Here is a 115,343-nt window from a genome sequence, read left to right as displayed (position 1 = left end):
TAACCCCGCAACTGAATCTGTCTTTGCTGTTAACCCATTGACATTATTAGGAAAACACCTAAATAAATTTCTGACTAAATTAAACGCATATCCGGAAACATGGGACAAGCGCAGTGAACATACCCTCATCCAAAACTCTAACGCCATCACTTTAGAAGTTTCTATTTCTGACCGCACCCAGCAAAATTTTCAGGAATATGTGGTTATTCTTCATGACATCACCCAACGCAAAAAAGCTGAAGAAATATTGCGGCAGTCAGAAGCACAATTACGGCAAGAAGCCGAGGAATTGGCTGCTCAATTAGTGCAAATTGAAAAAATGTCAAGTTTGGGACAATTAGTAGCAGGTATAGCTCATGAAATCAACAATCCAGTTAGCTTTATTTATGGCAATATTCATCCAGCTAATCAATATATTCAAGATTTAATCCGACTCATACAACTTTACCAGCAGCACTATCCTCAACCAGTTACAGAAATTCAGAATGAAATAGAAACCATTGACTTGAATTTTGTCCTCACAGACTTGCCTAAGTTATTAAATTCGATGGAAGTTGGTTCCAGACGCATTAAAGAAATAGTCTTATCTTTGCGAAACTTTTCTCGGCTAGATGAGGCAGAAATGAAAGCTGTCAACATCCATGAGGGTATTGATAATACACTGATGATTTTACAAAATCGCTTCAAGGCTACATCTGATCGTCCAGCAATTGAGGTAATTAAAGAATACGGTAAATTACCACTCGTAGAATGTTATGCTGGACAACTCAATCAGGTATTTATGAATATTCTGGCTAATGGCATTGATGCGTTAGAAGAATCAATTGCTAAGGGCAAAGAAATTGAGGAACCACAAATTCAAATTCATACTCAAATTACCATCAATGAACAAGTAATTATTTCCATCAAAGATAATGCTTCTGGTATTCCTGAACATATACAAAAACATTTATTTGAACCCTTTTTTACCACCAAACCTGTAGGTAAAGGTACAGGTTTAGGCTTATCGATTAGTTATCAAATTATTACAGAAAAACATGGGGGCAATTTAAAATGTGTTTCTTATCCTGAAATGGGGACAGAATTTGTGATTGCTATACCATTAAAACAGCAAAATTTGCCCCCTCAATAATTAATATAATCCTATTTTAGATTTATGATTTTAGATTTTAGATGGTGAAAAAAAAGTGGATAAGATTTTCGGCAATTTATCCTATATGTCACCATCATTTTTCAAATTGGGTTAACGTTGCACCGTATTCTCTGACTGGTTAAATAATAAATCCCCTGATTTTTCAATGTCTAGGGCTTGATTTTTAAATGCCTCTGCTTCTTGATAAGTAGGTAGGCTTTGAAAATTGTCGTTGTGGCAAGGCAAAAGGCAAGAGGGGAAAGACTTTTAGCGATTTTACATTTTGTTACATACCTTGGTTTTTTCCTACAAACTTACTTATATCCTATATTTTACATTACGAAACAGTTTTCAAACATCTTCTTAAGGACGTTTCATGGAACGCCTCTACATTTCCCTATTTTTATTCTTGCTCACAAGCCTAATTTATCTAGACTTCTTTCTGTTGCGGATACAAAAATGCTAACAATTGCTCACATTTTTGTATCGGCATAACTATACAGGAATATACTGTGCTAGAGTTTTAGTTAAAGTAGTTTTTGGGACTGCACCTACCACTGTATCAACTTGCCGACCCCCCTTAAATACCATCAACGTGGGAATGCTGCGAATACCATAATGACTGGCAACTGTGGGATTCTGATCTGTGTTCAGTTTGACAACTTTCACCTGTCCTTCATATTCAGCAGCAACTTCATCGACAACGGGAGACAGCATTCGACAAGGGCCACACCAAGGGGCCCAAAAATCTACTAAGACGGGAGTTTCACTCTCCAAAACTTCTTGTTTGAATGTGGCTTCTGTGACATTGGTAATAGTCATAGTTGTCCTCCTGATTGGATTCAGTAATTCGATATGATGGAATCACCCTGAAAGCCAGAAATTTTTTTATGCTCAAGCTAACTAATCTCCATACTGTCATCTGAGCGCAGATTCAGATTAATGCTTGTGAGCTAGAGTGAGCAATAATCAACAGCTTAAATATTTAGTTATTTAGCGATTTTACCCCAGAAACCGGTTGTTTCTAGATTGGAATAGTTTAAATCATTATTACAATACTTGCGTATCTAGATAAAGTCTTATTACCTAAGAGTTAAAATAAAACAGAAAAATCATGAGAGGGATTTATGATGAGCGATCGCGACTATACACTAATTATCGATAAAAGCGGCAGTATGTCCACTCCTGACCAAGCAGGTGGTAGAAGTAGATGGGATATAGCCCAAGAATCAACCTTAGCTTTGGCTAGAAAAGCAGAACAGTTTGACCCAGATGGCATCACAGTTTATGTATTTTCTGGGCGATTTAAACGTTACGAAAATGTAACCTCCGCCAAAGTCGCCCAGATATTCCAAGAAAATGACCCTGCTGGTACAACAAACTTAGCAGGTGTACTCAACAATGCACTTGATAATTATTTTCAGCGTAAAGCTTCAGGTCAAACTAAGCCCAACGGAGAAACAATTTTAGTTGTGACTGATGGTGAACCTGATGATCGCAAAGCCGTATTTGAAGTCATCATTAACGCCACTCGGCAAATGGATCGAGATGAAGAGTTAGGAATTTCTATCATTCAAGTAGGTTCAGATGCTCAAGCCGCAAAATTTCTCAAAGCTTTAGATGAGCAGTTGCAAGGTGTCGGTGCTAAATTTGATATTTGCGACACCATAACTTTAGATGATTTAGAAGAAATGAGCCTTTCAGATGTATTGATGAATGCCATCACTGACTAATCCGTGAAACTCCTAGCTTCTGATTCCTGAATTCTGATTGAACATCGAAAATACCAAATTAAATCAAATTGAATAAATCATCACTGGAGAATTATAAATGTTAGAAAATCGGGATTACACACTCATCATCGACAACAGCGCCAGTATGGCTAAACTATCTGCAAAAGGTGACAAAAGTAAATGGTCAGCCTTGCAGGAATGTACTTTTGCGTTAGCTCGTAAATGTGAAGAGTTTGACCACGATGGTATAACTGTTTATCTGTTTTCCCGAAAATTTCAACGTTTTGATCATGTTACATCCGCGAAAGTAGCCCAGATTTTTGCAGAAAATTTGCCTGCGGATACTACAAATTTGGTAGGTGTACTTCAAGACGCAATTAATAACTACTTTGCCCGCAAAGCTGTTGGTAAAACCAAGCCTAATGGGGAAATATTTTTAGTTATTACTGATGGTATACCGGATGATCGACAAGCTGTATATGAGATCATAATCAATGCTACTCACAAAATGGAACATGAAAAAGAATTGGGAATTTCCATTATTCAAGTTGGTTCAGATTCTCAAGCCACAAAATTTCTTAAAGCTGTGGATAATGAATTGCAAAGTATAGGTGCTAAATTTGATATTTGCGATACCATTACCTTAGAAGATTTAGAAGAAATGAGTCTTACAGATGTGTTGATGAATGCGATAAATGACTAATGTGTTACTAATTCATAGATAGAAAGTCACAAATGGAGAACTCAGCGATGTTAGAAAATCGTGATTACACTTTAATTATTGACAAAAGCGGTAGCATGGCTACCCCAGATCAAAAAGGTGGAAGAACTAGATGGGTGACAGCACAAGAATCTACCTTTGCTTTAGCTAGTAAATGTGAACAATTTGACCCAGATGGGATAACTGTTTATTTATTTTCTGGGAGATTTAAACGTTATGAAAATGTCACATCTAGCAAAGTAGCGCAAATTTTTCGGGAAAATGATCCATCAGGTACAACTGATTTAGCAGGTGTATTAAAACACGCAACTGATGATTATTTTCAACGCAAATCGAGTAATCAAATTAAGCCAAATGGAGAAATAATTTTAGTTGTGACTGATGGTGAACCAGATGATCGTAAAGCAGTCATGAAGGTAATTATAGAAGCGTCCCGTCAGCTTGATAGGGATGAAGAATTAGCTATTTCCTTTGTTCAAGTTGGTGCTGATCCCCAAGCTACGCGCTTTCTGAAAGTCTTAGATGATGAACTGCAAACTGCTGGAGCAAAATTTGATATCTGTGACACAGTTACAATGGATGATATGGAAGATATGAGTTTATCGGAAGTGCTACTAAATGCGATTAATGACTAGCGATACGCATAATTAGGACTGACTATCATGGATACCATTGATAACCTATTAGCTGAAATTCAGGCTGAGTACACAGAAACAAAACACCAACCCCAGCAACAACAGCCAACAGTGGCTACAGCTGAATCTTTTATTGCTTCTCCTTGTAAGTCAGATGCTTTAATAAATAACTTGTTAGCAGAAGTTAAAGCGGATTTTTTGGAAAGAGAAGCTGCTGAAGAATTGAAAAAACAGCAAGAATTAGAACAAGAAAAAATTCGTCAAGCACAACTCAAAGCCCAACAAATAGAAACTTTGAAAAAACAAGCTCAAGCATGGTTATCTAAATTAGATCCCTTCTCACCTGAAGGACTTTGGTTTGAAAGGTTTGCTGAAGCATACCCATCAAAATTAGATGCTGCCATTGAGTATTTACAAAACAATTAGTAGTATAGCAGAAGGCAAGAGGCAATCTTGCTCTCATGCAAGAGTAAAACCCTTGTTATGCTTTGGTTTCAAGGACTAATCATGTCCTAATTATCCTGGCTACAGCTATAATACCCTGATCCCCGACTTCTTAGAGTAGTCCGGGATCTTATTTATTTTCCATGGTTTTTTACCAATTATGAATTTTAATGATGATTAACGTGAGATAAATGCTGAATCGCCCATTCGTGCATTGCATAGAGAATTGGCTTGAGACTTTCTCCCAAAGGTGTGAGGGAATATTCTACCTTGGGAGGGATTTGTGCATAGATTTCTCTGTGTACAATGCCATCTTCTTCGAGTTCTCTAAGTTGCTGAGTGAGCATCTTTTGGGTAATACCGTGTAAGGCACGTTGTAACTCACCAAATCTTTTGGCTCCTGAAATTAATTCTCTAATAATTAATACCTTCCAACGTCCACCGATAATCTTGATGGTGCTTTCCACCTCACAAGTAAGCCTACTTGTGCTGTAGTTTTCTGCTTCTGCTTTCATAGTTACTTTTTGGTAAGTATAGTACTTTTAAGTGCCTACTATTCATAGTAATTGTACATAAGTTAAAGTCAATAGGGAAAACAAATCAGTTTAGTCTATTGGGTTAAATAAATAAACACTTAGACTTAAAACTGCACACTAATTTCAGAGGACAACACTATGAGCCAACCTGTAATTGCTGATAAAAAACCTGCGGTTTTAGAACTCGAAGCAGGTACTTATTACTGGTGTACCTGTGGAGAATCTAACAATCAACCTTTCTGTGATGGTGGTCATAAAGGTAGTGAATTTACACCCCAGGCATTTGAATTAACTGAAAAGAAAACAGTTGCATTGTGCCAATGTAAGTTTAGCAATAATCCTCCTTTTTGTGATGGCGTTCATATTAAACTTTAACCTGTAATCAGCATCACAAAAGACATCAGGAAGAAAAAGGAAAATATTTTTCTTCCTGGATAACACTGACGCATCAAAAATACTTGTGCAGACAGGAAGTAGGTGCAAGTAAATAGTGAAAAGCGATAACTGATAACTGACCCACACCCTCACCTGTTCACTTCACAAATCACAGGTTATCTTTAAAGTAAAAGTAATTCCAACGTGGGTGAGGTGAGTTGATGTTAATGCTACTTTTCCAAATTAATAATCAACGCTACGCCATAGCTAGTCAACAAATCGTAGAAGTTATACCCCTTGTTAACCTCACTAAGCTTCCCCATACACCTGAGTATTTTGCTGGTGTTTTTAACTACCGGGGGCGGATTATTCCCGTAATTGATCTTTGTCAGTTGATGGGTAATCAAAGTTGCGTAGAACACTTGAGTACTCGGATTATTTTAATAAATCATTGGGATAGGGATGCGACAGAGGAGTCTACACCCCATATTATGGGTTTGATGGCGCAAAGAGTTATAGAAACATTGCAAAAATCGGATATCGATTTAGTTGAGGTGGATATTCAGATAGATAAACCACCTTACTTGGGTAAAATGATTGTAGATGAGCAAGGCATGATTCAGTGTCTTCACGTAGAATACTTGTTGTCAGAGGTGCAACAAGCTTATCTTGTAGCAGAAGTTCATAGCGAATATAAATAATAATTAATGTGCCGTTTTAAAAATGATATATTCTGATGGCGAAGCTTTACTGAGAAAAAAAATTGGGTTAGATCCTAACTCAATTGGTTCTGATGCGATCGCCAGAGCCATAGAACAACGAATGTTAGAATGTAGAATCACCAATATTAATAGTTATTTAGAAATAATTCAGACTTATCCGCAAGAATGGGATGCACTAATTGACAATTTAATTATTCCAGAAACATGGTTTTTTCGGGAACGAGAATCTTTTAAATATTTGCAGCAATATGTAGTATCAGAATGGTTAACAAATCACAAAAATAGTATATTGCGGGTTTTGAGTGTACCTTGTTCCACAGGTGAAGAACCTTATTCTATAGCGATCGCTTTATTAGAAGCAGGGTTAAATCCAGCTAATTTTCACATTGATGCAATTGATATTAGCCAAAAATGTCTGCTAACTGCTCAAAGAGCAATCTACAATCAATACTCATTTCGTGGTAATCCCCTCTCCTTTCAGGAACGCTATTTTCAACGCCATGAAATAGGATACCATCTGCATGAACCAATAAAATCTAAGGTGCATTTTATGCACGGTAATCTAGCAGACCCGGATTTTTTGATAGGAATGCCAACTTATGATATTGTATTTTGCCGTAACCTGTTAATCTACTTTGATATCACAACGAAAGAACGCACCATTAGAATTTTAGAACGGGTATTAACTTCAGAAGGTTTATTATTTGTCGGACACGCAGAAGCAGGCCTATTGCTGCAATCTCGCTTTGTATCAATACGTCATTCTTTAGCGTTTGCCTATCGGAAATCTGCTATTTTTCATAGTTTACTCAAACCTAAAGAACACAAAAATAGTCATAAAAATTATCGTCTAACTCACTCAATACGACCGATAATAGACAAGAATTTAACACAAAATCCTGTCAATTTAAATGTAAATAACTCACCCCAACATACTAAAGCCAATTTACTAGGAACTGCCAAATTATTAGCAGATCAAGGCCACTTACCAGAAGCGATTCAACTATGTAACGACTATATTAAACAAAATAAGGTTAGCGTAGAAGGTTATGTTCTGCTAGGGCAACTACAGCAAGCAATGGGAAATAATCAAGAGTCTTTACAGTCCTTCCAAAAAGCAATTTATCTGCAACCTACTCACCGAGAAGCCTTAACTCACTTAGCTTTACTGAAGGAAAATCAGGGAGATGTAGTGAGTGCTAATATTCTTTGGCAGCGCATCCAACGGCTTCAGAATTGATATTAATTAATATCAATTTTATATAGCAATTCTAAATGAAACGTGAACAAACTCAATACCCAGCCTTCATAAATAAGTATGGCTACATCACGCAAGCTATCAGAACTCAAATAGGACGGCTATAGTTTGAATATGGTAATACTCATGTTAGGCTATTTCATTAAGTTGAAACAATGAGTATGGGGTTTTTGTATATACGGCAGGGAACAGAGAATAGGTAATAGGGAATAAGGTTGAAAGTCTATATTTCTGAAAAATGGTGAAAACCTACTAAAAATATGCAACAAGGACTGAAAATTAATCAATTTGTACTCGGTGGTTGTGGAGTAATAGTTGTATTAACCTTTGTTACCAGCTTGGTTGCCCAATCAACGAATGAAAAAATCAGAGCCGCTAACAATCTGGTAAATAATACCTATGAAACTAAGGCGGACTTAAAAGGGCTAGAAAAAATTTTACTTGATGCTGAAACTGGGAAACGTGGATTTGTAATTACAAAAAAAGATGAATATTTAGAGCCTTTTGAAGAAGCTAAATTAAAACTAAATCCTGCATTTAATGAATTAAAAGAACAAATATCCTTAGATCGAGATAAAATCAGAAGAATTGAAATTATTCAAAACTTGTCTACCAATAAAATTCAAGAATTGGAAGAAGCAATCGCTTTAAAGAGAAACGGTAAAGAAAAAGAATTATTAGAGTTAGTTCTTACTAATAGAGGTAAAAAAATAATGGATGAAATCAGGCTTAATATTGATTATTTATTACAAGTAGAAGACAAAAAAATAGAAGAACAAAAAAAGCAACTTTTAGAAATTCAACAATTTTCTAAATTAGTCACTTGGGGAAATTTTTTCTGTATTGTGATCACAGTTATAATAGTTTCACTAGCTACTATTTTAATTCCGGGTCGTGCTTTGAGTCGTTCCTTGCAAAATGCTTTCACTTTAGCAGATAAAGTTTCGGCTGGTGATTTGACAGTCAATGTAGACAGTAACTCCACAGATATAATCGGCAAGTTAATGACTACGCTCACAAATATGGCACAAAATTTAAGTAAACTGATACAACAAGTACAACAATCAGGCATACAAGTAACCTCATCAGCTACCCAAATAGCAGCATCAGGAAAACAACTAGAAACAAGTATTACAGAACAAGTAGCCTCAACAAATCAAGTCACAGTAGCAGCTAAAGAAATATCAGCCACCTCCAAAGAATTAGTCAAAACAGTAGAAGAAGTAGCCGCCCTATCCCAAGCCACAACAGTAGCAGCAAGTGATAGTCAAAAAGACTTATTACAAATGGAAACAACCATGAGACAACTGGTAGAAGCAACAAATTCTATCGCAGCCAGATTGGGAGTAATAAGTGAAAAAGCCAATAATATTAATAATATAGTTGTCACAATTACGAAGGTGGCAGATCAAACGAATTTACTGTCATTAAATGCAGCCATAGAAGCCGAAAAAGCAGGGGAATATGGTTTAGGTTTTGCAGTGGTAGCCAGAGAAATTAGGCGGTTAGCAGATCAAACAGCAGTAGCAACAATAGATATTGAACAAATGGTCAAACAAATGCAATCATCCGTTTCTACAGGTGTGATGGAAATGGATAAATTTGCAGCAGAAGTAGGAAAAAGTGTGGAAGATGTAGCTAGTATTAGTAGTCAAATTGGGCAAATTATTGAGCAAGTACAAGAGTTAACACCCAGATATGAAACAGTAAGTCAAGGTATGGAAGCACAGTCTCAAGGAGCAATACAAATTAGTGATGCTATGTCACAGTTGAGTAGTAATTCTGTGCAAACTGCTGCTTCTTTACGAGAAATTAATCAGGCTATTACTAAACTTAATCAAGTTGCTCAAGGTTTACGTCAAGAGATGAGCCGCTTTAAAGTTCATGATAATAGGTGAAGATATTTATCTGATTTTTGAGAAACATAGATTACTAAAATACCATAAATTTAGGAAATAATTTAGATGTTCACTAACTGGAAAATCAAAGATTTAACATTATTAGGCTTCTCTGTACCAACAGTTTTGATGGTTGTGTTTAGTTTAATGGTATATGCCAATTCTCATCAAACTAGGGAAACTTTGAAGCAAGTTAATATTGCTCAAATAGCAATTGATGGAGAAAATGAAATGGTAATTGCTGGACTGAATATGCATCGTCGTCTGCAAAGATATGTTATTGATCCACAATTATATCAAGATGCTATAGGAGAATATGCAAAACATCAACAAGAGTTTCAGACAGGATTGGAAAAAGCTAAAAGTGTAGTTAAAGATAGCAAGCAGCAAGCAAGAATAGATAGAATGCTGGAATTATATAATCAATATAATTCTTTAAAAGACGATACGGTAAGGAGGGCTAGTAGTGGTACAAACAAAAATGAACTGATTAAAGTTTTTAACGATACAAGGGATCTTGTTGATGAATTCACAAAAATAAGTGATGAATTTAATCAGTATGAAAAAGAGAATTTACAAAGAAGTATTACGGCAACACAATCTTCTATAGACTTGCTGACTTTAGCTGCCTTAACTGTCTCTATATTATCTTTATCTGTTGTAGTCATTGCTAATTTTTTGATTACTAAATTTTTAGGTAATAGAATTGCCAAAACGGTAGAAGCAGCAGAAAAAATCTCTTCGGGAGATTTAACTCAATCTGTGATTGAAGGTACATCAAATAGCAAAGATGAGATTGGACAACTGCTCAATGCTTTTCAAAACATGACCCATAATTTAAGTAGCCTGATACAACAAGTACAACAATCAGGCATACAAGTAACCTCATCAGCTACCCAAATAGCAGCCTCAGGGAAACAACTAGAAACAAGTATTACAGAACAAGTAGCCTCAACAAACCAAGTCACAGTAGCAGCTAAAGAAATATCAGCCACCTCCAAAGAATTAGTCAAAACAGTAGAAGAAGTAGCCGCCCTATCCCAAGCCACAACAGTAGCAGCAAGTGATAGTCAAAAAGACTTATTACAAATGGAAACAACCATGAGACAACTGGTAGAAGCAACAAATTCTATCGCAGCCAGATTGGGAGTAATAAGTGAAAAAGCCAATAATATTAATAATATAGTTGTCACAATTACGAAGGTGGCAGATCAAACGAATTTACTGTCATTAAATGCAGCCATAGAAGCCGAAAAAGCAGGGGAATATGGTTTAGGTTTTGCAGTGGTAGCCAGAGAAATTAGGCGGTTAGCAGATCAAACAGCAGTAGCAACAATAGATATTGAACAAATGGTCAAACAAATGCAATCATCCGTTTCTACAGGTGTGATGGAAATGGATAAATTTGCAGCAGAAGTAGGAAAAAGTGTGGAAGATGTGGCTGATATTAGTAGTCAAATTGGGCAAATTATTGAGCAAGTACAAGAGTTAACACCCAGATATGAAGCGGTAAGTCAAGGTATGGAAGCACAGTCTCAAGGAGCAATACAAATTAGTGATGCTATGTCACAGTTGAGTAGTAATTCTGTGCAAACTGCTGCTTCTTTACGAGAAATTAATCAGGCTATTACTAAACTTAATCAAGTTGCTCAAGGTTTACGTCAAGAGATGAGCCGTTTCAAAGTGAATAATGCTGGAGAGCAGTACGTCAGCAACAGTAATAAATTGATGGGAGAGAATTAATCATGAATTCCATAACTGAGCTATCAAATGTAGAAAGTTGCTGGAATGTGATTGGGATTGCAGGCGATGCCTTCGGCAAGCCTAGCTATCGCACCTGTCCAGAATTATCCCATTTTATCCACTGCCGTAATTGTCCCGTTTACTCTTCTGCTGGACGCAACTTACTAGATCGTTCCATCCCAGAAAACTATCAGAATGAATGGACTCAGTTTTTCTCAAAGACAAAAGTAGAGGGAAAAAATAAGCTAGTAAATTTCCAACCAGAATCTGAAACCTTAACCACAACACAAACCCTGACAGTAGCTATTTTCCGTTTACAAAAAGAATGGCTGGCACTGTCGGCGCAAGTCTTAAAAGAAACCATATCACCCACTTTAATTCACACCATACCCCATCGCAGCAACGAAATATTAAAAGGATTGGTGAATATCCGAGGAGAACTGCAATTGTGTATTTCTTTGAGCAACTTATTACATTTGGAAACTGTCCAAACCCTACCGGAAGCCTTAAGTCCTATAGTCTATTCACGCATGATAGTAATTGAAAAAGGGGGTAACACCTGGGTATTTCCTGTAGATGAATTTTATGGGTTATACCGATTTCATGACGATGAATTAAGAGATCCTCCAAACAGTGCGACATCAGCAATTAACACCTACACAAAAGGATTTTTTCACTGGGAATCACGCAGCCTGAGCTACATAGATGATGAATTATTATTCATGTCCTTAAGGAGAAAGTTACTGTCATGAGACAAGAGTCAGATTTCAGTCATCTTTCCTTATTGGACTTATTCAGCATGGAGGTAAAAGCCCAGGGTACAGTGTTGAATGACTCACTGTTAGCACTGGAAACCAAGCCCAACCCCATAGAAGAACTAGCAGCTTTAATGCGTGCAGCCCACTCAATCAAGGGAGCAGCGCGGATTGTGCAGATTGATCCAGCTGTCACCCTAGCCCATACAATGGAAGACTGCTTTGTAGCTGCTCAGTCAGGAACAATAACCTTAACTGCGGCTGATGTCGATGTCTTGCTACAAGCAGTAGATATGCTGTTACAGATGGCTGAAGCTTGTGTTAGCAACCCAGAACCCGAATTTAACGATGGTAGTATCCAAGATTTGGTGAGTGCGATCGCTAATATCATTAAATCCCCAGTAAGTGCAGGGGAGCAGGGTAGCAGGGGAGCAGAGGAGCAGAGGAGCAGAGGGGAAGTAGGGGGAGTAGGGGAGAAAGAAGAATTAATACCCTTAGCCTCTTATACAGTCCCCAATCCCCAATCCCCAATCCCCAATCCCCAATCCCCAATCCCCAATCCCCAATCCCCAGTCCCCAGTCCCCAATCCCCAGACATCTTACAACAACGAGTGGTGCGAGTGAGTGCAGATAACCTCAATCGTTTAATGGGTTTAGCAGGGGAATCCTTAGTTGAAGCCAAATGGTTAGAGACATTTGCTGACTCGTTGCTGAAGCTAAAAGCAAATCAAGTCCAGTTATCCAGCCTATTGGATGGATTACAGAAGTTATGGGGTAATGCTGAAGTTGAGCATCAGCGTCATGGAAACAGGCAAATAGAAGAGCAAATGAGCAATGCTCGGCAAACAGCCAATGAATGTCGCCAGCTATTGAGCGATCGCCATAACGAACTAGAATTATTTTGCCAGCGTTTCTCCCACCTGGGAGATCGTCTATATCGTCAAGTCATCGCTACTCACGCCACACCCTTTGCTGAGAGGGGACAAAGTTTTCCGCGCATGGTGCGAGACTTAGCCAGAGAATTAGGTAAACGGGTAAATCTAGAAATCATCGGCAAATCTACCCTTGTAGATCGGGACATCCTAGAACGGCTAGAGGCTCCTTTATTGCATATCTTGCGAAACGCCATAGATCATGGGATTGAAACACCACAAGAACGTCTTGCAGTCGGTAAACCCGAAGAGGGAACAATTCGGATTGAAGTCTTCCATCGAGCCGGAATGTTATTAATTACCGTCTCCGATGATGGAAGGGGAATAGATATCGAAGTTTTGCGTCAAGAGGTCATCAATAAAAACCATATTAATCCCGAAATTGCCACCCAACTCAACGAAACTGAGTTAATGGAATTCCTATTTTTACCAAGTTTTTCCACAGCCAAAACTGTCACCGAGATTTCTGGTAGGGGTGTGGGTTTGGATGTGGTACATAGCACCGTGCGAGAAGTTGGTGGAACTGTGCGGGCGGCTTCCCAATTGGGTAAAGGAATGACGTTATACTTGCAAATGCCCCTCACTTTGTCAGTTCTGCGTACCTTATTGGTAGAAATAGCTCACGAACCTTATGCTTTTGGACTAGCACGAATTGAACGGTTGATGATGTTGCCTAAATCAGAAATTATTGTTTCAGAAAATCAGCCGTTTTTTATGCTCAACGATCAACCAGTAGGCTTGATCTCGGCTCATCAAGTTCTAGAATTACCATCACACAATATCAACAAAGAATTCCTGTCAGTTGTTGTCATCAGCGATGGGGTAACACGCATCACTGGCAGTAATCGCCTCAACTATTATGGCTTGGTTGTAGATCGCTTTCTCGGTGAGTGTAGTTTAGTAGTCCGCCCCCTAGATTCCCGACTGGGGAAAGTACCTAACATGAGTGCTGGTGCTTTGATGGATGATGGTTCTCCAGTGTTAATTGTCGATGTCGAGGATCTTGTCCGTTCTATTACTAAAATTATCGCTAGTGGGCAACTTAGTCAGGTCAATCAGTCAACTCATCAAGCAGTGATCAAAACCTACAAACGGATTTTGGTTGTTGATGATTCCATTACTGTCCGAGAAATGGAACGCAAATTGTTAGAAAATAATGGTTATAAAGTAGATGTAGCTGTCAATGGCATGGATGGATGGAATGCAGTCCGCAGTGGTGATTATGACTTAGTGGTAACGGATATTGATATGCCCCGGATGAATGGTTTTGAACTCACCACCCAAATTAGAGCTAATGCCAAATTGAAAAATTTACCTGTGATTATTGTTTCTTATAAAGACAGAGAAGAAGACCGGATTCAAGGCTTAGAAGCAGGAGCAAACTATTATTTAACTAAAAGCAGTTTTCATGATAGTACCTTATTAAAAGCTGTGATTGATGTTATTGGTGAGGGGTAATAATTTTAGATTTTGGATTTTGAATTTTGTGATTACTCAATTATTTCCTCATATTGATTAGTATCTTCTGTTTCCAATTGTTTGATTTCTGCTAACACTTGTGTTAAAGTTTTTTCATCTAACCATTGATGACGTTCTTTAGTATAGTCTCCACTACCAGGACTGAAATATTGAATAAACCGAATAGTATCGGTAATTCCTAGAGAGTTAATTAAGGCATTAAAGCCTTGTTTGATAATTTCATTTTGGGTTTTCATCATTGCTTTCCTCTGTTTGTATTACTTCTGTCAACCATTGCACAGGGTTATTAATTTTGACGCTAATTAATGGAGAATTTGTTTGTGCTTTTTTCAAAAGTCTATCATCTGTAGTTAGAAATACATCAGCCTGACTTCTTTCTGCACTGGCAATATGAGTAGCATCATAACTAGAAAATCCTAATTTTTGGAGTTCGGCGGATCTGTTTTCAATAAAAGAGCTATTAATAACTTTTATTTTAGCAATGGAGAGTAATTTTTTCACATTTTGTAGTCTATCTATGTCAGGTGTTTGGTTTAATTCGGAAATTAAAGCACTACTATTAATTAGTTTCCACATTCCTGATTGACATTGATTTATAATAGTCATAATTGCTTGTGCTTCTAGGTAAATGCGGGATTGTGTTTGATCATCAAAGGGACGATTTAAACAACAAGCATCTAAATATATTCTATATTGTTTGCTCATGGTTGTGTTCATCTCTAATATTAAAATAGTGAAAAAGATTAGCAACGGTTAAATCTGATGCTAGTTGTAAATTAGAAGTAACTAATGTTCTATATCCAGAATTTGCAGCTTGTTGACTGACATAATTTTCATACTCCCGGCGTAATTCTGGCGCAAACATAAATAATAATTGATCACGTAAGGAATAAAAATGAGATTTTTTGGCTATATTTTCATAGCTGATTTGTTCTGGTGGTATTTCTGAATTAGTGATAGTTTGGGTAGTTTCAGAATTATTAAAATCAGCACTATTTAAAAGTTTTAATTCTGCTGGAGGTAGAGATTTTACCCAATCTACATGATTTTGCCATGATTCGATGATTACTAAATCATGATTATGAATGCGGGTAAGTTCAGGAAAGAGAAAATCAAGTTCGTCGTGGGATTCACATTGATTAATTACAGTATGGGCATCTTCACATATTTTATTTTGTAATTGTAATAGGCGATCGCTCACAGCAGAAACTTCATTTTGGACTTGATAAGTTGTAATAATTGCTTGTTCAATAGCCCAAGAGCATTCTAATCTGCGGAGTTGTCCAGCCGCACAAGTTTCTGCTAATAAATGCGGATTTGTGTAATCTGCTAAAGCCTCAAATAACATTCCTCTAGCAGCGTCAATTTCTGCATTTCTGCGGCTAATATCTTGTAATTGCATGGCTGAACGTAAACGGTTTATAGATTGCACAAATAAACCATAGGCTCTAATTAAAACTGTGCGATGTTGTTCAAATTTGATATCTTGGGCTACCTGTTCAATTAATTGTCTAATTTCTGCTCCTTGGTCTTTTAAGGCTTGTTTCAAGTCAATAAAGCCATTTTTGACCTCTAACCGCATTTGCTCAACTTCTTTCCGTAATTTCAGGGTTTGGTGTAGGTTCACTGCTGTTAATGCTACACCTGCAACTGTTCCTACACCGATGATGGCAGTTGTTGCTTGTAATACTCCCAAGCTGTTTTGGATAGTTTGTAAGCTACCCATGACTGCTGTAAAATTTTGCTGATTTTGATACATCTGTATACCAGTCATGAGAAAATTAGGAGCGGATACAAGTGGTGATAATGGATTGACAACACCAATAGCATGAGACACAAACTGACCTGTAACAGCATCTCTAGCAATGCTTAGGGGTACACCATTACTAAAGACGGGGATATATTTACCAGCTTCAATACCAGCTTGAATGAGAGATGGAAATTGATACATCATATCTTTGTAGAGCTTATTGAATCAATATGTACTTTTATAGCTTAACTGATAAATTTCAACACTAAGAACCGTGATTGTGCGGTAAATGGGTTAAATTTGATTAAATTAGGGAATAATAATTTTTACACACTCTATCCACTGGTGATTTTTATGGATACTTCACGAGTTACTTCTGAGACTGTTGATTTATTATCACGCATCACAGGACAAAAACTGAGCCAACGGGATATCACACCACAGGTATTATTTTTAGCTGCTTTAGTAACAGTGCTAATGGGAGTAATATTTGTAGATGGGACAGTTTCAGAAGAAGAAAAACAACATTTACAGAAAATTTTATCTCGATTTAGTCAATCAAATAGTGATGTACAGAAATTAACAAACTTGATGATTAAAGGAGTTAAAGAAAATCAAACTTATAAAAAAATTCAGGATTTGTTAAAGTTAACATTGCCACTTTCCGAATCAGAAAAAATATTATTAATTGGTTTTGGTTATGAAATGTCAGCCGCAGATGGTGAAATTGATTTACGGGAAAAGCAATATTTAGAAATAGTTGCTAAAAATCTGGGTGTTAAATCACAATATTTACCAATTTTTGAAATTGCATTTACTCAAGAAGGAAATATTGAAGCAAATGCTTTAAATGAAGTACATTTTTTACTAGATTCTTCTCGGTTTCAAGAACTTGATACAGTCTTTGTAAAAGCTGCAAGTGATATGTTGGCAATTTTACCTGCTAAACCAGAAATTAAAACTACTCAAAAGCATACAATTTTATCTTATGATGAGTTGAAAAAGTTCCAAATCTATCGTCAGGAATTAGATAATTATTGTAACTTAGTCTCCCAAATAATTCACGAATGTAAAGATCATAGTTTCTTACCTTCTACTTTGATAGATGATATTACAGAAGTATTTAATAAAATTAAAAATCAGCGATTTAGGTTAGCTGTTATTGGTGAATTTAGTCAAGGTAAATCAACGTTATTAAATGCTTTGTTAGGCGAAGAAATTCAGCCTGTGAGAGCAGTTCCTTGTAGTGGTGCAGTGACAGTTCTCAAATATGGAACTCAAAAACGGGTAATTTGTCACTATAAAGATGGAAGAGTGGAGGAAATTGCTTTTGACCAGTATAAAGCAAAAGCAAGTATTTCTAAAGAAGCCGCAGTAGATCACCGTAGTGATGAACTAGCACAATCTGAAATTGAAGAAATTATTTTTGAACATCCTGAATTAACTTTATGTAAAAGTGGTGTAGAAATAATTGATTCCCCCGGATTAAATGAACATCCTCAAAGAACAGCAATTACTCATAAAATACTCACAAATACAGATGCAGCTATTTTCTTAACTAATGCTACCCGTCTACTTCCTGAAAAAGAAAAAGAATTACTGCATGATGTAAGATATAAGCTTAATAATAGTTCTGATAAAGAACCTGCTGAGAATCTTTTTGTATTAGTAAACTTTATGGATAACCTTGATAATGAGGAAGATGTTCAAGATATAAAACAAAGACTTGAAAATTTTGTTAAAAAAGAAAATTTAATAGTTTTAAAAGAGATAAATCGAGTACATTACATTTCAGCTAAAGCAGCATTAAAATCAATTCAAAACGGAAATAATGATGAATATTTACAATCATTTAAAGATTTTACTTTGTCTCTTGAGAAATTTCTAACTTTTGAAAGTGGAAAAGTAAAAATTCACCAATCTGTTGAACAGATAAATAGAGTCATTCACAAATCTTTAAATAGTCTATCCCAATCAGAGCAAACTTTAGAAGGTAAAATTCAAATTTCCGAAGCGCAAAAACTAGAAATTTTAGAAAAAATAGGTGAAGTAAGTGGGAGAGATGTCAGAATTCGTGTATTAGTATCTAGCGTAATAGATGAAGTGTATGAAAAAGCTAGTGAATCTTATGATGAATGGCGTGCTGAATTAGGTGATAGAATGGCGGAAAAAAGCGTATATTGGCATTCTGAACACAACCCAGTTTTTAGTCAAGATAAACTTATTAAAGATTACACAAATCAATTTATTAGGGATCTATCAAAAGAAATAGATGAATGGGGTAATAAAATACTAAAAGATATTATTCTCAAAGAAGGTATAGAATATTTAGATGCTAATATTGCTTATGAATTAGACGCGATTCAAGGTGATTTTCAACGTCTAGACCAACAAATTCAAACTAACTTTAGTCAACAAATGAAGTTATCTATTGGAGGTATAAGTGATGATTTTATGGGTTTAGGCGGAATTGGTGGAGGAATTGGAGTAGGTGGTGCGTTAGCTGCTGGATTAATCGTATTTACAGGACTTGGATTCATTGCAGTTATTGTAGCTGCTGTTGCTGCTACAATTGCTAGTTCTTTTGGTTTTGGATTACTAGATTTTGATGGACTCAGTACCCAAATAAAGCAGAAAGTTTATGACATAGGCTTTCAGAAGTTTGAAGAATCAGTAGAGAAAGTTTCAGAAAAGCTAGACGAAATTATTAATACAGTTTTTAATAGCAGAATTGAAGGATCTAGTCGAGTAATTGCAGAAGCAATTTCATTGTATGAAAATTTGATAGAGCAACAAGAAAAAGCTCACCAAGAAACTCTAGAACAACGAGAAATAGAAAAATCATTTATTAACCAAAAACGCCAAGAACTTGAACAAGTACAGAAAGAATTACAAACTATAATTAAATACTAGATCCCCGACTTCTTTTTTTATCTTGTGAATAAATGATAAATTGATACAAGAAGTCGGGGATCTTAATCTCTCTACACCTCCAGATCCTCTAGTTCTGAGATTAATTTATCATTTACGAAAATTATTATCCCACCGCTAAACCGATAAATTATCACTTATATAGTTAGAGTATTTTGCATATTTTATCAGCGAGTTACATAGTTAATTGTACAATAGATTAGCTATTGTATCTATGTTTTCATTAATTCGTTTACAAATCAAATACGACTGTTTTATGAGAATTGCTATTGTTAATGATTTAATCATCGCTACGGAATCACTGCGACGCATTTTGGCAAAAATTCCTGAATATGATTTAGCTTGGATTGCTTATGATGGAGTAGAAGCCGTTGCTAAGTGTGCAGAAGATACTCCAGATTTGATATTAATGGATGTAGTCATGCCCAAGATGGACGGGGTGGAAGCTACAAAGCACATTATGAGTCAATCTCCCTGTGCTATTCTTATGGTGACAGCCAGTGTCAATCGCTATGCAGCTAAAGTGTTTGAAGCTATGGGTTATGGAGCTTTAGATGCTGTTAACACACCAGCGGTTGGTTATGGTCAACAAACAGAAGGTGGCACTAGGTTACTCAATAAAATTGCTACTATTGCTAGATTAATCGGTAAATCTTCCCGTCCGCGATCGCAATTTGACACACAACTCAAACCCAAAACTTCCCCAGAACTACACCCACCCCTCATAGTCATTGGTTCTTCCACTGGTGGTCCCCAAGCATTAGTAACAATTCTGTCCCAATTTTCTCAAAATTTAAATGCTTCTGTGGTCATTGTCCAGCATCTTGATGCCCAATTTGCTCAAGGTTTCGCTACTTGGTTAGATGGACAAATTTCTTTACCAGTTCATCTGGCTACATCCGGGTATTTACCACAACCAGGTAAAGTGTTAGTTGCAGGTACAAATCATCATTTAGTGATGCGTCCTGACCAAACTCTTGACTATCAGGAAGAACCTCTCAATAGTTTCTACCATCCTTCAGTTGATGTCTTTTTTCAAACTGTGGCTAAATATTGGCAGGGTAACGGTGTGGGAGTGTTGTTGACGGGTATGGGTCGGGATGGCGCTCAAGGTCTAAAATTACTCCGGGATATGGGTTGGCACACCATCGCCCAAGATAGCAAAACCTGTGTCGTTTATGGAATGCCCAAAGCCGCAGTGGAATTAGATGCAGTAGTACAAATTTTACCAGTTGAAGCGATCGCCCCAGCCTGTACAAAATCCTTAGCCAGATGGTGAGATAAAATACGAACTGTTGCCAGAAGTCAGGAAGCAGGAGTCAGAATAATATCTCAGATCGGCTCTAAAAGTCTTGATTATTCTGACATATCTGATACTTAAATCTAAAATTTCCAGTAAATTTACTTAAAATTTAATTTCTACTCTTTTTAATTTTTAAATAAATACCAAAAATTACGTAAATATTACTCCAAAATAAACTGGCTTTCTCCGGAAAGTTAACAGTATGAATTTGTTTACGAATTGCAAACTAAAGGCTTATTCATTATTAAGTTCGGTTATTCTTGGTTTAAGGATAAATAATCTATACTTTAAAGTTTTAATAAACCATAATTATGAGGAGCTATAAAAATGATATCCACATCTACAGCTTTCCCGCTCACGCCACCAACAGCCGAGACATTATCAACCTGCTGGTTGAATCAGGAAAATCAACCGCCATATCATCCATCTACAGTCCAGTTAAACACAGATTTAGTCACAGTTTTATTAATTGATGATCAGTTAATAATTGGTGAAGCAGTTTGCAGGTTACTCGCTAACGAGAAAGACATTTCTTTTCACTATATAGATGACCCCGCACAGGCAATTCAAAAAGCTATTTCTATAGCTCCCACCGTCATCCTCTTAGATATGATCATGCCTGAGATTGATGGTTTAATGCTACTGCGTTGGTTTCGCTCTCATCCGGCAACTCATGAAATTCCTATTGTCATGCTCTCTAGCAAAGAAGAAGCACAAATTAAAGCAGATGCTTTTGCTGCTGGTGCAAATGACTATTTGATTAAATTACCGGATGTAGTTGAGTTAATTGCCCGCATCCGTTATCATTCTAAAGCCTACAATAATTTAAAAGCTCTCTCAGCCGCCAATGCTACTTCTCGGCTACAAGCAAGACAACTAGAACAAACTCTAGAAGAACTAAAAACAACACAAGTCCAACTAATCCAAACCGAAAAAATGTCTAGTTTGGGTAAAATGGTGGCTGGTTTAGCTCACGAAATTAATAATCCTATCAATTTTATTCATGGTAACTTTATTCATCTTCATAATTATATTCAAGGTTTGTTACAGTTAATTAAAATTTATCAACAAGAATATCCATCAGAAAATTCTGTTATTGAAAATTACACAGATGAAGTTAATCTTAATTTTATCATCGAGGATTTACCCAAAATACTTGCTTCGATGAAAATGGGAACTGATCGGATTCGAGAAATTGTACTATCTTTACGCAACTTTTCTAGACTAGACCAAGCTGATAAAAAAGCTGTCAATATTCATGAAGGTATCGACAGTACACTACTTATTTTAAATCATCGTCTTAAACAGGAAATTGAAGTTATTAAGGAATATGGAGATTTACCCTTAATTGAATGTTATCCAGCCCAACTCAATCAAGTCTTTATGAATATCCTCAGTAATGCTATTGATGTCTTATTAGAACAAGAACAACAACAGCAAAAACAAATAGTAATTAAAACTGAAAAAAATGATTATGGGAAGATAAAAATTACCATCCGAGATAATGGACCTGGTATTAGTCCAGAGTTACAAAGAAAGATATTTGATCCCTTTTTTACAACTAAACCTGTCAACCAGGGAACTGGTATAGGACTAGCAATTAGCTATCAAATTATTGAAAAGCACCAAGGCAATATTTATGTCTGTTCTGACCCCAGTTATGGTACAGAATTTGTCATAGAAATCCCTACGGAACAGATTACTTAATTAGTAATTAGTCATTAGTCAGTGGTTAATTTATTCCCTGTTCCCTGTTCCCTGTTCCCTACAAGCAGCCTGTATAAATAATTTTCGGTGATATCTGGGTTGGAATATAGCAATTGAGGAAAGTATCATAAAACATGAATTATGAAGTTGGACTTGAAAAAATCCATAGGCTTCACAATTCAGGTTCTATTAGCTCTCAAACTGAAGTCAAGATCAAATAACTGATTTGAGCTTTGAGTTATGGTATCTTAACTCAAAACTCAAAACTTCAGAAATCAATCAGTAGAGCATTTAAGCCATTTGATTTTCAATCGCCCACCGTGCTAATTCTGTACGGTTGTGGAGATTGGTTTTACCCAACATATTGGAAACATGGCTTTCAACCGTGCGCTGGCTGACATTTAATTCTTCAGCGATTTCCCGGTTAGCTAAACCCCTAGCCACAAACTGAACTACTTTCAGTTCGGTTGGGGTCAACTGCACATCAAAGGGAACTTGGATACGGGAACCGTTTTCCCCTCCCTTGGTTTGATGTTCTTTCCAACGGATAGTTTGCTTAAGTGAGGATTCTACTTGTGCTACGAGTTCTTCTGGTTCAAAGGGCTTGACCATGTATACATCAGCACCTTTATTCAGACCTTTAACTCGGTCTGCACTTTGCCCCTTAGCTGACAGGAAGAGAACAGGTATCCAGCTGGTGCGTTCATTTTGCCGCACTTGTTCCACAAAAGTGTACCCGTCCATTTCCGGCATCATCACGTCACAGATGATCATGTCTGGAACATCATGTTCTAAAATATCCAGAGCTTCTCGTCCATTTTCGGCCGTGATGACTTCGTATCCCCGGAATTCTAAGTAATCCTTCACCAGCAAGATGAGGTTAGGGTCATCATCAATCAATAGAAGTCGTTTGTGATCTTTCATGCTGGACTCTTTCATAGCAGTGGCACTTGTCGCGCTTAGATCCATCAAAGGCTTGAATAGTTATCCTCTATGGTGGATTATGTGAGATGTTGTGCAAAACAAAACTTACACAAATTGTTCATGGTTGGGGCGTATCGGAATACACCCTAGAACATTTTGTTGTTTGCTTCCTGCTTCCACCAAGCCCGTTGCCGGGTTCTTGTCCACAGGCGTAAATTCCGCGCTGGCCGCACGTACTGGTTTTCCCACTTAACTTGCCTTTGTTGCTTGTTTTTGTGAAAGTGGTGGTCACTCTTAACATACTACTAGTAACTTAATGGCAAAAGTCTAGTAAGGATACGGAGAGCAATAGTATTTATAATGCGCTATTATATATTCCTTTGAAAGAAGCGGGCTAAAAAACCTGATTAAATCATAATCCGTCTGGTTGACAAGTTCAGTGTTTAGCTAAAGATGACCCTAACTGACAACTCACCCGCACTTTCATTTGTTTACTGTTGCTCTACTGTATCCTTTGGATGTTAAGCCTCTATCAGAGGTTCACAAGAAACCAAGGAAGTTTCTGGCAAAGGATGGGTTTAAAAGCCTTGTGCTTCAACCACCATGATGCCAATTAAGTGTTCTGGGATGATCCGCTCAATGACTTCCGGTTTTGTTTGGCTATACCAGACCCCATCTGGGTAAACTACCATTATCTGCCTAGAACAACAAATACGCAAGCAGTTGGTTTTATCTCTGAGGATACAAATCGGATAACTCTCATGCAGCTGGTCGAGATGTTGCTCCTTCAGTGACAGTTTCCAGCATTCCCAGGATTCATTCCAGACTAGGCTATTTTGAATCCAAATGAGTAACTGTCTGGTCAGAAAAAACAGAAACCTGTGCTGTGAAAATCTGCCAATCCTAGAGCGTCCACACAAATACTTAGGGCTTTAAGTTCCTTAGCTTTAGTAGTTTTGGGGATTGGAGGGCTGTTTTGACTCACTGTATTGTTACTCATCATTAAGCGGTTCCCTGATTACAGTTCTATAACAATTTCCCAGCTTTGGAAATAAAGTTGTCCATATAAAAATATTCACTACCTACGCAACAGAACCAGACAACTAAAACAATTAGGCATTTATACTTTGGGATTGGTGATTGGGGATTAGGGATTGGTGATTGGTGATTGGTGATTGGGTTATTTACCTCCCCTGCTCCCCTGCTCCCCTGCTCCCCATCTCCCATTCCCTAGTTCGGGAACCCGTACAGAAGAACTTGTTGCCATTTGTCACTGCTTTTCGGTAGATTAGCACTCAGGAGTTGAGAGTGCTAACAAGCGAGCAAAAATTAAAATTATGGCAGCTGTATCTCTAAGCGTATCTACAGTTAAACCTTTAGGCGATCGCGTTTTCGTGAAAGTGACCGCCGCTGAAGAAAAGACCGCAGGTGGTCTGTATTTGCCCGACACCGCTAAGGAAAAGCCCCAAGTAGGTGAAGTAGTAGCCCTTGGACCTGGCAAGCGGAATGATGACGGTAGCCGTCAAGAATTGGAAGTTAAGGTGGGCGACAAGGTGCTGTACTCCAAGTACGCTGGCACCGACGTTAAGCTCGGCACTGAAGAATATGTACTGCTTTCTGAGAAAGACATTCTAGCAGTCGTCAGTTAATTGAGTGGGGAGGGGTCAAACAAGTCAAAAGTCAAAAGTCAAAAGTCAAAATTTTGAGTTGGCAAGCCACACCCCAGCAAATAACTGAAAAACTGACAACAAACTAATAACCAATTCAACAATTACACAGATTATGGCAAAGCGCATTATTTACAACGAAAACGCCCGTCGCGCCCTTGAGCGTGGTATTGATATTCTGGCTGAAGCTGTTGCTGTCACCCTTGGACCAAAAGGTCGTAACGTAGTTCTAGAGAAGAAATTTGGCGCACCACAAATCGTTAATGATGGTGTAACTATTGCTAAAGAAATCGAATTAGAAGACCATATTGAAAACACTGGCGTGGCTCTGATTCGCCAAGCTGCTTCTAAAACTAACGACGCTGCTGGTGATGGTACAACCACCGCTACAGTTTTGGCTCACGCCATTGTTAAAGAAGGCTTGCGGAACGTGGCTGCTGGCGCTAATGCAATTCTGTTGAAGCGCGGTATTGATAAAGCTACTGCTTTCTTGGTAGAAAAAATTGCTGAACACGCTCGTCCTGTAGAAGATTCTAAGGCGATCGCTCAAGTTGCGGCCATCTCTGCTGGTAACGACGAAGAAGTCGGTAGCATGATTGCTCAAGCTATGGACAAGGTGGGCAAGGAAGGCGTAATTTCCCTAGAAGAAGGGAAGTCTATGACCACCGAACTCGAAATCACCGAAGGGATGCGCTTTGATAAAGGCTATATCTCTCCTTACTTCGCTACTGATGCAGAGCGGATGGAAACGGTGTTTGATGAGCCTTACATCCTGTTGACTGATAAGAAAATTGCTTTAGTACAAGATTTAGTACCTGTTCTCGAACAAGTAGCTCGTTCCGGCCGTCCTTTAGTGATTATCGCTGAAGACATCGAAAAAGAAGCTTTGGCTACTTTGGTGGTTAACCGTTTACGCGGTGTGCTGAACGTGGCTGCTGTTAAGGCTCCTGGTTTTGGCGATCGCCGTAAGGCTATGCTAGAAGATATCGCTGTCTTAACTGGTGGTCTACTAATCACTGAAGATGCTGGTTTAAAGCTAGATACTACCAAGCTGGATAGCCTGGGTAAAGCTCGCCGCATCACCATCACTAAGGACAGCACCACCATTGTTGCTGAAGGTAACGATGTTGCTGTTAAGGCTCGTTGCGAACAAATCCGTCGTCAAATGGATGAAACCGAATCTTCCTATGACAAGGAAAAACTGCAAGAGCGTTTGGCTAAATTGTCCGGTGGTGTAGCTGTCGTTAAAGTTGGTGCAGCTACCGAAACCGAAATGAAGGACAAGAAACTGCGCTTGGAAGATGCTATTAACGCTACCAAGGCTGCTGTAGAAGAAGGTATTGTTCCCGGTGGTGGTACAACCTTGGCTCACCTCGCTCCTCAGTTGGAAACTTGGGCTAACAGCAACCTCAAAAATGAAGAGTTGACTGGTGCTTTAATCGTTGCTCGTGCTTTACCTGCTCCTCTGAAGAGAATTGCCGAAAACGCTGGTCAAAACGGCGCTGTAATTGCAGAAAGAGTGAAAGAGAAGGATTTCAACATTGGTTTCAATGCTTCTACCAACGAATTCGTAGATATGTTGGAAGCTGGTATTGTTGACCCTGCTAAGGTAACTCGTTCTGCTCTGCAAAACGCTGCTTCTATTGCGGGAATGGTGTTGACAACCGAATGTATCGTTGTTGACAAGCCTGAACCTAAAGATGGCGCTCCTGCTGCTGGCGCTGGTATGGGTGGCGGAGATTTCGACTACTAAAATCTTTTCTTAGTGTGAATAATGGCCGCTTCCGTTAGGGGGCGGCTGTTTTTTTAGTGTTAATGGTTAATTTTAGTGAAAAAGTCTCAGCTTAATAATATACTGAACAGGATATAGCAGATTTTGAAGAGTTTGAAAAGTTTGCTTCTTTTTTAACTGAAATCGGTATTATTCAATTGCGCGAGAAAGATCAACGCTATAAATTTGCGGATATCTATGTATATGGATTTGAAATGATTCGTCAAGGTGCAGTATAGAAATATTCTGAATACTAACATCGGTTGGGCTATCCTGAAATTATTGTTTCCAATGTTTTTGAGAAAAAACAACAAAAATTACCAAAAAACCAGAAAGAAAAAGCTATCAACTATATGAATAATTTTATTAAACGTAATCAAGAATGAGCATAGTATGAAGAAAATTGAACAACATCAACTCTTGATAGAATAATGATGCAAGACCCCGATTTTCAAGCTAAATTTGCAGCAGGATATCAGGAATTTTTACTATCTGAGTTGTTAATCTCTATTATGGAAAATGATCATATATCCATTGCTCAATTAGCCGAAGAAGTTAATATTTCTCCTGCTGTTATTCAAGATATTTGTTCTGGTCAGCAAAAAGATATGAACATTAGTAATTTTTTACAGATAGTTCAAGGTTGTGGTTATCGTCTTATTCTCGAAAAAGGAGAAGAGCGTATTTCTTTAGTTGCGTAAATTTTAACTTCTCTATTAGAGTATGAGTTGGGTAAAACGGAATCAATATCATCGCTTCTTTAATGATATTTGTCACCATTTTACCCAATCTATAAATATATATAAGGTGATTTAAGTCACTTACAATCATTTATGTAATTGAATATTATTAAATTAACAAATAAATAGTTATTAATTTCAATTATGGCTTTAATTCTTCCAGAGTCAATTTCATCAAATTCTAGTCAAGGTGAAAGAAATTTATTTAGAATACTTAGTAATCAGCTACCAGATAATTTTTCTGTTTGGTATAAACACATTATTGACGGTAAAAAAATTGATTTTATTATTCTTGCTCCTAATTTCGGTCTACTGATTATTCAAGTTATTAATTACCATCCAAATCAAATTCTTGATGTAAATATAGATAATAAAACTATATATTTTTATAAAGAAAATCAAGAATACCATAATATCCAGCCATCTTTTTATTTAGATATTCCTGGAAGAAAAACTCGTAAACGCTCGCAACAAGTTAAGAAGATAGCTGAAATTAATCAATATTCTTGGTGGGAAAATCAAGAATTTTTACAATCCTTGATTACTAAACTGCAACATTATCCAATTCTCAACATAAAAGATATTCATAATAACAATAAATTAGCCATACCTGTGGCACATAGTGTAGTTTTCTCTAACATTACTGAAGAACAAGGACTAAATAAAAATCTTCACAATATACTACCGAAATCTCAAGTAATATACAGAGATGAATTACTATTATTAAATAGCAATAGTATCAACACGGTTAGTAGATTAAAACAAATATTTACCGACACCAATCAATTTGATTTTCCTGATATCACTACTGAACAAATTGATACTATCAAAGCTATTTTATTTCCAGAAATTGCTATAAAACTTGTACCAGCATCTTCCAAAAGTGTTCCTGATGGTTTTCCCATACCAGATAGAAGTTATGTGTTTAGAACCTTAGACCATCGTCAAGAAAGTATAGTCAGAAGTATAGGTCAAGGACATAGAATCATTTATGGTGTCGCAGGTTCAGGTAAAACTTTAATACTTCTATCTCACGCTAAATTATTACTCAAAATTAACCCTCAGCAAAAGATTTTAATTCTTTGTTTCAATAGAAGTCTTTCCGCTTACTTAAATTCCTTGCTTGCTCAAGATATAGATCAGCAAATATTGGGTATAAATATCAGAGTATTAACATTTTATGCTTTGGTAAATTCTGAAGTCAGAAAAATACCTTCTCAGGGGGGATTTTCTACCGATTATTATGATGCTATTTTAGGAGAACTTCTGCTCCAAAAATTTTCTCAAATTCGCAATTATTATAAGTATGATGCTATTTTAATTGACGAGGCACAAACATTTCATCCCAGTTGGTTTAAATGTTGTGTTGCTGCTTTGAAAGATCCGAATAATGGCAATTTAATGATTGTTGCAGATGGGGGACAATCTATTTATAAACGCCAAAATTTTACTTGGAAATCAGTAGGGGTTAAAGCTGTTGGTAGAACAATGAGTAAAAAATTTAATCTTGATAAAAACTATCGTAATACCCAAGAAATTTTAACTGCTGCTTGGAGTTTATTTCACAATACCCAGAATATTGATGTTCAGCAAATTCATGAGCAAATTTCTGATGATGAAACTTTAGTATTTGATGTTGTTAAACCTGAAAATGCTATGCGTCATGGGTTATCTCCTGTTCTACATATTGAAAAATCAGAAAATCATGAATTAGAATCTGTGATTAGTTTAATTCAAGAACTACAACAGGTAAATGGGTTATCTTTAAACGATATTGCTGTAATATATAGGATGGCAGATGATGGTAAAACCCAATTATTAACTGCACTAATTCAAAGATTAACTAATTTAGGAATTGAAACTTATTGGATATCCAAAACTAGAGAATCTGAGAAAAACTATAGTATCAACCAGTCAGGAATCAAAATATTAAATTCTTTGAGTGCGCTTGGTTTAGAATTTAAAGCTGTGTTAATTCTTTGGGTTCAAGACTGGGAATTTAATATCCCTGCAATTTCAGAAAATGATATTTTAGTCGGTAAAAGACTTTATGTAGCTATGACTCGCGCTCAAGATATATTACACATTTTTGGTTCTGGTAATTCGGCAGTAATTCAACAATTGCAAAACAGTGGAAATTTTATAGTTAAAAATTAGGAATAGAAAAATTATAACATCATAAATATTTAGTACAAAGAGAAGAAAGTAGACATTCTTCGCTATCGTTAATAAGTTCAATAAATATCAATTCTTCAGGTTCAGCATAAATAATAGCCATGATAGCATAAGTGTCAATCACCATTATTCAGGAATCCCAAACTCGTTATAACCAATAATTTCATCAGGAGTTCTGCTTTTCTGAATCAGGATGTCCAGAATTTCAAGATTTACAGGATGTTTAATTTATTAACTACTACAAAATTCTTCGAGTCTGTTTTAAAAGATTTTTGCTATTTAAACTGGGAATTAATTCCCAGTCTTACTAATTATTCATTACAAGACTGTTCCCAAGTCAGCTTTTTCTCAACAGTTTGTTCTTCCCCTGGTGGAACAGTACGCTCATCCATAAAGTAAATATTGAATTTCTCTAATTTTTCACTACCTTGATGTTGAGTATTCCAAGCGTAACAGAGATATTTTCCATAAAAAGGATAAAGCTTTTTACCGATCGCTCGATTAAGATTAATAAAATAAGTGCGCCATTGCATATTGCGATAAATAGCACTTCTGACACCTAAACTTGGTTTATCCCAATTAACAGCATTTCCACCCTGGAAAATATCAACTTGACTGCCATTTTCCAAACTACCAGGAATAACGTGCCATCCATCATCTCTAGGGGGTGCAGGTGCGAAAATACTCCATGATTGATCAAGTCTTGTTATTCGTCCCATAACTTCAGTTCTGTGCCATATTTTGCGCTTGAATAAATCAGGAGCGTAACTTTGAATATTCCAAATAAAAGCGTAAATTAACAACACCACAGCCAAAATATTCAAAACGCGGGATTTACGAACTTCCAAAGGACGGAATTTAAAAGGTTTGGTGAAATTACCAGCAAATTTTCTATTATTAGCTACTGCTTCATAAAACTTTGTCCCCCCTGCCATTATTGGTTTCCAATTTAGTAACGGCACTAAAAACCTAAATACAGGAGACAAACTCACCACATAAACAATACCTTTAAACTTAAAATATCGCTTTCCTTGATAATCTTCAATTACCCAAGAATTATGAGTCTGCATATCAGCATACGCATTTGGATAGTCCTGCGCCATTAATAACGGTGTTCCTGGCAAAATCAACAGAGTTCGTAAGATATGCACTACCTTTTTGCAGAAACCACAATCAGCATCAAAATAAATTATTAATCCCTGACGTGCTGGAGTTTGCAACCGTTTTTCTAACCCATTCCAAAACTCACTAGGGAGAAAAGCTAACCAACTAAAAATACTTAAAAATGGGAAAATACCGATATTTAAAGTCAAGCCAAAACCCGCATGAAGTCCGATAAAAGTTATAACTGCACCTAACCGAAACAAACTATTCCGAAAAGGAACGAATATTGCTAATGGGCCTATCCATTCCAGCACCAAAGTAATTTTAGTAAAGACATTTAAAATCGGCTGGAAATTGAGAAGAAAATAACCAAAAGGAGTAACATATTGGTCATAACTCAGAGCATAATAAACCGCAGTCCCATCAGTCCAAATCGGGCTTTTAGTTTTAATCGCAGCGGAGAAAATATAGATAAAGCACTGCTGACACATCAGCGCAAAAGTAGCACCAGAAACCACTGTTGTCGGTAACTTGCGTTGAGAAGTATTCAGCGCACTATCAAGGGAATAACAAGCGCCCCAAGGTAGAAACATTGCCCAAAACATGAGAGCGCGTAAAACATCATCCGCTGCAAAAATCAAGGCTGGATTTCGATTGTGCATGGATATTAATAATATCCAAGAAGCAATTGTAGCAACTCTAGTCCGATAACCCACCAACATCAAAACTGCAAAAAAAGCGGCAATGATAAATAATAAAACCTGAAAAATCGGTTCACCGCTGATAGTATGTAAGGACCAATGTCCAGTTTTAGCGATTTCCTTTAGTAAAGCACGGGGAAGTACACCGACATCTGTATAATGGGCGGTTAAGTCACCAAAACGAGTAAATAAATCTACGAGAATGATGGTAGAAATACCGATACGAAATGCAGCGAGCGATCGCAAATCTAGTCCTATAACTGTTTCTAGATTTTTTCTCCAGGAAGTTTTTGATGTCTCTTGTTGAGTAACCATAAAATTTTTTAATAAACCACGAAGGCACGAAGTACACGAAGGAAGAAGGAAGAAGGAAGAAGGAAAGAATATAGGTATTTTTTTATTAGGAAGATATTAAAATTTTATTCTTTGCGTGAGCATTTATCTTCTCAGCAGCTTTTTAATTCCTCCAAATATCCATCTTTTAGCTACCTGAAGTTGATGTTTCAGTGTTGGTAAACGTTGAATATAAACTCCTCTGCGAATAATGCCAGCTAGATTACCATCTAATGTGATGCCAAAGCTAAAAACTACAGCATTCTTAATACCTAAAGTTAACATTTCTCCTAAATATAAGTAGCTAAATGATTTTAAGCGACGACCTGTAATTTTTGCCCATATATTACGCGCTGCACAGGGTGCTTGTTGAAATGCTGCTTGCGCTGTAGCGGGAGATTTGTTACCTTTAATATCTCTAATTTCTGCCAAGTCTCCTAATACAAATACGTTGGGATATTCTGCTAGTTGTAAAGTGGGAGTTGCTATTAATTGTCCTTGTTGATTATGTTGACAATTTAACTCTTTTACCCATTGAATTGATTGATTTCCTCCTGTCCATAAAACTAAATCTGTCTGTAATTGCTGAGTTTTACCTTGATGATTAGTAATAATTGCATCAGCTTGAATTGCTTCAATATTAGTATTTAAATCTATCTGTACACCCCGTTTTACTAAAGCCCTGTATGATGCAGTTTGACAACCTTTAGGGAAAGTTTTAAGAATTTCATCTCCTCGATCAATTAAGCGAATTTCCCCCCGGTTTTTGAGTCTATCTGCTAATTTACAAGCTATTTCCACGCCATTTGGACCAGCACCAGCTATAGCTATTTTAATTACAGGAATATCAGATGCTTCCAAAACCCGTAACCGTTCCTTTAAAGATTCAGCATCTTCTAAACTTCTAAAAGTTTGAGCGTGTGCTGCTGCTCCTGGGACTATATCTAACCGCGTTTCTTTACCAACAGCCAACACTAAAAAATCGTACTTTAGCAGAGTTCCATTTTCCAAAGTTACCAAATTTTGCTCTAAGTCAACACCCTGAATTTCTGCCTGATAAAACTTAACATTACTACCTGACAACAACTTTTTATAAGTTGGTGCAACCTCCCAGTTAAGTAACTCTCCCGTCACCACTTCATAGAGTAAAGGAGTAAATAAAAAATGATCCCTTTTTTCAATTAAAATAATCTCATATTTAGGTTGACAGATTAGAGGAATTTTTATTAATTCCAAAGCCGTATACAACCCACCAAAACCACCACCCAAAATACAAATCCGCACCGGATAATTAGTGATATTCTGGTTTTTTACATTTACGTTTTTAATAAACTTATTGCTGATATGAGACATAATTTATAATTCATGATTTATACTTTGTGCGAAATCAAAATAAAGATATAATTGTAAGTATTCATCTGTAGAACTCGTTCATACCCAGATCCCCGACTTCTTTTGTTTATTGTGTCCACAAATTATCAATTGATGTCAGAAGTCGGGGATCTTATCGCCCTACCTGAATTCTGACATATCATTTAATATTTGCTGCTTTAAACTGCTCAACCAGTTCACTCGTGCGAGTACGACGGCCATCAGGATTAAGATGATAATGGGTATCAGCAAACAAACTAGAATCAGTCTTCACATTTAAAGTTTCTTTGTCATAAAGTACCGGGGCAATTTTGCCCAACTCTGTTGCTGTTTTCCGAATATTACTGATGGTTTTAGTATCAGTGCTACCATAAATCCAAGAAAGTCCTAATACCAAAGTTGCTCCCTTAGCTTCAACTTCCTGCTTAAATTGCTCAATTCGTCGCAAGGAATGGGGAGAAACACTATCTTTAATTGTCAATGACCACCATTCGCTTTTAGTGCGTTTTTTCATGACTGTCGGATCACCGTTAGCTGTTACGGGGTCAGAATAATAACCGGTTAAACGGCCTTTCTGCACCACATCCAAAGATGATTTAGTTGCAGATTTTAGGGTGGGTATACCTAATAACATCAAGTCTTGAGCGAGTTGTTTGGGGGGTACATTTCCTAAACCGGGTTTACCAATAGCTGCACCAAACTGACCAGAGCGATCGCCAAAACCGTCATCATCGAGTAATAATAAATATTCGGGAATAAGTAGGACGATATCGCCTTTTTTGATCACATCAACAACACTAGGCAAAATCACATCTAAACCGATAGGTCCATCTGTGGCTATGTTAATAGTAGGGATGCCTAATTTCTCTTGCATCAGTTTGGCATCGACGGTGTAATGAGCGCCAGAACCACCGACAATGAGAATACGCTGGGGTGCTTGTACTTCTTTAGCTATCGCTATTTTCTCTTCATACATCATCCGCAACCAGCTAAGTTCACCACCATAACGGGCATTGTAAAAATAACCAACACCCCACGTTAAACCAGCGATCGCAAACCAACTAGAAAGTTTGAAAAACTTGTTCATAATTAGGTGACAGGTGACAGTAAGAAGGGAATAGGGAGAAATTAACTAATGACTAATGACCAATGACTCTAAAATTCAAAGTAAATAAATGGAGAGGGAGTATTCGCGGCAAACAAAATAGTTAGCACTAACAAAACCCGTGACATCCAAGGAGAAACTAACAAATCATAGTCCGTTTCTCCTTGTCGCCAAACTCCAATTTGTTCCATCAATAATAGTCCTATTGACAAAAACAAAGTGAATACTAAAGCCGCTGCTCCATTCTCATTAAAGAATGTCAATGCTTCACCCAAATTAGATAAAGAATAATTCCAAGGAGTTATTAAAACTAAAAGCTTTTGCATCAAGCGTCCTGTGTTTGTTTCCATAAAAAACAAACATCCCAAAATTACAGATCCAAAAGTTAAAGCCCAGGAAATAAACTGCGGCATTAAAAACTTTTGCTGTCCCAAAAATTTATAAAATGGTCGTCCAGCATAGCGCAATACTAGAAGCAATAAACCGTGATAAGCTCCCCACAGAATAAAATTCCATGCGGCTCCGTGCCAAAAACCAGATAGGGTAAAAGTAATAAAAAGATAAAATGGGGCATACTTCATATTTTTGCCCATTAAAGGCAGAAAAACATAATCTCTAAACCACGTACTAAGGGTAACGTGCCATCTACGCCAAAACTCGTTAATGCTCTGGGAAGTATAGGGAGCGAGAAAGTTAAGGGTTAATTTAACACCTACAAATTTTCCTAACCCTACGGCAATAAAACTATATCCACCAAAATCAAAATAAATTTGTAATGTAAACAAAAAAGCAAAAAACCAAACTAACCAAGGATTATCAACTTGATCTAATTTGATATAAGGTGAAATATTATCTGCCAGGACAAACTTCATAAATAGTCCTAGAGATAACCAACGAAAACCAGATTCAAAGTTATCAAATGTCAACTTAAATCTAAAGTTTTCAATCTGCGGAAACAAGTCTGCTCTCCGTTCAATTGGCCCTGCTACCACTTGGGGAAAAAAGGAAACAAAGTTGACGTAATCTAAAGCCGCAATGGGTTGTTTTTTTCTGCTGGTATAGGAATCAACTACAAACCCCACCATCTGAAACGTATAAAAAGACAATCCTGGTGGAATTGAACCCATCCCAGGAATAGACTTTGATTGCCAAGTTTCTGCTAATCCTGGAACTACTAAACCTAAAACATCTTCGACAAAGAAGTTGAGATATTTGAAATATGCCAGAATTGCAATATCAATTACCACTACAACTGTAGCAATTAACTTAGCTTGCCATTTTTCTTGTCTCAACATCAACCACACCATGATGTAGTTGAAGATGATTTCACACATAAAGATGGCAAAACTAGATTTTGATGCGTTGACAAATAAGAACAACGACATCACCGCCAAGCCAACTGCGTCAAAAACACCTCTCCACAGGTTCAAAGACTTGGCAACATAGCGGACTGTAAAATAAGGGATGGCAAATAATAGCAGCACCCACCAAAACGAAAACTCCGAAAAATTCAATTCACCATGCCTCCCACCTGTGAAAATACTGGGGATTGGGGATTGGGGACTGGGGACTGGGAACTGGGGACTGGGGAAGATAAGATATTGCTTTTTTCCTCCTGCCTCCTGCCTCCTGCCTCCTGCCTCCTATCACCATATCAACTACCACTAATCTTGTTCCAAAGACCGCCCCAACCTTTACCTTGGGTAGCTTCTTCTTTAGGTTTACTAGTAACAGCAACGGGTTCAGCAGTAGCAGTTTCCGCAGGGGAAACACCCGCTTCATCAACTAAGTATTTAGCAGCTTTTTCAATAGTTGGATAGTCCCAAAGTAAGGTGGAAGGAAGTTCTGCACCTAACCAATCTTCCATATCACCAACTATGGTTACAGAGTCAATAGAATCTAAACCATAGCGGGTTAAAGGTTCAGTTACTTTGATGGTTTCAGCTTTGATTCCTAGTTGTTTAGCAATCTGGTTAACTAACCATCCTTGAATAGTATCAATAGAGTTCATAGTATCAGGTTTGGAGTTGGAGTTTTGGAGTTGCATCTGTGGTAGTTTCCTGTAGTTGAGATTTTGCTAGTTGGAAGGGAACGATGGAAAACATCCGGTCTTCGTTATACAAACGAATCATTTCTTGGACTACACAACTGTCGTCGATTCTTCCAGGTAATGATGTAGCTGGCCGTAAGTTTGACATTAGCCTACGCAAGCTAAGAGCTAACCATTCTCCATTAGCAAAGAATTCTCCCAGGTGATTACGGTTGTAAATCCATGTATACACACAAGCAGCCGCAGCGTGTAATATACAGTATTGTTTGGCCATATCAAACAATTCTGGATCTTGTTCATGTCCAAACTGGAAGGTTGACTCTGTAATTTTTACATCCAGATTGTTTAATTCTTCTCGTACTATATCCGTTAAAGTAATGATTTGGTAGAGAGTATCTGGATTCAGATTAGAGTCTGTTTTTAGCTTCTCCAAAGATGCCAAAGCCAAATCTAGTCCTTGTAGTACATCATCTCCACCCCGGTTAACCAACTCCAGTTTTTTGCCATTAAATGCGGGTAAATTCTGGGTTAAGTCAAAAGTTGTAGCCAGCCGCGCTTCTAATGCTTCTAGATTCTTTCCAGCATTTCTGGCACGAGATTTGGTTAACTGCCGTAGTTGCAGTAATAGGGCATGAAGATTAACAACGCTGCTGCCATCAAACATACTGATGATGGAGTTATCCCGCAGCACTTTCTGGAAAATACCCCAGTCATGTGCTTCCCGCATATAGAAGCGTGAACCTAAAACAACGGATACATTGTTTACTACTGTTTCCAAGGTGGTGGTAACAAAATATTTCACCACTGCTGACCAGACGCTAATTTGTTCTGGCATGGTACTAAAACCACGACCCACACCAAAGGTAGAACAGTCGCAAATCAAGATATCTAAAAACGCATCTGTAAGTGTGCGTCGGGGTTGGGGCATATCAAATACTGTCTTACCGTATAGTTTGCGTTCGATCGCAAATTTTAAGGTAGTACGCAAAGCTGTATCAGCCGCACCTTGGGAAAAAGCTGCACATAAGGCTCTAGTGATTTGGAATCCCTTCAGGGCTAGTTCTAGTCCCATCCCTTCGGCCCCTAACCGCATAGATTCGGGAATAAAGCAGTTATCAAAGCAGATACCACTCATATCTGACCCACGAATCCCATGAGTGAGAATTTTGGGCAGATTACTAAAGTTATCTGGGTTAATTTTGCTCTTTTCCACCATGAACAGAGAAAGGCTACGGGGTCCCCCATCTGGGTCTGTTCTAGCTAGGACAAAGGCGACTCCAGAGCGTGTAGCGCGGTTAATTGGCCATTTTTCTCCGTTGAGGATATAACCGCCATCAACTTTTGTGGCTTGCATATCCCCACCCAACAAATCGCTACCATGTGCTTTTTCGGAATAAGCTAGGCACATAGTCCCGTTGGCATCTTTCATAAAGCTAGACAGGATTTGCTTCTGCTCGTCTGTTCCTGCCATCCATACTAGGTATGACCAAAACATAGTCGTAAAAGCGATTCCTGCGGTTTGATCGCGCCGTGAAAGCACGCGCACAAAGGATATGAACTCGTCAAATCTGGTAAATTCACCACCGCATTCTGTGGGAATGTAGTAATGTTGCAGTTTCCAGTTATATAACCAGTCAATTATTTCCTGGGGAAATTCTTCCTTTTCATCCAGGTCTATTACCTGTTTGAAGGACATCATACTCTCTGGATTACCAGGATCGCCTAAATCCTTTTCTAGTGCTTCGGCGACCCAAAATTGTTTGAGTGGCTGCATAATGTTCTCCTTAATGGGTAACTTGCACTTGATCTAGTAAGTTATCAACTTCTTTGGATAATTTGCGGTAGTTGGCGCTGTATTTAGGGTTTTCACTCCAGTCTGATAACACTTCCAATTCTCCTGATAGGAAACTGGCTTTACAAGCGCGACGTTGAATTTTCCCGCTGGAAGTTTTGAGGATATTACCTGGTTTAGCTAAGACTACAGCATAAACTTGCAGTTCATGAATTTCAGCGATCGCCTGACGAATATTACTGATGACTTCCTCAGCTTGATACTCTTCGGCATTGCGTTTTACTTCCTGCACCACTATCAATCTTTCCACACCTTCGGCCTCTATAGAGAAGGCTGCACCATAGTCAGGACGTAAGCAAGGATGAATTTGCTGTACTGTCCACTCCAGGTCTTGAGGGTAGTGGTTAGTACCTCGGATAATAATCAAATCTTTGATCCGTCCGGTGATGAACAACTCACCACCTTTCATAAAACCTAAATCACCAGTTCTGAGGAATGGACCCTCTTTAGTATCCGCAGTATAGGCACGGAAGGTACTCTCACTTTCCTCTGGACGCTGCCAATAACCACCTGCCACACTCGGATCAGATACCCAAACCTCACCCACTTCGTCAGGTTTGCAACGAATCAAAGTATCAGGGTCAACTATGGCTACTTTGGTATCACATACCAGTTGTCCACATCCTGGAATAGCCCGGACACCATCACCCCAAGCATCAGCTTCGACAATTTTGTTTTTCTCAATTTCTGATGTTTTCACCAGACATAGTACCGGTGGAGTTTGTTTAGGACTGGTTGATACTAGCAGGGTATCTTCTGCTAAACCATAGGCAGGTGCAAAGGTTTCCCACTGAAAACCAGCAGGTGCAAATTTTTCATAAAATTCTTCTAATACTCTGGGATTAATTGGTTCTGCTGCATTTCCCGCAGCTTGCCAACTACTTAAATCTAAACTTGCCACTTGTTCATCAGTAATACGACTCACACACAGTTCATAAGCAAAGTTAGGGGCTTGACTGTGAGTACCCCTATAACGCTCAATAGCTTGCAGCCAACGCAGTGGACGTTTAATGAAGGCTAGGGGAGAGATGACATAGCAGGGATGTCCGTTATAAAGTGGTTCGGTCATGCCTTCCACTAATCCATAATCATGGAAATAAGGCATCCAGGTTATGGAAACACTATCAGCATCGTAGCCACAGGCTTTTTGTAGATAACCGCAGTGGTGAATAATATTGTGATGGCTGATCATCACCCCTTTGGGTGTGGAGGTAGAACCAGAAGTATATTGCAAATATGCCAAACTATCTGGACTAATTTGGGGATCTTGCCACTGATCTGCTAGTTGCAAATCAACGTCTTCAGTGGCTATCCAAGTCATTTCTTTGAATTCTGGAAAGTCTGATTCTGCTTCTTTCAGAATGCCTAGAAAGCTTTGATTGGTAAGGGCAAAGGTAGCATTGGCATCTTTGACTATTGCCCGTAACCGAGGTAATGCCCGTTTCAGTCTGCCCGCATCAGGGGGTGGTACTGGTATAGCTATTACCCCGGCATAGAGACTACCCAAGAAAGCCGCTATGACTTCCAATCCCTGGGGGTAAAGTAACAATGCTCTTTGTCCTTTGCCATTGTGTTGCTGTAACAAAGCGCCAATAGCACGGGCTTGACGGTCAAGGTCTTGATATGTAAACTTTAAACCCTCTGTTTTCCCATCTATCAGGAATGTATAGGCGAGTTTATCTGGTTCCTGGACGGCACGCCAGCGCAGTAGTTCGATCAGGGTAGAGAAGTTGCTCATGGGCTGATTTTGGGTAGCTAGGCTTTGAGTCATCTGACGACTACGACAAGATTAGTGTATCTGAAATTAATATATAGCACTGTATATTTCTGGGCTGTACGGAGTACAACTCTATGGCTATGTGCTTGATATTTTTTTTGTTTTATAGCAATTTATTGTGACATATAAAACCGATTTCTTGTACAGCCTCTTCGGTATTTTCACCAAACTTATAAATTGAATGTTGAATATCAAGTAGTTATTTCTGTGGTTATGTCTGGGTATAGCTATGATTTTTAAAGGGTTTTCACCTTTTTGAGATTTTGAATGTGAAAAGATATCATAAAGTTTTGATGAAAATTTCTGACTTATAGCAGGAGTCAGGAGTCAGGAGGAGGCAGTGCGTTGGGCGGGTTCCCCGACTTGTAGCAACTGCCGTCAACTGCCGTTCAGGAGTAAAACCCTTTTGTAGTGGGAGTTTCATTATCACTTGATGTCCTAACCACCCTGTCCATGGCTATAGTTAAAAATTATTACAGGAAATAGGCTACAGATAATTATTTATTCTCGAATGATTGTTTGTTCCACATCTTGCATATCCATTTCTAACTTGAGCCGACCGGATAACAGTTCTTTAACGATCGCCTCCAATGCACCGCAAGCATGAGAAATTTTTTTGCTGCCGTAACGGTAGACTTTGCCCACTTCCCCATCTTTAGAAATGGCAATGTGAGGCATGGCATAAAAGGCAAACCGCCGCTTGTCATCTACAATTGGCACATGATCGGTAGCAGCTGCTACAGCCGTTTTGCCCATCATCACAAACCCTGCCAAGCTAGAGCAATTGAACGACTCACCCCACTTGCGGACTACTTCAGTCGAAAATGGGTCAGTGATTTCATCCCGACAGAGGGTAGTCATCCCCATTGTATTTTTGTCTTCAAAACCGTAATCACCCAACGTCTCGTAGGTGATTTGCATATAAACAGGCATGGGTAGAGCGCCTGGGAAGTGCTTCTGGAGGGCTTCGTAAAAGATGGGGTTTGATTCTGGGTTGTAAGCATCTACGGAATCTTTGATGCGATTGAGCCAGAGTTCGGCTTTGGAATAGTTGTTTTTTTGTAGCTGTTGGATGGCTTGCTTAAAGTTCAACTGCACCCCCCAAACATCGGTAAAGAAGCGTTTTTCTTGCTTCATCCGGTCAAAGAATTTTACCATTTCTGCATGGGTGAGTTTTCCTTGCTTTTTAGCGATCGCCATCATCACAGTGAACACATCATCTGCCATTTTTGCATCACCACAAACATAGTAATGACATTGAGGATGGCTGAGAATTTGCCAGATTTTTTCGGGTTGCTGTTCCATCAAGTTTTGGACATATTGCTTCTGCTCAACCAACCGAGAAAAAGCCACATTTAACTCTGTGAGAACGCCTTGATTTTGCCAAGTTTGCAACTGTTCCTGATAGATAAAATCACTGTGATTGCGACACCCGAAATACAGACTGGCTTCACCTAACGGCACTCCTTGGTTTTGCAGTGCTTCCCCGTGCTGAAGGAAGGCGATTAAAGGAGAAACCCCTGTTCCTGGTCCCACCATCAACATCGGTGCTTGGGAATCAGCAGGAGGACGGAAAGCAGAAGTAAGAACACCAATCCGCACAGAGGAACCAGGTTGCAGTCCAGCCAGATAGTGAGAACAAAGTCCCTGACGTACTTTACCTGCATCTGTTGTAATTTGCAGTACACCTACTGTGATTTGAATTTGTCGAGGATGGAGTAAGGGACAGGAAGAAATGGAATAAAGGCGGGGTTTTTGCTTGGGTAACAATTCCAAAAGTACACCAAGTTCTATGGGAGCAGAAGAAAATTCCTCAAACAGATCCACCACACTGACAAAGTTATCCGTGAGGTTCTTTTTGAGGGCAATGCTATCGGGGTTTTCATCCCCCTGGCGCAAAATTTCTAACCAGGTTTCCAGCCGATATTTTTCCTGGGGGTTCTGCACGGTGGAATACAAGTACGCCAACAAATCAGTCAAGGGTTCTCGCAATGCCAGATCCAGGTCTTCTGAGAAGACTTGATGAACTGTGTTAGGAACGCCAATGGGAGGTTGATCTGCTAAAGATTCACCGCTAGAAGTAACGTATTGAGCCGTAAAGTAAGCATCAGGATTAAGGTTGAGGCGATCGCACAATCGCTGTACCAACTCTGGCGGATTGCAGGGATGCACAGCAAGGTGATCACCTGTTTCATAGTGGAGGTCAGTATTACTCAAATCGAAGGCAATAAAGCGAGTGGAACGACTACCCGCAATCACTTCTTGCAGCAATTCTTGATTGGCAACCACAGGAACAGAAATACCGCGTTCCCTTGCAACTGGGGGAAGTGTCGCTTCCTCAAGGAAGGTAACGGTAAGTTTAGTTGTTGAAGTTGCGGTACTACCAGATGTCGCATCTTCACCAATCACGCGGGAAACTAAGCCCAACCACTGTTTAAAAGTTTCTGCCTGTCCTTTAATTTCATCACCTTTGTGAATCGGTACAATGCAGTTTGCCCTTCTATCACCACAGGTAAAATGTCATAAGCGGTGCGGGGTGCTGGTGGTTGCCAGCCAAATTTGATAATGGCGTTGGTTAGATCCAGATTTGCTGGATCGCCCAAAATGCTACCATCGGGCTGTTCATAAGCTGCATAGCGATAGAGTTGGGAATTCCAAAAGCGCAGACCCCACCTTTCCTTCGGTTGCTTGGGACGAAAGACGGTCATCGTGATCTGCAAATTGCCACCATTGGTCGCAAATTTGACGTGTTCTTGACACTCACGGAACATTTCATCTGGGTCAGTGACATGACGGCGATCGCGCACTACCATATTATTCCAAGCAATTCTGCCCACACATTTGGAAGCATTACGCCACGCCACCTGAGTACCATAAGCCAGTTCTTCATAGGTATGAGTATTGTAAAATATCAATCCATTCTTTGCAACTGCGCTACTCTGGGGTCAATTATTTTTTGACCCAAACTAGCAAATTTAATCGCTACAGATATCTTGTTCCCAGCACCAAAAACGTGTGTAATTTCACCAATCCCAAAAGTTTTATGTAATACCTTTTCCCCTACTTGCCAATTTTGTGTAGTGCTGTTAATATCAGATTTTGCAGATGGGGACTTAGTAAAAGTACGACTAACTTTATGTTTCGTGGTTAACAGTTCTTCTGGTAATTCGTCGAGAAATTGCGATCGCATTGCTGGTTCTCTAGAACCATATAAACGTCTCTCTCTAGCATGGGACAAGTATAATCTTTCTTTAGCGCGAGTTATTCCCACATAGCATAAACGTCGTTCTTCTTCTAAAGATGCGGGATCTTGTAAGGAACGATAACCAGGAAATAGTCCCTGTTCTAACCCTACTAAAAAGACTACCGGAAATTCCAGCCCCTTGGAAGCGTGTAAGGTCATTAAGGAAACTGCTGTTTGTCCTTCTTTTAAGTTATCTAAATCAGAACTCAGCGCCGCACTTTGCAAAAATGCTTGCAAGGAAATATCTTCCCCTTCGTTTTCTTCTTGAAATTGCAATACTGCGTTATAAAGTTCTTTAACGTTACTGATTCTATTATCAGCTTCATCTGTACCTTGATTTTGCAGGTCTTGAATATAACCAGAATCTTCTAAAATTCCTTCTAAAATCTCAGAACCGGGAACCTTGGTGATATTTTCTTGCCATTTTTGAATTATTTGAGCAAAACCATGTACAGATTTTGCCGAACGTCCCGCTAAGGTATTTACTGAGGTTTCATCACTTAATATGTCCCATAATGTTGTACCTAATTGTTGAGAAGCATTCATTAAAGCGTCAATAGTGGCTTTACCAATTCCCCGTCGTGGAGTATTAATAACTCTTAATAAACTCACTGTATCAGCCGGATTATTAATTGCTCTTAAATAAGCTACAGCATCTTTAATTTCTTTGCGGTCATAAAATTTCATTCCTCCTACAACTGTATAAGGAATTTGATATTTTACTAATAGCTCTTCAAATGGTCGAGATTGAGCGTTAGTTCGATAAAGAATAGCAAAGTTACCCCAGTTTATTTCTGGGTTTTGATGTTCTAAGGTACGAATTTGATTAATCACAAAATCGGCTTCTGCTATTTCATCATCTGCTTTATAACAATAAATTTCTTCTCCGGGATCTCGTGTAGCTTTGAGAATTTTATCAATGCGTTGGGTGTTATTTTCAATTAGTTCGTTTGCAGCTTGAAGAATGTTTTCACAGGAACGATAGTTTTCTTCTAACTTCACCATTGTTCTGGTATCATCATCTTCTAATCCATCGCCGAAATTTTCTTGAAATTCTAGTAGGATGGTAAAATCAGCCATTCTAAAACTATAAATTGATTGGTCAGCATCACCGACTACAAATACAGAGCGATTTTCCCAGTTCCATTCATTTTTACGATTTTCACCGTTGGTAACTAAAAGCTGAATGAGATCGTATTGAGTGCGGTTTGTATCTTGATATTCATCTACTAGAATATGACAAAATTTGCGATGCCAATAACCTAATATTTGTTCATTTTGCTGAAATAATCGAGTAGGTATGAGAATTAAATCATCAAAATCTAAAGCGTTATTTTGTGCTAATCTATCTTGATAACGATTGTAAACGTCAGCAATTACTCTGCCGCGATAATTGGGTTGTTCTCGTTCAAATTCTTGGGGTGAAAAGCCTTGGTTTTTGGCGTTGCTGATAGCGTAGCGGACGGATTTAGGCTCAAATTTTTTACTATCTAAATTAAGCTCTTTGGTAACTATTTCTTTGATGAGGCTTTGAACGTCAGATTCATCAAAAATGGAAAAGTTTTTATTCCAACGTCGTCCTTTTTCATCTTGATATTTTTCAATGTCATAGCGAAGAATGCGAGAAAAAAGACTGTGGAAAGTTCCACACCACATATTTTTGATGATGGTGCGGTAAACCTTTGATTTTAACTGAGTTTGTTCATGTTCTGGTAACAAATCAAACTTTTGACCGTGTTGAGTAATTGCTAATTGTTCAGCAAATAACCTTTGAATCCTGTCTTTCATCTCCCGTGCGGCTTTGTTGGTGAAAGTCACGGCTAAGATATTTTCTGGATTAACACGGTGTTTAAGAATCAGATTGGCGATCCGGTAGGTAAGCGCACGGGTTTTACCGGAACCAGCACCAGCTACCACTAATAATGGTCCGCAGTAGTGTTCGACAGCTTGACGCTGACTGGGGTTGAGGTGGCTAAGGAAGTCAATTTTTGTGGTCATGGATGTGTGAAAGAGCGATCGCAAAGACCTATTTTATTACCCCAAAGTATATTAGCTGAAGGGGTAACATCAATTTTAAAACATCCTTTCAATATCTTGTCCTATGAAAAATTAATCAATCCAGTATACTTGGTTGTTTTTTAGACTAAGTTATAGCAAGATAACGACATTATAACTTTTCTCAAAAGGACTATATTTGCAAATTTCTGCACTTGTTTAAAGACTGTAGCCAAAGAATTTATGGAAAAAACTGGGAAAAAATTTGGCGTGCTACTGTATATCTGATATTATCCTATGTGAGTAATATCTAAGTATTTTTTCAGAGATTGCATTTTGATAGGGTGACAAGCACTATTTTTGAGTGGCTTACATAAGTGTGAGGTTATCATATGCTGGCTGGATTACTTTTAATCCCATTAGTGATTCTTTTTTTTATTTTTCACAATCCTGAACGAGATTGGCGCAGTTCTGTGTTATCGGCGGGAGTTGCCTGGGGAGTATTAGTCACCTTTTTTACCGAATTCTTAAGTTTATTCCACATCATCACATTTGCCTGGGTTTTAGCCCTGTGGTTATTGACTAATCTTAGCTTGGGATGGATTTCTTATCGACTAATTAAAACAGGAAAGAGAAAACTCTATCTTCCCCAAATTCCCAAAATTACTCCTGTCTCCCTAGTTTTACTATCTGGAGTAACTGTTATTATTGCTGCTACCAGTGTAATTGCTATTGTTGCCCCGCCAAATACTTGGGACTCGATGACTTATCACATGGCGCGGGTAGTTCATTGGATACAAAACCGCCACCTTGCTCACTACCCTACCTACTACTCAGCCCAATTAGTTCACCCACCTTTTGCGGAAGTTGTTATCCTACATCTACAGATCCTCAGTGGTGGGGATAGGTTCGCAAATTTAGTACAAACGTTGAGTATGATTGGCAGTATACTCGGTGTATCTCTAATTGCCAAGCAGCTAGGGGCAGATAGACGTGGACAAATTTTTGCTAGTGTTTTCTGTGCTACTTTACCGATGGGCATTCTTCAGGCTTCTAGCACCCAAAATGATTATGCAGTTTGTTTTTGGGTAGTTTGTTTAGCCCATTATATTTTATTAACTTTGCCCTATAGAAATCCTCCTATAAACTTAACTCTAGGTATTGGTGCTAGTTGCGGCCTAGCTGTTTTTACCAAAAGTTCGGGTTATATCTATGCTTTTCCTTTTATGGTTTGGTTTTTCCTTTGTTATGTCAATCAGATGCGCTGGAAAATGTGGAAACCAATCTCTATTATTAGTGTGATTTTCTTGAGTTTAAATATTAATCATTATTTACGTAATTTTAGTTTATACGCAAGTCCTATCTCAGCCGCAGAGTATTCGATAGACTACAAACCAGAAATATACAGCATACCTACTTGGGTTTCTAACATCATCAGAAACCTGTCTCTTCATGCTGATATAGTTAGACATCTGGGACTGCAAGGTGTCATTGAGCCAACTATAGGTAAAGTCGCCAAATTAATTACCATAATTCATGGTTTTTTAGGTGTAGATATTAATGACACGCGGATCACACACCCTCCAAACTCCTATACAGGTGTTCCTGGTCTTTCTTTTGATGAAAATGTAGCTGGGAACCCTCTACATTTATTACTGATTTTCTTAGCTATATGTATTTTTATTTGCTATAAGAAACTTAGAAATAATAGAGAGGTAATGATTTATGTTTTATGTTTAATTTGTAGCTTCTTACTTATTTGTTGGATGCTCAAACTCCAACCATATCAAAGTCGGCATCATTTAACTATTTTTGTCTTGTTTTCAGCTTTTGTTGGTCTGGTTTTTTGTCAAAATTGGAATCGCCATATTATTACAATCTTAGCGGTAATTCTCTTAGTAACATCTGGGCAATTTGTGTTGCTTAATAAATCTCGCCCAATTGCAGCAGAGACGAACATTTTTAATACTACCAGAAAGGAACTCTATTTTACCCAAAGGCCTCAAATAATAAAACCTTATTCTGATGCAGCCGATTTTATGAAGACCACAAGCTGTACTGAGATAGGATTATCTTTAGGTGCAGAGAAAGTACCTTCTGGTAATTATTGGGAATATCCTTTTTGGGTTTTATTAAATGAAAATAAAAATCGAGTCAATAGATTTAAACATATTTTAAATCCTGAGAATTTCTATGCCCTAAGACCGGAAATGTATCCTTATAAAGATTTTAAACCCTGTGCCATTATTGCGGTGAGAAGAGACAAAGAACCTCCAGTAGCAATGCTGAATTTTGAAAATACAAAATATATCCAAAAATGGTCATCAAAGCCAATCACTATTCTCATGCCTCAGTAGGGTTGTTGAAGATTAGGAATCTTTATTTATGCTGAATTGGAAAACTGGTTTTGCCTTACTAATGGCTGTATGTCTGATAGCCACTGGAGTAGTAGGATATTTGCTGGGGGGGATTGATCCGAATTTGATTAGTTCCTGGTTAAAAGCGGCGGGAATATGGGCTCCTGTTACATATATATTGATCTATGTGGTGGCAACAATTTTGATTTTGCCTTCCACAGCATTAAATCTGACTGGGGGAGCTATTTTTGGACCTTGGCTGGGTACGTTTTGGACAAGTATCGGAGCGATTATTGCAGCGATCGCCGCCTTTTTCTTTGCCCGAACCATAGGACGTGAAGTGATTTCACAGCGACTGGCAGGACGTTGGCAGGCCATAGATGCCGAAGTCCAGCAAGGAGGAATATTTTATATGTTTGCTATTCGTCTGATGCCAATTATGCCCTATGGACTGGTTAATTTTGCAGCGGGTTTGACATCAATCAGTTTCAAAGATTACCTGATTGGCACAACATTGGGGACAGTACCAGGAATTTTACCATTTGTGATGTTGGGTAGTTCTGGTTTAAAAGCTATCCGTACTGGCGATATTTTGCCATTAATCAGTGCTTTGGCATTGATTGGAATGCTCGTTGGTGGTTCTACTTGGTATCGTCGTCGTCGCTCTTTTCCATCTCGTAAAAAACGTTAATATATATAGCTCAACTATGCTACCTAAATATTCTTTTCTCGTCCCAATCTACAACGAAGAAGAAACCATTTACGAAATGTATCGCCGTATTTCTCTGGTGATGAATCAGATGGATGGTTCAGTAGAGTTGTGTTTGATTAATGATGGTAGTCGCGATCGCTCCCTCAAAATGATGCGCGAATTACACCAAAAAGATCCGCGTGTAGTTTATTTGAGTCTGGCAAGGAATTTTGGCCATCAAATTGCCGTAACAGCAGGTTTGAATTTTGCTCGTGGACAGATAGTTGTCATTTTAGATGCTGATTTACAAGATCCACCAGAGTTGATTCCTGAAATGGTGGAACTATGGCAGCAGGGATATCAAATTGTCTACGCTCAACGTACAAAACGCCTTCAAGAAGGTCTATTTAAACGTTTCACAGCTTATGCTTTTTATCGCCTTTTGAAAAATCTCGCAGACGTTGATATTCCTACCGACACTGGAGATTTTTGTTTATTAGATCGCAAAGTTGTCGATGTACTCAATGCTATGCCAGAAAGAAACCGCTACATTCGAGGGTTGCGCTCATGGGTAGGTTTTAATCAAACCGCCATCCGGTTTGAAAGAGATCCTCGTTTTGCGGGTGATGTTAAATATACATTTCGCAAATCTTTTGCACTGGCAATCAACGGACTGGTTTCTTTTTCCAAAGTACCGCTACGGCTCTCAACTTATTTAGGATTGTTAGCTGCTCTGGTTTCATTATTTATGTGTCTGCTGGTTTTGTACTGGCGACTTTTTACCCCCCATTCTCCCCTCACTGGCATTACTATAGTTCTGATGATTGTCTTCTTCTTGGGAGCAGTACAACTAGTTAGTATTGGTATTTTAGGTGAGTATATCGGGCGTATTTATGAAGAAGTCAAACAAAGACCTCTTTACACACTGTCAGAAGTGGCAGGTTTTGATGAGCAATATCAAGAGACTCAAAAACAGGCGAGAGTAGCTGAATAAGAGATAGAAACCTCTTGTTGCATAGCTTTGTCACGCTTATTTTGTAATTCATTTACCTGCTATTAAGTTCTATCTTGGAGTTATCAATTTTCAAATCGGTTTTCCAGAACGCCAACGCCTAATTAAAATAAGTATTCGAGAAAAGAAGAGTTTCAGAAAGGCAACTCGACTGCCCCAACCACTGTATTTACCTAATAAGTACCAGATACCTGATGGACTCAGCCATAAACTCTGAGAACTTTCCAAATGTTTGGCCAACTCAACTCCATCAAAATAATCTGCTAGAGGCTTGATCAGTTCCAAGCTAGAAGGTAATTTGTTTGGACAAGCGGATGGGTCGCTATGGGCGTTTGCCCAACTTGGTTCTGTACCTGTATTGTATGTTTTAGCTTGGGAATGTCCAAATCCTATATTATGTACCAAAGATACCATTGGTGTTATATGTATGTATCCCTGATATAAAGCAGCTAAAGTCAGGGTAATAACCCAATCTTTTTTGTTTTCTGCTTCTATAAAAAATTGATTAATAATTGTATATTTTGTTTGTATGGTGGCAGGAATTTTATAGAAATGACCAAAAGGGTTATAACCTTGGGGATAATCAGCAAGATTTAAGTTTTGCCAACGATCTGCCCAAGTTGCTAAACCCAAAGCAAATATACGCCTTGATACCATAAAATCCTCTGATATCAGTTCACGTATTTCACTCGGAAAATTGGCATAAGCTGTGATTGAAAATACTTGTGTAAAGTGACGATAAGCTTCTAGTAGCCGACACATCCTATCGTAAAAATAAGGATGGGGAATCGTATCGTCCTCTAAATAAATAGCAGCAGGATAATGAGAAAAAGTCTCAGTAAGCGCCCAAATTGCATGAGCATCACAACCCAAGTTATGTGGCTGTTTAATAATTTTAACGGGAATAGTATGAGAAAATTCCGTCAATAAACTAATGCACTGATCAATTAGAAGTTGATCTTTTTCATTGCGTGGTCCATCAATGAAAGCCAGAATCTGTGATGGATGCAAAGTTTGTTGAGCTATAGCTGGGAGAACTTCTTGAAGAAGATCGGGACGGGTAAAGGCAAGGAGAACAATAGGTGGTAATTCTTGAGGTAGTGATATATCATCTAATAAAACTGGCAATTTTAGGTTTTGGTTGATGCTATAACTTGTCTGGTTATCTTGAGGATTAGTTGCATTCGGGTTCATAAATTTAAGGTTTTTATTTCAATGTTTATTTTTGGGCAAATCAGATTTAAAAAATATCTCATAAGGCAAGAAAAATCTCTTGAGAAAAGCAGACTTTAAAATGGGAGAAGAGTGCATATCTATAGGTGTGTACTGAGAACGATAGGCTGCAATTGCCTGTTTTTTCTTATCTATAAGAGGATGAATTGATAGACGGTAAGCATTAGATAACTCTTGTAGTTGCAAGTCCCGAAATAGCCGAGAATGCCAGAGAATCCAAATAGGGTATTGTAATAGCTCTACTTCAATTCCTGAGAGAATAATTGCCTCTTGAACTAATTCGTAAGTTGCTTCATGGTCTTTGGTACGGTCTTTGCGATGTGGAACATAGACTTCTTGTGGTTGGAAAGACTGCAAGAGTTGAGCTAATTTTTCAATAATCTTTTGACGCTCAGTTGCATTTAAAAATCGCAGCTTACTATCGGGGTTGTCGAGGAAGTGAATTTGCGAAGAATCAACACCTAATATACTTAAAGCTGTAAGTGCTTCATCTCTACGAACGGTGACTATTTCTCCAGATTTAAAATCAGGATGCCAGGAATGAGAAGCAGCACCATCTGTCATGAAAACAACTTGTACTGGAATATCCTGTTCTCGTTTTAATCCAATCACACCACCACAGCCAAGAACTTCATCATCCTGGTGTGGTGAAATTATCATCGCAGATTTCTGCGTGATTTCCATCGGTCTGCTACCAATATGTACCAGCCAACGGAACTGTGACATACTCATAAAGTCTTGCTGAAATTCTGGCAGCTTACGATTATATAGCCACAAAATCCTGTTTCGCACCCGCTCACAAAACTGCTTGACGTTCAGCATTTTTATTTCCTTGTCATAGTTGGGTAATTGGAAGTCGCGCCTGTGGTTGGTTTCAAAACAGCTTATTCCTGCACCGTCAAAGGTAAACTTACTCTAAAAGTAGAACCAACACCAAGCTGACTTTTGACAATAATCTCACCCCCCATCATCTGGCAAAAATGACGGCTAATAGCTAATCCTAAGCCAGTACCACCATATTTCCTAGTAGTTGAATTATCTCCTTGTGTAAAGGGTTGAAACAGCTGTTGCAGTTGACTGGGTGACATTCCAATGCCTGTATCAGTGACAGTAAAACTAATCACACCCAAAGAACCTTCTTTCACTAAGTCTGTTTTTTCATGCTTAACAGTCAACGTCACTTTGCCGTTGGTGGTAAACTTGGCAGCATTGCTGAGTAAGTTTAATAATACTTGTCGCATCCTAGTTTGGTCAGCATACATTGTCCCCAGATGCTGATCACAATCCACTACCAAGATATTGCCATTTTTTTCCATCGCAGGTTTAACTGTAAGCACAATATTGTTAATCAAAGTCATGATTTCAAATGTCTCTGGGTAGAGAGTCATTTTTCCCGCTTCGATTTTTGACAAATCGAGGATATCGTTAATTAGTTCTAGTAAATGTCTACCGGCAGAATTGATAGTTTCTAAATCAGTAACAAAATCTGGGGATGCACCAATATCAGCAGCATCATCTTTCAACAGTTGACTTAAACCAATCACTGCATTTAACGGTGTGCGTAACTCGTGACTGACATTGGCCAGAAATTGGCTTTTTGCTTTGCTGGCCGCTTCAGCTAATTCTTTTGCTTTTTGGAGTTGTTTAGTTCGTTCCGATACTCTTTCAATCAAGCGATTTAGAGATTTAGCCAGCAAGCCAATTTCATCATCAGTGGTGATGGGAGCGCGTAAATCAAAATTAGATTTTTTTGCCACCTGTTCAGCTACTTGAGTTACAGTAATTACAGGTTCAGCGATCGCTCGACTGGTACGCCAAGCCATCACAGAAGCAATAACTGCTGATACCAGCATACTGACTATGACAATTGCTCTTTCCACAAATCTCGCTTGCTCAACATCTGTTCGTCTCTCCTGCTCTTGTAGTTGAGCATTTCGTAAAATCCTAGTCAACTTATCTGATAAATTATCTAGCTCCTCGACTGTGTTACTATTCATAATTGCCAGCAACTGCTCTCGCACCATCTCCTTTTGTTCTGGCTGCACGCTTTTAGGATCAAGTCGCTGCAAAATAGTTTCTATTTGCTCAATATAGGTTTTTAAGTAAGTCGAATAATCAAATAATAAAGTCTGTAAAGTGCTACTGTTCGCTGCTAATGTCTGCGGATTACTGTTTATATATTCAGTAATTTTTTCTTCTAATTTTTGAGCTTCAGCAAAAGAATTGAGTAATTCAGATTTTTTCCTGTCTAGCTTTTGTGCATTATCCAACACCGCAACTAAGTTAGAAGCTTGGAATTGTGCATCAATTACGGCATCTTTATAATTATTTAGTAATTCTCCTTGCTGGTTTGCTTGATTGAATTGCCGGACTTCTCTTCCTCGGTAGTAGTTGGCCAGCACCAACCCAGTCAGGGAGCCAAAAAAGCCAATTCCAATAGCTACAAAGTAGCCATAGCCAATCTTTTGATGGATACGCCATGAACTGGCCTTAAGTTTCCCACGGGAGGGAAATTCTATCGTTGGGAGTTCATCTATTTTTGGCTCTTGAGTTGACACTTTCTTGCTTTCCAAACTTTTGTCAACAAAGGTGGGCTTTGGATATGGCATCCCGGCACTTCCTTTACCCTCCTACAAATATCACCAACTTAGTCTAGCGTTTATAATCACTCATAATATGATTAAGTTTGACTTTATCCTTTTTTATAACATGAGTAAATCATTCTTTCCGAGATAATAGCATGGACTTATCTTTAATTAGAAAACTGAGAGATTTCAACAGCAATAAAACTTATTATTTAATAACGTTTTACAGGCAAACTTAATATTCTAACATTAAGTAATATTAATGTCTAGTCTATCTGAACAGACAGAAAAATTGTTACATATTAATATCAATATGAATGAGTTAATTGACGAATGCGGCTGAAGATAGCTTTAATAGTCAGAAATAGTCAGATAAAATCAGCGTTTAAACTTGTATGAATGACAGGTGTACTGATTTTGCATGATTTGTGCTTCGATGAGTACGATGTCAAGCAAAGGACATAGCATGGGATAATCACAGGCTGAGGATTGTAGTTAATTGACACTTGCAAAACTCAGAAAGCTGATTTTAATACATCCTGTTGCCTTTTGACTTCTATCTTCCTACTGAATTTCTACCCTGTAGTTGATGCAGTAGAGGTAAGGGGATAATTATGGTTATAGGACACTAAAAGCCCTTTTTAACCTCAACCCAATTGTGCTGATGCAGGAGTTCATTGCCTACTAAACAGCCTTGTGGTCAAAATTGTGCGAATTAAGAAAACTCGACTGTCAAAATTATGGAAGTGAAAATGCAAGAACCGGAATACACAGAAACCAAGTCAAAAGAGACAACAATCCCAGATATCAACACCCAAGCAGGAAGCATCACCAAACTCCAGCCTCCTGTACAGTCTCAAGAGCAATGGCTCAAATATGGACAGCAAATTTCGGGCTTTTTAGGTACATTGCCTGATTATGTAGGCAACTTTTTTAATCAGTACAAGCAGCCTTTAGTTAGCATCGGTTTAGTAATTACGGCAATTATCACTGTTAAGGTACTACTGGCTGTACTAGATTCTCTCAATGATATTCCTTTAGTAGCACCTACCTTTGAATTGATTGGTATTGGTTATTCTGCCTGGTTTGTCTATCGCTATTTACTCAAAGCTTCAACTCGGCAAGAGTTAACCAGTGAAATTACAACCCTCAAATCACAAGTTGTAGGTAAAGACTCTTAAGGAGGCAGAAGAGGCAGGAGGCAGGAGTCAGAAGAAAGATAATATTTCTCCCCTGCTCCCCTGCTCCCCTGCTCCCCTGCTCCCTGCTTCCTCAAAGCACCCGTAAGATGCTAGGAATGCTGTCTATTGCTTCCAGAGTTTGAATTTCTGCTAAAGCTTCCCTAAAGTCTCCTTCCCTGACATCGTGGGTGACAACTACAATCTCTGCTAGTTCCGCCTGAAAACCGGTTTGTACTACTGACTCTAAACTCACGCCATATTTGCCAAAGCAAGTACCCAATTTCCCAATCACACCTGGTTGATCTTTTGTCAGGAAACGAGTATAAAATCGGGTGACGAGTTCGGAAATCGGGGTAATTTGACAGTAATGTTGATGACTACAAGCTAATAGGGGATTTGGTTTGGGGGTATTAGTTTTCAGAGTTGCTACAAGATTTAAGATGTCCGAGCAGACAGCACTAGCAGTAGCACCTGCACCCGCACCCGGTCCAAAAAACATTACTTGGCCAACGGGTTCTCCTTCCACGAGAATGGCATTATAAACACCGTTAATACTAGCTAAAGGATGAGTTTGGGGTACTAAGGTGGGATTTACTCTCACGGATAGCTGAGAGTTATCACCGATTTGGCCTTTGGCTATGGCTAGTAATTTAATCACAAATCCCAATTTGGCAGCATAGGCAATGTCTGTCTTGCTGACTTGGCGAATGCCTTCACAATATACATCTTGTAAGTTAATGCGGCCACCAAAGCCTAAAGATGCCAAGATAGCAATTTTATCTGCTGCATCTAAGCCATCGATATCCGCAGTAGGGTCAGCTTCAGCATAACCTAAACTTTGAGCATCAGCTAAAACATCTTTAAAGTCGCTACCTTCTGTTTGCATCCGTGTCAGGATGTAATTAGTTGTACCGTTGACAATGCCAGTAATGCCATGAATCCGGTTGACACTTAAGGACTGCTTCAGGGGTTGAATTACAGGGATACCACCGCCTACAGAGGCTTCTAGCATCACATATACCCCAGCTTCGTTGGCAGCGGTAAATATTTCTGCACCAAATCGAGAGATGGCGGCTTTATTAGCGGTAACTACGTGCTTACCATTTTTAATAGCGGTGAGGATGAGCGATCGCGCTGGTTCCAATCCACCCATGACTTCGACAATTATATCTATCTCTGGATCATTGACAATTGCTTCTAAATCGGTAGTTACTATTCCGTTCGGCAATTCTACCTGACGAGGTTTGTCAAGCGATCGCACTCCCACCCGATATATTTCTATTTCCTGCAACAATAGGTGACGACCTTCCTGGTCTTGCAACAATTGCACAGTACCCGTTCCCACAGTACCTAATCCTAAGATTCCTAGTTTAACACCCACAGATTTTGCACCCAAGCTATACATACAAAACAATTGTAGGCAGGGCATCGCCCTACCTACAAACTTAGAGTTGAAAACTGGAACTAATGACTCCTTCGGGGTATCTCCTATGCCTTCGGCACGGCTTCGCCGAACGGAGACGCTGAGTCCTGCGGACACGCTACGCGTTAGCGATACGCGAACCTTAGTTGCACCCTTCGGCAAGGCTTCCGCCTACATGGGGGAAACCCCCAAGAACAGTCGGGGAACCCGCCCAACGCACTGCCTCACCGCACTGACTCACCAATGATCAATGACTAATGACCAAATTAGTATGTTTCTACGTGCCAGCGGCCTGCTTTCTTGAGAGCCTTCTGGTAATCACTCCAGGTAACACCTTCCTTAGCAGCAGCAGCACTCAAAGCCGCATCAATACCATCTTCCATACCGCGTAAACCGCAGATGTAAGTGTGGGTTTTTTCATTTTTAATCAATTGCCACAATTCATCAGCGTGTTCTGCTACACGGTCTTGGATGTACATTCTGCCACCTTGGGAGTTTTGCTGTTCCCGGCTGATAGCATAGGTGAGACGGAAGTTATCAGGATATTTAGCCTGCATCTCTTCCAGTTCTTCCTTGTACAAGATGTTGGGAGTTTTAGGTACACCAAACAGTAACCAAGCAAATCCGTTGAATTGGTATTCTGGGTTAGCTGCTCTTTCTGCGTCCTTGAACATCCGCCACAGATAAGCACGCATGGGAGCAATACCTGTACCTGTCGCTAACATGATGACATTGCTGTCAGTGTCATCAGGTAATAACATTTCCTTACCTACAGGACCGGTGATTTTTACTTCATCACCTGGTTTGAGGTGGGTTAGATAAGTAGAGCAAACACCGTATACGGTTTCACCACTTTCTGGGTGCTTGTATTCTAGTTGACGGACACACAGTGATACTGTCTTATCGTCTACATCATCACCGTGACGAGTAGAAGCAATAGAGTATAATCTGAGTTTTTCTGGCTTACCGTTTTTGTCAACTCCAGGAGGAATAATGCCAATACTTTGACCTTCTATGTACTTCAAGTTGCCAGCAGACAGGTCAAACTTGAGGTGTTGGACAATACCAATTCCGCCTTCTTTTACCAAGGTTTCATTAGAAATGCACTTACCAATAAAAGGAGCGTTAGGACGATAAGTGTTCACAGGAACATCAGCGTGTTTGGCTTTCGCTTGAGTCATGGTGTTGCCTTTTTTATCCTTAGCTGGTGCTTTAGCAAAACCTTTGGTTTCGCTATTGGTACTCACAGGTGTGGCTTTACCATTCCCATCACTATTAGCATTCACATCAGATGTCACTAACTCGCTTACTTCGCTGTTAGCACTGACTACAGCAGCTTTACCATTAACTGGCTGTAGAGCCGATATTGGTTGGATGCTAACAATTGTGCCGCCCAGACGAGTGATCCGTCGCATTTCTTGATTCATGCGGTTGTAAGGCACTCTGATGAATACACTGCCACTTTTACGAATTGGGTAGTTCGTTTGATCAGATTCTTCGTTCTGACGCAGACCCACCACTTCGTAAACGAAGACGCGGCTACCTGATTCTATATTGGCAGCACCCTCAACAGCACCTTGATTGTACATTCGTTCTACCACTCCGATATTTACTTAACCGTTTATCAAAAAATAATTCCCATCCTATGCCAGCTTTAGTTTACCGGATTTTAGTTGCATAAAACTGACAGTCTGGGAAAATGGCATCATGGAATGATGCCTTGCTAAGTACACTCGGCAAAGACATATAGGCATGGTAAAGAACACACCTGTTCATCTTCTACGGTAGAGGATAAGTCTTTGACAGAATGTTAATAGAGAATCAATTTAATTTTTTTTTGGTAATTACATAGCTCTAAATTCTCCCAATGCCATTAATATTTATCTTTGTTTCGCTGCAAAGCAAAAAGAAGTATTGGCAATACCTAAGTATGTAGGCTAAAAAATCATACTTAATTTTCTTAGTCACATCTACTTATAAAGTTATCAACGGAGTATCTGCATCCGATACAAAAAAGCTAACTAATGCTAACAAGAGGCAGCTTTTTCTTCCTGCTTCATCCTAGAAGTGTCGGCACTGTCTAGTCCACAGGCTTTAAGATTGGGTGTATCTCACCCTACTATTGGTGTATTTAGGCTTGGTTATCACCTAAAATACCTATCAATAATAGCACTTTCGTGTCTGCCGACAGGCTCTTTAGGGTTCTCAAGTCTCAAGTTTTTCTGTCAATGAGTAGACATAAATCTTGATCAAATGTAAGTAAGCATCTGTTTGCATTTGTTAGTAAAACACTAACTAGCTGTTAACACTTAATGGGCGATGATGCTTTGTCGTTGCCAACTAACTAGAGTCGTTTCCAACCAACTAGAATATTATGGAATATGATTGGTACACTATTCGATTCTTTTTAACAGCAAATCTTGTTACAAAATACATCTTTCTGTTAAAATCTAGTATACCACTAGGATTAAATACTTACCAGCCCAGAACTCAGGATAGTTGAACCAAGTAACAAGCATGACTTTGTTCCTCACTAGCCTGATATCCTGTTTTTGCTGGATAACAAGAACGCAGGACCTTGCCAATGGGGTAAACTCCTGGCTTCAAAAATCTGTTGTGAGAAAAATTATTGATTGACTCATCTTTTTTAGTATTTAGAGGAGATTTATGACAAGTAAGCCGGAACGCGTGGTATTGATTGGAGTAGCCGGAGACTCAGGGTGTGGTAAATCTACGTTCTTGCGTCGATTGATCGATTTGTTTGGTGAAGAATTAATGACAGTTATCTGCTTGGATGACTATCATTCCCTAGACCGCAAACAACGCAAAGAAACAGGCATAACCGCACTCGATCCCAGAGCTAACAATTTTGACCTCATGTATGAGCAAATTAAAGCTCTAAAAGAAGGTCAAGCGGTGGATAAGCCGATTTACAACCACGAAACCGGCTTGATCGATCCTCCAGAACGGATTGAGCCAAACCACATTATAGTAGTTGAGGGGCTGCATCCTTTATATGATGAACGGGTGAGAGCCTTACTCGATTTCAGTGTTTACTTTGACATCAGTGATGAAGTCAAAATTGCCTGGAAGATTCAAAGAGATATGGCTGAACGTGGCCACCGCTATGAAGATGTTTTAGCCCAAATCAATTCTCGCAAACCTGACTTTGAAAAGTTCATTGAACCCCAAAGAGAATTTGCGGATGTGGTTCTACAAGTATTACCCACCAACTTGATCAAAAACGATACCGAGCGCAAAGTTTTGCGGGTACGGATGTTGCAACGGGAAGGCAAAGAAGGGTTTGATCCAGCTTACTTATTTGATGAAGGTTCAACCATCCAGTGGACTCCTTGCGGACGTAAACTGACTTGTTCTTACCCTGGGATGCAGATGTACTACGGTTCCGATGTGTACTACGGTCGTTACGTCTCTGTTTTAGAAGTAGATGGTCAGTTTGACAACCTGGACGAAGTAATTTACATCGAAAATCATCTCAGCAATACATCTACTAAATACGTGGGTGAGATGACTCACTTATTACTGCAACACCGTGAGTATCCAGGTTCCAATAATGGTACTGGTTTGTTCCAAGTGCTGACAGGGTTAAAAATGCGCTCTGTTTATGAGCGTTTGACAGCTAAGGAAGCAAAGTTAGCGGTTCAAGTCTAAAATCAGCAATGTTTGGTAAACAAAAGGGGTTGCATCTGTAGGTGTAACCCTTTTTCGTATTGTAAAGATTTATATTCAAATCAGAGTTATAGCACTGGACAGGGTGGTTAGGACATCAATTGATGATGAAACACTGGCTACAACAGGGTTTTACTCCGACTATAGACATTTTTCTTCAAATCAGAAGACACTCATGAGTAAGTGTGTAAATATGGTTATGATTTGAGAAATTAGTAGCTGAACTAAATACCCAAATTTAGTCAGTGATTAAAATTCTTCAAGGAGGAATTTCCTTTGTCTCGTCGCTATTTCTTTACCTCCGAGTCCGTTACAGAAGGTCATCCAGATAAAATCTGTGACCAAATTTCCGATACTATTCTGGATGCTCTACTGACACAAGACCCCAGTAGCCGGGTCGCCGCTGAAGTAGTTGTAAATACTGGTTTAGTTTTAGTTACAGGTGAAATTACCAGCAAAGCGAATGTAAATTTTGTCAATTTAGCACGGAAGAAAATTGCCGAAATTGGCTACACTGATGCAGTCAACGGCTTTTCTGCCAATAGTGCCAGTGTACTCATAGCTTTGGATGAACAATCACCTGATATTGCCCAAGGTGTAAATACTGCCCAAGAAACCCGCGCTGACGATAGTGAAGAACTATTCGATAAAATTGGGGCTGGTGATCAAGGTATCATGTTCGGTTTTGCTTGCAACGAAACACCAGAATTGATGCCTTTGCCGATTAGTCTAGCTCACCGCATTGCCCGGAGACTGGCAGCAGTGAGGAAAACAGGTGATTTGTCATACCTGCGTCCTGATGGGAAAACCCAAGTTACCGTAGTTTATGAAGATGGCAAACCCGTAGGTATTGATACAATCTTGATTTCCACCCAGCATACACCTAATATTGGGGATATTACTGATGATGCTGCGGTGCAAGCTAAGATTAAACAAGACCTTTGGGCTGCGGTAGTGATACCTGTGTTTGGCGATATTGAAGTTAAGCCAACTGAGGATACACGCTTTTTAGTCAATCCTACTGGTAAATTTGTTATTGGTGGACCTCAAGGAGATTCTGGCCTAACGGGACGGAAAATCATTGTCGATACCTACGGTGGTTATTCCCGACATGGTGGTGGTGCTTTTTCTGGTAAAGACCCCACGAAGGTAGACCGTTCTGCGGCTTATGCTGCTCGTTATGCGGCGAAAAATATTGTCGCTGCTGAGTTAGCAGACAAATGTGAAGTACAGTTAAGTTATGCCATTGGTGTAGCCAGACCTGTCAGCATTTTTGTGGATACCTTTGGCACTGGCAAAGTTGATGATGAAATCTTGCTGCAATTAGTCAAAGATAACTTTGAACTGCGTCCAGCAGGAATTATTCACACGTTCAATTTACGCAACTTACCAAGTGAAAGAGGCGGACGTTTCTATCAGGACGTTGCGGCTTACGGTCACTTGGGAAGGACTGATTTAGATTTGCCTTGGGAACGCACTGATAAGGTGGATATGTTGAAGCAAGCGGCTAATAAGTCTCTTTCGGAAGCGATAGCACCAGCATTAACTTAAATTCTGGTGATTTTAGGTTATAGCTAAAACCAAAATACCTCTGCTTTGATCATCATTAAGCAGAGGTTTTTTTATGTGGTTTTAGAGGTAAATTCCGGCTAAAATTACCTTAATTTTGACTTATTCCCAATCAGGAATTTGAGTGCCGGGCCCACCAACACCGATGCCAGTATTATATATTTCTGCATCAGTAATGGTTAGATTATTCATTGATGCTTGATATACGTTGGAATCGTTAATAGTAGCACTGGTGAGATTTGCACCGTTGAGATTTGCTTGCTTTAAATTGACGTTGGTGACAAAAGCTGATGTTAAATTTGCACCTGCCAGATTTGCTCCTGTGAGGTCAGCACCTTCGAGGTTAGCTTCTGTCAAGTTAGCTCCCCGCAGATTTGCGCCTCGTAAGTCTGCACCAATTAAATGAGCGCCACTGAGGTTGACTTCTGATAGTTCACAACGTTGACATTCCCCAGTAGACAAAAGTCTTTGTAAGTCTTGATTATTTCCAGCTTGGACTGAGTTAGCTAAAAATAGGGGAGCGACTAAGGCTATAGCGGTTAATAGCTGGCGTTTCATAATTTTCCCCTTTCCTTTATAAAGTAGCATCCGTTCTTTTCCTCACAATTCTATTATCTCACTAAATGGCTAAAAAATGTTGATTTATCTCACACGCTAGATGTGATGTTTAAGCAATTAGCTAGTGATAGTATAACTATTACTGACATTAGGTTTTAGCTCTGCCTAAATGCTGAATTTAGGTAAATTGCTGATATTAATTTACTGTTAAATATTTTTAAGTTTTATTTTATAGCATATTTGGTTTTGTTAGTAAATGAGTAGTTTTTACTATTAAATTAGGTGGTCTCAGGAAAGAAATTCTCGCATATACTCTGTGACTAATTCTGGCTGTTCTTGCTGTACCCAATGACCAGAATTAGGAATATATTTTATTTGTAAATTCCTGACATATTCTTGTGTACCATAAGTCAGTTCTTTTCCTAGTGCGGTGTCTTGTTCTCCCCAAATCATCAGGGTAGGGACTTCGAGAACAGTCCAAGTTTTGTTGAGGATACCCTGTTGAAAAATATTGCGGTAATAGTTCAACATGGCTGTAATCGCTCCACGTTTAGCAGCAGCGTCTTTGTAGGCTTCGATATCTGCTGTGGTGAAGGCGTTTTTATTGAAGGCTGTACCTTGGATGGCTTTGGCTATGGTTTCATAGTCAGAAGCTTGGAGGACTAGTTCTGGAAGCAGAGGAAATTGAAACAAGAAGATGTAATAACTGCGTAAGAGTTGTTGGGGAGTGCTTAAACCTTGGGAAAATTTGGCGGGATGGGGGAGGTTGAGTATAATTAGTTTTTCTACCATATTTGGGTGAGCGTAGGCAAAATTCCAAGCGATCGCACCACCCCAGTCATGACCAACTAAAATACAACTTTCATATCCTAAACCTTTAATCACTCCTTCAATGTCTTTAACAAATTCATCCATGACATAAGCTGATTGCGCTTGGGGTTTATCACTATCGTTATAACCGCGTAAATCAAGGGCAACAACTTGATAATCTTGAGCAAATTCGGGGATTTGATGCCGCCATGAGTACCAAAATTCAGGAAACCCATGCAACATTAACATTAAAGGACCTTCCCCTTGGGTGACATAATGTAATTTAATCCCGTTGGTGGTTATATAGGCGTGTGTCCCAGAATTTTCGATGATAGACATAAGATTTGATAGATTTAAAGCTTCTGTAATTTTTACTAAAAGTAATTATACAAAGTATTTCCCAGGAAAAAATCTATTAAAGGTTATACAATTTTTAATCAAAACTGAGAATGAAGATTGATATAGCAATATTTTCACAATCCACAATCCAAAATCCAAAATCTAAAATTGTATTGGGGTGTAAATGAGTAGAGTAGAAATACGGGGTGTCTGGTTAACGAAAACTGATAGTCAGGTTCTCAAGTCAAGACAAAACATTGCTGAAGCGATGGAATTTTTGGCTGAGACGGGATTTAATGTGGTGTTTCCCGTCGTTTGGAATCAGGGCGTTACCTTGTATCCGAGTCCAACTATGTGGCGGATGTTTGGTATAGAAATTGATTCTAGATTTTTGGGACGTGATCCTTTACGGGAAGTAGTAGAGGAAGCGCGACGGGTGGGTTTAAAAGTCATACCTTGGTTTGAATATGGTTTTGCTAGTTCCTACAATTTAAATGGCGGGATGTTATTACAGCAAAAACCCGAATGGGGAGCTTATGATTACAAGGGGAATTTACTGAAAAAGAACGGTTTTGAATGGTTGAATGCTTTCGATTTTCAGGTGCAGGAATTTTTGTTAAATTTAGTTTTAGAAGTGGTAAAGAATTATGATGTTGATGGTGTGCAGGGAGATGATCGTTTTCCGGCATTACCATCGGAAGGCGGATATGATCAAGGAACTATAAACCGCTACCGCCAAGAGTTTCAAAAAAATCCACCACAGAACCACAAAGATAAACATTGGCTACAGTGGCGGGCAAATATTTTGACTGATGTTTTAGCACTGCTTTACCAAGAAGTGAAAGCGGTAAATCCTGATTTATTAGTATCAATATCTCCCAATATTTATGATTGGGGATTGCGGGAATATTTGCAAGATTCACCAACTTGGTTAAAGCGAGGAATTGTTGATATTATCCATCCTCAAATTTATCGTCGTGACTTTCTCAGTTATAAATGTATTATTGATAGATTAGTAAACGAGCAGTTTACAGATGCAATGTTACCTAAGTTAGCACCAGGAATTTTAATCAAATTAGGGAAATATCGGATTAGTCCAAATTACTTGTTACAGGTAGTTGAATATCATCGTAAATTGGGAATTAGTGGGGAAATATGCTTTTTTTACGAAGGGTTGCGGGAAAATAATTGTCAATTAGCTAAAGTTCTGAAAAATGGTCCTTATGCTCAGTCGGCATTATTTCCAAATTTGGCAGATTTAGATGATTTTGATGTAAGTTCTCGCAGGTCTACTTCTATTTTACAGCAATTAGAAAAACGGTTGAGAAAAATTTTTAAGGTATAAATACAGTGGTGAAATTACAAATAAAAGAGATTATTGAAATTCTTAAACAAGATTTACCGACGTTGTTTGAGCAGGATATTTCTTATGATATCTATTCACAGGATATTTATTTTAGTGACCCGGTGAATAAGTTTAAGGGTAAGTTTAATTATCGGATTATTTTCTGGACTTTGCGTTTTCATGGTCAGTTGTTTTTTACGGAAATTGCTTTTGATTTACATGATGTGTCTGAGTCTGAGGAGAATACGATTTTAGCAACTTGGACTGTGCGGGGTGTTTTGCGTGTTCCCTGGAAAGCACGGTTATTTTTTAATGGGTATTCGACTTATAAGTTGAATGATGAGGTTTTAATTTATGAACATATTGATACTTGGGATAGGGAACCTGGGGAGATTTTAAGGCAGTTTTGGCAGAAGGGGGAATAACCCTCTTTCGTCAAACCGGGAATTATATCATGTCCGTTTGTTGAAGCTTTATCTGTATAGGACTCCTATTTGATTTTTGATAGCTTGCGTGGCGTAGCCATACAAACTCAGTACACCTTATATTCCTTCTTTTCTGTTCCCTGTTCCCTGTTCCCTGTTCCCTGCCTCTACGAGTAAATTCAGGAATCAAACCGGATTCCTATATGAGTGCAGACAATAGGAAAGAGTACAAAATTTATTATAAGTAATTAGCCGGAGATAATCTCACAAAAATAATTACCTAATTTTCACGCTCCACATATGGAGAAAATTTTGAAACATTAATTTTAATAAAACGCTAAAAACATTGTTAAATAAAGGTTTCTGATTTTATGTTGCCGAAAGAGGGATAGGTAATTCGGTACGATAAAACCAATGTATTGTATATTTAGTTTTGTCAAACCTGTGAAATTGACTATTTCTTTGATCAGGTATTTGTTGATTTTACATTTCATTACATAGGTTGATATTCTAATGCCAACTTACTTATACTTGATCATATGTTCTTAATTGAAAATATAGGTTTTATCCCTGATGTTAGGTTTTAACATACAGATTTCTAAGTATATATGTCCTTTTACTGTATTAGGACTATTAATTACGAGTAGCACTATAAATTCTGTAAATGCAACTGTTCAAGCTGCCAATTTAAGTGTTAGTATAGCCACCACAAAAACTGTAGAAGCTATTACTCAGCAAGATAATAATGTAGCAGAAATCAGGGCTGTCTTTGACGACAACATGAGAGCGTTGAACACAGAAAATCTTGATTTGGCTATGTCTACAATTGATGAAAACTCTCCAGAGTACGAAGAAACTAGACAGTTGACACAAAAAGTTTTCGATACCTATGATTTGAAATACGAAATTAACAAATTTGAAATCCTGGAAATTTCTGATAATAAAGCAAAAGTTAGAATTACTCAGACTACTAAGAAAATTAGTGGGCCTGCATTCAAAGATAATGTCTTGGTATCTACAAATACTCTCAGGAAATCGAATGGTCGCTGGAAGATAGTATCAACAGAATTAGAAAGCGTCAATTATCTCAATTAGATTGAGTGATGTCTAGGATGGGATACTTCAATGCACTGTCGGGTCTTGCTCAATTTGGGGTTGGTGTTGAATGTGGGTAATGATTGAACCACGAAGGAGTGAAGAGCGCGAAGGAAGAGGGGAAGAAGGAAAGAGAGCGATCGCATTTTTCAGAGAAATGAGACTAAATTCTGAATCTTTACTTTCTTTTCTTTGCTCCTTTGCGTCTTTGCGCGAAATCACAATTTACAGAATAACGAACCGCAGAGACACAGAGGATACAGAGGAAGAGTTTTAGAGAGTTTTTGGGTAGGTGATGTTTACTTCCTGAAAATCCTTAAATCCTGGAAATCCTGATATGGCTTGCGCCACGCTACGCTATCAGACACCTTCCCAGTCTTCTAATTTTAATTCAGGAATACGCGAAAACTCCCTGGTATTGTGGGTGACTAATATCAAATTATTAGCTAAAGCGATCGCACCAATTTGTAAATCATAACCTCCTATGGGTGTTCCCTGATTTTTGAGTTGAGAGCGGAGATCTCCACATATAGCAGCAGCTTTACCATCAAAAGGTAAACTGACAAAATCTGCAAAAAATTTTTGTAGAGTTGCTAGGTTTTCTTTTGTACGAGAACTATTATATGCCCCATAATAAAGCTCAAATTTTATAATATCACAAATAACTACTTCTTCTGGAGATAAAGAAGTAATACGCTGATAGATCGAGGTATTGCGACGGTTAATATAACCAATACAAGTATTTGTATCTAACAGATAAATCATAAAAATGGTTCTCTTTCCGATTGTTCTTCCTGGGGCGCTCTTTCTAATACTTCTCCTTCCCAAGCTCCAAATGTGCTAAGAAATTCTGGAGACCATTGACGCTTTTGTGGTTTCTGTACTTGTTGATAAACGATAATTACTTCTACATCCGCATCTTTGACTTCCGGTAAAGGTATGTGTAACATCCCATCATTACCAACGTGAGATTCTAACTTCATAGTTTGCATCATTAATATTGCTCCATATCTGCTGATAATTCTTATTTGTTATATTATAATCTTCTTCTCTTCCTTTGCGACTTTGCATGAAACCAAATTACCTTTTTATTCTCCCTATCATATTTATGATTATCTTCTCCTCTCTGCGGCTCTGCGACTCTGCGTGAGAATTTAAAATTTAAAAACGAACCACGAAGGAAGAGGAGTTACAGAGAGTTTTTGGATAGGTGCTGTTTATTGTCTTTAAACAACTGCCGGATATTGTTTCAACACCTGCTTTAAATATTCCCCAGTATAAGAACGTTGATTTTTTGCTACTTCTTCTGGTGTTCCCGCAACAATAATTTCTCCTCCTTTGTCTCCTCCTTCTGGTCCTAAATCTATTACCCAATCCGAACAACGAATGACATCTAAGTTATGTTCAATGACTAAAATCGAATTTCCTTTATCTACCAATCTTTGCAAAACATCCAACAATTTATGCACATCGTAAAAAGACAATCCTGTGGTTGGTTCATCAATTAAATACAAAGTTTTCCCTGTCGCACGTCGAGATAATTCTGTTGCTAATTTCACCCGTTGCGCTTCTCCACCAGATAAGGTTGTGGCTGGTTGTCCTAACTGTACATAACCTAAACCTACATCTACTAATGTTTGTAATCTGGTGACTGCTTTGGGAATGTTTTCACAAAATGCTAATGCTTCCTCAACGGTCATGTTGAGAACGTCAGAAATTGATTTATCCTTATATTTAACTTGTAAAGTTTCTCGGTTGTATCTCGCACCTTTACAAACTTCACACTGTACATAAACGTCAGGTAAAAAGTTCATTTCAATGACATTCACACCCTGTCCGCTACAAGCTTCACATCTGCCACCTTTGACGTTGAATGAAAATTGTCCCGGTTTGTAACCTCTGGTTTTGGCTTCGATGGTTTGGGAAAACACATCACGAATAATATCGAAAACGCCGGTGTAAGTTGCGGGGTTGGAACGGGGAGTTCTGCCTATGGGTGATTGGTCGATGACAATGGCTTTATCAACACAGTTTAAACCTTTAATTTCCTCAATCTCTTTTGGAAAAGGAACTCTTTTTAAAAGATGATGTTGTAAGGCTGGATAAAGTAACTCATTAATTAAGGTAGATTTTCCTGAACCAGAAACGCCGGTGACAGCAACAAGTTTACCTAAAGGAATTTCTACATCTATATTTTGTAAGTTGTTACGATGGGCATTTCTAATGGTTAAAGTTCTGCCATTTCCTTCTCTTCTTTTTGCTGGGGTATTAATTACTCGTCTTCCTGATAGGTAAGCACCTGTTAATGAAGCTTCAGCCTTTAATAAGTCCTCTATATTTCCCTGAGCAATAATATGTCCCCCATGAATACCTGCACCTGGACCAATATCAACTATATGATTCGCTGCGCGGATGGTTTCTTCGTCATGTTCAACGACTATTAACGTATTTCCTAAGTCGCGTAATTTGGTTAAAGTTTTCAACAAACGTCCGTTATCTCTTTGATGCAAACCTATACTTGGTTCATCCAAAACGTAAAGAACTCCTGTTAAACCCGAACCGATTTGAGTAGCTAATCTAATGCGTTGAGCTTCCCCACCTGATAAAGTCATTGCCGGACGATCTAACGTCAGATAATCTAAACCCACATCTAATAAAAATTGCAATCTGGCTTTAACTTCCCTCAACACCAAATCAGCAATTTGCACTTGTCGAGGAGTCAACTTTAAATTTTCAACTCTTTCCCGACATTCTCGAATGGAAACGCCGGTTAAATCTAAAATTCCATATTGTCCCAACTTCACAGCTAAAGCTTCCGGCTTTAATCTTTTACCTCCACAAACCTCACAAGGTTGGTCTATCAAATATTCTTCCAACTTCTGTTTAACTAACTCCGTTCCTCCCTCATATTGCCGTTGCAAAATCGGAATCACACCCTTAAAACTCTGCGTCTTCTGCCCCTCTGCGGTTCGTTTGTCTTCCCCATATAAAACAATTTGCTGCTGTTCTGGTGTCAACTTCCCCCACTGGGTCTGTAATTCAAACCCATAAGTCTGTCCCAAACTATACAGCAACTCCAAATAATAAGAATTTTCCTTTTCTGACCACGGTGCGATCGCTGCATACATAGGCGAATCGGCGTTAGGTACTACTAACTCCGGGGAAAATCTTTTTAAAGTTCCAATTCCATGACAGTGAGAACAAGCACCATAAGGAGAATTAAAAGAAAACAAACGCGGTGATAATTCTTCCATTACCGCACCATGTTCTGGACAAGCAAAGTTTTCTGAAAACACCATTTCTGATGGTGATTCTTGTGCGGAAATACCTTGATTTTCTTCCCCAGTTGTTATATACTTACTATCAGACCGCTCCAGCGATGCCTTATCTAATGTGCTATTTAATACATCAATTAGTGCGATTCCGTTAGATTGCTTAAGGCACGTAGTCAGAGAATCGACTAAACGCTCCTGAATATCGTCTTTCTTAACTAGCCTGTCAATAACCAGTTCTATAGTATGTGTAATATTTTTATCCAATTCGATAGAATCAGACAGTTCTCGCACCTCTCCATTTACCCTGATTCTGACAAATCCTTGCGCTGCTAAACTGGAAAGTAATTTGCGGTGAGTTCCCTTTTTGCCCCGAACCACAGGTGCGAGAATTTGGAAACGGGTACGGTCGGGAAGTGCCAGGATGCGATCGCACATCTCGTCAATGGTTTGGGGTGCGATAGAGCGATCGCAGTGAGGACAATGGGGTTCACCAGCGCGGCCATATAGCAACCGCAGATAATCATAAATTTCTGTCACCGTCCCTACAGTAGAACGGGGATTATGGGAAGTTGATTTTTGGTCAATGGAAATCGCTGGACTTAAACCTTCGATTGCTTCCACATCTGGTTTATCCAACTGTCCCAGAAATTGCCGAGCGTAGGCGCTCAGAGATTCCACATAACGCCGTTGACCTTCCGCAAAGATGGTATCAAACGCCAAAGAAGACTTACCCGAACCAGAAACACCAGTAAACACAATTAACTGGTCGCGGGGTAATTCCAAATCAATATTTTTCAGATTATGCTGCCTAGCGCCCCGAATGCGAATAGTATTCTGGCTGTTCTGGGGGTAGGGAAGACGACCGTTTAAAGATGTTGCTGGTTGATCTGGCATATTGACAGCAGGAAGGTTACACTGCGAAACAGCTTTTCATAATAACGTAATTTTCAATGATTTAGTATCACTGCTAATTGGTAATTTTCCCCTCTGATAGAACTTCCCTCTGTTCTTCCTTCGTGTACTTTGCGTCCTTCGTGGTTCATTTCTGCTAAAACAATTCAGAGGGAACAGGGAACGGGCAACAGGGAACGGGAAAAACTCATGTTTAAAAACATGAGATTGAAATAATGACACTGTTTTTTTCGTTGCTCGTCATCTTGTAAAAACATCTTTTTTTTGACTGAGCTTTAAACTCAGAACTAAAGTTTCTTCTCTGTTCCCTGTTAAGAGTTCCCTGTTCCCTTTTTTGTAACTATTAGATTATTATATGATTTTGCTGATATTACCTCTATGTAATTTATCTATACCCAAATTATTAAACATTGGTTTGAGTGTAGAACAAATAACTGAAGCTTTGAGTTTATCAGTGGAAGAAGTACAAGCAATTAAGTAAGTCGGTGGAAAAAAACTGAAGTATGTAACAACAAGTAAATTCACCAAAACCCTCTTCTCTGTTCCCTGTTAAGAGTTCCCTGTTCCCTTGTCATAACGACAATTTTTAACACCCACTTACTTACTGAAACATAACTACTCAGAAACTCGATTTTCTGAATAAGTCGAGTTTCTGGTTATTATTTAAAATGCACTTTAGGAAGATTATCTGCAATATTTGGTTGTAATTGAGCATTAGAATTAACAGGATCACCCGGTTGAGAAATTATCAAACTTGTCCCCAAGCCCAATAATATTCCCATAGCACCTAAACCTAGTATAGCCATGTTCTTTCTCTGGTTTATTGCTATCCAGAAATTATCTATGATTGTACCAGAACCCATGACCCGAATTAGCTTTAATGCTGCTAAAGCTTCAGCGGCGTTTGCATAGCGTTGTTTGCGGTTAGGTTCTACCATTTTCTTTAACCATGACCGAAAACCCGGACTGATATGAGGAAGCAATTTATGAAAATTAACCCGATAGTGATCATCAATTAATTTACCAATATCCGCAGCACGAGTATTAGTAAGTAAGCAAATTAATGTAGCACCTAAACTATATAAATCTGAAGCTGCTGTTAAAGGATATCCAAATTCTTCTTCTGGTGGGATAAACCCAGGTGTACCAGCAACTAATGTACTCAAATCTGTTTTTTCATCCTGTGTTTTTGCTAAACCAAAATCAACTAAATAAGCCTGTAATTTCTGATCTACTAAAATATTTTCTGGTTTAATATCTCGATGAATAATCGGAGGAGATTGCTGTTGTAGATAAACCAAAATTTTTAGAATTGATAAAGCAATTTGTTTAATTTCTTCAGGATGAAAGCAGCGTCTAAAACCTAGAGATGGCGCTTTTTTATATTCCTGGACTAGATAGAAAAATCCTGGTTTTTCAAAAGAATCTATATAATGAGGGATGCGGGGATGATTCAATCTTTGTAAAAGTTCAATTTCCCGTTCATAAGCTTTCACACCAGACCAGTCAGCAGTTGTAATCGCAAAACAAAATTCTTTAATTACTACCTTTTGCTGAGAGTTGATGTCATTAGCTAAGTAAGCAATACGTCCTCCTTCTGAGTTTCGTCCTAATTCTTGAATTACTTGATAGCCAACTTTGGAAAAATCTGGATAATGATTCTGAGAATTACTCGTTTCATCTCCATGATTGACATCAAACTCTAGCATAGAATACACATAAAGTGGAGTTTGTCAAGATAAAATTGAGATGCCAATTAGGTAATAAGTAATGGTCTTCTCCAATTACTCATTACCAATTACTCATTATCAATTCCCGATGGTTTATATGTTTTACCCTACAGACTTCCAGGTTTTCTGTGTTAACCAGTCAATAATTGCAGCGTTGACAACATCTGGAACTTCATCATGGGGACAATGACCGGCACCAGGAATAGGTACAATTTTGATATCTTTACCCTTGTTACCCGCCTCTTCGTAAATCTTAGCTCCGGTAATTGGTGTCCAAGGATCATTAGCACCCCAAATTACTAATAGAGGATATTGTACCTTAATTAATAGTTCCTCTGGGGTAGGTCCTGGAGGTGCGGTGAGGATGGAAGCAAAAACTTGTTGCGCTCCTGGATCACAAGATGGTGTATAAAGTAAATCAACAAGTTCATCTGTCACAGCGTGGCGATCGCCGTATACTTGATACAATGTGCGGCGAATTTGCGATTTTTGGCGAATGCGGTTAAAGACGAATTTACCTGTCATTGGGTTAGCCACCAACTTATTAAAAGTCCCCATGAAAACTCTTAGCACTGGGTTCAATTCATGGGGACGGTGACTCAAACCACCCGCAGAGTTAATCAATACACCCCCAGCCGCAATTTCAGGATGTTCTGTGAGCAGGATTAAACTCAAAAGTGCGCCAATGGAATTACCAATAAATATAGCTGGTGTTTGAATGTGTGCATGATAAAAATCTTTTAATAGCTCTACCCACACTTCCATGCTATAATCAATGCTTGCTTTATCCGAACCACCAAAACCCAATAAATCCAAAGCAAACACCCGATAACCAGCATCGGCTAAAACAGGGATATTTTTGCGCCAGTGACCGATGGAAGCACCAAAGCCGTGAATGAGTACCAAAGGCTGACCTGTACCCATGACAGTATATTGAATTTTGTAATCTTGCCAAGTCCAAACTTGTTTTTCTATTTGTCGATTCTGGGTTGTGATCGTCATTGGTTAAGATTCCTAAAGTATTGTTTCTTTATGGTAATCCTCCTGGCATTCTAGACAAAATATGATAGAAAAAACCACATAAGATGTACACTAGCACCTGTAAGTTTCACTTAGCATCAAAAAACTACTGAACATTCTCGGTGTAGTGTTGCATTGTCTAATAAAATACTATGATTTTAAGTAAATTAACTCATTTAAGCAAAGTCCTGATTGGCTCAGTTTCTGTAATGGCAGTGTTGCCAATACATTCTACTTTGGCAGCATCAGATTTATCTGTTGTATCTGCTACAATCCCATCAAAACCAAGTCATGATCATCAGCAGCTGTTATCACAAAAAAATTCTCGTGAAGAAGTAGATATAGATACGACAACAACTCCTGAAGGGGAAAATGTCAGTCCGACTGCTTCTGTAAAGAGGGAAAAATCAGGATTTAGTTTGTATATTTGGCAACCAGGCGGCACAGTTTCCGAAGTAATTGCCCGAATTTCTATCAAGGGTAAATATGGTGATAAATATCACAAAGAAAGATTTTTAGGAGATTACAAATATAAAATTAAGCAAAAAGCCAAGTTTGTGAATGGTTTTAAATTGGGCGATCGCATCGTTGTCCGATTGTATGATACAAACAACCGTTTTATAGGCTACACCGAATTTGCTTGTTTACCTGACCATACAGCCGTCAACCTAATTTTATCAGCCAACCCAAGCGAATATCCAGTAGTGCGAGTCTTTTATGGCACAGATGCCAATGAAGATGGTATCGTTGACAGAGATAGCACCGCCAATTTCGACTACTTTACAGAACTTAGCAATCAAAAAGTTACTTTCCTCACCAGTTCCGAAAATATCAATATTGCTCAATACCAAGCTGCTGGTTTTGCTAACGTTGCTACTACCAGCGTATATCCTATCTCCTTTAGTGAAGGTGAATTTGCCTTAGCTGGTAAAACCATTAACACAGTTGATCCTAACTTAGCCAAAGCCTTGACTGCGACTCCTGGGAGTTTGGTACAGTTAAGCCAACTTAGCAACAACTCCACATTTCAACTGCACCAGTTGTTGGGTAAATATCGGGAAGTAGGAGTAGCTAAAAATATCCGAGTTACATTTTCTGATATTCCCAAAAATTACTGGGCTAGAGATTACATCGCAGAATTGGCAGCGATGGAAATAATTGATGGTTATCCCGATGGTACATTTCGTCCTAATGCCCCAGTCACTCGCGCCCAACTAGCCGCCCTGTTGCAAAAGACATTTATCAAAAGTAAAGTGCGAAATGCGATCGCTTTTCGAGATGTTCCTCAAGATTATTGGGCTTACGATGCCATCCGCGAAACTTACGAAATGGGCTTTTTCACCGTCCTTGGTAGCAGAGACTTCAACCCCACACAAAAACTTACCCGCCTAGATATTTTGATCACCCTAGCAAAAGGATTGAATTATAAATTTACCGGTTCAACAAAAAATATATTATCAATTTATAGCGATGCCTCCAGTATTAGAAGCGAACATCGAGAATTTATTGCAGCATTAACACAAAATGGTGTAATTGTCAACTATCCTAATGTAAAATTGCTGAATGGTAAAAAACCTGCTACCAGAGCAGAAGTAAGTGCTTTGTTATACAGAGGTATGGTTAGTGCCGGAGAAGTAGCAGATTTTGCATCAAAATACACCATTAAGCCTGTTAAATAGGTGACAGGTGACAGGTGACAGCGAGGGAATAGTGATTAAGTCTCATCATTTTTCTGCAATTTTACCAGTTTCACAGATTGTTTTTAATTGGCAGAAACCAGATTTTATCGAAGTTTTAAAAAATGCAGCTAATTCTGCTGAACTAACTGTAATAGGTGAAGTGAGTTTTGCATTTCAACCACAGGGAGTATCAGCAGTAATTTTATTAGCAGAATCTCACATAGCCTTACACTTTTGGCCAGAAGAAAGTAAAGTAACAATTGATATTCATATCTGTGATTATCAAAAAGATAATTTAGCCAAAGCGCGACTTTTGACACAGATACTCACACAAGAAATTAGTAGTTATGAATATCTGAATAATTGGCATTATTTATCTATTACTGAGTAAAAAAATACATCATAGCTTAGAACCCACAAGTCACAGAAGAATGAACCACGAAGGAACGAAGAACACGAAGGAAAGAGGTTTTGAGAGAGATTTTACGTAATTCCTAAAATAGTTTTTATTTGCTATACTTACAGTGAAACAATGTATTGACGAAATCAATTCATTTGTGGACGAAACCACTACACTCTCGAAAAGAGTTGCAATGAACAAGTATTTAGAATTCTTCAAAACTCTTCACGATGAAGTTGCACCAACAGGTTATTTGGGTCGGGGTTCGCATTATTCTGTGCTTCGATCTGTTGTTTGGCATGACAACTTGCAGCATCCATTGACCAAGCCTGTTTACCATGATTTAGCTATTATTTGGGATGAAGATCACGATATCAGGGTAATTGAAGTTGTTAAGTTGCTTTATTTCGCAGGACTCATCACACCCGCTATTATTGTTGGAGAACGGAAAGGCAGTTTCACACTGCTAGTTTCTGAACAGACTGTTGAAGAAGCTGGTAAAAAGTGGCTATCTAGGTATCAACAAGCTATTGAAGAAATAACACAATCACTTGATGATCCTTGGTCAGCTGAAGTTGCATCCATTAATTCACGCGATCATGGGATCATTAATGATAACTATGAAAAAGTTTCGCAGTACCTTCAAACTATAAATATGCTGTGGCAACTTGGCATCAAACCAGTGCAATAATCAACATCAGGTACACCCCTAAACCCCTAACTGTTAAAAACACCAAGCAATTAAAAAAGAAGCAGCAATATAAGCAAAAGCCTCTATTAAACCAGCACCCACATTAGGTATTTCTTGATTAACAATTTCATCAGAAATTTTCACACCAGGAACTAAAATCAAATCTGCTAACCAACGAATTCCGACTAAAGAAAGCAAGCAAAATACTAGAGTTAAACCATATTGAGTAAAACTAACCAACCAATTGGTAAACTCCGGATAAAAAGCCACTCTCACAATATTACCAGTAGCAATTAATAACCCTGCTAAAGCGACACCAGCAGCGGGGTTATTGCGTTTTTCTATTTCTGCAAATACATTATATTTAGTCACACGGGGATAAAGAGAACTGACTACAACAAGTACAAGCAACCCTATTAACCAACAAACCAAAGATACCCACCAACCACCACTTTCACCAGATAACGCAGAATTTAAAATTAAGCCATTAGCAATGTGATTTCCTGCTTCCACATTAGCAGCACCCAAATTTCTATCTTGAATAATTTCCCGTTCACAATTAAACTGACGTAAAATAAATTTATCACCTACCCATGCACCAGCTAACATAAATATAATTACTGTTGCACCATAGGCAGCTAAATTAATAATTCTATCTTGCCAATTAACAGCACTTTGTCCTAAAACCCCACCCAAAGCAATGACAATACCAAAATAATAACCTACCAAAGCAATAGCCACAGCAGGATTATCTTTAACAAACAGTTCTAAATTTAATTCTAAGCGTGTACGAAATAACTTTTGATAAGCTAATTGACCTACCCAAAACAGTCCAAAACCAACCAGTAATTCTATAATAATAATACCTGATTGATTGAAAAAATTGATCATGATTTCATTCATTTTCACCACCTGATAACTTTTGAAATAAACTAATTAATGTATCTGCTAATTGGTCATAGAAAAAGTAATCATGAGCGCCAATAGTTTTGATATGTGTACCGCCAAACTGACTTTTAAACTGAGAAAATTTCGCATAACCGTGATTACTGTCACTAGTAAAACCATAGAAATCGTAAACTTGACAACCGCGCAGTTTTGCCCTTTGGATAGCTTGCCAATGTAAGCCATAATTTGCCATTACTTGTCTATGTAATAAGCTACTACCACCATATAAATAAGTTGCAGTCTGACCACAATAGACTACTAAAATGGCAGCTAATATTTCTCCATTCCAAGTGGCTAAACCAATTTCTGCCATATTCTCTTTAAATAAAGTTTGACAGAGATTAATAAAAAAACCGTAGGGTTCACCAAAAAACTCTTTACGTTCTACAGTTTCCCAAAACAAATCATAGAATAAAGGAATATTTGGGGAATCATTACTAAATTCAATTTCTACGCCATAACGTTGACTCAGGCGAATATTGTAACGCCCTTTTGGTTTCATAGATGCTAAAATTTCATCTATATTTGGACGTAAATCAACTAACAAAGTTTCACAGGGTAATAAGTCAGCAGGTGCGCGAACAAAACTTTTGATATAATCAGGTTTTTCCTGCCATAATGGTTCAATTCGGAGAGCTATTGCACCCTGTTCTCGTGCTAAAATCTCCCCTTTCTCTAACAATAACTGCATACCTATTTCTGGATTATTTTTTGGTAAAATAGGACCACCAGGAGTAAATAATAAATTGGCTTTATTGGTATGGGGATATAAATAATAAATCCACCCACCCACCAATTCATCATTACTGAATAATCCATAGCGAAATGTTTTATAACCTTCTAATTCCTTAAAATCAGCCCAAATGGAAGTTTGCATAAAACAACCAAATTGAGAAGATTTAACCAGCAAATCCCAACTTGTAATTTCGGAATTGTTCAATTCTCTAACAGTAAAGGATAAACTGTTATTAACTGATGAAGTTTGAAAATAATTGTTAATGTTATTAATTTTCATTTATTACTATTCTGCCAACGTCTGATAATGCTATATAACCAATAACCTCCAAGATAAGTTAATACAAAACCTAAACCTTTCCAATCAGAATCACCACCCCCATAACTACTACTACTGCTACTACTACGACCACCACCACCATAATATGAACCTTTAGCAAATACCGAATCCGGTGCTACTAGATTAGCCATTAATAGCGTTATAGATAACAAAGTAATAAATTCAACCATTTTGGGATTTAGCTGTCCTAAAGGCTGATTAGACTTAACTTTATCAGCTAAATTTTTTAATTCACTAGCAATTTGTGGTGGTAATTCCTGCGCTCTAGATAGTAAACTATTGAGTAATTCTTTTAGGTCTATTTCCGATAATAATTCTTGGAGATTATCTAACCAAGATGTTGTCATCTTAGGGTCATGGTAGGGATGGCGTACTGGTAAAAATTGATTGATATCTGGTAAGTCTTTTTCCACATCGGGAGCAGCATAAATATTTTCTAACCAAAACTTAGCTACAGTTTCCAAATCCAAGGAATTAATATTTTCTATTTCTGCATTTACCTGTTCCTCAATATCTAAAAAATTAAGATATTCACCTGAAGTTAAAGTTAGATTTTCTGATTGAGCGTGATAATTCAAAAGATAATAAAATAACTGTTCATTTTCCAGAGTGTGAATAGTTACTTGATGACGAAATGCTGCTATTGATTCCTCAAATATAAAGACTTGCAATAGATTTTCCCGTGTTAAATAATTTAAATTAGTGGGAAAATAGATATTTTCAATTTCTGTCCTCAGAATACCCTGTGATGAACCCAAAAAGAAACCCCAATTACCATAACCATGTCCACGAAATGAGGGAATCTCAATTTGTAAGGGTTTAGTGAATAAATTTACTGATAACAATGTTTGATACAAACACCAAAAAGCTTGATTATTTCTTGTTGGTGAAACACCATTGACAGCAAGTATTCCAGAGGTAATTAAAATGCGGTTAACTTCTTGAAACCATTCCTGACTATAGATTCTCGCTTCTTCAGAAGAATTAGGACAGGTGAAATCACAAATTATAACATGATAACAATCATCAGCCAATTCTCTAGCAAATCTAAAAGCTTCTTGAGTGTAGACAGTTACTTTATCATGTTCTAAACTGCCTAAATTATAAGGTTTAAATACTGTGTTGGCTAATTCAATTACATCTGGATTATAGTCTACTAAATCAATTTTTTTAACTTGCTCAAAACGGAGTACATCCCTAGCAGCTAAACCATCACCACCCCCACAAATCAAAACCCGTAAATCTGTATCAGGAAATCTTTGTATTGCTAAAGATATAGCAGGGATTACCAGATGTTCATGATAAATTGCCTCATCAGCACTATCAAACTGCAAATCTCCATTGATATAAAAGGCAATACCATCATGATAGTCTTCAATAAATAAGGAAGTAGACATAAAAACCTTTACCCAAATATAATTAATAATATACCAGTTGAAAAAACTATAATTGCCAGTATTAACTCAGTCATTAAAGGACTGGTAAAAATTGTCATCTGACGTTGTGGACCCACACCTTTTTGAATCTTGGAAAATTCTTTAGGCTTGACTACTTTAGTTGAGTAAATATCTAATGTTCGATCAGAAAAAGCTTCTATTGCTAAGTTAGTAAAATCGTCCTTGTCCCAATAATCCCAAGTAATTCGAGATTTTGTTTTTCCTTTAGCATCATAACTTCCTTCAGTTTGCGAATCGAAATAATAGGACTTATAAAAAAGTTTCAATTCTGGATAGGGTGTAGTTAATGCTTGCATTTCCTGCCATAATCTAGGTACTATATCTTCTTTAGAGTCTGGCAGATATAAATGCACATTTTCCAACAAATTGGAGATATACCAAGTTACAGAATTAAGTTCTTCCGTGGGGTCATATTCTCGCAATAAGTAATATTCTGACCCACCTGATGATACTAACAACCATTCATCTGTTTGATAACCTTGAGGGTCTTGATAGGTGCTGTAATCTTTTATATCCCAGTCTACACTAGAATACATGACGCGATCGCCCGGACGCAAGCCATGAAGTTGAGTTTCAATATCAACTGTATACATACAGGTTCAACCATGAATAACTGTAACTTTCACAACCGAGTTGAGAGTTACATCACTATATAATCTATTCCTAGTTTTTTGCTAGAGAATTTTAAATCACTTTACACAATAATACCAGTATAAGAAAATACAAATTTAATTTTAGATCCCCTACTTCTCAAAGAAGTCGGGGATCTGGGTAAACTCTGAATTAAATGAATTAAAATTAATTCAACTTCCATGCATATAAACATCTCGGATAGGAAAGGGAATTTGAATTCCTTCTTGTTGATAGCGTTTGTGTAACTTTTTCACAAACAAATGTTTACCAATACGCTGATCAAAATATTCACTGACACGCATATAGAGTGTATAGTCTATACTACAATCATTGAAAGTGTGAAACCTAATATAAGGTTCAATTTTAATTAATTCCGGTGCAATTTCCTGCATAACTTCTTTAGCAACTTCTACAGTCACTCTTTCCACTAATTCCAAATCGCTATCATAACTAACACCTACATTCATAGTTAAAGTAATTTCTTTTGCAGGTAGATGATAATTAGTAAAAATTGCCGAAGCCAACTTAGAATTAGGAACAATGATCACATTATTGGAAATTTCCTTAATCGTCGTATTTCGCCAGGTAATATCTGTGACATAACCCTGATTACCATCATCTAATTTTACATAATCTCCAGTTCGCACCTGCTTAGAAATAACCAAATAAAAACCAGAAAATAAATTAGCCAAAGTATCTTGAAGAGCTAAACCTACAGCTAAACCTCCAATTCCCAATGTAGTAACTATGGGAGTAATTTCAATACCCACAGTTTGCAAAAGGATTAATGTTCCCAAAACTAAAACAATAGTTTTAGCGAGGTTAGATAGTAGCGATGTAGGAACGCCTTCCGTTCTTTGGACAAATAAATTTACAAAGCCAGATGTTAGTCTAGCTAAGACTAACGTCACTGAATACAGTAAAATTATAGTCAGAATTTTTTGCAGAACATTAGCAATATCTGGCTTGACAGGAGAACTAAGAATAGCGCCAAAAAAACCTGCTAGAACAAACCAAATAAAGGTCATTCTATGCAGTGACTGAAATATAATCGTACTGCCAGGAATTTGTTTATTAATAACAAATGTTTGAATTTTCTTAAAAATAACTTTTTCGCCAATTATGCCAGCCAGAAAGCCAACAATAATAAATATAAGGGGTATAATCCACTGCATCATAGTAATAGTTAATTCGGAATTGACAACTTAAAATTAGGATATCAGCATTAGTAAATTATGCCCGCTAAATTTTACCTTGTTATTTGCCAGAAAATCAGCCGAAAATATTGTCAAAGTCAGGTAAGTTATATTTTTAGCTTTTGCGTCACAGTATAGAGGTGGGGTAAAAATGTAATTGTAAACCAAAATCTATGTATACTGTATAATAGTCATCTTACCCAAAAAATATAATACATGATTATAGCAGTCATAAAACATTGCAGATAAGATTACTATAACCAAAGAAATACTTCTAACCTGGTTATTTTTATGACATAAAAAAATTAATAAATTAAATTTCTGTTGATCACAATCTGACTTTAGACTGATTTCTTAGACTTATTCTCAGTAGTTGTTGACGTACAAATCTCTCGGTTTACCTCACCTAAGTAATGGATTTGCCAATTATTTACCATCTAGATTATATTGCGCCTTTACCGCCTGGGCATCGCTTCCCCATGTCTAAATTCCGACAACTGTATGAACTGCTGTTAGGTGAAAGGGTAGCACATCCAGAACAGTTTCACATTCCTGAACGTCCACCACAAGAATTAATTGAGTTAGTCCACACCCCCAACTATGTGCAAGCTTACTGCGAAGGAACATTAGAACCAAAAGCACAAAGACGCATCGGTTTACCTTGGAGTCCAGCTTTAGTAAATCGTACCTGTGTCGCGCTAGGTGGGACAATACTAACAGCCAAATTAGCAATAAATCAAGGTTTAGCTTGTAATACTGCGGGTGGAACTCATCATGCTTTTCCTGATTATGGATCTGGTTTTTGCATTTTCAACGATTTGGCAGTTGCTTCCCGCGTCCTTCAAAAATTAGGACTTGCCAAAAAGATTTTAATAGTCGATTTAGACGTACATCAAGGAGATGGAACCGCCTTTATATTTCAAAATGATGACAGCATTTTTACATTTTCCATGCACTGCGAAATCAACTTCCCTGGTACCAAACAAAAAAGTGATTTAGATGTTTCTTTACCACTAGGAATGGAAGACGATGCTTATTTACAAACTTTAGCTAATTACCTGCCAGATTTATTATCAGAAATTAAACCAGATATAGTATTTTATGACGCTGGAGTTGACACCCATATGGATGATAAACTTGGCAAACTAGCCCTAACAGACACAGGAATTTTTCGCCGAGAAATGCAAGTTTTAACCACCTGTGTTAGTGCAGGTTATCCAGTAGCTTGCGTTATTGGTGGTGGTTATGCAGATGATATGAAATCCCTTGTTTGGAGACATTCTCTATTACATCGAGCCGCAACTCAAGTTTATCAGCAATTTCATCTTTAACCTCAAAAATCAACCAACATCTTCCTCTGTGTGAGAAAAAAAATCCAGGAGCATCCATGTCAAATTTCCAAAAAAACAACAACTCAGAAACCTGGGGTTACAGCTTATTAAATTCAACAATTGATAGTTTAATTCGGAACTTTGAAGGTCAAGAAACAGTTAAACTTTATCCCGAATTTCGAGAAAGAAAAGAACGCGCCCACGAATTGATTTTTGAATGTGTAGGTAAACAACCTAGCCTATTTTATATTCGTCGTCAAGGTACAGGAAAAGAAACAGGAGAAGAAATTTGGGATTTAACCATAGCTACAGATGAAAGTGAATTTAAACTACCCAAAAGATTAAAAGAGCTAAAGAAAACTTTGGGATTTAGAGCAGCAGTCAAAAAAAATGGAACTGGCGGTTTAAAGATTCTTTCAGCTTATTTATTACAACCTGCACGGGGACAAGCTGATGCTTATGCTTTACCTTTACGCTTGCAGTTAGTTCCTAATCATCATGATCCTGTCGATATTTCTCCCAAGATATTGGCACAAATAGCCAAGATGCCAATATGCGGTAATCATGTACCAACAGAAGATCAATTACAAGCATGGAAAGCATTTTTAAAAGTTGAAGAACGCATCGCTAAAGCCCGACAATTTTGTGTAAACTTCATCAACTCAAACTATCAATCAAATAAAAAAGAAGTTGCCTTAAAAATTAATATTAATTCAGCTACTCTTGATGGTTCAGAAGAAAATTATTTAGATGTAGAAAACTTTTGGGAACGGGTAAAAAAGGCAAAAAATCAAGATATCAAATTTTCTGATACTGTACCTACAGAAAGAAATCGTCGTACCAGTCGTCAACTAGGAACTATTGAAAAAGTTGATCCAAAAAATAATCTTGTTCACATCAAAATTGAGCGCGATTTAGTTGCATATATAGCAGCAGGAAATTATCAACTACCAACAAAAGGATATTTGTTTTTTGATGCTGCTGGTGATATTAAACAGATTGAACGCAAAGAAAAAGCCTTGGAACAATTAAGACAAGGACGCACCCAAAACCCCTATTTAGGTGACTTTTTATTTGACGCTTCCCAAGCCAGACCTATTAAAAAAACCGTCAAACTTAAAGCCAAAGACTTATTATTATCTGCTGCCAATTCAGGTCAAAAAAACTCTGTAGAAAAGGTGCTTTCAGCAGAAGATTTAGTTTTGATTCAAGGACCACCAGGTACAGGTAAAACTACCGTAATTGCGGAGATTTGCTATCAAATTGCTTTGCGTGGTGGTCGCACATTGATTACTTCTCAAGCGAATTTAGCCGTTGACAATGCTTTGAGTAGATTGGTTCATAACCCAGTCATTCGCGCTGTTAGAAAAGGAAAAGCAGAAAGAGTTGGGGAAGAAGGACAAGCATTTTTAGAAGATCAAGTAATTGACAGATGGTTAGAAAATACCGCTACCGACTGCGAAAATAATCTTACTCAACGTCGAGAAAATATCCACATTCTCCAGCAATTATTAGTATCATCACAGCGATTTACAGATTATTTAAAATCTGAAGCAGAATTCAATCAGCAACAAAATGAATTAAAGGAAGAAAAAATAAAGTTAGAGGAGCTTTGCCAAACTCAAGAAATAGTTTACAATGAAGTGTTAGCAAATAAAGATGAAATAGAATCGCTAATTCATGGATTAAAGCATCTTTTCAAAAAACCACAAAATATAAATTGGGACGACTCAGAAATTAAAGATTTTTTACCCCGTCTTCAACCTTATACAGTAGAAAATAAGCTAGTAGAAAATTTCCGGGAAAATGTACGTCAAGCTATCAAATATACAGATGAGCTTGGTTTTGTTCGTCCTGCGCGTGGTGCATTTGGTTTAGCGGTTTGGTTATGTGAAACTATAGTACCTGAAATTTATGAATTTAAACCAGCATTGATTTATGCTAATGATGCAAATACAGCTATGTCTGAATTGACAACATTAGTCAATGTTTTTAAACAAAATTCTGCATATTTGCATCAATTACAAATAGAGTATCAACAATTTCTTAATCAAGGACAAAGTTTACAACCAACCATTCAAATTTGGGAAAACCGTAAACGAGAAATTGATTATCTTATCGAAGCAGTTAGAGAATGGAAAACTACAGCTTATACACATATTTATCAAGTTTTGAAAGATTGTCAGCATTCTGATTTAAAACTAACAGATAATATGCTAAATCTACCACTTGGTTTGTTGATGTTTGCTAATAATTTAAAATTACAAATTTTACCAAAGATTTATCAAATTAAGCTTCCAGAATGGGAATTATTAACCAAGGCTATTTCTTACGAAATAGAGGGCAAATTTACTGATAGACAGGGTAAACAGCATAATTTCAGTTATTTTTTACAACAAAATTTTAGTCAAATTCCCATAGTGTTAGAAAAGAGCGATCGCACCAAATGGCAGGAAACTTACCAACAATTTGAAAATTATCAATTACTCACCTCTAAACAGCGGAAATTGCTGGTTGAAAATACCCAATCTTTCTTAATTAAATTGCAAAAAGCCTATGGATCATCTTATGAATTGAATAACATCGACTCTACTCTAACTCGAATTACCCAAGAATTACTAGATACCATTCTTGCAAATGCTCGTCAATGCGTTATAAAAGTCAAAACCGAAGCTGAACAGCAGCTTAAGATTTTACAAACTCAACAAAAACAATTAGATCAACTTCCCAAAAATGGTATTACCCAAGAACAAATATTAGCAACTCAATCTCAGGTAGAAAAAGCTAGTCAAGATGCTAATTTTCAACTTGAACGAGTTGTGAATATTTTGCAAGAACTGAATAAAAAACAAAATTTACCTTTAGAATTACGTAACCTCACACAACAATATCTGTCCACACAATCAAATATTTGGGAACAGCATCAAGAATTTGCCAAGCAGGTCAAGCTTTGGGAAACTTCCATCACTCAGATTGAAACTTTAACTTCCTCATTAGATGCTTTTGCTATCTTAGAAATTATTAAAGACTCATTAAAGGAAGAGTTAGTAAAACTGAAAAAATCAGCCAAAACATCTTTGCAAAAACTTGAAATTTCCCAAAGCAAATTAAATGAACTAGACCAACAGTTAAAATTGCAAATACCCGATGATTTAATCACAGAAAGAAACTGGTGGGATTTAATTTGGCAAGAAATACCTAATAAATTTAAACCTAAAAAACCAGAAAATGATTTATTTAATCTAGAATTTTTGAACACAGTTAAAACCAGGTTTGACATTTGGCAGCAACAACTAGAAAATGAAGAAACTTATCTGCAAAAATATCAAAACTTTGTCCAAGATTGGATTACAAAACTACGTCAACCTTCAGAAAGAGATAGTAACGACTTAAGACAGATTTATTTAGATAATGCTAACGTCGTTGGTATCACCTGCGTTCAAGCTGCAAATTACAATTTTTCTGAAGAATTCAAGTATTTTGATGTTGTCATTATTGATGAAGTTAGTAAATGTACTCCACCAGAATTATTAATTCCTGCTTTGAAAGCTAAAAAATTAGTCATGGTAGGAGATCACCGACAATTACCACCAATGCTTGATACTAGCACGGTCGAAGAAGTTGCTGCAACAATTGGTCATACAAGAGAAGAAATGCAATTTTTAGAAGAATCATTATTTAAGTTTCAATTTGAAACTGCTGATAATAGCATCAAACAAATGCTCAATACCCAATATCGAATGCACCCCAACATCATGGGGGCAATAAATCAATTTTATGATGGTAAATTAGAATGTGGTATTTTAGAACCTGACAACAAACGCGCTCATAATTTAGCAGGGGAAATAATTCAACCAGAGCATCATCTAACTTGGGTGAAAATGCCCAGAGAAAATGAATTTCAAGAAGAACGTCTGGGAACTTCATTTTTTAACCTTAAAGAAATTGATGTCATTGAAAAAATATGTCAGCAGTTTGAAAATGTTTGGAATTCTAGAGTTGCTAATGGGGAAGCTAAAAAAGAAATAGCAGTAATTACATTTTATGGCGCTCAATTGAGAAAAATTGATGAACGTCTTCAATCTGAACTTTTCCCTTCATTGCAAATTAGAACAGGTACAGTTGATAGATTTCAAGGGATGGAAAGACCTGTAGTAATTGTCAGTATGGTGCGGAATAATCATCAAGGAGATGTGGGATTTGCTAAAAAGCCAGAACGGGTGAATGTGGCTTTTTCTCGCGCTCAGGAATTACTAGTAATTGTTGGTTGCCACGATTTATTTACCAGTAAAGCAGGTACAGTTGGTAGTATGTACTCGGAAGTGGCAAACATTGTTGATCATCATGGAGGTTTTATTGATGTTTCCTGCTTCTGTTAATCGACCTATTGATGATCATCTCAAAAATATAGTCACAAAAATTGAAACTGAAAATCCTAGTTTATCAGTTTTTGCTGCACGTCAGTTTCGCTATAGCCTGTGTCAAAATACGGTAGAATTAACAATTAAAGAACCCCGGCAATTAAACGTCCTGGAAGAGTTTATAATTCGCGCTGGGATAGAATTTGAAACACCACCTACAGCAGATGAATTAGCTTCTATACTTGGGCTTGATTCTGTATTTGTACACAGTACGATTTCTACTCTTCAGTCATTACAAACTTTGGCGGTAAAATCACCCATTACAGTTACTGCCGAAGGACGTTTATTTTATGAAAGAGGAACTGTGCCTCAACCACCTTATGCAGTGCAAATTTTTGCAATAACTGACTCTTTAAATGAACAATTGAGTTTTCAATCTGAATCTTTAAATGATGTTATTGTCAACCTGCCTGATTTAGCAACCTTTTTAAATATTGAACAAAAAATAAACCAGCTTTCTTCATTAAAACTGGCAGAAATCCAGCAATTTATTCAGGATGCGAGCTTAAAATTTCATATACCAGAAGAGGGAAAAATAGTCACTGCTTTTAAAGTGATACCACCAAGTAAACTATTTTGGAAAACCATATCGCTGTTTGTTATTTTTGATGTAATAGAAGATAAGTTAAATATTCAAATCCGCAGCGGTAAGCGAATTTTAGAGACAGCATCAACTAGGGTAAGCTCCCTACTAAATGAAGGCAAAATATCCTTGCAATCATTATGTGACTTGTCAAATGAAATTATCAATTCTGCACGAGAAGCTATTTTGAAACAGAGAAATTCATAATTAGTAATTGGTAAGTTGTTATTCTCCCCCTGCTCCCAGTCCCCAGTCCCCAGTCCCCAGTCCCCAATTCCCAAATGCAAAAAATCGTTAAATTTGATACAATTTATGGAAATTAGGAGAGCCAAGGAGCGAAATAAAGTGGTCTTATCAAAAGGCTTTGAGATTGAGATGTATACTGGCACACCTCAAGGTGAAATTGTTGGTCTCTCCGACAAAATTGTTACAGAGTTGCAAGGTTTTATGCGGGAGCCAGATAGCCGCAACGTAGAATACATAACCAATCCGTCCACCAATTACGAAAATCAATTGTGTGGCTTATTGCGTCCTCGGCAACAGTTGCGTAAATATTTGCAGCGATTGGATAATTACACATTAATACCAGGCAGTACCCTGTCCTTGGGTGGGAGCGATCGCTTTTACCGTTCTGACCCCACCCACCCCTATCATGACTACATTGAGCAAACCTACGGCACAAAAGTTGTTACTGCCAGTGTACATATTAATATTGGCATCCCCGATCCAGAAATATTAATGCGTGCCTGTCGAGTCATCCGCACAGAAGCACCCCTATACCTTGCCCTGAGCGCCTCATCACCATTTTTAGATGGTCAAGCCACAGGCTATCATTCCACCCGTTGGGGACTCTTCCCCCAAACCCCCAGTCATGTACCCTTATTTGCCAGTCATGCCCATCATATTCAATGGGTAGAAGGACAGCTACAAGCCGGAACAATGCAAAATGTTCGGCATTTGTGGACATCAGTCAGACCAAATGGCGATCGCCGTCCTTATGATTTAAATCGTCTAGAACTGCGAATTTGTGATTTAGTCACAGATCCCATTTCCTTATTAGCAATAACCGCCCTACTAGAAGCGCGGTTGTTACAAATCATTGACAACCCCAGCATCGATCCCTTAACTCAAAGCAGTTTCTCTCCCGAAGAACTAATTACTTTAACTGCCAAAAATGAAATGGCAGCGGCCACATCTAGTCTTGATGCTCCGTTGCAACATTGGCAAGATGGCAGTACCATACTCGCCAGAGATTGGATTGACCAGCTATATCAAGAAGTTTGGGGTATAGCCAAACAACAAGGCTTTAGTTGTTTCCTTTCCCCTTTACAGAAAATTCTCCGCGCAGGTAACGAAGCCCAACAGTGGTTACAATTACACAAAGTTGGTGTTGATACCCAGCAAGTCATTAAACAGGCGATTATTGCCACCCAAGAACGGGAACAGGAACTAGAAAACAAATTGTGTTCCTCCCTCTTGGCTTAATTTCTAGGTGACAGGTGACAGGTGAGAGTGAGAATTTTTCGATCTCCCCACCTGCCCACCTCCCCATTTCCTTGGTTTTGAAAATCTAATATCTCCCTAGTGGCGAATGCCTATTAACAAAACCTATAGGTCGTCTATATCCGCCTTTAGGTAGATTTTCTAGCTACGATACAGTGTTAGATAAAATTATTAACATTTTGTGACCATGCCCCAGGTAGTTTTAGTTAACCCCCAGATTCCTCCAAATACAGGCAATATTGCCCGTACTTGTGCCGCTACAGGGACAGAATTGCATTTGGTAGGTCCTTTAGGATTTGAAATTAGCGATCGCTACCTCAAAAGAGCAGGTTTAGATTACTGGCCTTACGTCAAACTGCACTATCACGAATCACCAGAAGCATTCCAAGTCATCCATCAGCAGCGTGGAGGTAGATTGTTAGGGTTTAGCGTCCGTGGCAGTTTTAACTATATCAATTACCAGTTTCAAGCCAATGACTGGCTATTGTTTGGTAGTGAAACCACAGGTTTACCCGCAAATGTTCTCAGTGTCTGTGATTCCACCCTTTATATTCCCATGAACGAACCCGGAGTTCGCAGCTTGAATCTATCCGTAAGTGTCGCCATAAGCTTGTTTGAATCACGACGACAGTTAGGCTATTTACAATAGTTAGCTAAGTTTTAGGTAGAAAGACTTATTTGTTGTGGATATTACAGGTTTTTGTCAGTATTTATTTTTAAGTAAAATTACAGTAATACTTACTGCCTGAGACTCGGGTTATGATACCCTCCCAACCCATATAAAAAAAAGCTGGTTAGTTGGATAAGGGTCATATAAGAAATTTGTATAGGAACTTTGATTCCATGCCAGTTGTCAATGATAGATTTTAGTGAATTGAAATATGATCTATGCCAGAGGTAAAATTAGCCAAAGCATTTACTGTCAAGCATCTTAGCTATTTGTATTATGAAATACAATCAACCCTGTCAAAAGTTGCTGCGAATTTGTACGGTTGTCTTTTAGGGAATAAAAGCCGTAAAGTCTCGTGTTGATAAGACGGATTGGATAAAAAAACTTAGAAAATATCTACAGCAGGAACATCGTTTTTTTCAGAAGTCGCAGCGGAGCAAATGTTAACAGCGTTAGTGGACTCAGCAAAGCTATCATATTTGTCTAGTCCCCGCTTTGAAAGCAGAAGCAGCACCAATAACTGTCAAGAACGAACAATCCTGGGTTTGTGAGGAGTAGCAACAGACAATTGAAAGCAAAAATTTTAAGGTTTACTAACAAGTATGAACTTGTCTAAATCAGAGAACCAGGTTAATCTTGCCTAAGTATCTCTGGTGAATGTGATCTTGATCTATCGTTTGATGTGATCTCAATTATGGATTAGTATCCAACAGAAAAATCAAGGTCAGTTAAGCGAAGCGTGATCATAGGAGGTCGTCTTTGAAACGAGCATTGAAAAAGAGAGTGAAGGCTGTGTTAAACAATACTCCCAACAGCGATGGTGTCCCGGTCGAGCCGTTAAATGAGACTAATCACAAAGCAAACCGCCGGGCGGGAACCCAAGCCGCTATGATTGGCTTGGCAATCTCAATGGGCGCAACCAGCCTTTTGGTGACTCGGCAAAGCGATCAAGCCCAAGCAGCGGCTCCTGTTGGCAGTCAAAAAGCAGCCTCAACAATTCCTGCTGTTTCTGACACTGAGATAAAATTTGCGGCCACAAAGCTGGAGTCCCAAGCCGTCTCTTCAGCGAGCGCGCCTGAAAATCCTGTCATCGTCGTGGAACCAACAGCAGTTTCGCAAGTGCCTGGGCTTGAAGCTAAATGGCCAGTTACAGCCAAGGAAATGGCTGTGCAAATTCATACATCAGAAGCTGACAAAAAAGCTGTTTACCTGCAACTGCAAGCAAAACAGGGATTGAGTGGTAACTCAGTTCAATCCAAATTACAAACAGAAAAACAACTGTCCCAGACAGAACAACAATTTTCTCAAAATCAGGGTGTTGCTGACTCTCAAGTCCCTGCCGTCATTGTGGAAGCGGCAAACCCAGTTAGCAATGTTGTTAATGCACAACTAAAAGCGCAGCAAGAATTTGCTCTCAATCGCTTACAGGAAAAATCGAACCGTTTAAGAAATAGTCTGGCGGAGTTGCGGTCTGAGGAGACCAAGAATTCATCACCAACTGGTATTGAGGTAGCACAACCAAGCACTGTAGCTAATAACCATTTGGCAACACAGTCGGAAGATGTGACAGATGCCAACCAATCCAGCCTGATATCCAAGTTAAAACAGGATAAACAGACAAGTGCGCCAGTGCAGAAACCATTTCCTGCACCAGTCGCCCCCACAGTTGTCGCTCAATCAGTGACGACAACCTACGAAGTTAAACCCGGAGACACATTAGCCGAGATTGCTACTAACTACGGTACTTCCGTCTCAGAACTAGTCCAAGCTAATAATCTCAATGATCCCAATCAGCTACAAATCAGTCAAAAACTGATTATTCCCACAGATACAGCAGGGCGTAGCAGTTACAACCAGCCCACTCTAGCAACTAGTCCCACTTTAGTCCAGTCTAGCAGAAGTGCCACAGTTGCTAGTTCTCCTCTGAGTCAGCCTGATTTAGAAGCCAATCTACCTCTGGCTTCACGGTCATCAGTGAGTAGCAACAACAGTAGTGTTGCCATTCCTGTGCCAGTAGCCAAACAGTCATCAGTGAGTAGCAACAACAGCAGTGTTGCTATTTCTGTGCCAGTAGCCAAACAGTCATCAGTGAGTAGCAACAACAGCAGTGTTGCTATTTCTGTACCAGTAGCCAAAGAGAATCAGCTTCAGGTCAATACTCCTGCTATTAGCGGTGGTGTAAGCATCCCCGTACCAGTAGTTAAGAATAATCAGCGGCCAACCCCAGAAACTGACTTCACTTCCCCTACATCTTATGGAGTGGGTGGTGATACTTCACTACTCGAAAGTGCTACAGAAACCCAAAGAGAGCAACAAGCACCTCAAAAGGTAGCTAAGGCTAAAGGTACTGAGCGTATCCGTAGCTTGCAAGCTGAAATTGAGAGACTACGCGAAAAATACCGCGATCAACAGTCTGGTGTCACTGTACAAACAGTAGCTGAAACTGAGAATACAGTAATCCCGATTGTTGTCGAAAAAGCCAATAATCGGAGAAATTCTCAGGTTAATACTCAACTGAATGCGGTATCCATTCCCGTACCTAAGCCCATACTGCCCAGCTACAGCGCACAACCTGTTAAACCTTTATTACGTACTGCTCAACCTAATAAGGAGCCAATTAACCCTCAATTCCTGTCAAGGCAAACAGCTTTCTCAGGTAATTCCTCTGGTAGTTCATCGGGAATTAGGTTATCAGTACCTCCCGCTGGTGCAAACTCAAACTCTAGCGACTCCCTGGGTAAAATGCGGGGAACCAAAGTATCCCCAGCCTTGCCACCTTTGGCAGCTGTAGATATATACCTACCTAAAACTGTTGACGAGAATACTAATCCTTCCTCTTCTTCCACAGCTTACATTTGGCCAGCCAAAGGTACACTTACCTCTGGCTATGGCTGGCGCTGGGGTAGAATGCACAGGGGTATTGATATTGCTAACGGCGTTGGTACACCAATTTATGCCGCAGCACCAGGTAGGGTGGAAAGAGCAGGTTGGAATAACGGCGGTTATGGCATTTTAGTTGAAATCCGCCATCATGATGGCAGTATGACCCGCTATGCTCACAACAGCCGAGTTTTAGTACAAGTAGGCCAAGAAGTGGAACAAGGACAGACCATTGCTGCCATGGGTAGCACTGGCTTTAGCACTGGTCCCCACACCCATTTTGAAGTTCATCCAGCAGGTAAAGGAGCGGTTAACCCCATTGCTTTCCTGCCATCACAGGCACGCCTGTAAATATAATATATGGCTGTTTTTTAACTCAGTGATTGCCTGGTTTGTGGAGGGAGTTTGACTCCCTCTTTTATTTTGGAAAAAAATTTGGTTTTGGGAATTGCCACCACTAAATTTGTATGCTATCTTAATAGAAGTTGATAAAACAACACGGCTCAGTAGCTCAGTTGGTTAGAGTACGGGACTCATAAGCCTGGGGTCGTCAGTTCAAATCTGACCTGAGCCATTTTAAAAATTTTCAATATCTTACACCAGCACTAGTTAGATGCTAAATTAAGCCTGATTTACAGGATATGGTTTAGCTTTGATATATTAATCAGTGCTGGTTAATAGTATTTTGATTTAATTTAATAACAGCAAAAATTACGAAATCAATTGCTATGATATCTGCAACAACTGTTGTTAGCGTATTAAGTCGGAAATAATTTACTTAGGCTATACTAAGTAATACATATCTCAAATGAGATATTTATCAAAATAATTGCAATGGTTCAGAAGATCGCCTTATTTAATCACAAAGGTGGTGTTAGCAAAACCACTACTACTTTTAATTTAGGTTGGATGCTTGCTTCCAAGGGGAAGAGAGTAATTCTTGTAGATACAGACCCCCAATGTAATCTTACAGGAATAGCACTGAAAGAAGAAACTGAAGATGATGAAGCAAGAATAGAAAACATTTACAATACACATTCTAATATTAAGACTGGCTTGGCTCCTGCTTTTGAGTCACAACCACGCGCTATTGAAGCTGTAGATTGTATTTCGATAGAAGGACAAGAAGGTCTATTTTTATTACCTGGTCATGTGGGCTTTGGTGAATACGAAGTAACATTAGGAATTGCACAAGAACTAAGTGGTTCAATTCAGACACTTAAAAACTTGCCAGGTGCAATTTCTGATCTCTTGGAAAAAACTGCTAATAAGTTTAATGCTGACTACATTTTAATTGATATGAGTCCAAGTTTAGGATCTATCAATCAAAATTTATTAATGACAAGTGACTTTTTTTTAGTGCCTACTACTGCTGATTTTTTCTCTGTAATGGCAATTGATTCTCTATCCAGAATTCTACCAAAGTGGTGTGGGTGGGCGAAGATGGCAAGTGCAAACTCTATATTAAAGGAAGCTGCTTATCCGTTTCCTGAATTTAGGTTGAAATTTTTAGGAACTATAGTTCAAAACTATAGAATTATCAGAGGTAAAGAAACAGCAGCATTTCAAACATGGATAGAAAAAATAGAGAAGACAGTTACTGGTAAGCTAAAACCAATTCTAGATAAAAATAATTTGTTACTACCTAATCAGGTCTATACTGAACAGGGGATGAATGGTAGTTTTACCATGACCAAAATTTCTAACTTTAACAGTTTAATAGCTCTATCACAAGAACACTGCACACCAGTTTATGCGCTCACGCCGGAACAGTTAGACCAGCAAGGTATAGTATTAGGAGCTAATCAAAAAAAGCAAGAAGAATTTAGAGCAACTTTTTCCGATTTAGCAGATAAAATTATTGCACTATCATCAAGTTATGCAGTCAGCCCTTGATCAATTTCGCATTAGCATTCAGCGTGTTCGGGATTTAATTTCTCTGCATAACTCTATTAAAGCTCAAGCTACTGCTGCTCTAGATATTTCAGATATTTTACGATCTGCTCTAGTTCTTAGTGTGAGTGCCTTGGATTATTATGTCCATGAGGTTGTTACATTGGGTATGCTGGAAATTCATCGAGGAACACGCTCAGAACCAGCAGTTACTGCTAATACAAATTAATCAGCTTTTTCAAGGTTTAAAGTGTCGCTGGGTAGTGCGCGTGAAGATAGAACAATAGCTATAGATATTGCTACTTGGATAGAGAGTGAAATACAGCAGAGTTATGGGGATGATTTTTTAGAGCAGTCTCATAATATTTCAAGCTTAATTCCTGTTATTTCCACTACTATTTTAGATAAACTAAATAACAATTCATGGTTAGAAAATGAAATCAGAAAAGAATTCAGCAAGCTAAGTTTTCAGACACCAGACAATATTGCTGATTCAATTAGGTACATATCAAATAAAAAATTATGGGATGAAGTTGCTATTAAAATAAGTGGAAATGTTAAACAAGCGAACCAGATCAAACAGCAACTTATTTTGATTGTAGATCGTAGAAATAAGATTGCCCACCAAGCAGATATAGATCCCACATTAGCTTTAGGTAATCGCTGGCCTATAGATGAATTACTAGTTGGTAATGCGGTAGATTTTATTGAACAGGTAGTTGAGAGTATTCATCAAATTTTGTAGAATATTTAAACCAGATACTCAACTTTTTATTTAACCATGAACCATTGCAACAACCAATAAACAATCTTTTGAAAAAAAAATGAGTGATGAAACTTTCCCAGAGAAAAAACAGTCTCCATTGATATACCAAACCCACAGGAGTTTTTGATGTTGAAACTGTCAAAATTTATCGCTGGGAACTTAGCAACCCTAACCTTATGTTCTACGTTTGTACTTACTCTCTCAAAACCCGTAATATCTGGTGAACTAATTATGGATAGAAATTGTGGTTTTAATGAGAGAACCAAAGAGACTTTTACAAAACTAACTCCCCAAAATAGAGGATATATTTGGTTAACAGATCACTTTAAATCCAATAATCGGCCATACTATTTACAAATCAATACATTTCCTGACAATACAGGAGTATTTTGTTTAGGAATTGGTAAACAGTTACCGAAAAGACTGAAAAACGCGGAAATACTGCAAAATAAATTGATTGAAAAATTTGAGCAAGACAAATCTAAACTCAACCATTATATAGTCACAGTTAAAGGGAACAAAAACGAAGATTTTTTGAGAACTACCTACAGATTAAACCTGAGTAACCCCCAAAATCCCAAAGTCACCCCCATTATTAAGGTATATAAAAAATAAGATGTTTTTTGGTGGTAATGATGAAAAAATACGTCGCACAAGCACCCCTCAACTTAGATACAATCAATAAACTGACGTAAACCCTAACTAACCGAAATGACAAGCACCACCACAAAAATCAAACTCCCCGAACTCCTAGCACCTGCGGGTAACTGGGAATGCGCTCAAGCAGCAGTAGAAAATGGTGCGGATGCAATTTATTTTGGTTTAGACAAGTTTAACGCCAGAATGAGGGCGGATAATTTCACCATTGCAGACTTACCAGAATTAATGGAATTTCTGCACCTGCGAGGAGTCAAAGGTTATATCGCTCTGAATACCCTGATTTTTCCCCAGGAACTGACGGAAGCACAGCAATACCTCAAAACTATCATTTCTGCTGGTGTTGATGCTCTCATTGTTCAAGATGTGGGTATTTGTCGTTTAATTCGTCATCTTTCCCCCGACTTTCCTATTCACGCATCAACCCAGATGACTATTACCAGTGCTACAGGAGTAGAATTTGCTAAATCTTTGGGATGTCAATTAGTAGTTTTAGCGCGAGAATGTTCGATTTCAGAAATTCATAAAATTCAACAACAAATATCTAAAAAACAAGCAGTTTTACCTTTAGAAGTTTTCGTTCATGGTGCTTTGTGCGTCGCATATTCTGGACAATGTTTAACCAGCGAAGCATTAGGAGGACGTTCCGCAAATCGGGGAGAATGCGCTCAAGCTTGTAGAATGCCTTATGATTTAATTGCAGATGGTGAAATTGTCGATTTAGGTAATCGTAAATATTTACTTAGTCCTCAAGATTTAGCAGGTTTAGAAGTTTTACCGGAGTTGGTAAAATCGGGAGTCACATCTTTAAAAATTGAAGGAAGATTAAAAGCACCAGAATACGTTGCTAATGTGACTCAAGTTTATAGAAAAGCATTAGATAAAATAGCGGAAAGACCTAACCCCCTAACCCCCTTCCCTTCTAGGGAAGGGGGAATAAAAACTCCCCTCTCTGTGTCGGAGAGGGGTCGGGGGAGAGGTCAAGACCAATATAATTTAGAAATGGCATTTTCTCGTGGACTTTATACAGGTTGGTTTGAGGGGATAAATAACCAAGAATTAGTTCATGCAAACTTCGGAAAAAAACGCGGTGTTTATTTAGGAGAAGTTACCCGCGTTAGAAATGAACAAATAACAGTGAAATTAGCAGCACCTGTTAAACCTGGTGATGGTGTGGTGTTTGACTGCGGACATCCAGAAATGCGAGAAGAAGGAGGAAGGATATATGGGGTTGTAGAAAAAGGAAACGAGGTAATTTTAACTTTTGGTAGAGATGATTTGAATTTTCTAAAAATCCATAGAGGAAATAAAGTTTGGAAAACAAGTGACCCAGAATTAGATAAACAAATCCGTCAAAGTTATGATGGAGAATATCCCCAATTTACACGACCTATTAATATAGAAGTATATGGGGAAATCGGAGAAAAATTAATAGCTGTTGTTCGTGATGAAATTGGTAATATAGTTAAAATAGAATCGGAAATATTACTGGTTGAAGCACACACTAAACCTTTAAATGATGAAAAGTTAAAAGAACAATTGGGACGTTTAGGTAACACAGCTTTTTGTTTAGGAACTCTCACAAATAACATCAAATGTCATGCGATGTTACCTGTTAGTGAATTAAATAAAATGCGTCGGGAAATTGTCAACCAGTTAGAAAAATTAAGAAGTAAACCCAAACTTTGGCAATTAAATCATCATGCAAGATGGCAAGATTTAATTACACCTGAATCTTCCCCTGTTCCTAATTCCCCTTCCCTCATTGTTTTAGCTAGAAACATCGAACAACTCAAAGCCGTATTAACCACAGATATCAAAACTGTATATTGCGAATTTGAAAATCCCCGCAACTATCGAGAAGCAGTAAAAATATTTAGAGAATGGAGACATTCTTCAATTAACCCAGTCCCCAGTATTTTTGTAGCACCACCCCGCATAACCAAACCTGGAGAAACTTGGATTTTAAAACAAGTGAAAGATGCTGAAGCTGATGGTTATTTAATCAGAAATTACGACCAATTAGAATATTTTGCCAACGAAAGATGTATTGCTGACTTTCCCTTAAATATTGCTAATCCCTTAACCGCAGACTACTTGAGACAACGTTTTAATTTAGAAAGATTAACCGCATCCTACGACTTAAATATTAACCAACTTGAAGATTTAATTACAAATTACCCAGCACAACATTTTGAAGTAACAATACATCAACATATACCCATGTTTCACATGGAACACTGCGTATTTTGTGCTTTCCTATCTGAAGGAACAGACTACACTAACTGCGGTAGACCTTGCGAAAAACACGACGTAAAAATGAGAGACAGAGTAGGTAGTGAACACATCCTCAAAGCTGATTCAGGATGTCGAAATACAGTATATAACGGCACTGCACAAACTGGTGCGGAATATGTACAAAGATTAATAAGCTTGGGTTTACAACATTTGAGAATTGAATTTCTCAACGAAACACCAGAACAAGTGACCAAAACAATACATTATTATCAACAACTTTTGCAAGGAGAAATCACTGGTTCTCAACTTTGGCAAAAATTGAAGTTGCAAAATCAACTAGGTGTTACTCGTGGTGCATTGGGTATGATGTAGCCAAAATACAATAAGTAGTATTACAATACTTATAAACCGTTTTTACTACTTACTATGTCAAATTTAGCGCCCCAGTGTCAGCAACTGCAATCACAAGTCGAATCTATTTTACAACTGCTACACCAAGAAGCAGCTTTGCGTTCTCAAGATATTACATCTGTGCAGATATCTTTAGATAAAGCTATTTCTCCCAGATTTGAAATTGTGTTTGCAGGTGCTTTTAGTGCTGGTAAATCAATGTTAATTAATGCACTTTTAGAGAGAGAATTATTATATAGTGCAGAAGGACACGCGACTGGTACAGAATGCAAAATTGAATATGCACCAGCAAATGAAGAAAGAGTAGTTTTAACCTTTTTGAGTGAAGCAGAAATCAGAGAACAAGCGGTTTTTTTGTGTCAACAATTGGGATTTAATACCGTTAAAAATATCAATAAACAAGATGTAATTGATTTATTGCATCAAGGTTGTCAAGCAATTATTCAACAAGAGGGAGGAGAAAGTAAATCAGAACGTGCAAAACAAGCAAAAGCATTAATTTTATTGTTAGAAGGATATGTAGCAAACCGAGAACGCATCAATACCTTGAATAATGCGACATATTCAATGGAACAGTTTAATTTTATCAATCTCAAAGAAGCTGCGGAATATGCGCGAAGAGGTAGTAATAGTGCGGTTTTGAAACGAATTGAATATTATTGTTATCATCCGCTTTTAGAAGATGGTAATATCATTATTGATACACCAGGAATTGATGCACCAGTAGAGAAAGATGCACAATTAACTTATGCGAAAATTCAACATTCCGATACATCAGCAGTAGTCTGTGTTCTCAAACCTGCATCAGCAGGAGATATGACAAAAGAAGAAACAGAATTGTTGGAAACCATGCGGGAAAATGCAGGTATTAGAGATAGAGTTTTTTATATCTTCAACCGCATAGATGAAACTTGGTACAATAACCAACTCAAACAAAGATTAGAAGATTTAATTAATGGACAATTTCGAGATACGAGCAGGGTTTATAAAACCAGTGGTTTACTAGGTTTTTATGGTAGTCAATTGAAACAAACAACGAGATTAGATAGATTTGGTTTGGATTCGATTTTTGCAGAAAGTGTCAAAGGTTTAGATGCGAAAGAAGAAACACCACAATTTGTCAATGAATTTAATCGTTATTGTACTTCTGGGAAATTATCACCTAGTCAATTTAGAATTTCTGTTAACAGCTTTGAAACTCCTAATCAAAACTATGTGAGAATTTTAAGCGAACAGGGAACACCATTAATTAACCAACTGATTCAAGATAGCGGAATTGAAGAATTTCGCAGTTCAATTACACGCTATCTTACAGAAGAAAAACGTCCCCAGTTATTTAAAAACCTCGCAGATGACTTAGAAGATATTTGTATCAAAATCAAAAAACACTATCAAAGTGTACAAAGAGACTTAGATAGTCAACCGCGAGAAATCGAAAGTATGAAAGAATATGAGTTGCAAAAATTAAATCAGCAACTCCAGCAAGTCGGTAGAGATTTTCATCAACATATTAATGATGAAGTCAACAAAATCATTAATAATCATTGTGAGGACTTTGAAGCTGATTTTCGACAATTACAATCAAAAATGATTCGTCGTTTGGATGAGTTGCTAGATAGCTTTTCTGTAGCTGATGCTTATCGTCGTGCAACTTTGAGTCATCCCCGCAACGCAACTGCACCTTTATTAGCTATTTTAGTAGAGGCTTTTTATTATTTATCAAATCAGTTGGAAGACATTTTAATTGAATCTTGTGAACAAGTAATTGCTAATCTATTCCGACAGATAATGGAAAAGATTAGAAAATCAGAATATTACCGTCAATTGTATCGCTTATTAGGTAATGATGGGGGAATTGAACTGAAGATAAAAGAAATAGAAAAATTGATTTCTCAAGCTTTGGTAACTGCTGCTAGTGTGGAGTGCGATAGATTTGTGAGAGAAAGTCCCAGATTTTATGATGAAGGGACTTTTTCAATTTATCAATTTCGGCAAACATTACAACAAACATCCCAAGCTTACGACGCAGAAAGTATCAGAGATGCTGAACCTGCAATTAGACAATTATTGAAGTTAGATTTTGAACCAAAAGTTGAAGTTACCATTCGTAAATCTTTCCGTCAAACCATCAACCAAACTATCAAAACTCATTTATTACCAATGGGGGAAAAACAAGGAGATGAGATTTTACAACTCTATCCCCATGCTCGTGCTTATTTAGAGAAGACTTTGCAACAGGAAGCTGAGGAAAAGATTGCTAATAATCAACGTTTGTTAAATCAGGTTGAGGAGAAAATTCAGGAATATAATACAGCAGTTTTGGGAATTAATAGCTGTTTACAAGCAATGCAGTTATATGAACATCTTTTACCTGTGATTGGAGGGGAAGAGGTATAATGTTTTGGGTGAATACAGGGTTTTTCTGTGTTCACCATAGTTTAGATTTTTTTTTGCACGCAGAGACGCGGAGAGGAGGAAGAGATGGAAGATAATTTTAAGTTTATTGGTTGTAATGAAGATGATGCCATATCTTGTGGCAGTGCGATGTTTAAAATGCAGAAATTAAAGGAAAAAATCAATAATTTGTTCAATAAAAGTAAATTAGGAGAGGAATTAACAAATTCTTTCAAAAGTGAAAATTTATATTTAAATATTCCTGCAATAAATAGACAACATATAGGTAAGAAGGGTGTGATAACTGGAAGTTTGGATAGAATACTTTACGAAAAGTGGATTGATGAAGGAATACCATGTGAAATACTTAAATTACGTTCTGAAGGATGGCAAAAAGGAAAAGTCAAGATTAATCTAGAGATATCTATAGAATTTATTCCTGATGAACCAGAAATTGAAGAAATAAAAGAACCAGAATCACCGCTTGATGATTTACGACGTAAGCTAAATGAAGCTACATCATAAATTAGTTAGTCCACACAGGTGGACTTTGTTTGTGTAGATGCGATTTTTAATCGCAGTTTTTATATACTCATAAAAAAGCGTAAATAAGCAAAGGAAGAAAAGAGATGGAAGATAAATTTGAAATTCTAGATTCTGTGAAAACTGAGATTATACTAGACTTTAATGATTGCTTGTTCAAAACCAGTCAATTGCACTTAGCATTATTGAATATATTTTTAATTGGTGGTGGGTTAGATGAATTAGATAAGCAATTAAAATCTATAAACAGTCGAGTTTTACCTTCTGTAAAGAATACTGCTGATTGGATGATTAAGGGTGTTGATTGTCAGATTTTAAAACCTGGTGAAAATTGGCAAAAAGGAAAATTTAGAATGAAAATATCTCTAGAATTTTGTTCTGATGAACCAGAAATTGAAGAAACACCAGAAATAAAAGAACCAGAGTCACCACTTGATGATTTACGACGTAAGATAAACGAAGCTACATCATAAATTAATTAGTCCACCTGAGTAGACGCGATTTATAATTGTCTAAATCAGGACATCCTGATTCAGACAAAATATTAAATAAATGCCTAAAAAAATTAGAGAATTAAAACAAATGCTTTAACAAGCTGGTTTTATAGAAATTCCCGGTAAAGGAAGTCACACTAACTAGATACATCCATTATATAATGGAAAAATAACTATTTCTGGTAAAGATAGTACAGATGCCAAAAAGTATCAAGAAAAAGATGTCAAACAAGCTATTAAAGAAATAGAAGGTAAAACAGGAAATGATGAAACTTAAATATCAAATGATAATTCAATGGTCAGAAGAAGATAAGTGTTTCTTAGTAGGGTTTCCAGACTTTCCTGGACAAACTTGGCGGACACATGGAGACAATTATCAAGAAGCAGTTAATAATGGAATCGAGGCTTTAGAATCATTAGTAATCGCTTATCAAACAACAGGTGAAACCCTTCCACAACCAACATTTAATCAAGCTGCATAAATCAAATATCCCTGAATTATTGCCATAATCTTTGCATCTGATGAATAATTGATCATAATAAGTTGGGGAATTGTAAATCATGATTCCGACAAAAAACCACATCCATAAAATCCTGACAACTAACTATGATTCAACTTAAAAATAAACTTTCCCTTGAAGAATTTCTCTCACTTCCTGAAAGTGATAGTGTATATGAATTGGTGAATGGTGAAGCTGTACCTAAATATAAAAATGAGCAAATGTCTCCTAAATTTTTTCACGGTTCGACCACTGGATCACTATTGATAGTATTATCTAAATGGGCGCAAGAAAAAGGTCGCGTTGTTGTTGAATGGAGTGTAAAATTAACCAGAAATCAACAAGATTGGATACCCATACCTGATTTAACCTATGTTTCCTACCAACGTCTTCCCATTGACTGGTTAAAAGATGAAGCTTGTCCAGTTACACCAGAATTAGTAGTTGAAATTATTTCTCCTGGTCAAACTTTTGGAGATATGATTGAAAAAGCTAGTTATTATTTACAAGCTGGAATTTCCCTAGTTTGGGTAGTAGATACAATATCTCAAACTATCACAGTCTTCACATCTTCTTCTCTTCCTCTTACTTTTCGAGATCAGCAAATTATCAGTCACGAAGTATTACCAAATTTGCAAATTACACCGGATGAAATATTTAAAAATGCTGGTTTAAGGAAATAGAAGGAAAGGCAGAAAATTATGAATAAAACCCCACGTATCCCCATCCCCCCAGAAGTTAGAAACTATGTTTACCAAAGGGATAAATATCAATGTCAAAGCTGCGGTAAAACCTCCCAAGAAACTAACCTCAGTATTGATCACATTATCCCTTTGTTTCGTGGTGGAAAAAACGATATTAGCAATTTACAAACTCTCTGTTTAACTTGTAATAAAAGCAAAACCAATAAAATTGACAATCGTTTTCACCGACATTTTGACATTTAACCGAAAATGCAACCACTACGTGCAGGAATGTTAAAATCAGCATTTTGACCATTCCATTTTATTTCACCGTTTCCATATAGTAATGTTTGTGGTTGATTTTGTAGTTGACTATCATCAAAACTAGCTGTAACTGACTCATTACCCACATTTACCGCAATTATTAATTCCTCATTTCCCAAAGTTCGCGTAAACACATACAGCGTTCTTTCTGCATAAAGAACTTGATAATTTCCAATCCGCAAAGCTTCGTATTTATGACGTAGAGAAATTAATTGTTTATGAGTTTCCAGTATTTCTAGATTCCAATTTGCTTCTAACGGAAAACCACGACGACAATCTGGATCTAATGCACCAGTTAAACCAACTTCATCACCATAATACACACTTGGCGCACCAGGAAAAGTTAATAAAAGTAAAGTTGCTAATTCCACAGTTGCAATATCACCACCTGCAATGGTAATTAATCTGGCTGTATCGTGACTTGCGAGTAAATTAAGTTGTGTTAGCTGAATTTCCCAAGGATAAAGTTTTAATAAATCCTCTATTTTTTCCGCGTATTCAGCAGCAAATAATGGTGGATAGGTTTGATAATCACGTCCTTCTACTTGTTCTAAGTCTACGCGATCGCCAGCGGTAAAGGCAATAGTGGGACCCGTAAATAAATAATTCATCACCCCATCAAATTGAGTTCCATCCAACCACTCGCGGGAATCTGTCCACACTTCTCCTACAATATAAGCATCGGGATTTATGGCTTTTACTCTTTCCCTAAATTCTTGCCAAAAACCCGGAGTTTTAATTTCAAAAGGTACATCTAAACGCCATCCATCAATACCGCATTTTAGCCAATATTCGGCAATTTGCATAATGTACTCACGTACATCGGGGTTATCATGGTTAAATACTGGTAAAGAGCGAATTCCTGCCCATCCTACATAATTTGCAGGTGCATCACCTGTGTATGGTGCAAGTGGCCAACCTTCAATCTTAAACCAGTCTACCCAAGGTGAATGAGGTCCATTTTCTAATATGTCGTGAAAAAAGAATATCCCCCGACTTGCATGATTAAAAACGCCATCGAGAACTACTTTAATATTCCGTTGGTGTGCCGCATCTAGTAATTCTTTAAATGCTTCATTACCTCCTAAAATAGGATCTACTTGATAATAATCATGGGTATGATAGCGGTGATTACAAGCAGATTGAAAAATGGGTGTAAAGTAAATGGCGTTAATGCCTAAACTTTGAATATAGTCTAATTGTTCTAAAATCCCCCATAAATCTCCACCTTTATAACCTTGGAGTGTGGGGGAAGCATCCCAATTTTCCCATTTGGCATCATGTAATAAACGTTTATGTGGTTGTTTGCTTTTGGCAAATCTATCGGGGAAGATTTGGTAAAAAACGGCGTGTTTAACCCAGTCTGGTGTTTGAATTGGCATATTTACTAATAAATTATGAACCTGTGAATTTTAAATAAAAAGCGCCGCAGAAACATTGAAAAAATCTCCCAAAGCTTTAGCTTGTGCTTTGCTAATGGATCTTTTGCCATTCACAATTTCTGAAATTACACCCTTTGAACCTATAACTTCAACTAAATCTGCCTGTTTCAGTCCTCTTGCATCCATAAGATGTAATAGAATTTCTTGGGGAGATGCTGATTCTAGAGAAAATTGGGAATCTTCATATATTTCCACAAGAATAGAAAGCAATTCTAATAAAGAATTTTCCTCTAGAGAAAGTTCTTCTCCACATTCCATCAGCTTTTCTATAGATTCAATAGCAAGATTATACTCTTCCTCAGAAGTAATAACTTTAGGTTGGTATTGTTCTAAAAGAGAACCGTAGGTTTTCCTGTCCAGTGTAATAGTCATACTTCAATCACTTTTTACTCAATCAAGGTTTATACATTTTGTAACTGGGGAGATAATAACTCTCCTTCATTAAATTAATTACGTATCTTTCTTAGATGGTTTTTTGAATAAAGGATCATCTTTCCATTTGTTAGTTTCATATTCATCTAGGACTTACGCAAGATTGAACTCAAAACCTGATTCTTGCGTAGGGGTAATTCATGAATTACCCCTACTTCCGTTCTGTTTTGCGTAAGTCCTGTCATCATAGGTGAGAAGATATTTGTAATAAAATATTTTTGCTTGGAAGTTAAAACCTACAATTAAGCGATAAGGTTTAATATTAAAAATTAAAAATTTTTCTACTTTGTCTACAGAGCGGTCATAACTTTTTCGGATATCCTCTAAGTCCTGCCAGTCAGAGTTTTTAACTACTTTACACCAGGCTTTAACAGCTTGTTGTATATCTTGAGGGAATTTTTTAGCATCTTCTATAACATTTTGTCGTTTAATCAACCTCATAGGCTTTGAATAAATAGAATAATTATATGTTCACATATTGAGAACATAAAGTCAACTCTTCAAAGATAGCTTTTATTTAAGATTAGGTTAAAACGCGAATGCTAATTTACACCCATTCTCCCCCCCCTCACAAGGGTAGGTATTTTACATTGTCGTGAGGGCAAGACTTGGTGGACAAGGTAGACAAGGGAGGAAAACCGTACAGGATTATGTTTTTTTTGGTAAAGATAACACTCCGTCAAAAGACCATTTCGCGTCTAAAATCTTCCTTGTCTACAATACCTCCTTATCTTCCTAGTCCTGCCTTCACAGATAATATTAAAAACCTACCCCTGTGAGATCCTCCCCCCTTACACACCTCCAGTATCATTAATACATTAGTTCTACTTTATCCACCTAACCCCCTTCTCAAAAATTCTTCCCCAAGATTCTTTGATCCCCCCTTATCAGCTGCCACTCATAGTCCTAAACTGTAGGTGAGAGTTGAAAGGCAGTCTGGAGAAATTTTGTGAAAAAAGTTTTAGCAATCATACTTGGTGGGGGTGCGGGTACTCGGCTGTATCCGCTAACCAAACTCCGCGCTAAACCCGCAGTACCAGTGGCTGGGAAGTATCGCTTAATAGATATCCCAGTTAGCAACTGCATTAATTCAGAGATATTTAAAATCTACGTCCTGACCCAATTTAACTCAGCTTCTCTGAATCGTCACATTGCCCGCGCCTACAACTTCAGCGGCTTCAGTGATGGGTTTGTGGAAGTGTTAGCAGCACAGCAAACACCAGAAAACCCCAACTGGTTCCAAGGTACGGCTGATGCTGTGCGTCAGTACATCTGGATGTTACAGGATTGGGATGTAGACGAATTTCTGATTCTTTCTGGTGATCACCTCTACCGCATGGATTATCGTCAGTTTATCCAGCGTCACAGAGACACAAATGCTGATATTACACTTTCTGTAATTCCTATTGATGATCGTCGCGCCTCAGATTTTGGTTTGATGAAAATCGACAACTCTGGTAGGGTAATTGACTTTAGCGAAAAACCCAAAGGTGAAGCCTTAGCGCAAATGCGTGTCGATACTACTGTATTGGGTTTAACCAAAGAACAAGCCGAATTACAACCCTACATCGCCTCGATGGGGATTTATGTCTTTAAAAAAGATGTTTTGATCAAACTGTTGAAAGAATCTTTAGAACGGACTGATTTTGGTAAAGAAATTATTCCTGATGCCGCTAAGGATCACAACGTTCAAGCTTTCTTATTTGATGACTACTGGGAAGATATTGGAACAATTGAAGCTTTTTATGAGGCTAATTTAGCCCTGACTCAACAACCAATGCCGCCTTTTAGCTTCTACGATGAAGCAGCACCCATTTACACCCGCGCTCGTTATTTACCTCCCTCTAAATTGTTGAATTGTGATATTACAGAATCAATGATTGGCGAAGGTTGTATTTTGAAAAATTGCCGCATTCAGCATTCAGTTTTGGGAGTGCGATCGCGGATTGAATCAGGCTGTGTAATCGAAGAATCCCTACTCATGGGTGCAGACTATTACCAACCCTCTGTAGAACGCCAATGTAGCATAGGACAAGGTGACATCCCTGTAGGTATTGGCACAGATACCATCATTCGCCGAGCCATCATTGATAAAAATGCCCGCATTGGTCATGATGTGAAAATTATCAACAAAGATAACGTCCAAGAAGCTGAACGCGAAAAACAAGGCTTTTACATCCGTAGTGGGATTGTAGTTGTTCTCAAAAATGCCGTTATTCCTGATGGAACAGTTATTTAGTCACTGGTAATTGGTGGTAATGGGTAATTAGTAATTGGTAATTGGTAAACTTCTTACCTGTCACCAGTCCCCAGTCCCCAGTCACCTGTCCCCAGTCACCTGTCACCTGTCACCTGTCCCCAATGACTAAACTACTTTTGCTGATTGGTCTTCCTGGTAGCGGTAAATCAACATTGGCAGAACAATTATTGACAGAATGCCCCCAGATGCAGCTAATTTCCACAGATGCCATCCGGGGGCAGCTTTTTGGTGCAGAAGCAACTCAAGGACATTGGCTATTGATTTGGCGGGAAATAGAAAGACAATTTCAGCAAGCCACTACCGCAGGTATATTCACCATTTTCGATGCCACCAACGCTCAAAGACGACATCGCCGGGAAATCATAGAATTAGCCCGTGAAATCGGTTTTACTCACATTACTGGGCTATGGTTAAAAACTCCAGTTTGGCTGTGTTTAGCACGGAATAAAAAGCGTAACCGTCAAGTTCCTGAAGAAGTCATTTTACGAATGCACCGCCAACTCCGGGATGCTCCCCCTAGCCTAGAAGAAGGACTAGACGACCTTATTTACAAGGAGTCAGGTGGGGTTATGGGGTGATGGGGAGAAAAATCAAGTCAAAAGTCAAAAAACAGGGAATAGCGTGTAGGGTGTAGAGTGATGGTAAGAAATATTTACCTCCTGCCTTATGCCTCCTGCCTCCTGCCTCCTCAAAAGTACGGTAATTTCGCTGGCACTATGAGCGACAAACACACTTTATTTTTGATATTCTTTGCTAATTTAAGATCATAATCCTGTTCCCAGGCATTAGACTTGGCAAACAGTAAATCTCAAATCTTAGAAAAAAACATAACCTAAATTTTTACAGGAGGCTGGTAGATGGCTGCAACCGACTTTAAAGACTATTACTCAATTTTAGGAATTAGTAAAACTGCCAGTCCAGAAGAAATTAAACAAGCTTTTCGTAAACTAGCCCGCAAGTTCCATCCTGACGTTAACCCCGGTAACAAGCAAGCAGAGGCAAAATTTAAAGAAGTTAACGAAGCTTACGAAGTTCTATCCGACCCAGATAAACGCAAAAAATATGACCAATACGGTCAATACTGGAAGCAGGTAGGTGAAGGCTTCCCTGGTGGTGGTGCTGCTGGTGCTGATATGGGCGGCTTTGACTTCAGTCAATACGGCAGCTTTAATGATTTTATCAATGATTTATTTGGTAGTGCAGGACCCCGTACTGGCAGACAAGGTTACTCTTATCGCACCTCCACAGGTAGACCAGGTGCAGGTTATGGCGGTTTTAATGATTTTGGTTTTCAAGATGCTGGTGCTGGTGCAGCCCAAGATAGCGAAGCTGTAATTAGCTTAACTTTTGCAGAAGCATTCGCTGGGGTTCAAAAACGCTTCAATTTGGGTAACGAAACCATTGATGTTCGCATCCCCGCAGGTGCAAAAACTGGTACTCGTCTGCGGGTGCGGGGCAAAGGTCAAGTTAACCCCATGACTCAACAACGGGGAGATTTGTATTTAAAGATAGAACTACAACCCCATTCTTTTTTCCAAATAGAGGGTGATAATCTCGTTTGTGAAGTGCTAATTACCCCGGATGAAGCTACCCTGGGTGCTGCTATTGATGTACCCACACCGGATGGTAATGTCAATGTTAAGCTACCTGCGGGAGTCCGTTCTGGTCAGTCTCTGCGCTTACGTGGTAAGGGTTGGCCTCTAGCTAAGGGTGGACGTGGTGATCAGATGGTGAAGGTAGCGATCGCACCCCCAAAAGACCTCACCCCACAGGAGCGAGAATATTATGAGAAACTCCGGGCTATCCGTACTTACAACCCCCGCAGTCATTTGGCACAGGTTAAATTATAAAACAAGGGTGTAGGGGAAGAAAAACAGTTTCTTTCTTTCCCCTATTGCTAATACAGCAGAATATGGCTTACGCCACGCTACGCTATCAGTAGTCAGGAGTAAAACTGGTTTACTGTCTGGCTTTGAATTGCGATTCTGTACTTCATTAATCTGAAATCTGCTGTATTTTATTAAAAATAAACTGTTAAAATTTTTAATATTAATTTGGATTTTACAACCAGGAAATTATTTTTTTGATTATCAGTTGGATGAAAGCAAGATCAGCACTTCGACACACACTTTTTTAATACCACATAAGCCAGATAGCCTACGCCACAAAGAGTACGATAAATAATCGTTTAATCGTTTTTTAACCTCTTATTAATTTCAAAGAAACTCCTCTCCTAGATAATTGAGTTTGGTTATTTACAACGAAATAAACCTCCTCCAAAATATTAGGGAGTATACTTTGAATCTATCGAGACGTAAGTTTTTTACGATGGCAGGGGCATCGGCGGCAGGTGCTGTTCTTCTATCTCCTTTGCAAGCCTTCTATGCCAAACGCGCGATCGCAGCAGGTCCATACGGCAATTTAGTTCCTGACCCATTAGGAGTATTAGATTTACCACCTGGATTCACCTACCGCAGACTGTCGGAAACAGGTCAAACGATGAATGATGCTTACAAGGTACCAGGTGGTCATGATGGTATGGGTGCCTTTTCAGATTCCAACGGCAATACAATTCTAATTCGCAACCACGAACTTGCGCCCTCCTCTAGTAACGGTTTGGGCGCTCCCAATAACAAGAAGTACAACACAAAGGCGAGGGGCGGTTGCACTAAATTGGTTGTTAATCCTTCCGGCATCTTGCTAGATCATCGGGGAGTCCTAGCAGGAACTATTCGTAATTGTGCTGGTGGTCTTACGCCTTGGGGATCTTGGTTAAGCTGTGAGGAAACCTTTGAAACCAATAACACCAAGAAGCATGGCTATGTTTTTGAAGTACCCAGTAGCGCAACCACTTTTGTCACCCCCGTCCCACTAACAGCAATGGGGCGTTTTAATCACGAGGCTGCTGCTGTAGACCCGAACACAGGGTATATCTACATGACGGAAGACAGGGGAGACGGGCTTTTCTACCGCTTCATTCCTAACCAAAGCAACAACCTGAGTGCTGGCGGCTTGCTATATGGTTTAAAGATTACAGGGTTGCCTGGAGTCAACACAGCTACGGGTTTCCCACAAAATCTGCCTAGAGCGGTGGAATGGGTACAGATTAACAATCCTGATCCCACCTCTGATACCGTCAGAATAGAAGGGTATAACAATGGTGCCGCTAGGTTTTCAGGTGGGGAAGGCATCTTTTATGGCAGTGGTTATGTCTACTTCACTTGCAAGAGTGGGGGTAGTTCTGGAGATGGGCAGATATGGCGTTATTCGCCCACTAACAATACTGTTGAACTCTATATTGAACCTAACAATTCTGGTGTACTGGACAATCCAGACAATATTGTGGTTTTCCCCAACCGGGACATCTTCCTCTGTGAAGATGGGGATGGAACAGATTACATTCTGGGCATCACTCCCAGTGGCAGTCTTTACAAGTTTGCCAAGAATGCCCTCAACACATCAGAGTTCGCTGGGGTTTGCTTCTCCCCCGATGGTCAGACGATGTTTGTCAACATACAGAGTCCAGGCATAACCTTTGCTATCTGGGGACCTTGGTAAACCTACGTCCTGTATTAAGCTGTTGTGCATTTAATTTGTATAAGTCTAACGGGCAAGATGCCCGCACCACAAGACTTAACTATATAGGGTTTGCTGAGAAAGTCTTCTGGTAGGGGCTAGGAGTCAGGAGTCAGGAGTCAGAATTAGAAGCAGCTAAAAATGGTTTATCTAGAGGTAAAAGTTAGCAGTTTTTGATGGTTTTAATGTCTATTGCTTGCACCTTCTTACCCTTTTTTACCCCTGAATCCCTTGATTCATCTAGGTTTTATGTTTATTCAGCAAGCCCTATATAAGGATAATAAAATTTAGCTGCGTAACAGCTTACCCTAGTTAGGGTGTAGGGGTGTAGGGGAAAAAATAAACTCTCGCCTTTCAATACTACTCGGTTAAGGATTTTGACTTTTTCTTTGAGGCAGGCAGAGGAGCAGGGAGAACGGAGCAGGGAGAGAAGTTTGCATTTTTTTCCCCTGCCCCCTGCTCCCCGCTCCCATGCAGTCTAAACAAGGGATTTGGGTTTAACCGAGCAGTATTGTCTCGCCTTTGGCTTTTGAATTTTTATCTATTTTCTGTCCCCTATCACCTGCTAAATTATCCCATTCTCGCCATTAACAGTTTCCGAAAACCTTCTATCATTTCTGGTGTCGCTTGGGTAGTTTGCCATGCTGGACGTACAACCAATCGCTCGCACCAAGCATTCAGTTTTGGATAGTCATCTAAGGAAATACCAGCTTTCGGCAACCATGGTACTATACTTCCCGCTACAACTTCGGCTAAAGTTAGGTTCTCACTGCCAAAGTATGGACGCTCATCAAGCAAGTTCTCGAAAAAATTCAATGATGTGGTAATTTTTATCTGAGCCTGCTCAATTGCTTCTGCATTTTTTCCTGGTAAATTAAACATTACTGACATCAGTGGTGTCAGGGCAGGTAATAATTCATTAACACAAACCATTTCTACCATTCGCACAATTGCTAAATCTTTGGCATCTTTTGGCAACATTGTCGGCGTTGGATATTTAGCTTCTAAATAATCTAAAATTGCCAATGATTCTACTACATTAAAACCGTCATCTACTAAAGCTGGAATGTGGTGGAAAGGGTTAATCGCTAAAAATTCTGGTTTAAACTGTTCTCCATTTAGTTTAACTTCTACCAGTTCAAAATCTAGTCCTTTTTCTAGCAGTGTAATCCAGACTCGGCGTGAATTTGGAGAAATCGGCAAATGATAAAGTCTTAACATGAAAATAACCCACAAGTTTAATTATTAATTAAATCTTTCTAGCAATGTCTCTACACTAGCATTATGATCCAAAAATGAAAATAAATGCCTATAGAGTAATTTCCCATCTTTATCTAAGACAAACTGCGCTGGTAAAGGCGCTCCTAACGCTTGTCCTACTTGATAAGTCCTAAAAACATGACAGCTAGGGTCACTCAATAAAGGCATTTTTAAGCCCAAGTCTTTAACTACTACTTGACTTTGCTTTTTATCGGTGCTAGTAATCATAAAAACTTCTATACCCCTATTTGTAAACTCCTCATAATTTTCATTTAAGGCTTTAATATGGGGATAGCAAAAAGGGCAATATTGCTTTTCTGTAAAAATCCTTGTAAATGCCAGAAGAACAGGTTGTTTACCACGATAATCTGATAATTTAACCGTGCGATTATTGGTAATATCTGTTAATTTAAAATCTGGCGTTCCTACTCCCAACCTCAACTCATCGAGTGCAGGTTTAGGTAAAAGATTGCGGAAGAATCGCTCATTAAATAAACCTGTAAAATCTGTTGATGTCAACATAAATAATTAAAAATTAGAAGTTAATGGGGGATTGGTGGTTGGTAAAAACTCTTACCCAGTCACCAGTCCCCAGTCCCCAGTCCCCTAGACTGCTGCGAAGTAAACTTTGGACTTCACAGGGTCGGGAACCATTGTTTTTTCACCAGGTTGCCAACCAGCAGGACAAACTTCATCGGGGTGAGATTGAACGTGCTGGATAGCTTGTAATGTACGCAATGTTTCTTCTACACTGCGTCCAAAAGCTAGATTATTGATAGTAGCGTGCTGGATAACACCATCTTTGTCAATGATAAACAAACCACGCAAAGCAATACCAGCAGCGGGGTCGAGAACGTTGTAAGCGGCGCTAATTTCTTTTTTGATGTCGGAAACCAGGGGATAATTTAAATCACCAACACCACCAGATTTACGATCTGTTTGAATCCAAGCGAGGTGAGAAAATTCGCTATCAACAGAAACACCGAGAACTTCTGTGTTAAGCTTCTTGAATTCTTCGTAGCGATCGCTAAATGCTGTGATCTCAGTGGGGCAAACAAAGGTAAAGTCTAAAGGGTAGAAAAACAAAACGACATACTTACCGCGATAGTCGGAAAGTTTGATTGTCTTAAATTCCTGATCTAATACAGCTGTTGCTGTGAAATCGGGAGCCTGTTGACCAACACGAAGGCATCCTTCTGTTCCGTAAGTGAGCGTCATTAACCTAGTTCTCCTTCAACTTATATCCATTTTTTAGCGTGGGAATTCGGGGCAACTAAAACTCACCCTTCCACACTTGTCACAGTTTGATTACGATCTGTTACGACTATATCATAGTCATTACGAATTTGAGTAGCCGATGACTGATTTAGATGCTAGAGAATGGTTATTAACCAATGGGTTGGGTGGTTTTGCCAGTGGTACAGTTTCGGATGTGCATACAAGGACTTATCATGGGTGGTTATTTGCTGCTACAAATCCACCTTCAGGAAGAAAATTACTACTTTCTCACTTGGAAGCAAGTTTAGAAATACCGGGAAAAGTCATAGCACTGGGGACAAATTTGTGGGGTAGTAATGAAATTGAACCAACAGGCTATAAGTTTCTGCACCATTTCGATATTAACCCAGTTCCCAAATGGGTTTGGAGTGGGGATAACTGGCAGTTATCTAGAAAGCTAGTGATGCCAAATGGGAATTGGGAAAGGCAGGGGAGCAGCACTTCGGCTTACTTCGACTGCGCTCAGTACAAGTCGCTCAGTGACCAGGAGCAGGGAGCAGGGGGAGAAGATTTTTCCCAATCACCCATTACCCAGAGAATTTTGATTCAATATCAGTATGAGGGGAAGGATTCAGGGATTTTAAGGTTAAGGCTGTTAATAGGCGATCGCGATTTTCATCATCAGCAAATTGGGAGTGAAAAAATACAGTTTTCTCAATTACTCAGTCAACAGCTAATCTGTCTGCAAATGAAGAATGCTGGCCAATTTGGTACACCTTGGCATCTGCGCTGGACGCAAGGAGACTATCAAGCGGATGAAGTGTGGTATTGGAATTATAGTTTACCAGCAGAAACAAAACGGGGATTAGGCGATCGCCAAGACCTTTATAGTCCTGGTTATTTAATAGTTAACCTCCAACCAGGAGATACAGTCACCCTAGAAGCCAAAGTAGGTTTACCCGACTCTCAACAACCGATTCTCTCACCCGACAGCTTTGCAGAAGCAGTAGACGCAGAACAAGAAAGACTGGCTCAAATTTTTGCTTGGAGAGAAGAAGCAGGGGAGCAGGGAGCAGGGCGCAGGGGTGCAGAGGAGCAGAGGAGCAGAGGAGCAGAGGAGCAGGGGCGCAGGGGCGCAGGAGCGCAGGGGAATAATTACCAATTACCAATTACCAATCACCAATCACCAATTTGGCAACAACTGCTTAAAGCCAGTGATCAATTTATTGTCTATCGTGCTTCTATAGCTGGTCCTACAGTGATTGCTGGATATCACTGGTTTAATGATTGGGGAAGAGATACTTTAATTGCTTTACCAGGATTGACACTAGTTACTCAACGCTTTGATTTAGCAAAAGGACTGTTAAAGACTTTTGGCCGTTACTGTCGTCATGGACTGATACCCAATGCCTTTCCTGATGTTGATAGCGAACCGTTTTACAACAGTATTGATGCGGCTTTGTGGTGGATTGAAAGTTTAGGACTTTACTTAGAAGCTACTCAAGATTGGCAGTTTTTATTAGAGCAGTTCCCAGTTGTGCAGCAAATTCATAAAGCTTTTATTGGCGGTACTCGCTACAATATCCAGATGGATGCTATTGATGAGCTAATTTGTTGGGATGCTCAAGGTGTAGCTCTGACTTGGATGGATGCTGTGGTGGAAGGATTACCTGTTACACCTCGTCGCGGTAAGGCAGTAGAAATCAATGCTCTGTGGTATTCGGCTTTATGTTGGTTGAGTCAGTGGGCAGAACGTTTGAGCCACATAGATATAGATCATTCTATCCGTTTAAGTCATCAAGGGCAACGCTATGCACAGCAAGCAGAACAGGTAAAAGCTTCTTTGCAAAAGTTCTGGAATCCGCAGCTAGGTTATTTATACGATATTATTGACCTGGATGATCGCCGGAATTCGCAAGTTCGCCCCAATGCTGTTTTGGCTTTATCTCTGCATCATTGCGCTTTTTCACCACAGCAGGCACAACAAGTATTAGATTTGGCAACTTCTCGATTATTGACTCCTTACGGTTTGCGAAGTCTTGATCCAAATGATCCAGAATATGTAGGCATATATGAGGGCAATTCGCAAAAACGCGATCGCGCTTATCATCAAGGTACTGTTTGGACTTGGTTAATAGGTGCCTATATCCGGGCTTGGGAGCGTTTTTACCCGGAGAAAACATTACCTTTTGATTGGGAACCGCTTTTAGAACATTTCTTGTCTGGTGGTTGTCTGGGTTCGATTTCGGAAATTTTTGATGGTGATGCACCGCATATATCTAGAGGTGCGATCGCTCAAGCTTGGTCTGTGGCTGAGGTGATTCGTCATTTTAGATGATTGCTAGTGGGAAATAAAAATTAATTCTCACGATAGAAGGCGGTCATAAATAACAGTTTTAGCTTAAAAAGTAGATATATATCACTTACGATTATGTAAGCAGAATTTTATGCCTACTCAATCAGAAGAAGGACGTGAACATCATCGCGGGCCAGACAAAGGTGAAGCTTATGGAGTAGCAGCAGTAACTCAAGCACTTTCAGGTATATAGTTTAAATAACAAAAATATAGTTAGATATAGTCAAACATAGTCATTTGTGTTATAGTTGAAGCTGAAAAATATGGACTAAAAAGAAAGAGAAACACAGAGTGTATTGTTAAGCACAAGGAGTTA

Annotated in this window: 94 protein-coding genes, 1 tRNA gene and 1 pseudogene (1 of these 96 running past the window's edge); 55 read left to right on the top strand and 41 right to left on the bottom strand. The window is 38.3% G+C overall.

The window, feature by feature from the left end; translation table 11 throughout:
• On the top strand, positions 1-1,132 hold the final stretch of the coding sequence (locus tag H6G06_RS04205; protein WP_190557403.1) for an ATP-binding protein. Its footprint begins 1,670 nt before the window's first position; 1,132 of the gene's 2,802 nt are visible here — the last part of the coding sequence; its start codon lies beyond the left edge, outside the window; it ends in the stop codon at positions 1,130-1,132.
• Positions 1,133-1,243: 111 nt separating this feature from the next.
• Here the strand turns inward: H6G06_RS04205 and H6G06_RS27215 are convergent.
• A pseudogene (locus tag H6G06_RS27215) lies at positions 1,244-1,339 on the bottom strand (thiol:disulfide oxidoreductase); the annotation flags it as partial.
• Positions 1,340-1,627: 288 nt separating this feature from the next.
• The gene (trxA, locus tag H6G06_RS04200) at positions 1,628-1,954 is read right to left on the bottom strand and encodes a thioredoxin (RefSeq protein WP_190557402.1); all 327 of its coding nucleotides are present in this window, start codon (positions 1,952-1,954) and stop codon (positions 1,628-1,630) included.
• Positions 1,955-2,259: 305 nt separating this feature from the next.
• Between trxA and H6G06_RS04195 the strand changes: the two genes are divergently transcribed.
• The 4 genes from H6G06_RS04195 to H6G06_RS04180 all read left to right on the top strand — a co-directional run bounded on the left by H6G06_RS04195 (position 2,260) and on the right by H6G06_RS04180 (position 4,647).
• Positions 2,260-2,865 carry a vWA domain-containing protein gene (locus tag H6G06_RS04195; RefSeq protein WP_190557401.1) on the top strand — a complete coding sequence of 202 codons (606 nt, stop codon included), beginning with the start codon at positions 2,260-2,262 and terminating at the stop codon, positions 2,863-2,865.
• A 97-nt stretch (positions 2,866-2,962) separates the two neighbouring features.
• A complete protein-coding gene (locus H6G06_RS04190; protein ID WP_190557400.1) occupies positions 2,963-3,568 on the top strand; it encodes a vWA domain-containing protein in 606 nt (201 codons plus the stop codon).
• A 47-nt stretch (positions 3,569-3,615) separates the two neighbouring features.
• Positions 3,616-4,221, top strand: coding sequence for a vWA domain-containing protein (locus H6G06_RS04185; RefSeq protein WP_190557399.1), 606 nt, complete (start codon positions 3,616-3,618; stop codon positions 4,219-4,221).
• Between the two features lie 27 nt (positions 4,222-4,248).
• The gene (locus H6G06_RS04180; protein WP_190557397.1) at positions 4,249-4,647 is read left to right on the top strand and encodes a salt stress protein, Slr1339 family; all 399 of its coding nucleotides are present in this window, start codon (positions 4,249-4,251) and stop codon (positions 4,645-4,647) included.
• A gap of 185 nt (positions 4,648-4,832) precedes the next feature.
• Here the strand turns inward: H6G06_RS04180 and H6G06_RS04175 are convergent, their stop codons facing one another.
• Positions 4,833-5,180 (bottom strand): winged helix-turn-helix transcriptional regulator, encoded by a 348-nt coding sequence (locus H6G06_RS04175; protein WP_190557395.1) that lies wholly within the window; start codon positions 5,178-5,180, stop codon positions 4,833-4,835.
• Positions 5,181-5,339: 159 nt separating this feature from the next.
• Here H6G06_RS04175 and H6G06_RS04170 point away from each other — a divergent pair, with 159 nt between their 5' ends.
• The 7 genes from H6G06_RS04170 to H6G06_RS04140 all read left to right on the top strand — a co-directional run bounded on the left by H6G06_RS04170 (position 5,340) and on the right by H6G06_RS04140 (position 14,342).
• Positions 5,340-5,576 (top strand): CDGSH iron-sulfur domain-containing protein, encoded by a 237-nt coding sequence (locus tag H6G06_RS04170; RefSeq protein WP_190557393.1) that lies wholly within the window; start codon positions 5,340-5,342, stop codon positions 5,574-5,576.
• A 227-nt stretch (positions 5,577-5,803) separates the two neighbouring features.
• Entirely contained in the window at positions 5,804-6,277 is a 474-nt protein-coding gene (locus H6G06_RS04165) for a chemotaxis protein CheW (protein ID WP_242039593.1), read from the top strand.
• 22 nt (positions 6,278-6,299) lie between these two features.
• The gene (locus H6G06_RS04160) at positions 6,300-7,538 is read left to right on the top strand and encodes a CheR family methyltransferase (RefSeq protein WP_190557390.1); all 1,239 of its coding nucleotides are present in this window, start codon (positions 6,300-6,302) and stop codon (positions 7,536-7,538) included.
• Between the two features lie 278 nt (positions 7,539-7,816).
• On the top strand, positions 7,817-9,454 hold the full coding sequence (locus H6G06_RS04155; RefSeq protein WP_190557388.1) for a methyl-accepting chemotaxis protein: 1,638 nt from the start codon (positions 7,817-7,819) through the stop codon (positions 9,452-9,454).
• Positions 9,455-9,520: 66 nt separating this feature from the next.
• Entirely contained in the window at positions 9,521-11,197 is a 1,677-nt protein-coding gene (locus tag H6G06_RS04150; protein ID WP_190557386.1) for a methyl-accepting chemotaxis protein, read from the top strand.
• A gap of 2 nt (positions 11,198-11,199) precedes the next feature.
• Positions 11,200-11,949, top strand: a complete 750-nt coding sequence (locus tag H6G06_RS04145; protein WP_190557384.1) for a chemotaxis protein CheW — start codon at positions 11,200-11,202, stop codon at positions 11,947-11,949.
• Positions 11,946-14,342 (top strand): hybrid sensor histidine kinase/response regulator, encoded by a 2,397-nt coding sequence (locus tag H6G06_RS04140; protein WP_190557382.1) that lies wholly within the window; start codon positions 11,946-11,948, stop codon positions 14,340-14,342. Before H6G06_RS04145 ends, H6G06_RS04140 begins: the two co-directional genes overlap by 4 nt.
• Positions 14,343-14,374: 32 nt before the next feature.
• Here H6G06_RS04140 and H6G06_RS04135 read toward each other — a convergent pair whose 3' ends face one another.
• Genes H6G06_RS04135 through H6G06_RS04125 form a run of 3 tightly spaced genes read right to left on the bottom strand, consistent with a single transcriptional unit; the run spans position 14,375 to position 16,317 of the window.
• On the bottom strand, positions 14,375-14,602 hold the full coding sequence (locus H6G06_RS04135) for a hypothetical protein (RefSeq protein ID WP_422387042.1): 228 nt from the start codon (positions 14,600-14,602) through the stop codon (positions 14,375-14,377).
• The gene (locus H6G06_RS04130) at positions 14,583-15,080 is read right to left on the bottom strand and encodes a PIN domain-containing protein (protein ID WP_242039592.1); all 498 of its coding nucleotides are present in this window, start codon (positions 15,078-15,080) and stop codon (positions 14,583-14,585) included. Before H6G06_RS04130 ends, H6G06_RS04135 begins: the two co-directional genes overlap by 20 nt.
• Positions 15,052-16,317, bottom strand: a complete 1,266-nt coding sequence (locus tag H6G06_RS04125) for a hypothetical protein (protein WP_190557380.1) — start codon at positions 16,315-16,317, stop codon at positions 15,052-15,054. Before H6G06_RS04125 ends, H6G06_RS04130 begins: the two co-directional genes overlap by 29 nt.
• Positions 16,318-16,467: 150 nt before the next feature.
• On the opposite strand from H6G06_RS04125, the gene H6G06_RS04120 reads away from it, so the two are divergent.
• From H6G06_RS04120 to H6G06_RS04110, 3 genes are all read left to right on the top strand, one after another.
• On the top strand, positions 16,468-19,026 hold the full coding sequence (locus tag H6G06_RS04120) for a dynamin family protein (RefSeq protein ID WP_190557378.1): 2,559 nt from the start codon (positions 16,468-16,470) through the stop codon (positions 19,024-19,026).
• Positions 19,027-19,258: 232 nt separating this feature from the next.
• Positions 19,259-20,323: a chemotaxis response regulator protein-glutamate methylesterase gene (cheB, locus tag H6G06_RS04115; protein WP_338422908.1), complete on the top strand. Its 1,065-nt coding sequence runs from the start codon at positions 19,259-19,261 to the stop codon at positions 20,321-20,323.
• 351 nt (positions 20,324-20,674) lie between these two features.
• Positions 20,675-22,054 (top strand): hybrid sensor histidine kinase/response regulator, encoded by a 1,380-nt coding sequence (locus H6G06_RS04110; protein ID WP_190557376.1) that lies wholly within the window; start codon positions 20,675-20,677, stop codon positions 22,052-22,054.
• Positions 22,055-22,345: 291 nt separating this feature from the next.
• Here the strand turns inward: H6G06_RS04110 and H6G06_RS04105 are convergent, their stop codons facing one another.
• Positions 22,346-23,023: a response regulator transcription factor gene (locus H6G06_RS04105; protein ID WP_190558489.1), complete on the bottom strand. Its 678-nt coding sequence runs from the start codon at positions 23,021-23,023 to the stop codon at positions 22,346-22,348.
• Positions 23,024-24,315: 1,292 nt separating this feature from the next.
• Between H6G06_RS04105 and groES the strand changes: the two genes are divergently transcribed.
• The 4 genes from groES to H6G06_RS04085 all read left to right on the top strand — a co-directional run bounded on the left by groES (position 24,316) and on the right by H6G06_RS04085 (position 29,313).
• Positions 24,316-24,627, top strand: coding sequence for a co-chaperone GroES (groES, locus tag H6G06_RS04100; RefSeq protein ID WP_190557374.1), 312 nt, complete (start codon positions 24,316-24,318; stop codon positions 24,625-24,627).
• A gap of 133 nt (positions 24,628-24,760) precedes the next feature.
• Positions 24,761-26,398 carry a chaperonin GroEL gene (groL, locus tag H6G06_RS04095; protein ID WP_190557372.1) on the top strand — a complete coding sequence of 546 codons (1,638 nt, stop codon included), beginning with the start codon at positions 24,761-24,763 and terminating at the stop codon, positions 26,396-26,398.
• A gap of 449 nt (positions 26,399-26,847) precedes the next feature.
• Positions 26,848-27,117 (top strand): helix-turn-helix domain-containing protein, encoded by a 270-nt coding sequence (locus tag H6G06_RS04090; protein WP_190557370.1) that lies wholly within the window; start codon positions 26,848-26,850, stop codon positions 27,115-27,117.
• 183 nt (positions 27,118-27,300) lie between these two features.
• Complete coding sequence (locus H6G06_RS04085) at positions 27,301-29,313, top strand: 3'-5' exonuclease (protein WP_190557368.1); 2,013 nt, start codon at positions 27,301-27,303, stop codon at positions 29,311-29,313.
• Between the two features lie 329 nt (positions 29,314-29,642).
• Here H6G06_RS04085 and H6G06_RS04080 read toward each other — a convergent pair whose 3' ends face one another.
• The 10 genes from H6G06_RS04080 to pcrA all read right to left on the bottom strand — a co-directional run bounded on the left by H6G06_RS04080 (position 29,643) and on the right by pcrA (position 44,866).
• Entirely contained in the window at positions 29,643-31,451 is a 1,809-nt protein-coding gene (locus tag H6G06_RS04080) for an HTTM domain-containing protein (protein ID WP_190557366.1), read from the bottom strand.
• Positions 31,452-31,574: 123 nt separating this feature from the next.
• Positions 31,575-32,822: an NAD(P)/FAD-dependent oxidoreductase gene (locus H6G06_RS04075; RefSeq protein WP_190557365.1), complete on the bottom strand. Its 1,248-nt coding sequence runs from the start codon at positions 32,820-32,822 to the stop codon at positions 31,575-31,577.
• Positions 32,823-33,000: 178 nt separating this feature from the next.
• On the bottom strand, positions 33,001-33,927 hold the full coding sequence (locus H6G06_RS04070) for a hypothetical protein (RefSeq protein WP_190557363.1): 927 nt from the start codon (positions 33,925-33,927) through the stop codon (positions 33,001-33,003).
• Between the two features lie 68 nt (positions 33,928-33,995).
• Complete coding sequence (locus H6G06_RS04065) at positions 33,996-35,459, bottom strand: MBOAT family O-acyltransferase (RefSeq protein ID WP_190557361.1); 1,464 nt, start codon at positions 35,457-35,459, stop codon at positions 33,996-33,998.
• A gap of 140 nt (positions 35,460-35,599) precedes the next feature.
• Entirely contained in the window at positions 35,600-35,956 is a 357-nt protein-coding gene (locus H6G06_RS04060; protein WP_242039591.1) for an acyl carrier protein, read from the bottom strand.
• Between the two features lie 4 nt (positions 35,957-35,960).
• Complete coding sequence (locus H6G06_RS04055) at positions 35,961-37,769, bottom strand: acyl-CoA dehydrogenase family protein (protein ID WP_190557357.1); 1,809 nt, start codon at positions 37,767-37,769, stop codon at positions 35,961-35,963.
• Positions 37,770-37,779: 10 nt separating this feature from the next.
• The gene (locus H6G06_RS04050) at positions 37,780-39,618 is read right to left on the bottom strand and encodes a fatty acyl-AMP ligase (RefSeq protein WP_190557355.1); all 1,839 of its coding nucleotides are present in this window, start codon (positions 39,616-39,618) and stop codon (positions 37,780-37,782) included.
• Between the two features lie 507 nt (positions 39,619-40,125).
• Positions 40,126-42,051, bottom strand: a complete 1,926-nt coding sequence (locus tag H6G06_RS26985; protein WP_199306584.1) for a hypothetical protein — start codon at positions 42,049-42,051, stop codon at positions 40,126-40,128.
• Positions 42,042-42,539, bottom strand: a complete 498-nt coding sequence (locus H6G06_RS26980) for a nitric oxide synthase oxygenase (protein WP_199306583.1) — start codon at positions 42,537-42,539, stop codon at positions 42,042-42,044. Before H6G06_RS26980 ends, H6G06_RS26985 begins: the two co-directional genes overlap by 10 nt.
• A complete protein-coding gene (gene pcrA / locus H6G06_RS04035) occupies positions 42,536-44,866 on the bottom strand; it encodes a DNA helicase PcrA (RefSeq protein WP_190557353.1) in 2,331 nt (776 codons plus the stop codon). The genes H6G06_RS26980 and pcrA overlap by 4 nt, the downstream gene beginning before the upstream one ends.
• Positions 44,867-45,285: 419 nt before the next feature.
• Here pcrA and H6G06_RS04030 point away from each other — a divergent pair, with 419 nt between their 5' ends.
• From H6G06_RS04030 to H6G06_RS04020, 3 genes are read left to right on the top strand one after another with little or no spacing between them, the layout of a single operon-like run.
• Positions 45,286-47,220 carry an ArnT family glycosyltransferase gene (locus tag H6G06_RS04030; RefSeq protein WP_338422907.1) on the top strand — a complete coding sequence of 645 codons (1,935 nt, stop codon included), beginning with the start codon at positions 45,286-45,288 and terminating at the stop codon, positions 47,218-47,220.
• 28 nt (positions 47,221-47,248) lie between these two features.
• Positions 47,249-47,911, top strand: coding sequence for a TVP38/TMEM64 family protein (locus H6G06_RS04025; protein WP_190557349.1), 663 nt, complete (start codon positions 47,249-47,251; stop codon positions 47,909-47,911).
• A gap of 16 nt (positions 47,912-47,927) precedes the next feature.
• Positions 47,928-48,905, top strand: a complete 978-nt coding sequence (locus tag H6G06_RS04020) for a glycosyltransferase family 2 protein (protein ID WP_190557347.1) — start codon at positions 47,928-47,930, stop codon at positions 48,903-48,905.
• Positions 48,906-48,995: 90 nt separating this feature from the next.
• Here the strand turns inward: H6G06_RS04020 and H6G06_RS04015 are convergent, their stop codons facing one another.
• The 3 genes from H6G06_RS04015 to H6G06_RS04005 all read right to left on the bottom strand — a co-directional run bounded on the left by H6G06_RS04015 (position 48,996) and on the right by H6G06_RS04005 (position 52,765).
• Positions 48,996-50,117, bottom strand: a complete 1,122-nt coding sequence (locus H6G06_RS04015) for a glycosyltransferase family 2 protein (RefSeq protein WP_190557345.1) — start codon at positions 50,115-50,117, stop codon at positions 48,996-48,998.
• 18 nt (positions 50,118-50,135) lie between these two features.
• A complete protein-coding gene (locus tag H6G06_RS04010) occupies positions 50,136-50,978 on the bottom strand; it encodes a PIG-L deacetylase family protein (protein ID WP_190557343.1) in 843 nt (280 codons plus the stop codon).
• Positions 50,979-51,040: 62 nt separating this feature from the next.
• Positions 51,041-52,765 (bottom strand): sensor histidine kinase, encoded by a 1,725-nt coding sequence (locus H6G06_RS04005; RefSeq protein ID WP_190557341.1) that lies wholly within the window; start codon positions 52,763-52,765, stop codon positions 51,041-51,043.
• Between the two features lie 728 nt (positions 52,766-53,493).
• Here H6G06_RS04005 and H6G06_RS04000 point away from each other — a divergent pair.
• Positions 53,494-53,922: a CAAD domain-containing protein gene (locus H6G06_RS04000; protein WP_190558485.1), complete on the top strand. Its 429-nt coding sequence runs from the start codon at positions 53,494-53,496 to the stop codon at positions 53,920-53,922.
• Positions 53,923-54,013: 91 nt separating this feature from the next.
• Here the strand turns inward: H6G06_RS04000 and H6G06_RS03995 are convergent, their stop codons facing one another.
• Positions 54,014-55,303 carry a homoserine dehydrogenase gene (locus H6G06_RS03995; RefSeq protein WP_190558483.1) on the bottom strand — a complete coding sequence of 430 codons (1,290 nt, stop codon included), beginning with the start codon at positions 55,301-55,303 and terminating at the stop codon, positions 54,014-54,016.
• 308 nt (positions 55,304-55,611) lie between these two features.
• Complete coding sequence (gene petH, locus H6G06_RS03990; protein WP_190558481.1) at positions 55,612-56,934, bottom strand: ferredoxin--NADP reductase; 1,323 nt, start codon at positions 56,932-56,934, stop codon at positions 55,612-55,614.
• A 1,078-nt stretch (positions 56,935-58,012) separates the two neighbouring features.
• Here petH and H6G06_RS03985 point away from each other — a divergent pair.
• Together H6G06_RS03985 and metK are read left to right on the top strand one after the other, a co-directional pair.
• Positions 58,013-59,017, top strand: coding sequence for a phosphoribulokinase (locus H6G06_RS03985; protein ID WP_190557339.1), 1,005 nt, complete (start codon positions 58,013-58,015; stop codon positions 59,015-59,017).
• A gap of 294 nt (positions 59,018-59,311) precedes the next feature.
• Positions 59,312-60,586, top strand: coding sequence for a methionine adenosyltransferase (gene metK / locus H6G06_RS03980; protein WP_190557337.1), 1,275 nt, complete (start codon positions 59,312-59,314; stop codon positions 60,584-60,586).
• Positions 60,587-60,706: 120 nt separating this feature from the next.
• Here metK and H6G06_RS03975 read toward each other — a convergent pair whose 3' ends face one another.
• Both H6G06_RS03975 and H6G06_RS03970 read right to left on the bottom strand, forming a co-directional pair.
• Positions 60,707-61,162: a pentapeptide repeat-containing protein gene (locus H6G06_RS03975; RefSeq protein WP_190557335.1), complete on the bottom strand. Its 456-nt coding sequence runs from the start codon at positions 61,160-61,162 to the stop codon at positions 60,707-60,709.
• Positions 61,163-61,450: 288 nt separating this feature from the next.
• Positions 61,451-62,311: an alpha/beta fold hydrolase gene (locus tag H6G06_RS03970; RefSeq protein ID WP_190557333.1), complete on the bottom strand. Its 861-nt coding sequence runs from the start codon at positions 62,309-62,311 to the stop codon at positions 61,451-61,453.
• Between the two features lie 184 nt (positions 62,312-62,495).
• Here H6G06_RS03970 and H6G06_RS03965 point away from each other — a divergent pair, with 184 nt between their 5' ends.
• From H6G06_RS03965 to H6G06_RS03955, 3 genes are all read left to right on the top strand, one after another.
• Positions 62,496-63,656, top strand: coding sequence for a glycoside hydrolase family 10-like protein (locus H6G06_RS03965; protein WP_190557331.1), 1,161 nt, complete (start codon positions 62,496-62,498; stop codon positions 63,654-63,656).
• Positions 63,657-63,661: 5 nt separating this feature from the next.
• Entirely contained in the window at positions 63,662-64,081 is a 420-nt protein-coding gene (locus H6G06_RS03960; protein WP_422387041.1) for a C6orf136 family protein, read from the top strand.
• Positions 64,082-64,654: 573 nt separating this feature from the next.
• Positions 64,655-65,176 carry a TcaA NTF2-like domain-containing protein gene (locus H6G06_RS03955; RefSeq protein ID WP_190557329.1) on the top strand — a complete coding sequence of 174 codons (522 nt, stop codon included), beginning with the start codon at positions 64,655-64,657 and terminating at the stop codon, positions 65,174-65,176.
• A 27-nt stretch (positions 65,177-65,203) separates the two neighbouring features.
• Here the strand turns inward: H6G06_RS03955 and H6G06_RS03950 are convergent, their stop codons facing one another.
• From H6G06_RS03950 to uvrA, 4 genes are all read right to left on the bottom strand, one after another.
• Entirely contained in the window at positions 65,204-65,398 is a 195-nt protein-coding gene (locus tag H6G06_RS03950; protein ID WP_190557327.1) for a hypothetical protein, read from the bottom strand.
• A gap of 138 nt (positions 65,399-65,536) precedes the next feature.
• Positions 65,537-65,941 carry a type II toxin-antitoxin system tRNA(fMet)-specific endonuclease VapC gene (gene vapC, locus H6G06_RS03945; RefSeq protein ID WP_190557325.1) on the bottom strand — a complete coding sequence of 135 codons (405 nt, stop codon included), beginning with the start codon at positions 65,939-65,941 and terminating at the stop codon, positions 65,537-65,539.
• A complete protein-coding gene (locus H6G06_RS03940; RefSeq protein WP_199306582.1) occupies positions 65,938-66,171 on the bottom strand; it encodes a hypothetical protein in 234 nt (77 codons plus the stop codon). Before H6G06_RS03940 ends, vapC begins: the two co-directional genes overlap by 4 nt.
• Before the next feature lie 231 nt (positions 66,172-66,402).
• Complete coding sequence (gene uvrA, locus H6G06_RS03935) at positions 66,403-69,345, bottom strand: excinuclease ABC subunit UvrA (protein ID WP_190557323.1); 2,943 nt, start codon at positions 69,343-69,345, stop codon at positions 66,403-66,405.
• 373 nt (positions 69,346-69,718) lie between these two features.
• Here uvrA and H6G06_RS27745 point away from each other — a divergent pair, with 373 nt between their 5' ends.
• On the top strand, positions 69,719-69,844 hold the full coding sequence (locus H6G06_RS27745; RefSeq protein WP_277875165.1) for a hypothetical protein: 126 nt from the start codon (positions 69,719-69,721) through the stop codon (positions 69,842-69,844).
• Between the two features lie 178 nt (positions 69,845-70,022).
• On the opposite strand, the gene H6G06_RS03930 is transcribed toward H6G06_RS27745, so the two are convergent.
• Complete coding sequence (locus tag H6G06_RS03930; protein ID WP_190557321.1) at positions 70,023-71,072, bottom strand: serine/threonine protein kinase; 1,050 nt, start codon at positions 71,070-71,072, stop codon at positions 70,023-70,025.
• Between the two features lie 123 nt (positions 71,073-71,195).
• A complete protein-coding gene (locus H6G06_RS03925; RefSeq protein ID WP_190557319.1) occupies positions 71,196-72,095 on the bottom strand; it encodes an alpha/beta fold hydrolase in 900 nt (299 codons plus the stop codon).
• A gap of 170 nt (positions 72,096-72,265) precedes the next feature.
• On the opposite strand from H6G06_RS03925, the gene H6G06_RS03920 reads away from it, so the two are divergent.
• The 3 genes from H6G06_RS03920 to H6G06_RS03910 all read left to right on the top strand — a co-directional run bounded on the left by H6G06_RS03920 (position 72,266) and on the right by H6G06_RS03910 (position 74,883).
• Positions 72,266-73,792 carry an S-layer homology domain-containing protein gene (locus tag H6G06_RS03920; protein ID WP_190557317.1) on the top strand — a complete coding sequence of 509 codons (1,527 nt, stop codon included), beginning with the start codon at positions 72,266-72,268 and terminating at the stop codon, positions 73,790-73,792.
• Positions 73,793-73,799: 7 nt separating this feature from the next.
• Entirely contained in the window at positions 73,800-74,183 is a 384-nt protein-coding gene (locus H6G06_RS27210; protein WP_338422906.1) for an S-adenosylmethionine decarboxylase family protein, read from the top strand.
• Between the two features lie 202 nt (positions 74,184-74,385).
• Positions 74,386-74,883: a hypothetical protein gene (locus tag H6G06_RS03910; protein WP_190557316.1), complete on the top strand. Its 498-nt coding sequence runs from the start codon at positions 74,386-74,388 to the stop codon at positions 74,881-74,883.
• 33 nt (positions 74,884-74,916) lie between these two features.
• On the opposite strand, the gene H6G06_RS03905 is transcribed toward H6G06_RS03910, so the two are convergent.
• From H6G06_RS03905 to H6G06_RS03885, 5 genes are all read right to left on the bottom strand, one after another.
• Complete coding sequence (locus H6G06_RS03905) at positions 74,917-75,786, bottom strand: DUF350 domain-containing protein (RefSeq protein WP_190557314.1); 870 nt, start codon at positions 75,784-75,786, stop codon at positions 74,917-74,919.
• Positions 75,779-76,846 carry a lipid II:glycine glycyltransferase FemX gene (locus H6G06_RS03900; protein ID WP_190557312.1) on the bottom strand — a complete coding sequence of 356 codons (1,068 nt, stop codon included), beginning with the start codon at positions 76,844-76,846 and terminating at the stop codon, positions 75,779-75,781. The genes H6G06_RS03905 and H6G06_RS03900 overlap by 8 nt, the downstream gene beginning before the upstream one ends.
• Positions 76,843-78,303, bottom strand: a complete 1,461-nt coding sequence (locus tag H6G06_RS03895; RefSeq protein ID WP_190557310.1) for a spermine/spermidine synthase domain-containing protein — start codon at positions 78,301-78,303, stop codon at positions 76,843-76,845. The genes H6G06_RS03900 and H6G06_RS03895 overlap by 4 nt, the downstream gene beginning before the upstream one ends.
• 8 nt (positions 78,304-78,311) lie before the next feature.
• Positions 78,312-78,956 (bottom strand): DUF4178 domain-containing protein, encoded by a 645-nt coding sequence (locus tag H6G06_RS03890; RefSeq protein ID WP_190557309.1) that lies wholly within the window; start codon positions 78,954-78,956, stop codon positions 78,312-78,314.
• 210 nt (positions 78,957-79,166) lie between these two features.
• Positions 79,167-80,174 (bottom strand): mechanosensitive ion channel family protein, encoded by a 1,008-nt coding sequence (locus tag H6G06_RS03885; RefSeq protein ID WP_190557307.1) that lies wholly within the window; start codon positions 80,172-80,174, stop codon positions 79,167-79,169.
• A gap of 431 nt (positions 80,175-80,605) precedes the next feature.
• Here H6G06_RS03885 and H6G06_RS03880 point away from each other — a divergent pair, with 431 nt between their 5' ends.
• The 18 genes from H6G06_RS03880 (at position 80,606) to H6G06_RS03800 (ending at position 102,423) form a co-directional block, all read left to right on the top strand.
• Complete coding sequence (locus H6G06_RS03880; RefSeq protein WP_190557305.1) at positions 80,606-81,523, top strand: histone deacetylase family protein; 918 nt, start codon at positions 80,606-80,608, stop codon at positions 81,521-81,523.
• A 56-nt stretch (positions 81,524-81,579) separates the two neighbouring features.
• Positions 81,580-85,902 carry a DEAD/DEAH box helicase gene (locus H6G06_RS03875; protein ID WP_190557303.1) on the top strand — a complete coding sequence of 1,441 codons (4,323 nt, stop codon included), beginning with the start codon at positions 81,580-81,582 and terminating at the stop codon, positions 85,900-85,902.
• Complete coding sequence (locus H6G06_RS03870) at positions 85,868-86,734, top strand: hypothetical protein (protein ID WP_242039590.1); 867 nt, start codon at positions 85,868-85,870, stop codon at positions 86,732-86,734. Before H6G06_RS03875 ends, H6G06_RS03870 begins: the two co-directional genes overlap by 35 nt.
• 138 nt (positions 86,735-86,872) lie before the next feature.
• The gene (gene gshA, locus H6G06_RS03865) at positions 86,873-88,012 is read left to right on the top strand and encodes a glutamate--cysteine ligase (protein ID WP_190557299.1); all 1,140 of its coding nucleotides are present in this window, start codon (positions 86,873-86,875) and stop codon (positions 88,010-88,012) included.
• A 205-nt stretch (positions 88,013-88,217) separates the two neighbouring features.
• Positions 88,218-88,679 carry a tRNA (cytidine(34)-2'-O)-methyltransferase gene (locus H6G06_RS03860; protein ID WP_190557297.1) on the top strand — a complete coding sequence of 154 codons (462 nt, stop codon included), beginning with the start codon at positions 88,218-88,220 and terminating at the stop codon, positions 88,677-88,679.
• Positions 88,680-89,492: 813 nt separating this feature from the next.
• Positions 89,493-91,931, top strand: a complete 2,439-nt coding sequence (locus H6G06_RS03855; protein WP_338422905.1) for a peptidoglycan DD-metalloendopeptidase family protein — start codon at positions 89,493-89,495, stop codon at positions 91,929-91,931.
• Between the two features lie 149 nt (positions 91,932-92,080).
• Positions 92,081-92,154: transfer RNA gene (locus tag H6G06_RS03850), tRNA-Met, on the top strand.
• 260 nt (positions 92,155-92,414) lie between these two features.
• On the top strand, positions 92,415-93,476 hold the full coding sequence (locus H6G06_RS03845) for a ParA family protein (protein ID WP_190557293.1): 1,062 nt from the start codon (positions 92,415-92,417) through the stop codon (positions 93,474-93,476).
• Positions 93,460-93,702 (top strand): hypothetical protein, encoded by a 243-nt coding sequence (locus H6G06_RS26975; protein ID WP_199306580.1) that lies wholly within the window; start codon positions 93,460-93,462, stop codon positions 93,700-93,702. The genes H6G06_RS03845 and H6G06_RS26975 overlap by 17 nt, the downstream gene beginning before the upstream one ends.
• A gap of 21 nt (positions 93,703-93,723) precedes the next feature.
• Positions 93,724-94,218: an MAE_28990/MAE_18760 family HEPN-like nuclease gene (locus H6G06_RS03840; protein ID WP_199306579.1), complete on the top strand. Its 495-nt coding sequence runs from the start codon at positions 93,724-93,726 to the stop codon at positions 94,216-94,218.
• A 252-nt stretch (positions 94,219-94,470) separates the two neighbouring features.
• A complete protein-coding gene (locus tag H6G06_RS03835; RefSeq protein WP_242039589.1) occupies positions 94,471-94,854 on the top strand; it encodes a hypothetical protein in 384 nt (127 codons plus the stop codon).
• Positions 94,855-94,950: 96 nt separating this feature from the next.
• Positions 94,951-97,506 carry a U32 family peptidase gene (locus H6G06_RS03830; RefSeq protein WP_190557290.1) on the top strand — a complete coding sequence of 852 codons (2,556 nt, stop codon included), beginning with the start codon at positions 94,951-94,953 and terminating at the stop codon, positions 97,504-97,506.
• Between the two features lie 54 nt (positions 97,507-97,560).
• Positions 97,561-99,942, top strand: a complete 2,382-nt coding sequence (locus H6G06_RS03825) for a dynamin-like GTPase family protein (protein ID WP_190557288.1) — start codon at positions 97,561-97,563, stop codon at positions 99,940-99,942.
• Positions 99,943-100,026: 84 nt separating this feature from the next.
• The gene (locus tag H6G06_RS03820; protein WP_190557286.1) at positions 100,027-100,464 is read left to right on the top strand and encodes a KGK domain-containing protein; all 438 of its coding nucleotides are present in this window, start codon (positions 100,027-100,029) and stop codon (positions 100,462-100,464) included.
• 104 nt (positions 100,465-100,568) lie between these two features.
• Positions 100,569-100,955, top strand: a complete 387-nt coding sequence (locus H6G06_RS03815) for a KGK domain-containing protein (RefSeq protein WP_190557284.1) — start codon at positions 100,569-100,571, stop codon at positions 100,953-100,955.
• Between the two features lie 284 nt (positions 100,956-101,239).
• Entirely contained in the window at positions 101,240-101,458 is a 219-nt protein-coding gene (locus tag H6G06_RS03810; RefSeq protein WP_190557282.1) for a type II toxin-antitoxin system HicB family antitoxin, read from the top strand.
• A 125-nt stretch (positions 101,459-101,583) separates the two neighbouring features.
• The gene (locus H6G06_RS03805) at positions 101,584-102,159 is read left to right on the top strand and encodes a Uma2 family endonuclease (RefSeq protein ID WP_190557280.1); all 576 of its coding nucleotides are present in this window, start codon (positions 101,584-101,586) and stop codon (positions 102,157-102,159) included.
• Between the two features lie 18 nt (positions 102,160-102,177).
• Positions 102,178-102,423: an HNH endonuclease gene (locus H6G06_RS03800; RefSeq protein WP_190557279.1), complete on the top strand. Its 246-nt coding sequence runs from the start codon at positions 102,178-102,180 to the stop codon at positions 102,421-102,423.
• Here the strand turns inward: H6G06_RS03800 and H6G06_RS03795 are convergent.
• The 3 genes from H6G06_RS03795 to H6G06_RS03785 form a co-directional block, all read right to left on the bottom strand.
• Complete coding sequence (locus H6G06_RS03795) at positions 102,420-103,865, bottom strand: glycoside hydrolase family 13 protein (protein WP_190557277.1); 1,446 nt, start codon at positions 103,863-103,865, stop codon at positions 102,420-102,422. The two genes, H6G06_RS03800 and H6G06_RS03795, sit on opposite strands and share 4 nt — an antisense overlap.
• Positions 103,866-103,895: 30 nt before the next feature.
• Complete coding sequence (locus tag H6G06_RS03790) at positions 103,896-104,297, bottom strand: helix-turn-helix domain-containing protein (protein WP_190557275.1); 402 nt, start codon at positions 104,295-104,297, stop codon at positions 103,896-103,898.
• A gap of 198 nt (positions 104,298-104,495) precedes the next feature.
• Positions 104,496-104,798, bottom strand: coding sequence for a type II toxin-antitoxin system HigB family toxin (locus tag H6G06_RS03785; RefSeq protein WP_190557273.1), 303 nt, complete (start codon positions 104,796-104,798; stop codon positions 104,496-104,498).
• Between the two features lie 508 nt (positions 104,799-105,306).
• On the opposite strand from H6G06_RS03785, the gene H6G06_RS03780 reads away from it, so the two are divergent.
• The 4 genes from H6G06_RS03780 (at position 105,307) to H6G06_RS03765 (ending at position 110,175) form a co-directional block, all read left to right on the top strand.
• Positions 105,307-106,596 carry a glucose-1-phosphate adenylyltransferase gene (locus tag H6G06_RS03780; protein ID WP_190557271.1) on the top strand — a complete coding sequence of 430 codons (1,290 nt, stop codon included), beginning with the start codon at positions 105,307-105,309 and terminating at the stop codon, positions 106,594-106,596.
• 122 nt (positions 106,597-106,718) lie between these two features.
• Positions 106,719-107,195 (top strand): AAA family ATPase, encoded by a 477-nt coding sequence (locus H6G06_RS03775; RefSeq protein ID WP_190557269.1) that lies wholly within the window; start codon positions 106,719-106,721, stop codon positions 107,193-107,195.
• A gap of 279 nt (positions 107,196-107,474) precedes the next feature.
• On the top strand, positions 107,475-108,467 hold the full coding sequence (locus tag H6G06_RS03770) for a DnaJ C-terminal domain-containing protein (RefSeq protein WP_190557267.1): 993 nt from the start codon (positions 107,475-107,477) through the stop codon (positions 108,465-108,467).
• A gap of 448 nt (positions 108,468-108,915) precedes the next feature.
• Positions 108,916-110,175: an alkaline phosphatase PhoX gene (locus H6G06_RS03765; RefSeq protein ID WP_190557265.1), complete on the top strand. Its 1,260-nt coding sequence runs from the start codon at positions 108,916-108,918 to the stop codon at positions 110,173-110,175.
• A 588-nt stretch (positions 110,176-110,763) separates the two neighbouring features.
• Here the strand turns inward: H6G06_RS03765 and H6G06_RS03760 are convergent.
• The 3 genes from H6G06_RS03760 to H6G06_RS03750 all read right to left on the bottom strand — a co-directional run bounded on the left by H6G06_RS03760 (position 110,764) and on the right by H6G06_RS03750 (position 112,671).
• Positions 110,764-111,414, bottom strand: coding sequence for a glutathione S-transferase family protein (locus tag H6G06_RS03760; protein ID WP_190557263.1), 651 nt, complete (start codon positions 111,412-111,414; stop codon positions 110,764-110,766).
• Between the two features lie 24 nt (positions 111,415-111,438).
• On the bottom strand, positions 111,439-111,975 hold the full coding sequence (locus H6G06_RS03755; protein ID WP_190557261.1) for a peroxiredoxin family protein: 537 nt from the start codon (positions 111,973-111,975) through the stop codon (positions 111,439-111,441).
• Between the two features lie 84 nt (positions 111,976-112,059).
• Positions 112,060-112,671, bottom strand: coding sequence for a peroxiredoxin (locus H6G06_RS03750; protein WP_190557259.1), 612 nt, complete (start codon positions 112,669-112,671; stop codon positions 112,060-112,062).
• Between the two features lie 139 nt (positions 112,672-112,810).
• Here H6G06_RS03750 and H6G06_RS03745 point away from each other — a divergent pair, with 139 nt between their 5' ends.
• A complete protein-coding gene (locus H6G06_RS03745; protein ID WP_190557257.1) occupies positions 112,811-115,009 on the top strand; it encodes an amylo-alpha-1,6-glucosidase in 2,199 nt (732 codons plus the stop codon).
• Positions 115,010-115,343 lie beyond the last annotated feature (334 nt).

Origin of the sequence: Anabaena sphaerica FACHB-251, assembly GCF_014696825.1 — a bacterium.
Taxonomy (GTDB): Bacteria; Cyanobacteriota; Cyanobacteriia; order Cyanobacteriales; family Nostocaceae; genus RDYJ01.
The sequence above is the reverse complement of the archived record's forward strand: the minus strand, read 5'-3'. Positions and strand labels throughout refer to the sequence as shown.

Excerpts from the sequence above, each read along its gene's own strand:
- trxA (WP_190557402.1), bottom strand. The coding sequence starts at position 1,954 with ATGACTATTACCAATGTCACAGAAGCCACATTCAAACAAGAAGTTTTG.
- H6G06_RS04195 (WP_190557401.1), top strand. The coding sequence starts at position 2,260 with ATGATGAGCGATCGCGACTATACACTAATTATCGATAAAAGCGGCAGT.
- H6G06_RS04190 (WP_190557400.1), top strand. The coding sequence starts at position 2,963 with ATGTTAGAAAATCGGGATTACACACTCATCATCGACAACAGCGCCAGT.
- H6G06_RS04185 (WP_190557399.1), top strand. The coding sequence starts at position 3,616 with ATGTTAGAAAATCGTGATTACACTTTAATTATTGACAAAAGCGGTAGC.
- H6G06_RS04180 (WP_190557397.1), top strand. The coding sequence starts at position 4,249 with ATGGATACCATTGATAACCTATTAGCTGAAATTCAGGCTGAGTACACA.
- H6G06_RS04175 (WP_190557395.1), bottom strand. The coding sequence starts at position 5,180 with ATGAAAGCAGAAGCAGAAAACTACAGCACAAGTAGGCTTACTTGTGAG.
- H6G06_RS04170 (WP_190557393.1), top strand. The coding sequence starts at position 5,340 with ATGAGCCAACCTGTAATTGCTGATAAAAAACCTGCGGTTTTAGAACTC.
- H6G06_RS04165 (WP_242039593.1), top strand. The coding sequence starts at position 5,804 with ATGCTACTTTTCCAAATTAATAATCAACGCTACGCCATAGCTAGTCAA.
- H6G06_RS04160 (WP_190557390.1), top strand. The coding sequence starts at position 6,300 with ATGATATATTCTGATGGCGAAGCTTTACTGAGAAAAAAAATTGGGTTA.
- H6G06_RS04155 (WP_190557388.1), top strand. The coding sequence starts at position 7,817 with ATGCAACAAGGACTGAAAATTAATCAATTTGTACTCGGTGGTTGTGGA.
- H6G06_RS04150 (WP_190557386.1), top strand. The coding sequence starts at position 9,521 with ATGTTCACTAACTGGAAAATCAAAGATTTAACATTATTAGGCTTCTCT.
- H6G06_RS04145 (WP_190557384.1), top strand. The coding sequence starts at position 11,200 with ATGAATTCCATAACTGAGCTATCAAATGTAGAAAGTTGCTGGAATGTG.
- H6G06_RS04140 (WP_190557382.1), top strand. The coding sequence starts at position 11,946 with ATGAGACAAGAGTCAGATTTCAGTCATCTTTCCTTATTGGACTTATTC.
- H6G06_RS04135 (WP_422387042.1), bottom strand. The coding sequence starts at position 14,602 with ATGATGAAAACCCAAAATGAAATTATCAAACAAGGCTTTAATGCCTTA.
- H6G06_RS04130 (WP_242039592.1), bottom strand. The coding sequence starts at position 15,080 with ATGAACACAACCATGAGCAAACAATATAGAATATATTTAGATGCTTGT.
- H6G06_RS04125 (WP_190557380.1), bottom strand. The coding sequence starts at position 16,317 with ATGATGTATCAATTTCCATCTCTCATTCAAGCTGGTATTGAAGCTGGT.
- H6G06_RS04120 (WP_190557378.1), top strand. The coding sequence starts at position 16,468 with ATGGATACTTCACGAGTTACTTCTGAGACTGTTGATTTATTATCACGC.
- cheB (WP_338422908.1), top strand. The coding sequence starts at position 19,259 with ATGTTTTCATTAATTCGTTTACAAATCAAATACGACTGTTTTATGAGA.
- H6G06_RS04110 (WP_190557376.1), top strand. The coding sequence starts at position 20,675 with ATGATATCCACATCTACAGCTTTCCCGCTCACGCCACCAACAGCCGAG.
- H6G06_RS04105 (WP_190558489.1), bottom strand. The coding sequence starts at position 23,023 with ATGGATCTAAGCGCGACAAGTGCCACTGCTATGAAAGAGTCCAGCATG.
- groES (WP_190557374.1), top strand. The coding sequence starts at position 24,316 with ATGGCAGCTGTATCTCTAAGCGTATCTACAGTTAAACCTTTAGGCGAT.
- groL (WP_190557372.1), top strand. The coding sequence starts at position 24,761 with ATGGCAAAGCGCATTATTTACAACGAAAACGCCCGTCGCGCCCTTGAG.
- H6G06_RS04090 (WP_190557370.1), top strand. The coding sequence starts at position 26,848 with ATGATGCAAGACCCCGATTTTCAAGCTAAATTTGCAGCAGGATATCAG.
- H6G06_RS04085 (WP_190557368.1), top strand. The coding sequence starts at position 27,301 with ATGGCTTTAATTCTTCCAGAGTCAATTTCATCAAATTCTAGTCAAGGT.
- H6G06_RS04080 (WP_190557366.1), bottom strand. The coding sequence starts at position 31,451 with ATGGTTACTCAACAAGAGACATCAAAAACTTCCTGGAGAAAAAATCTA.
- H6G06_RS04075 (WP_190557365.1), bottom strand. The coding sequence starts at position 32,822 with ATGTCTCATATCAGCAATAAGTTTATTAAAAACGTAAATGTAAAAAAC.
- H6G06_RS04070 (WP_190557363.1), bottom strand. The coding sequence starts at position 33,927 with ATGAACAAGTTTTTCAAACTTTCTAGTTGGTTTGCGATCGCTGGTTTA.
- H6G06_RS04060 (WP_242039591.1), bottom strand. The coding sequence starts at position 35,956 with ATGAACTCTATTGATACTATTCAAGGATGGTTAGTTAACCAGATTGCT.
- H6G06_RS04055 (WP_190557357.1), bottom strand. The coding sequence starts at position 37,769 with ATGCAGCCACTCAAACAATTTTGGGTCGCCGAAGCACTAGAAAAGGAT.
- H6G06_RS04050 (WP_190557355.1), bottom strand. The coding sequence starts at position 39,618 with ATGACTCAAAGCCTAGCTACCCAAAATCAGCCCATGAGCAACTTCTCT.
- pcrA (WP_190557353.1), bottom strand. The coding sequence starts at position 44,866 with ATGACCACAAAAATTGACTTCCTTAGCCACCTCAACCCCAGTCAGCGT.
- H6G06_RS04025 (WP_190557349.1), top strand. The coding sequence starts at position 47,249 with ATGCTGAATTGGAAAACTGGTTTTGCCTTACTAATGGCTGTATGTCTG.
- H6G06_RS04020 (WP_190557347.1), top strand. The coding sequence starts at position 47,928 with ATGCTACCTAAATATTCTTTTCTCGTCCCAATCTACAACGAAGAAGAA.
- H6G06_RS04015 (WP_190557345.1), bottom strand. The coding sequence starts at position 50,117 with ATGAACCCGAATGCAACTAATCCTCAAGATAACCAGACAAGTTATAGC.
- H6G06_RS04010 (WP_190557343.1), bottom strand. The coding sequence starts at position 50,978 with ATGCTGAACGTCAAGCAGTTTTGTGAGCGGGTGCGAAACAGGATTTTG.
- H6G06_RS04005 (WP_190557341.1), bottom strand. The coding sequence starts at position 52,765 with ATGCCATATCCAAAGCCCACCTTTGTTGACAAAAGTTTGGAAAGCAAG.
- H6G06_RS04000 (WP_190558485.1), top strand. The coding sequence starts at position 53,494 with ATGCAAGAACCGGAATACACAGAAACCAAGTCAAAAGAGACAACAATC.
- petH (WP_190558481.1), bottom strand. The coding sequence starts at position 56,934 with ATGTACAATCAAGGTGCTGTTGAGGGTGCTGCCAATATAGAATCAGGT.
- H6G06_RS03985 (WP_190557339.1), top strand. The coding sequence starts at position 58,013 with ATGACAAGTAAGCCGGAACGCGTGGTATTGATTGGAGTAGCCGGAGAC.
- H6G06_RS03975 (WP_190557335.1), bottom strand. The coding sequence starts at position 61,162 with ATGAAACGCCAGCTATTAACCGCTATAGCCTTAGTCGCTCCCCTATTT.
- H6G06_RS03970 (WP_190557333.1), bottom strand. The coding sequence starts at position 62,311 with ATGTCTATCATCGAAAATTCTGGGACACACGCCTATATAACCACCAAC.
- H6G06_RS03965 (WP_190557331.1), top strand. The coding sequence starts at position 62,496 with ATGAGTAGAGTAGAAATACGGGGTGTCTGGTTAACGAAAACTGATAGT.
- H6G06_RS03955 (WP_190557329.1), top strand. The coding sequence starts at position 64,655 with ATGTTAGGTTTTAACATACAGATTTCTAAGTATATATGTCCTTTTACT.
- vapC (WP_190557325.1), bottom strand. The coding sequence starts at position 65,941 with ATGATTTATCTGTTAGATACAAATACTTGTATTGGTTATATTAACCGT.
- H6G06_RS03940 (WP_199306582.1), bottom strand. The coding sequence starts at position 66,171 with ATGATGCAAACTATGAAGTTAGAATCTCACGTTGGTAATGATGGGATG.
- uvrA (WP_190557323.1), bottom strand. The coding sequence starts at position 69,345 with ATGCCAGATCAACCAGCAACATCTTTAAACGGTCGTCTTCCCTACCCC.
- H6G06_RS27745 (WP_277875165.1), top strand. The coding sequence starts at position 69,719 with ATGATTTTGCTGATATTACCTCTATGTAATTTATCTATACCCAAATTA.
- H6G06_RS03930 (WP_190557321.1), bottom strand. The coding sequence starts at position 71,072 with ATGCTAGAGTTTGATGTCAATCATGGAGATGAAACGAGTAATTCTCAG.
- H6G06_RS03925 (WP_190557319.1), bottom strand. The coding sequence starts at position 72,095 with ATGACGATCACAACCCAGAATCGACAAATAGAAAAACAAGTTTGGACT.
- H6G06_RS03920 (WP_190557317.1), top strand. The coding sequence starts at position 72,266 with ATGATTTTAAGTAAATTAACTCATTTAAGCAAAGTCCTGATTGGCTCA.
- H6G06_RS03910 (WP_190557316.1), top strand. The coding sequence starts at position 74,386 with ATGAACAAGTATTTAGAATTCTTCAAAACTCTTCACGATGAAGTTGCA.
- H6G06_RS03905 (WP_190557314.1), bottom strand. The coding sequence starts at position 75,786 with ATGAATGAAATCATGATCAATTTTTTCAATCAATCAGGTATTATTATT.
- H6G06_RS03900 (WP_190557312.1), bottom strand. The coding sequence starts at position 76,846 with ATGAAAATTAATAACATTAACAATTATTTTCAAACTTCATCAGTTAAT.
- H6G06_RS03895 (WP_190557310.1), bottom strand. The coding sequence starts at position 78,303 with ATGTCTACTTCCTTATTTATTGAAGACTATCATGATGGTATTGCCTTT.
- H6G06_RS03890 (WP_190557309.1), bottom strand. The coding sequence starts at position 78,956 with ATGTATACAGTTGATATTGAAACTCAACTTCATGGCTTGCGTCCGGGC.
- H6G06_RS03885 (WP_190557307.1), bottom strand. The coding sequence starts at position 80,174 with ATGATGCAGTGGATTATACCCCTTATATTTATTATTGTTGGCTTTCTG.
- H6G06_RS03880 (WP_190557305.1), top strand. The coding sequence starts at position 80,606 with ATGGATTTGCCAATTATTTACCATCTAGATTATATTGCGCCTTTACCG.
- H6G06_RS03875 (WP_190557303.1), top strand. The coding sequence starts at position 81,580 with ATGTCAAATTTCCAAAAAAACAACAACTCAGAAACCTGGGGTTACAGC.
- H6G06_RS03870 (WP_242039590.1), top strand. The coding sequence starts at position 85,868 with ATGGAGGTTTTATTGATGTTTCCTGCTTCTGTTAATCGACCTATTGAT.
- H6G06_RS03860 (WP_190557297.1), top strand. The coding sequence starts at position 88,218 with ATGCCCCAGGTAGTTTTAGTTAACCCCCAGATTCCTCCAAATACAGGC.
- H6G06_RS03845 (WP_190557293.1), top strand. The coding sequence starts at position 92,415 with ATGGTTCAGAAGATCGCCTTATTTAATCACAAAGGTGGTGTTAGCAAA.
- H6G06_RS26975 (WP_199306580.1), top strand. The coding sequence starts at position 93,460 with ATGCAGTCAGCCCTTGATCAATTTCGCATTAGCATTCAGCGTGTTCGG.
- H6G06_RS03835 (WP_242039589.1), top strand. The coding sequence starts at position 94,471 with ATGGATAGAAATTGTGGTTTTAATGAGAGAACCAAAGAGACTTTTACA.
- H6G06_RS03830 (WP_190557290.1), top strand. The coding sequence starts at position 94,951 with ATGACAAGCACCACCACAAAAATCAAACTCCCCGAACTCCTAGCACCT.
- H6G06_RS03825 (WP_190557288.1), top strand. The coding sequence starts at position 97,561 with ATGTCAAATTTAGCGCCCCAGTGTCAGCAACTGCAATCACAAGTCGAA.
- H6G06_RS03820 (WP_190557286.1), top strand. The coding sequence starts at position 100,027 with ATGGAAGATAATTTTAAGTTTATTGGTTGTAATGAAGATGATGCCATA.
- H6G06_RS03815 (WP_190557284.1), top strand. The coding sequence starts at position 100,569 with ATGGAAGATAAATTTGAAATTCTAGATTCTGTGAAAACTGAGATTATA.
- H6G06_RS03810 (WP_190557282.1), top strand. The coding sequence starts at position 101,240 with ATGATGAAACTTAAATATCAAATGATAATTCAATGGTCAGAAGAAGAT.
- H6G06_RS03805 (WP_190557280.1), top strand. The coding sequence starts at position 101,584 with ATGATTCAACTTAAAAATAAACTTTCCCTTGAAGAATTTCTCTCACTT.
- H6G06_RS03800 (WP_190557279.1), top strand. The coding sequence starts at position 102,178 with ATGAATAAAACCCCACGTATCCCCATCCCCCCAGAAGTTAGAAACTAT.
- H6G06_RS03795 (WP_190557277.1), bottom strand. The coding sequence starts at position 103,865 with ATGCCAATTCAAACACCAGACTGGGTTAAACACGCCGTTTTTTACCAA.
- H6G06_RS03790 (WP_190557275.1), bottom strand. The coding sequence starts at position 104,297 with ATGACTATTACACTGGACAGGAAAACCTACGGTTCTCTTTTAGAACAA.
- H6G06_RS03785 (WP_190557273.1), bottom strand. The coding sequence starts at position 104,798 with ATGAGGTTGATTAAACGACAAAATGTTATAGAAGATGCTAAAAAATTC.
- H6G06_RS03775 (WP_190557269.1), top strand. The coding sequence starts at position 106,719 with ATGACTAAACTACTTTTGCTGATTGGTCTTCCTGGTAGCGGTAAATCA.
- H6G06_RS03770 (WP_190557267.1), top strand. The coding sequence starts at position 107,475 with ATGGCTGCAACCGACTTTAAAGACTATTACTCAATTTTAGGAATTAGT.
- H6G06_RS03760 (WP_190557263.1), bottom strand. The coding sequence starts at position 111,414 with ATGTTAAGACTTTATCATTTGCCGATTTCTCCAAATTCACGCCGAGTC.
- H6G06_RS03755 (WP_190557261.1), bottom strand. The coding sequence starts at position 111,975 with ATGTTGACATCAACAGATTTTACAGGTTTATTTAATGAGCGATTCTTC.
- H6G06_RS03750 (WP_190557259.1), bottom strand. The coding sequence starts at position 112,671 with ATGACGCTCACTTACGGAACAGAAGGATGCCTTCGTGTTGGTCAACAG.
- H6G06_RS03745 (WP_190557257.1), top strand. The coding sequence starts at position 112,811 with ATGACTGATTTAGATGCTAGAGAATGGTTATTAACCAATGGGTTGGGT.